The 115,343-nt window shown below is 39.5% G+C and carries 98 protein-coding genes, 2 tRNA genes and 1 pseudogene (2 of these 101 only partly in view); 39 read left to right on the plus strand and 62 right to left on the minus strand.

All coding sequences use genetic code 11. The features are described 5' to 3' along the window. The 11 genes from NY014_RS04835 to NY014_RS04885 all read right to left on the minus strand — a co-directional run. Window positions 1-213 carry the beginning of a glycosyltransferase family 87 protein gene (locus tag NY014_RS04835; RefSeq protein WP_259413419.1) on the minus strand. It extends 1,890 nt beyond the left edge of the window, so 213 of the gene's 2,103 nt are visible here — the first part of the coding sequence; its start codon is at window positions 211-213; its stop codon lies off the left edge, out of view. Then, on the minus strand, window positions 186-1,073 hold the full coding sequence (locus tag NY014_RS04840) for a hypothetical protein (RefSeq protein WP_259413420.1): 888 nt from the start codon (window positions 1,071-1,073) through the stop codon (window positions 186-188). The genes NY014_RS04835 and NY014_RS04840 overlap by 28 nt, the downstream gene beginning before the upstream one ends. 13 nt (window positions 1,074-1,086) lie before the next feature. After that, window positions 1,087-1,785: a glycosyltransferase family 2 protein gene (locus NY014_RS04845; protein WP_259413421.1), complete on the minus strand. Its 699-nt coding sequence runs from the start codon at window positions 1,783-1,785 to the stop codon at window positions 1,087-1,089. A gap of 5 nt (window positions 1,786-1,790) precedes the next feature. Continuing rightward, the gene (locus NY014_RS04850; protein ID WP_259413422.1) at window positions 1,791-3,260 is read right to left on the minus strand and encodes a cellulose synthase family protein; all 1,470 of its coding nucleotides are present in this window, start codon (window positions 3,258-3,260) and stop codon (window positions 1,791-1,793) included. Then, window positions 3,253-4,797 (minus strand): 4Fe-4S binding protein, encoded by a 1,545-nt coding sequence (locus tag NY014_RS04855; protein ID WP_259413423.1) that lies wholly within the window; start codon window positions 4,795-4,797, stop codon window positions 3,253-3,255. The genes NY014_RS04850 and NY014_RS04855 overlap by 8 nt, the downstream gene beginning before the upstream one ends. Beyond that, on the minus strand, window positions 4,794-6,149 hold the full coding sequence (locus NY014_RS04860; RefSeq protein ID WP_259413424.1) for an NAD(P)/FAD-dependent oxidoreductase: 1,356 nt from the start codon (window positions 6,147-6,149) through the stop codon (window positions 4,794-4,796). Before NY014_RS04860 ends, NY014_RS04855 begins: the two co-directional genes overlap by 4 nt. 26 nt (window positions 6,150-6,175) lie before the next feature. Next, the gene (locus NY014_RS04865) at window positions 6,176-6,937 is read right to left on the minus strand and encodes a DUF547 domain-containing protein (protein WP_259413425.1); all 762 of its coding nucleotides are present in this window, start codon (window positions 6,935-6,937) and stop codon (window positions 6,176-6,178) included. Window positions 6,938-6,999: 62 nt separating this feature from the next. After that, window positions 7,000-7,494 carry a rhodanese-like domain-containing protein gene (locus tag NY014_RS04870; RefSeq protein WP_259413426.1) on the minus strand — a complete coding sequence of 165 codons (495 nt, stop codon included), beginning with the start codon at window positions 7,492-7,494 and terminating at the stop codon, window positions 7,000-7,002. 45 nt (window positions 7,495-7,539) lie between these two features. Next, window positions 7,540-8,256, minus strand: coding sequence for a Crp/Fnr family transcriptional regulator (locus NY014_RS04875; protein WP_259413427.1), 717 nt, complete (start codon window positions 8,254-8,256; stop codon window positions 7,540-7,542). 57 nt (window positions 8,257-8,313) lie between these two features. Further along, complete coding sequence (locus tag NY014_RS04880; RefSeq protein WP_259413428.1) at window positions 8,314-8,793, minus strand: type I restriction enzyme HsdR N-terminal domain-containing protein; 480 nt, start codon at window positions 8,791-8,793, stop codon at window positions 8,314-8,316. Window positions 8,794-8,820: 27 nt separating this feature from the next. After that, complete coding sequence (locus tag NY014_RS04885) at window positions 8,821-9,360, minus strand: ComEA family DNA-binding protein (RefSeq protein WP_259413429.1); 540 nt, start codon at window positions 9,358-9,360, stop codon at window positions 8,821-8,823. 299 nt (window positions 9,361-9,659) lie between these two features. Here NY014_RS04885 and hemA point away from each other — a divergent pair, with 299 nt between their 5' ends. After that, on the plus strand, window positions 9,660-10,931 hold the full coding sequence (gene hemA, locus NY014_RS04890; RefSeq protein WP_259413430.1) for a glutamyl-tRNA reductase: 1,272 nt from the start codon (window positions 9,660-9,662) through the stop codon (window positions 10,929-10,931). Window positions 10,932-11,005: 74 nt separating this feature from the next. After that, entirely contained in the window at window positions 11,006-12,577 is a 1,572-nt protein-coding gene (locus NY014_RS04895; protein ID WP_259413431.1) for a WG repeat-containing protein, read from the plus strand. 5 nt (window positions 12,578-12,582) lie between these two features. Here NY014_RS04895 and floA read toward each other — a convergent pair whose 3' ends face one another. The 3 genes from floA to proS form a co-directional block, all read right to left on the minus strand. Beyond that, window positions 12,583-13,593 carry a flotillin-like protein FloA gene (gene floA / locus NY014_RS04900; protein ID WP_259413432.1) on the minus strand — a complete coding sequence of 337 codons (1,011 nt, stop codon included), beginning with the start codon at window positions 13,591-13,593 and terminating at the stop codon, window positions 12,583-12,585. A 3-nt stretch (window positions 13,594-13,596) separates the two neighbouring features. Then, window positions 13,597-14,055 (minus strand): NfeD family protein, encoded by a 459-nt coding sequence (locus tag NY014_RS04905; RefSeq protein WP_259413433.1) that lies wholly within the window; start codon window positions 14,053-14,055, stop codon window positions 13,597-13,599. Window positions 14,056-14,169: 114 nt separating this feature from the next. Next, the gene (gene proS / locus NY014_RS04910; RefSeq protein ID WP_259413434.1) at window positions 14,170-15,651 is read right to left on the minus strand and encodes a proline--tRNA ligase; all 1,482 of its coding nucleotides are present in this window, start codon (window positions 15,649-15,651) and stop codon (window positions 14,170-14,172) included. Window positions 15,652-15,772: 121 nt separating this feature from the next. Here proS and NY014_RS04915 point away from each other — a divergent pair, with 121 nt between their 5' ends. Together NY014_RS04915 and NY014_RS04920 are read left to right on the plus strand one after the other, a co-directional pair. Further along, window positions 15,773-17,107 (plus strand): hypothetical protein, encoded by a 1,335-nt coding sequence (locus NY014_RS04915; protein ID WP_259413435.1) that lies wholly within the window; start codon window positions 15,773-15,775, stop codon window positions 17,105-17,107. 74 nt (window positions 17,108-17,181) lie between these two features. After that, complete coding sequence (locus tag NY014_RS04920; protein WP_259413436.1) at window positions 17,182-18,687, plus strand: OmpP1/FadL family transporter; 1,506 nt, start codon at window positions 17,182-17,184, stop codon at window positions 18,685-18,687. Here the strand turns inward: NY014_RS04920 and NY014_RS04925 are convergent. Genes NY014_RS04925 through NY014_RS04935 form a run of 3 tightly spaced genes read right to left on the minus strand, consistent with a single transcriptional unit; the run spans window position 18,670 to window position 20,841 of the window. After that, window positions 18,670-19,203, minus strand: a complete 534-nt coding sequence (locus NY014_RS04925; protein ID WP_259413438.1) for a shikimate kinase — start codon at window positions 19,201-19,203, stop codon at window positions 18,670-18,672. The two genes, NY014_RS04920 and NY014_RS04925, sit on opposite strands and share 18 nt — an antisense overlap. After that, window positions 19,200-20,300 (minus strand): BT_3928 family protein, encoded by a 1,101-nt coding sequence (locus NY014_RS04930; RefSeq protein WP_259413439.1) that lies wholly within the window; start codon window positions 20,298-20,300, stop codon window positions 19,200-19,202. Before NY014_RS04930 ends, NY014_RS04925 begins: the two co-directional genes overlap by 4 nt. Beyond that, the gene (locus NY014_RS04935; RefSeq protein ID WP_259413440.1) at window positions 20,293-20,841 is read right to left on the minus strand and encodes a DUF1599 domain-containing protein; all 549 of its coding nucleotides are present in this window, start codon (window positions 20,839-20,841) and stop codon (window positions 20,293-20,295) included. Before NY014_RS04935 ends, NY014_RS04930 begins: the two co-directional genes overlap by 8 nt. A 14-nt stretch (window positions 20,842-20,855) precedes the next feature. Here NY014_RS04935 and folP point away from each other — a divergent pair, with 14 nt between their 5' ends. Both folP and cdaA read left to right on the plus strand, forming a co-directional pair. Then, the gene (folP, locus tag NY014_RS04940) at window positions 20,856-21,740 is read left to right on the plus strand and encodes a dihydropteroate synthase (RefSeq protein WP_259413441.1); all 885 of its coding nucleotides are present in this window, start codon (window positions 20,856-20,858) and stop codon (window positions 21,738-21,740) included. Continuing rightward, window positions 21,737-22,612 carry a diadenylate cyclase CdaA gene (gene cdaA / locus NY014_RS04945; RefSeq protein ID WP_259413442.1) on the plus strand — a complete coding sequence of 292 codons (876 nt, stop codon included), beginning with the start codon at window positions 21,737-21,739 and terminating at the stop codon, window positions 22,610-22,612. The genes folP and cdaA overlap by 4 nt, the downstream gene beginning before the upstream one ends. Before the next feature lie 74 nt (window positions 22,613-22,686). Here cdaA and kbl read toward each other — a convergent pair whose 3' ends face one another. After that, entirely contained in the window at window positions 22,687-23,883 is a 1,197-nt protein-coding gene (gene kbl / locus NY014_RS04950; RefSeq protein ID WP_259413443.1) for a glycine C-acetyltransferase, read from the minus strand. Between the two features lie 156 nt (window positions 23,884-24,039). On the opposite strand from kbl, the gene NY014_RS04955 reads away from it, so the two are divergent. Then, window positions 24,040-24,990 (plus strand): NAD-dependent epimerase/dehydratase family protein, encoded by a 951-nt coding sequence (locus tag NY014_RS04955; protein ID WP_259413444.1) that lies wholly within the window; start codon window positions 24,040-24,042, stop codon window positions 24,988-24,990. Between the two features lie 36 nt (window positions 24,991-25,026). On the opposite strand, the gene NY014_RS04960 is transcribed toward NY014_RS04955, so the two are convergent. The 12 genes from NY014_RS04960 to NY014_RS05015 form a co-directional block, all read right to left on the minus strand. After that, window positions 25,027-25,377 carry a Spx/MgsR family RNA polymerase-binding regulatory protein gene (locus tag NY014_RS04960; RefSeq protein ID WP_259413445.1) on the minus strand — a complete coding sequence of 117 codons (351 nt, stop codon included), beginning with the start codon at window positions 25,375-25,377 and terminating at the stop codon, window positions 25,027-25,029. A gap of 15 nt (window positions 25,378-25,392) precedes the next feature. Continuing rightward, window positions 25,393-26,685, minus strand: coding sequence for a glutamate-1-semialdehyde 2,1-aminomutase (hemL, locus tag NY014_RS04965; RefSeq protein WP_259413447.1), 1,293 nt, complete (start codon window positions 26,683-26,685; stop codon window positions 25,393-25,395). Further along, the gene (locus tag NY014_RS04970) at window positions 26,682-28,331 is read right to left on the minus strand and encodes an ABC transporter substrate-binding protein (RefSeq protein WP_259413448.1); all 1,650 of its coding nucleotides are present in this window, start codon (window positions 28,329-28,331) and stop codon (window positions 26,682-26,684) included. Before NY014_RS04970 ends, hemL begins: the two co-directional genes overlap by 4 nt. Window positions 28,332-28,460: 129 nt before the next feature. Continuing rightward, a complete protein-coding gene (guaA, locus tag NY014_RS04975) occupies window positions 28,461-29,990 on the minus strand; it encodes a glutamine-hydrolyzing GMP synthase (RefSeq protein ID WP_259413449.1) in 1,530 nt (509 codons plus the stop codon). 106 nt (window positions 29,991-30,096) lie between these two features. Next, window positions 30,097-31,101: a phosphotriesterase family protein gene (locus tag NY014_RS04980; protein WP_259413450.1), complete on the minus strand. Its 1,005-nt coding sequence runs from the start codon at window positions 31,099-31,101 to the stop codon at window positions 30,097-30,099. Between the two features lie 70 nt (window positions 31,102-31,171). Beyond that, window positions 31,172-32,167 carry a ligase-associated DNA damage response exonuclease gene (locus NY014_RS04985; protein WP_259413451.1) on the minus strand — a complete coding sequence of 332 codons (996 nt, stop codon included), beginning with the start codon at window positions 32,165-32,167 and terminating at the stop codon, window positions 31,172-31,174. A gap of 117 nt (window positions 32,168-32,284) precedes the next feature. Continuing rightward, the gene (locus tag NY014_RS04990; protein WP_259413452.1) at window positions 32,285-32,914 is read right to left on the minus strand and encodes a flavin reductase family protein; all 630 of its coding nucleotides are present in this window, start codon (window positions 32,912-32,914) and stop codon (window positions 32,285-32,287) included. Next, complete coding sequence (locus tag NY014_RS04995; protein ID WP_259413453.1) at window positions 32,911-33,354, minus strand: hypothetical protein; 444 nt, start codon at window positions 33,352-33,354, stop codon at window positions 32,911-32,913. Before NY014_RS04995 ends, NY014_RS04990 begins: the two co-directional genes overlap by 4 nt. Before the next feature lie 15 nt (window positions 33,355-33,369). Next, entirely contained in the window at window positions 33,370-33,669 is a 300-nt protein-coding gene (locus tag NY014_RS05000; protein ID WP_354003162.1) for a hypothetical protein, read from the minus strand. A 34-nt stretch (window positions 33,670-33,703) separates the two neighbouring features. After that, window positions 33,704-34,384, minus strand: coding sequence for an SDR family NAD(P)-dependent oxidoreductase (locus NY014_RS05005; RefSeq protein WP_259413454.1), 681 nt, complete (start codon window positions 34,382-34,384; stop codon window positions 33,704-33,706). Window positions 34,385-34,492: 108 nt separating this feature from the next. After that, a complete protein-coding gene (gene folE / locus NY014_RS05010; protein WP_259413455.1) occupies window positions 34,493-35,197 on the minus strand; it encodes a GTP cyclohydrolase I FolE in 705 nt (234 codons plus the stop codon). Then, on the minus strand, window positions 35,157-35,567 hold the full coding sequence (locus NY014_RS05015; protein ID WP_259413456.1) for a 6-pyruvoyl trahydropterin synthase family protein: 411 nt from the start codon (window positions 35,565-35,567) through the stop codon (window positions 35,157-35,159). The genes folE and NY014_RS05015 overlap by 41 nt, the downstream gene beginning before the upstream one ends. Before the next feature lie 255 nt (window positions 35,568-35,822). On the opposite strand from NY014_RS05015, the gene NY014_RS05020 reads away from it, so the two are divergent. After that, window positions 35,823-36,524 carry a murein L,D-transpeptidase catalytic domain family protein gene (locus NY014_RS05020; RefSeq protein WP_259413457.1) on the plus strand — a complete coding sequence of 234 codons (702 nt, stop codon included), beginning with the start codon at window positions 35,823-35,825 and terminating at the stop codon, window positions 36,522-36,524. Here the strand turns inward: NY014_RS05020 and NY014_RS05025 are convergent. From NY014_RS05025 to NY014_RS05040, 4 genes are read right to left on the minus strand one after another with little or no spacing between them, the layout of a single operon-like run. Beyond that, entirely contained in the window at window positions 36,504-38,126 is a 1,623-nt protein-coding gene (locus NY014_RS05025) for a L,D-transpeptidase family protein (RefSeq protein ID WP_259413458.1), read from the minus strand. The two genes, NY014_RS05020 and NY014_RS05025, sit on opposite strands and share 21 nt — an antisense overlap. Window positions 38,127-38,132: 6 nt before the next feature. Next, window positions 38,133-38,981: a 3-deoxy-8-phosphooctulonate synthase gene (gene kdsA / locus NY014_RS05030; protein ID WP_259414128.1), complete on the minus strand. Its 849-nt coding sequence runs from the start codon at window positions 38,979-38,981 to the stop codon at window positions 38,133-38,135. Beyond that, window positions 38,974-39,552 (minus strand): KdsC family phosphatase, encoded by a 579-nt coding sequence (locus NY014_RS05035; RefSeq protein WP_259413459.1) that lies wholly within the window; start codon window positions 39,550-39,552, stop codon window positions 38,974-38,976. Before NY014_RS05035 ends, kdsA begins: the two co-directional genes overlap by 8 nt. Next, entirely contained in the window at window positions 39,534-41,075 is a 1,542-nt protein-coding gene (locus NY014_RS05040) for a bifunctional GNAT family N-acetyltransferase/carbon-nitrogen hydrolase family protein (RefSeq protein WP_259413460.1), read from the minus strand. Before NY014_RS05040 ends, NY014_RS05035 begins: the two co-directional genes overlap by 19 nt. 163 nt (window positions 41,076-41,238) lie before the next feature. Between NY014_RS05040 and NY014_RS05045 the strand changes: the two genes are divergently transcribed. The 3 genes from NY014_RS05045 to NY014_RS05055 all read left to right on the plus strand — a co-directional run bounded on the left by NY014_RS05045 (window position 41,239) and on the right by NY014_RS05055 (window position 44,894). Next, window positions 41,239-42,141, plus strand: a complete 903-nt coding sequence (locus tag NY014_RS05045) for a mechanosensitive ion channel family protein (protein ID WP_259413461.1) — start codon at window positions 41,239-41,241, stop codon at window positions 42,139-42,141. Between the two features lie 34 nt (window positions 42,142-42,175). Continuing rightward, a complete protein-coding gene (locus tag NY014_RS05050) occupies window positions 42,176-43,117 on the plus strand; it encodes a hypothetical protein (protein WP_494337110.1) in 942 nt (313 codons plus the stop codon). Between the two features lie 97 nt (window positions 43,118-43,214). Next, window positions 43,215-44,894: a Na/Pi cotransporter family protein gene (locus NY014_RS05055; protein WP_259413462.1), complete on the plus strand. Its 1,680-nt coding sequence runs from the start codon at window positions 43,215-43,217 to the stop codon at window positions 44,892-44,894. Here NY014_RS05055 and NY014_RS05060 read toward each other — a convergent pair. Together NY014_RS05060 and NY014_RS05065 are read right to left on the minus strand one after the other, a co-directional pair. Further along, window positions 44,868-45,692: a universal stress protein gene (locus NY014_RS05060; protein ID WP_259413463.1), complete on the minus strand. Its 825-nt coding sequence runs from the start codon at window positions 45,690-45,692 to the stop codon at window positions 44,868-44,870. The two genes, NY014_RS05055 and NY014_RS05060, sit on opposite strands and share 27 nt — an antisense overlap. Window positions 45,693-45,781: 89 nt before the next feature. Next, complete coding sequence (locus NY014_RS05065) at window positions 45,782-46,258, minus strand: GNAT family N-acetyltransferase (RefSeq protein ID WP_259413464.1); 477 nt, start codon at window positions 46,256-46,258, stop codon at window positions 45,782-45,784. A 68-nt stretch (window positions 46,259-46,326) separates the two neighbouring features. Here NY014_RS05065 and NY014_RS05070 point away from each other — a divergent pair, with 68 nt between their 5' ends. The 5 genes from NY014_RS05070 (at window position 46,327) to NY014_RS05090 (ending at window position 50,353) form a co-directional block, all read left to right on the plus strand. Continuing rightward, window positions 46,327-46,830, plus strand: a complete 504-nt coding sequence (locus tag NY014_RS05070) for a RidA family protein (protein ID WP_259413465.1) — start codon at window positions 46,327-46,329, stop codon at window positions 46,828-46,830. Next, a complete protein-coding gene (locus tag NY014_RS05075) occupies window positions 46,830-47,354 on the plus strand; it encodes a hypothetical protein (protein ID WP_259413467.1) in 525 nt (174 codons plus the stop codon). The genes NY014_RS05070 and NY014_RS05075 overlap by 1 nt, the downstream gene beginning before the upstream one ends. Before the next feature lie 75 nt (window positions 47,355-47,429). Beyond that, entirely contained in the window at window positions 47,430-47,984 is a 555-nt protein-coding gene (locus tag NY014_RS05080) for a GNAT family N-acetyltransferase (protein WP_259413468.1), read from the plus strand. 127 nt (window positions 47,985-48,111) lie between these two features. Continuing rightward, a complete protein-coding gene (locus NY014_RS05085) occupies window positions 48,112-49,206 on the plus strand; it encodes a DUF4932 domain-containing protein (protein ID WP_259413469.1) in 1,095 nt (364 codons plus the stop codon). Window positions 49,207-49,276: 70 nt separating this feature from the next. After that, the gene (locus NY014_RS05090) at window positions 49,277-50,353 is read left to right on the plus strand and encodes a hypothetical protein (protein ID WP_259413470.1); all 1,077 of its coding nucleotides are present in this window, start codon (window positions 49,277-49,279) and stop codon (window positions 50,351-50,353) included. A 310-nt stretch (window positions 50,354-50,663) separates the two neighbouring features. On the opposite strand, the gene NY014_RS05095 is transcribed toward NY014_RS05090, so the two are convergent. The 3 genes from NY014_RS05095 to NY014_RS05105 all read right to left on the minus strand — a co-directional run bounded on the left by NY014_RS05095 (window position 50,664) and on the right by NY014_RS05105 (window position 58,783). After that, window positions 50,664-52,031, minus strand: coding sequence for a hypothetical protein (locus NY014_RS05095; protein WP_259413471.1), 1,368 nt, complete (start codon window positions 52,029-52,031; stop codon window positions 50,664-50,666). Window positions 52,032-52,703: 672 nt separating this feature from the next. Further along, on the minus strand, window positions 52,704-55,541 hold the full coding sequence (locus NY014_RS05100; protein WP_259413472.1) for a PD-(D/E)XK nuclease family protein: 2,838 nt from the start codon (window positions 55,539-55,541) through the stop codon (window positions 52,704-52,706). After that, window positions 55,538-58,783: a UvrD-helicase domain-containing protein gene (locus NY014_RS05105; protein ID WP_259413473.1), complete on the minus strand. Its 3,246-nt coding sequence runs from the start codon at window positions 58,781-58,783 to the stop codon at window positions 55,538-55,540. Before NY014_RS05105 ends, NY014_RS05100 begins: the two co-directional genes overlap by 4 nt. A gap of 164 nt (window positions 58,784-58,947) precedes the next feature. On the opposite strand from NY014_RS05105, the gene NY014_RS05110 reads away from it, so the two are divergent. The 5 genes from NY014_RS05110 (at window position 58,948) to NY014_RS05130 (ending at window position 63,665) form a co-directional block, all read left to right on the plus strand. Continuing rightward, on the plus strand, window positions 58,948-61,107 hold the full coding sequence (locus tag NY014_RS05110) for an alpha-glucuronidase family glycosyl hydrolase (RefSeq protein WP_259413474.1): 2,160 nt from the start codon (window positions 58,948-58,950) through the stop codon (window positions 61,105-61,107). A 14-nt stretch (window positions 61,108-61,121) separates the two neighbouring features. After that, window positions 61,122-61,610, plus strand: coding sequence for a VOC family protein (locus tag NY014_RS05115; RefSeq protein WP_259413475.1), 489 nt, complete (start codon window positions 61,122-61,124; stop codon window positions 61,608-61,610). Further along, on the plus strand, window positions 61,611-62,141 hold the full coding sequence (locus tag NY014_RS05120) for a GNAT family N-acetyltransferase (protein WP_259413476.1): 531 nt from the start codon (window positions 61,611-61,613) through the stop codon (window positions 62,139-62,141). 68 nt (window positions 62,142-62,209) lie between these two features. Further along, window positions 62,210-63,019, plus strand: a complete 810-nt coding sequence (locus tag NY014_RS05125; protein WP_259413477.1) for a creatininase family protein — start codon at window positions 62,210-62,212, stop codon at window positions 63,017-63,019. Window positions 63,020-63,104: 85 nt separating this feature from the next. Then, a complete protein-coding gene (locus NY014_RS05130; RefSeq protein WP_259413478.1) occupies window positions 63,105-63,665 on the plus strand; it encodes a pentapeptide repeat-containing protein in 561 nt (186 codons plus the stop codon). Between the two features lie 42 nt (window positions 63,666-63,707). On the opposite strand, the gene NY014_RS05135 is transcribed toward NY014_RS05130, so the two are convergent. Then, window positions 63,708-64,292 carry a uracil-DNA glycosylase family protein gene (locus tag NY014_RS05135; RefSeq protein WP_259413479.1) on the minus strand — a complete coding sequence of 195 codons (585 nt, stop codon included), beginning with the start codon at window positions 64,290-64,292 and terminating at the stop codon, window positions 63,708-63,710. Window positions 64,293-64,488: 196 nt separating this feature from the next. On the opposite strand from NY014_RS05135, the gene NY014_RS05140 reads away from it, so the two are divergent. Then, the gene (locus tag NY014_RS05140) at window positions 64,489-65,085 is read left to right on the plus strand and encodes a DUF4136 domain-containing protein (protein WP_259413480.1); all 597 of its coding nucleotides are present in this window, start codon (window positions 64,489-64,491) and stop codon (window positions 65,083-65,085) included. Window positions 65,086-65,144: 59 nt separating this feature from the next. Here the strand turns inward: NY014_RS05140 and NY014_RS05145 are convergent, their stop codons facing one another. Then, window positions 65,145-65,837 carry a head GIN domain-containing protein gene (locus NY014_RS05145; RefSeq protein ID WP_259413481.1) on the minus strand — a complete coding sequence of 231 codons (693 nt, stop codon included), beginning with the start codon at window positions 65,835-65,837 and terminating at the stop codon, window positions 65,145-65,147. 338 nt (window positions 65,838-66,175) lie between these two features. On the opposite strand from NY014_RS05145, the gene NY014_RS05150 reads away from it, so the two are divergent. Beyond that, window positions 66,176-66,706 (plus strand): hypothetical protein, encoded by a 531-nt coding sequence (locus NY014_RS05150; RefSeq protein ID WP_259413482.1) that lies wholly within the window; start codon window positions 66,176-66,178, stop codon window positions 66,704-66,706. On the opposite strand, the gene NY014_RS05155 is transcribed toward NY014_RS05150, so the two are convergent. The 6 genes from NY014_RS05155 to NY014_RS05180 all read right to left on the minus strand — a co-directional run bounded on the left by NY014_RS05155 (window position 66,703) and on the right by NY014_RS05180 (window position 70,503). Continuing rightward, a complete protein-coding gene (locus tag NY014_RS05155) occupies window positions 66,703-67,263 on the minus strand; it encodes a 1-acyl-sn-glycerol-3-phosphate acyltransferase (RefSeq protein WP_259413483.1) in 561 nt (186 codons plus the stop codon). The genes NY014_RS05150 and NY014_RS05155 overlap by 4 nt on opposite strands. A 13-nt stretch (window positions 67,264-67,276) precedes the next feature. Beyond that, window positions 67,277-68,062: a patatin-like phospholipase family protein gene (locus NY014_RS05160; RefSeq protein ID WP_259413484.1), complete on the minus strand. Its 786-nt coding sequence runs from the start codon at window positions 68,060-68,062 to the stop codon at window positions 67,277-67,279. Further along, the gene (locus tag NY014_RS05165; protein ID WP_259413485.1) at window positions 68,052-68,891 is read right to left on the minus strand and encodes an MBL fold metallo-hydrolase; all 840 of its coding nucleotides are present in this window, start codon (window positions 68,889-68,891) and stop codon (window positions 68,052-68,054) included. The genes NY014_RS05160 and NY014_RS05165 overlap by 11 nt, the downstream gene beginning before the upstream one ends. A 96-nt stretch (window positions 68,892-68,987) precedes the next feature. Then, window positions 68,988-69,935, minus strand: coding sequence for an acetyl-CoA carboxylase carboxyltransferase subunit alpha (locus NY014_RS05170; protein ID WP_259413486.1), 948 nt, complete (start codon window positions 69,933-69,935; stop codon window positions 68,988-68,990). Between the two features lie 337 nt (window positions 69,936-70,272). Then, window positions 70,273-70,346: transfer RNA gene (locus NY014_RS05175), tRNA-Asp, on the minus strand. Between the two features lie 83 nt (window positions 70,347-70,429). Next, window positions 70,430-70,503 (minus strand) — tRNA-Asp (locus NY014_RS05180). 269 nt (window positions 70,504-70,772) lie between these two features. Between NY014_RS05180 and ggt the strand changes: the two genes are divergently transcribed. After that, complete coding sequence (ggt, locus tag NY014_RS05185; protein ID WP_259413487.1) at window positions 70,773-72,467, plus strand: gamma-glutamyltransferase; 1,695 nt, start codon at window positions 70,773-70,775, stop codon at window positions 72,465-72,467. 38 nt (window positions 72,468-72,505) lie between these two features. Here ggt and galE read toward each other — a convergent pair whose 3' ends face one another. From galE to NY014_RS05205, 4 genes are all read right to left on the minus strand, one after another. Further along, window positions 72,506-73,519: a UDP-glucose 4-epimerase GalE gene (galE, locus tag NY014_RS05190; protein WP_259413489.1), complete on the minus strand. Its 1,014-nt coding sequence runs from the start codon at window positions 73,517-73,519 to the stop codon at window positions 72,506-72,508. A 61-nt stretch (window positions 73,520-73,580) separates the two neighbouring features. Continuing rightward, the gene (locus NY014_RS05195) at window positions 73,581-76,703 is read right to left on the minus strand and encodes a PKD domain-containing protein (RefSeq protein ID WP_259413490.1); all 3,123 of its coding nucleotides are present in this window, start codon (window positions 76,701-76,703) and stop codon (window positions 73,581-73,583) included. Between the two features lie 31 nt (window positions 76,704-76,734). After that, window positions 76,735-80,406 (minus strand): PKD domain-containing protein, encoded by a 3,672-nt coding sequence (locus NY014_RS05200; protein ID WP_259413491.1) that lies wholly within the window; start codon window positions 80,404-80,406, stop codon window positions 76,735-76,737. Between the two features lie 52 nt (window positions 80,407-80,458). Then, window positions 80,459-83,596, minus strand: a complete 3,138-nt coding sequence (locus NY014_RS05205) for a PKD domain-containing protein (protein ID WP_259413492.1) — start codon at window positions 83,594-83,596, stop codon at window positions 80,459-80,461. A 156-nt stretch (window positions 83,597-83,752) separates the two neighbouring features. Between NY014_RS05205 and NY014_RS05210 the strand changes: the two genes are divergently transcribed. From NY014_RS05210 to NY014_RS05225, 4 genes are read left to right on the plus strand one after another with little or no spacing between them, the layout of a single operon-like run. Then, the gene (locus NY014_RS05210; protein WP_259413493.1) at window positions 83,753-85,372 is read left to right on the plus strand and encodes an ABC-F family ATP-binding cassette domain-containing protein; all 1,620 of its coding nucleotides are present in this window, start codon (window positions 83,753-83,755) and stop codon (window positions 85,370-85,372) included. A gap of 8 nt (window positions 85,373-85,380) precedes the next feature. After that, window positions 85,381-86,775: a high affinity choline transporter 1 gene (locus tag NY014_RS05215; protein ID WP_354003164.1), complete on the plus strand. Its 1,395-nt coding sequence runs from the start codon at window positions 85,381-85,383 to the stop codon at window positions 86,773-86,775. Then, window positions 86,762-87,943, plus strand: a complete 1,182-nt coding sequence (locus NY014_RS05220; protein ID WP_259413495.1) for a class I SAM-dependent rRNA methyltransferase — start codon at window positions 86,762-86,764, stop codon at window positions 87,941-87,943. The genes NY014_RS05215 and NY014_RS05220 overlap by 14 nt, the downstream gene beginning before the upstream one ends. Before the next feature lie 60 nt (window positions 87,944-88,003). Further along, entirely contained in the window at window positions 88,004-88,438 is a 435-nt protein-coding gene (locus tag NY014_RS05225; RefSeq protein WP_259413496.1) for a hypothetical protein, read from the plus strand. A gap of 50 nt (window positions 88,439-88,488) precedes the next feature. Here NY014_RS05225 and NY014_RS05230 read toward each other — a convergent pair whose 3' ends face one another. The 4 genes from NY014_RS05230 to lpxK form a co-directional block, all read right to left on the minus strand. After that, window positions 88,489-89,733, minus strand: a complete 1,245-nt coding sequence (locus tag NY014_RS05230; RefSeq protein WP_259413497.1) for an ABC transporter permease — start codon at window positions 89,731-89,733, stop codon at window positions 88,489-88,491. A 96-nt stretch (window positions 89,734-89,829) separates the two neighbouring features. Next, window positions 89,830-90,441: a MiaE family protein gene (locus NY014_RS05235; protein WP_259413498.1), complete on the minus strand. Its 612-nt coding sequence runs from the start codon at window positions 90,439-90,441 to the stop codon at window positions 89,830-89,832. 2 nt (window positions 90,442-90,443) lie between these two features. Continuing rightward, window positions 90,444-92,399, minus strand: a complete 1,956-nt coding sequence (locus NY014_RS05240; RefSeq protein ID WP_259413499.1) for a putative porin — start codon at window positions 92,397-92,399, stop codon at window positions 90,444-90,446. Beyond that, window positions 92,396-93,454, minus strand: coding sequence for a tetraacyldisaccharide 4'-kinase (lpxK, locus tag NY014_RS05245; protein ID WP_259413501.1), 1,059 nt, complete (start codon window positions 93,452-93,454; stop codon window positions 92,396-92,398). Before lpxK ends, NY014_RS05240 begins: the two co-directional genes overlap by 4 nt. Before the next feature lie 41 nt (window positions 93,455-93,495). On the opposite strand from lpxK, the gene NY014_RS05250 reads away from it, so the two are divergent. The 3 genes from NY014_RS05250 (at window position 93,496) to NY014_RS05260 (ending at window position 95,856) form a co-directional block, all read left to right on the plus strand. Then, window positions 93,496-94,596, plus strand: a complete 1,101-nt coding sequence (locus NY014_RS05250; RefSeq protein WP_259413502.1) for a Nif3-like dinuclear metal center hexameric protein — start codon at window positions 93,496-93,498, stop codon at window positions 94,594-94,596. Window positions 94,597-94,599: 3 nt separating this feature from the next. Then, a complete protein-coding gene (locus NY014_RS05255; protein ID WP_259413503.1) occupies window positions 94,600-95,367 on the plus strand; it encodes a zinc ribbon domain-containing protein in 768 nt (255 codons plus the stop codon). 84 nt (window positions 95,368-95,451) lie between these two features. After that, on the plus strand, window positions 95,452-95,856 hold the full coding sequence (locus tag NY014_RS05260) for a hypothetical protein (RefSeq protein WP_259413504.1): 405 nt from the start codon (window positions 95,452-95,454) through the stop codon (window positions 95,854-95,856). On the opposite strand, the gene NY014_RS05265 is transcribed toward NY014_RS05260, so the two are convergent. Then, on the minus strand, window positions 95,843-96,463 hold the full coding sequence (locus tag NY014_RS05265; RefSeq protein WP_259413505.1) for a histidine phosphatase family protein: 621 nt from the start codon (window positions 96,461-96,463) through the stop codon (window positions 95,843-95,845). The genes NY014_RS05260 and NY014_RS05265 overlap by 14 nt on opposite strands. A 50-nt stretch (window positions 96,464-96,513) precedes the next feature. On the opposite strand from NY014_RS05265, the gene NY014_RS05270 reads away from it, so the two are divergent. The 3 genes from NY014_RS05270 to menD are packed head-to-tail and all read left to right on the plus strand — an operon-like array spanning window position 96,514 to window position 99,823. After that, entirely contained in the window at window positions 96,514-96,936 is a 423-nt protein-coding gene (locus NY014_RS05270) for a hotdog fold thioesterase (protein WP_259413506.1), read from the plus strand. Beyond that, window positions 96,933-98,141 carry a chorismate-binding protein gene (locus NY014_RS05275; protein ID WP_259413507.1) on the plus strand — a complete coding sequence of 403 codons (1,209 nt, stop codon included), beginning with the start codon at window positions 96,933-96,935 and terminating at the stop codon, window positions 98,139-98,141. Before NY014_RS05270 ends, NY014_RS05275 begins: the two co-directional genes overlap by 4 nt. Next, window positions 98,138-99,823, plus strand: a complete 1,686-nt coding sequence (gene menD, locus NY014_RS05280; RefSeq protein ID WP_259413508.1) for a 2-succinyl-5-enolpyruvyl-6-hydroxy-3-cyclohexene-1-carboxylic-acid synthase — start codon at window positions 98,138-98,140, stop codon at window positions 99,821-99,823. The genes NY014_RS05275 and menD overlap by 4 nt, the downstream gene beginning before the upstream one ends. A 52-nt stretch (window positions 99,824-99,875) precedes the next feature. Here menD and NY014_RS05285 read toward each other — a convergent pair whose 3' ends face one another. Beyond that, window positions 99,876-100,421, minus strand: a complete 546-nt coding sequence (locus tag NY014_RS05285) for an MFS transporter (RefSeq protein ID WP_259414130.1) — start codon at window positions 100,419-100,421, stop codon at window positions 99,876-99,878. After that, a pseudogene (locus NY014_RS05290) lies at window positions 100,395-101,441 on the minus strand (sugar porter family MFS transporter); the annotation flags it as partial. The pseudogene NY014_RS05290 and the gene NY014_RS05285, both read right to left, overlap by 27 nt. A 316-nt stretch (window positions 101,442-101,757) precedes the next feature. Here NY014_RS05290 and NY014_RS05295 point away from each other — a divergent pair. Further along, on the plus strand, window positions 101,758-104,640 hold the full coding sequence (locus NY014_RS05295) for a ligand-binding sensor domain-containing protein (RefSeq protein WP_259413509.1): 2,883 nt from the start codon (window positions 101,758-101,760) through the stop codon (window positions 104,638-104,640). Here the strand turns inward: NY014_RS05295 and NY014_RS05300 are convergent. From NY014_RS05300 to NY014_RS05310, 3 genes are all read right to left on the minus strand, one after another. Then, on the minus strand, window positions 104,629-105,261 hold the full coding sequence (locus NY014_RS05300) for a hypothetical protein (RefSeq protein ID WP_259413510.1): 633 nt from the start codon (window positions 105,259-105,261) through the stop codon (window positions 104,629-104,631). The genes NY014_RS05295 and NY014_RS05300 overlap by 12 nt on opposite strands. Before the next feature lie 24 nt (window positions 105,262-105,285). Then, entirely contained in the window at window positions 105,286-105,429 is a 144-nt protein-coding gene (locus tag NY014_RS05305; protein WP_259413511.1) for a helix-turn-helix domain-containing protein, read from the minus strand. A 146-nt stretch (window positions 105,430-105,575) separates the two neighbouring features. Continuing rightward, the gene (locus NY014_RS05310; protein ID WP_259413512.1) at window positions 105,576-106,442 is read right to left on the minus strand and encodes a LysR substrate-binding domain-containing protein; all 867 of its coding nucleotides are present in this window, start codon (window positions 106,440-106,442) and stop codon (window positions 105,576-105,578) included. A 143-nt stretch (window positions 106,443-106,585) separates the two neighbouring features. On the opposite strand from NY014_RS05310, the gene hutH reads away from it, so the two are divergent. The 4 genes from hutH to hutG are packed head-to-tail and all read left to right on the plus strand — an operon-like array spanning window position 106,586 to window position 112,434. Beyond that, complete coding sequence (gene hutH / locus NY014_RS05315) at window positions 106,586-108,151, plus strand: histidine ammonia-lyase (RefSeq protein ID WP_259413513.1); 1,566 nt, start codon at window positions 106,586-106,588, stop codon at window positions 108,149-108,151. 13 nt (window positions 108,152-108,164) lie between these two features. Beyond that, on the plus strand, window positions 108,165-109,421 hold the full coding sequence (hutI, locus tag NY014_RS05320) for an imidazolonepropionase (RefSeq protein ID WP_259413514.1): 1,257 nt from the start codon (window positions 108,165-108,167) through the stop codon (window positions 109,419-109,421). Between the two features lie 45 nt (window positions 109,422-109,466). Then, window positions 109,467-111,473, plus strand: a complete 2,007-nt coding sequence (hutU, locus tag NY014_RS05325; protein WP_259413515.1) for a urocanate hydratase — start codon at window positions 109,467-109,469, stop codon at window positions 111,471-111,473. 1 nt (window position 111,474) lies between these two features. Next, window positions 111,475-112,434: a formimidoylglutamase gene (hutG, locus tag NY014_RS05330; RefSeq protein ID WP_259413516.1), complete on the plus strand. Its 960-nt coding sequence runs from the start codon at window positions 111,475-111,477 to the stop codon at window positions 112,432-112,434. 41 nt (window positions 112,435-112,475) lie between these two features. Here the strand turns inward: hutG and NY014_RS05335 are convergent, their stop codons facing one another. Next, window positions 112,476-115,343, minus strand: the 3' portion of a protein-coding gene (locus NY014_RS05335) for an FAD-binding and (Fe-S)-binding domain-containing protein (protein WP_259413517.1). The gene runs 78 nt beyond the window's last position; 2,868 of the gene's 2,946 nt are visible here — the last part of the coding sequence; the start codon falls outside the window, past its right edge; it ends in the stop codon at window positions 112,476-112,478.

The following is a 115,343-nucleotide window of genomic DNA, read 5'->3' on the forward strand; positions in this document are numbered from 1 at the left end:
GACTCCTATCCAATTTTTTAATCCTTTCCATTTCCAGAATAAGCCGAGCATTCCTGAGAAACTGAGAATGTATACTGGAAGGATTAATTGGAAATTTTCTCGGGGGATTTGATAGGCTAATAGAAAATTAGCTCCAATGAGGAAAAAAATAAAAACTGCGATTAGTATATGCTTATTCCCTTCTTTCACAAGCCTAATTGCTTTCGGAGCCATTCATCCTCTACTCCGTTTTTGGTCCAGTAATCTATCTGCATTTTCTCATTTCGTGTAGCAATAGACCGTTCCTCTCTACCACTTGGACTTATTCGTATTTCTTCCCAACTCACAATTTCAAATGGAAAAGTTTTGATGAATTGAATCTTTACTGTTCGATTTAATTCAGGATATTCAATCACAAATTGGTTGGTCTGTTGTCCCAATTCCTCCAAACTAATCTTTGCTCTATAAGCCTTAAATGGAATATGGGCAAAACGCTGAAAAGTCAAGGATGGAATTAAGCGAACATCTCCTTGAGGCACTAATTCCGGACTCAAACGGATTAGATTAAAAATCTCATCTTCGGATGGAGCATCCACCTTTAGCTCCTGATCTCCCTCAGACTCAAAATAAGAATAGAGCTTGACTTGATAAGCTGCATTTTTCCAGTTCAATTGAGCGAAGGTTTGGCCGCACCATTCCGAAACCAAATGAGTAATCTTAAATGATGGAACTTCATCTTGAACGGGTGTAAATACCGACAACATGGTATGATATGGGTAAATACCTGTGACGAAGTCCCGGGTCATATTCAGCTTAAGGACTTTTCGGGCATCTCCTCCAGCACTTTCCGGTTTATCTAATTTTACCTGTTTTCTTCTAGAAAAATCCTCCGTCACAAAAATCATTACTGATTTTCCCTCCCGTTCCTCGCCATATCGGCTTTGCTTCAAATCAAAAACATTAATCTCTGCTTTTCCCTGATACCAATAGGCACCGAATTGTTCTTCATCAATACTTTCTCGGGTATTGGGACCACAGGATGTAAGTAAAACGGACAATAAAAAGGCCGATAGGACAAAATGAGTTAATCTCATAAATCAATGGGGATCAGGCTTTCCAATATTTAAAAATGGTCAAAATAATTTTATATCCTGCACCAAATACCCCTTTTACTGTTCCACTTACCTTAGACACTCCGATTCGCTTACGATAGGTCACGGGTACTTCCAAATATTTCAGCCCTTTTTGATGCGCTTTGATTTGCATTTCAATGGTCCAACCGTAATTCTCATCCCTCATCCCTAAGTCGAGAAGTTTATTCCAGCGTATTGCGCGAAAAGGACCTAAATCTGTGTATTTCGCCCCTTGAATCCATTTCATCAAAGTTGTAGCCAGCCAATTTCCAAAAACCTGAGGCAAAGTCATGGAGCCATTTTCTCTTTTTCCCAAAGCTCTCGAACCAATTACCATATCAGCCTTAGCTTCTACAATTGGTTGAAGGAGCAATTCCATTTCCTCTGGATAGTCGCTGTAATCTCCATCCAAAAAAACGACTACATCTGGTTGGATTGATTGGCTCTTGATCCAATCCATCGCAGTAAGACAGGCTTTTCCGTAGCCTTTCTGTCCTTCAAAAACTACAATTGCACCTGCTTTTTGGGCTTCTTCAGCTGTAGAGTCCGTAGAGTTATTGTTCGCAACGACTACATGCCTTACCCAATTTGGAATATCCCTAATGACCTTGGGAATTGATTTTTCTTCATTAAATGCGGGGATGATAACATCCACAATAAGTCCTGACGACATGGATTTTACTTTCCTAAACTATATGATCGAAATGAGGTGATAAATACCAACCCATAACCAAAGGCTAGCATAGCATGAAAAGGCAAAAACAAAAAATATTCATACCGGAAAGCCAGTAAAACCATAATGAAAAATACCAAAGAAAGCCCTCCTTCTATCCAAGTGGTCAAAGGCATAGAAAACTTCAGGTATCGATTGGTTTTAAGATTGGATTTACCAGACTCCAAATTGAATTTTGGTGTGCGAATAAATGGTGATTTTTTACCACTCAGCCCTTCCCAAACAGCCTGGGCATTATGCAATGCCATACCCATGGAAACGGATAGAAATACCGGAAGAATCAAAAGGGACTCTACCAAACTCGCCCAAAATCGTTTTCTAGAATAAAGATGTGAAACAAAATATACTAAAGCGATGATAGCAAAACCGAATAAAAATAAACCTGCTATTTGAGTCCAGGAGGAAGAAAACCCATTCAATCCCATCCAAGCAACTCCAATACTTGCCAAGCTTACCATCAAAATCACCAAAAAAATACTGCTATTGAATAAGTGAGCAACAGCATGCAGTTTTGTCTTTAGTGAGAATTTAGAAGAAAGTACAGATTGCGCATGTTTTTTAGCACATTCGGCTCCACCCTTGTTCCAGCGAAACTGCTGAGATTTGATGGCTGACATGATCGGTGGAAGTTCAGCAGGAGAGTGAATCTCCGGTCTATAAACGAACTTCCAACCTTTCTTTTGAGCCCGATAACTCAAATCCAAATCTTCTGTCAAAGTATCGTCTTCCCAATTTCCAGCATCCACAATACAAGTCTTCCTCCATACGCCACCAGTTCCATTGAAATTGATAAAAGCTCCCAATGTATTTCTTCCTACCTGCTCAATGGTAAAATGAGCATCCAAAGCAAAAGCTTGTAGACGAGTCAATAAAGAATGCTTTTCATTTAAATGGGTCCACCGGGTCTGCACCATCCCCACATGGTCATTTTGAAAGTATGGAATTGTCTTTTTCAAAAAATCCGAAGTTGGAAGAAAATCAGCATCAAAAATGGCTATGAAATCCCCTTTAGCTACGGCTAGCCCTTCTTTAAGTGCCCCTGCCTTAAATCCTTGTCGATCAGAACGGTGAAGGTAAACGAAGGGAAAACCAGCGTATTCTTTGATTTTTTTCTGAATCAAATCACTTGTTTCATCTGTACTATCATCTAAAACCTGGATTTCTAGCCTATCTAGCGGATAATCTATCTTTGTTACAGCATCCAAAAGCCGCTCTGCGACATACAATTCATTAAAAATCGGCAATTGAACAGTGACTCTTGGCCATTCAATTGGATCAGAAGGGATTCTTTCACCTGCTCTTTTTGATTTCCAAAATCCCAAAAGCAAATGCCCCAAAGCAAGACTGTATCCTAAAATGATCAACATTCCGAGGATATAAAGAGCCAATAAACTATAAGAAATTATCTCAGGCATTTACTTTTATTGAATCATTGCCAATAATGATAGGCATGTCATTGATTCGGCCTTCTTCAGGACCATTTTCTAATTTCAGTACTCCTCTTGGACACACAGCCGAACAAACTCCACAACCAACGCAAGAGGATCGGACGATATTCTGACCACGCTGCGCATACCAACGAACGTCAATTCCCATTTCACAATAGGTAGAGCAATTTCCACATGAAATACACTGCCCTCCATTGGTTGTGATTCGAAATCGGGATTTAAATCGCTGCACCAATCCTAAATAGGCAGCCAATGGACAACCAAAACGACACCATACTCGGTTCCCCATAAAAGGATAAAATCCTGTTCCCACTACTCCAGCAAAAGCAGAACCTATAAAAAAGCCGTAAAAAGAATGCAGCTGATTGGTCACATTACCCAATAAACCAAAGGAAGAAAAATAATTAGCAATGGTCAAAACTGTCATTACTACTGCCAAAACCAAAACTGAGTGGATTAAATATCGCTCGATTTTCCATGACTTTACAGACTTATCTGAAAGTTGCCGGTATGGATCACCAACAGTTTCTGCCAAACCTCCGCAACCACAAACCCAGGAACAATACCATCTTTTTCCATAGAAATAAGTAAATAAAGGAACTCCAACTACAATTAATAATATGCCCCAAACAAGCATAAACATCCCTATCGCACCCGATTGTGTCAGGCTCTCAATTCTGTAATCGTAAAAGAAGGTATAATCAAGAGGCCAAATATTCTTAAAGTCAAAATAGGGCTGATTCAGTAAGACCAATATTTCAGGAATCAAAAAGGCAAAAGCCGTCTGAAAGAACATCACAGAGATAGTTCGAACTTGCTGGTATCGATTTCCTCGATACTTTCGAAACATCCGAATTCCCATTACCAAAATCGCCAACGTATAAATCAGACCATACAAAAACCATTGGCTAGCAGGATTACCGGATAATGTCAAACTGATTGGTTCTACCATCCAAACCAGATTCACCATGTAGGCAGGGAACAAATACAAAACCACATAAAACAATATCAAGTAGCTTCCTGTCAAAATACCCAGCCAACCTTTGTTTTTCATAGGGGAATGAAAAACCCCATTGTTTTTAATTCCTGTAGGCTCATTTTTATAAAGAGGAAGGATATAAAGGAGTCCTCCTATTAAAGCCAAGCCAATACTCAGAAAAAGAAATAATCCAGGGTTTCCTTTTATGGGACTTATTACAGCAGCTTTTGCTAAAGGAAAACTATAATCATCCCAAATGACTTGATCCCATTTACTTTCCGCTTTGAGAACATCGTTATATCCTGCCATCAAGTCATTGTACTCTCCTACAAAAGCAAATGAGCTTGAATATTCCTTCTCAAACATCGGACTTAGAATAGATCGCATTTGATCCTGGTGAATATCTTTAACATTTGAGACCATCTGATCTTCAGAAAGCTGATACTCCCCTAAAAAAGGAATGACGGTAAAGGCAATCAATCCAATCAAAAAGAAGAATATTCCTAATCTTTGGGTCAACTTCATAGCTTTGCCGAAAATAGTTTTTGAATGAATGATCTCTTATTCAATTTCAGGGTTAGCCCTTTTTCCTTTGCATAGGCTTCCTGAATCGCTTGGATATACGGAGCGAAAAATTCCGGATCGAAATTGGCCTTATCCAAATTTTCAATCACTTGATTTCCTGTCCATTTTTCACCAATTGCCTGATCGAAAAAAGGATGGCTTAGTCGAAAACCAAAATTATTAATCCCAACAATTTGATCTTTGGAGTTTGTCAACATTCTAAAAGAGACTTTTCCTGAAACATGCTCCCAATAGAAACTGTGGTATTCTTGCTGAGTCCAATCAGCAGGAACATGGCCATAGGTTTGATATTCTATATCCAAGAATTTGGCAGAATTAAACCAAACTCCTGGCTTATAAGGTACCGGTTCATTTAATAAATTATGGGCTAATGTTTCACCATGCATCCTACCTGTGTACCAAACTTGCTCGATTTTGCTTCTTCCCTCAGCAGGTGATTCATGAAATTCTGCACAATCTCCAATCGCGAAGACGTCAGGAATATTGGTCCTAAAAAATGAATCAACCAAAATCCCTCTATTTGTTTGAAGTTCTGTATTCTTTAAAAACCCAATCTTTGGTGTCACACCTGCGGTTAAACCCACAAATTGGCAAGGAATCTCCTCCCCTTTACTTGTCCTAACAGCTCGAACCTTTCCCGATTCATCCGATAAAATTTCTTCAAGCTCAGTTTCCAATTTGAGCTCCATGTGATGTTCAAGAATATGCCTCCCCACTAATTCTGATTCTTCTTTCGGAAGAATATTTCTCCAAAAACCAGTTTCGCGAACTATAAAAGTGACCGATATACCCTTGTAGGCTAGCATTTCGGCCATTTCTATTCCAATCAATCCTCCCCCAACAATCACGGCATGATTGACATCTGAGGAAGTGTTTTGTTCCATTAATTCCAGATCCTGTTTAGAGTAGAGACCTTGAACTCCTATCAAATCCTGACCAGGCCAACCGAACTTATTAGGCTGAGAACCAGTAGCTAAGACTAATTGATCATAAGCTAGTTTCTCACCACTTTGAAAGTGTAATTCTTTCCCTTGGAAATCTACTTTTTCAACCCATCCTTCTTTTAGGTCTATTCTATTTTTTCCCCAAAACCAATTTTCATAAGGCTGAGTGTGCTCGAATTTCATATGGCCCATGAATACATACATGAGCGCTGTACGAGAGAAAAAATATTTGCTCTCTCCAGAAATCACTGTAATTCTCACCGAATTACTTTGCTTTCGAAGATGTCTTGCGCAAGTGATTCCAGCTATTCCGTTCCCGAGAATGACTATGTGTTTGGAGTTGTTCATGAATGAAAGAGATTCTCAAAGATAATCTATTCATTAAGACTCCAGTCATAATCCAAATGACTGATTCGAGCATTCGTTGAAATGCGTGTTTGACTATACTTATTAAGGAAGTCTATCAAGCTTCCTTTTTTGGTAAAATCACCTTTAAACCAAGAAAAAATCGAAGAAATTTCTAGACGATCCCTGCTTATCTTATTTCGTTGGGAATCATTGATGAAGCGCTCGGTCACAAATTCCAATTGTTCTTCCAGTTTTTCAGGAACAAAAGCCTGATTTAATAATGGCGGACAGGAAACGGAAGCACAATTTATTGCAAAATGAATCCGTGGCTCTTCAAATTCTTTTCTGAGAATACTGTGCTCAATTTCATCCAGACTGGTTTTCCGACCATTGATTTCAAAAAATTCATAATGCCAGACATCATTTACTAAAGGGATTTTGAGTTTTGGCCCCAAGTCTCGGATACTTTTTACAGGATAATTGTCAACAATTAATTTGACAGTGAAGGCATTGTAAGCATTGATCCAATATGCCAGTTGCTCAGCCTCAGTCCATGAATTTCGATCAGGAGCATTAGCGCTCAAGAGGTCTAGGTAAGTTTCCAGTTTAGCTTTTTCTTGGATAAACCCTTTGTAATCCACCATTCCATTTGGCTTTACATGAGCATTCAACAATTCATCCCAAAAAGTATGGTCTGGAGGAGTAGATCCTTGGCCACCTAAACTAGATTGGCCACAGGAAAAAAGAAATGTTGACAAAATGAAAAGAAATGCAAATGGAAATTTCATGGCCTTTCGAAGATTATAATTGCCTGTTTTGAAATAATCACGAGTTGATTTTTCGGAACCGATCAGTAAACCTTTTCTCCTTTTTCTAGCCAAATGGACCAGGCTAAATTGTAAGTATGAACTCGGGTTGTTTTTCCTGATTGGTCATAGACGTTTCTTCCATCATTGACCCATTGAAAAATTCCACCATACAAATTGTAAACTTGAAATCCCTTTTCAGTTAGCTTCTTACCGATATCCTGCGATCTTGCTCCCACTGTACAATAAACCAAAACAGGTTTTTCGGGATCCAATTGATCAAGCTGGGACATTGAAAAATTATCATACCCTACATTTATTGCACCTTCCAAATGGCTTACTTCAAATTCTTCCTTTTCCCTTGTATCTAAAACCTGAAAATCAGCCAAGCTTTTGATTTCTTTAGGTTTTAAGACAGGAAATTCCTCATCATAAAGGCCATTTAACAAGGTCTTGTATGCAATAGATTGAGCTAAAAGTGATTGCCCTAAAACAAAAAAAGTGGCAATAAGACACAGTCGAATGACCCGTGAATTCATTTTTTTGATCATAGGGAGAAAACTGGAAAAATCTAAAGAAGGTTCTTAAGAAGCGTAAAAATCAGAAAGTCTTGCCAAAGCTCGCTTATCCTTAATGATGATTTTTTTACCCTCAAACTCGATAAGATTGTCCTTTTTAAACTCAGAAAGCAATCGAATTACTGACTCTGTCGCAGTACCCACAATTCCGGCTATTTCTTCTCTACTCAATACCAAATCAATTTTTTGAGATTCATCACCTTCTACTCCATAGCTACTTGCCAAAAACAGAAGTGTATATGCCAAACGCTCACGAATACTTTTTTGTGTTGCATCTGTAAGCTTTTCCTCCATGATATTCAATTCATGGCTCAGTTGCTTCGTGACTCTTTTGAAGAATGGCGTATTGCTGAAAAGGGTATTTAAAAAAGCTTCTCTTGGGATAAAACAAATCTTCGCATCCTCAACAATCATCGCTGAGTTGGTGTAATTCTCCTCACCAAGTAAGGCCGAATAACCTAGGAAATCACCACTTTTTGCCAGGTGAATGATTTGGTCTTTTCCATTGGAAGCAGTCTTATAAACCTTTACTACTCCGGAATTAATACAGAAAATCCCAAGAGGCTTTGTTCCTTCATAATAAAGGATCTGCCCTTTACGGTGAGAGATTAAATTTTTATTTGTGGAGATCGTACAGATATGAGTTTCTGAAAGATCAGCCAAAAGCGAATGTTTACGGCTAGCGCAAAGTTCACAGGGAAGATTATGTACTGTACTCGACATAGCGGGGTATTTCTTATTGCCTAAAAGTTAAAAAAAGAATGAGGAAAATCATAGAAATCAACTACAAATTGGTGGTTTTGGGACATCTTTTTCTTGTGAAAATTTATTCTCTGCTTCATGATATTGGAGAAAAATATGACTAAATCCATTAGAAAGGATAAGAAAAGAAGATTTCAATTGATGGTGATAAACACTTGCTTGCTCTAAGGTTTTTTGGTTAATGGGAATTTTCGGGGCTTTGCATTCAATTAAAAGGTAGGGATCTCCCAACTGATCTCGAATCAATACATCGGTTCTCTTTTGTAAACGATTATAAATCAGACCCTTTTCTGTTGAAATCAAACCCTTGGGGAAACCGTGCTTTCCCACAAGAAAATGTATCCAATGCTGCCTTACCCATTCTTCCGGTGTAAGTACCAGATCTTTTTTTCTTACCGAATCAAAAATCCACAGTTTATCTTCTTTCCAAGACAATCTTGGATTGAAGCTAGGCAAATTTAAAGGTGGAAATTTCTCCTCAAATTCTTTTTGATTCATGCTCAAAGATGAATCATTGATTTGATTTTAAAAAGCTAAATAGGGGCTCAATTTGTCAACCCATTCTTTCTCAAAAATTTTAATTTTTAATAAATCTTCAGGACCCAAAAAAGCTCCATGCTGATTTCGAAAGGCAACCAACACTTTTGCCTGTCCATAACTTACATAAGGATGTTTGGCTAATTCAGTGACATCGATAGTATTGATAGGCACTTTACTTTTAATTTTCCCATCAAACTCAAAATATTCCCAGACTCGATTAGCTACTTCAGGTTTTACCCCATAGACATCAAGCAATTGATCAGGTTTAAAAAACCCTCCTAATGCTTGCTCAAATTTGATGATTCTTCCAGCTAGGCTTGGTCCTATTCCTGGTACAATCTGTAGTGTTATCGAGTCCGCCTCGGAAAAAGGTATACGCTTGATACCCGAAATGGAAAAAGAAGCGGTATCATTCGGAATCTGGATCGGATACGGAGACTCCAGTAAAACAAAGCCCTTATCTGCCAAACTATCTACTAAAAATTGTATTTCGCTTTCTATTTCAGCGTCAGAGTAAGCTTTCATTCTCTGAAAGATCTGGGGCATAAAAGCCAATAGGGCCAGAAGTGGAACCACAAGAAGAAATCCTCTAGACTCCTTTCTTGAAAAACCGAGTTCACGCTTTAGGTGGTAAAAAATTCTCGACAACATTCACAAAATAGATTTATTCAATAACGTATAAGTTAAGAATATTGGAATTCAATTCAAAAAATCCGGAACTTTGCAACTCCTTAATTTAGACAGTTTCTAAATTAACTCTTAGATGACTTAAATCACAAAATTGGGGAAGTTGTCTATTAATTTTGCATTGCAAGAAAAATTCCATGCAGGTAAAGTTCAACGCATTTAGTTTATCACACAAAACTGCTCCAGTACAGATCCGTGAATTGATTTCCTTGGATGACCAAGCGATTCACAGTATCCATCTAAAACTGAAAGAAATCTTCAATCTATCTGAGGTGTTGATTCTTTCTACCTGTAATCGTACGGAGGTTTATTATTCCCATGAAGAAACCATCAATGAAGAAATCATCAAATTGATCGGTTTAGAAAAAGGGATTTCCGATGTAGAAAACTATTTGGAGTATTTTGAACTTTTCCAGAATGACTTAGCAGCCATTGAGCATTTGTTTAGAGTTTCTGTAGGACTAGAAGCTCAAGTGGTTGGTGATATTCAAATCGCAAATCAAGTTAAGCGAGCTTATCAAACATCCGTTGATTTGGATATGGCCGGACCATTTTTGCATAGGCTCATGCACACAGTCTTTTTTACTAATAAGCGGGTAGTGCAAGAAACTGCTTTCCGTGATGGTGCGGCATCTTTGTCTTATGCCACAATCGAACTCATCGAAACAATCACTTCTAATACTTATCAACCAAGAATCCTTTTGATTGGCTTGGGAGAGATTGGAGAAGATGTAGCCAAAAACATGGTTTATCTTCCGGATTCGAAGGTTATGATTTCCAATAGAACCATTTCTAAATCCGAAGCTATTGCCGCAGAAATGGGTTTTGAAGTAATTCCTTTTGAAAATGTCGAAGAAGCGATAGATGAAGCAGATGTGATTGTTTCATCAATTCAAAGGAATGAACCATTCATAACAAAGGAGCTTATAAGTCAATATAATATTCAGTCCTATAAGCTTTTGGTCGACCTATCAGTACCAAGATCTATTGAAACTTCTGTAGAGGAAGTTCCAGGTGTTATCTTATATAATGTAGATAATATCCGGAGCAAGGCTTCAGAAGCGCTTGATAATAGACTAGCTTCCATCCCACAGGTTGAAAATATTATTACCGAGGCTATCCGGGATTTCCAAGATTGGAAAAAGGAGATGATGGTATCTCCTACTATTAACAAGCTAAAGCAATCGCTGGAGCAAATCCGTCTGGAAGAGCTTTCTAGATACATGAAAAATGCCAGTGAGGAGGAATATGCAGTGATGGACAAAATCACCAAAAGTATGATGCAAAAAGTCCTCAAAGTTCCAGTGATTCAATTAAAGAATGCTTGTAGAAGAGATGAGGCTGAGGAAATGATCGAAATTATATCAGACATCTTTGATCTTGATCGAGTTAAAACCGATAAAAACTAATATTCAATAGCAAAAAGAAAAAGACCAAGGAATCCCCATTCTTTGGTCTTTTTGTGTCTAAATGATCCAGTTCGATGCAAACAAAAGACATCTTAAAAAACCTATTTTCCCTGTCTTTTATCCTTTCAGCTACACTTTCTTGGGCTCAAACTTGGGAAGTGTATGATGCAGAACTGAATCTTAAAAACAGACTTCTTTATCAGGACATTACTCTTTTGAGCGAAGATGTACGAATTGGAAAAACGGAGGAAGGTTTTTTTCTATTGAATTCTAACTTCGAGAAGTCTGTCTCACTTGAAGGAAAAGAAATCTACCAGTATTTAGCTCCTTGGATTTTGGTAAAGAATGAATCTGGAATTGGAGCTTATCATGAATATGGCCAAAAAGTCCTCGAACTGAAATACGATGAAGTAGAGGTGTTTTTTAATTTATTATTAGCCAAAAAAGGTAATGAATACTGGGTTTATGAGCGCGGAAAAGGAACTACTCGTTCTTTGGGAATTCTTGAAGAAGCTTATATAGGAAGCCGAGGACAAGTCATCACCAAGCGAAATGGTCAGTACTTCCTTCCCCTTACATCGATTTCACACCAGGCATTTGACCTAATCCAAGACCATGGAGGAGATTATTTGTTAGCAAAAAATCAGAATGGTTACGGCCTGATCAATATGGAAGGAAGGATCGTTCTAGACTTAGTTATTGATACACTCCTTCATACTCGAGGAAATTTTTACTATGGCTTCGATGAGGACCAATATCTTTTGGTTGAGGGAGATCCGATCAAGGCCAATGTTCGTTACAACAGTTTCCATAAAATTACTTTTGAGGATGGATTAATGCTGGAATATATCCATGGGAAACTTCGGCGAATAATGAAGGAAGACGGGATCCTATTGGATGATGTCGGAATGACCGAGGTGAAGCTTTTAGAACAAGACCTTTATTCAATCAAATATCGAGACGATAAATTAGGCCTTTTAGGAAGAAACGGTTGGCTCGTCACTCCCACTGATAGTATTGCAGAAATAAAAAAGGGGTCAAGCGGCTTTTTCCCTGCATTATCCCTAAATGGAAAGTGGGGGTTCATAAACTCAAATGGTGAATGGCTCATAGCACCTGGTTTTGAAGGAGTTCAGGCTTTCGAAAATGAGCACGCACCATTTCGAAGTGGAAATTATTGGGGATTAATTGATAAATCCGGGAATAGGAAAATTTCTCCGGAATGGGAAGAAATCAATATTACTAATGATGGAATTGCTCTAGCTAAAAAATCCGGCAAAATCTTTTTACTCAATACACAGGGAAACCAAATTGATGAAGAAGGATTCGAAAAAATCTGTCGACTCCCTAATGGTTTACTCCTTGCAAAAAAAGGAGAAAAGACTGGACTTATTTCGAATAATGGTGAGGTTAAATTATCACCAATTTTTGACCGGCTAATCCCTGAAGGACAGTTTGGATATCAAGCTAGCAAGGATGGGAAATCAGGTTTAGTTTCTGAAGAAGGCGAAAACCTAATCCCAATAGCTTATGAGGCTATTCTCTATGATGAATTTGAAAATTTGATTTTGGCAAAAAGTGCTTATGAACCAATAATTTTAATAGAAGAAGAAAGCAGCAAAAAGAAAAGAAAAAAGGGGCAATAAGCCCCTTATTTTTTATCTGATTTTCCTTTGCTGGAATCTTTATTCTCGGTATCCGAATTGGCAATAGAGTCCCTCATCGAAGTATCTGATTTGATATTTTCCATTCGATAATAATCCATCACTCCTAATTGACCGGATCGGAAAGCTTCAGCCAATGCTAAAGGAACTTCTGCTTCTGCCTCAATTACTTTCGCACGCATCTCTACAGTTTTAGCACGCATTTCTTGCTCCAATGCAACTGCCATGGCACGTCTTTCTTCAGCTTTTGCCTCTGCCACTTTTAAGTCAGCAGAAGCCTGATCGATTTGAAGTTTTGCACCGATGTTTGTTCCGACATCTATGTCCGCGATGTCAATGGAGAGAATTTCGAATGCTGTTCCTGCATCCAAACCTCGCTGTAATACTAGTTTGGAGATTTTATCAGGATTTTCTAGTACACTTTTATGGGTATCTGCGGAACCAATGGATGTTACGATCCCCTCACCTACACGAGCTAGAATAGTATCTTCGCCTGCACCACCCACTAATTGAGCGATGTTCGCACGAACCGTCACTCTTGCTTTGGCAATCAACTGAATACCATCCGCTGCGACCGCTGCGACGCTTGGGGTATTAATCACTTTTGGATTTACACTAATCTGAACTGCTTCAAACACATCTCTACCAGCTAGATCAATAGCCGTAGCCTGCTTGAAGGACAAATTAATATTCGCCTTGTCTGCTGATATCAATGCCCTGATCACATTAGGGACATTACCTCCAGCCAGGTAGTGGGTTTCCAATTCATTGGTAGTCAATTGAAGACCTGCTTTGGTAGCTGTAATCAATGAATTGACAATGACGCTTGGAGGAACTTTTCGAATTCTCATCCCGATCAATTCACCTATTCCTACACGGACATTGGCAAATTGAGCCGTAATCCAAAGATTTACCGGAACAAAATACAAGAAGATAAATAGTAGTACGATGCCTGCAAATGCGGCAACCAAAATGAACATTGAATTACTTGGATCCATAATTTATTTAACTAAAACTCGATTATCATCTATTCTCATAATGGTCACTTCAGAATCGACAGTTATAAACCCAGACTCTGATTTAACCTCATAAATTTCATCTTGAAACATCGCCTTTCCATAAGGCTTAATATCGGAGATAGCCTTCCCCATCATTCCGACTTGAAGATTTACAATTCGATCATCGTAAGTTCCACCTTTAAGTGAGGACTTCAATGAGAATTTGTCCCAAACTCCTGAACGGAATCCATAAATAATAGCAGCTAAATTCAAAACCACTGCTCCTGAAGTAATCCACCAAGCTACATCTGAGGAGAAGGTTAAAAATGCATAAGCGACTCCTGCCAAGCTAATTACCAATCCGAATATTCCAACGACCGTGGTGCCAGGAATAAACAATACCTCAGCCAACAAAAGAATCAGGCCAATCCCCAGTAAACTTGCTAAAATTAAAACCGACATAGATGGATTATCATAATCAAACTAAAAATACAACAAAGAATGAAACTCTAAGCAGAAATACAGGATAAATACAAAGGTGTTCATAAAAAATGCCCGGCAGAACCGGGCATTGAATTAATAGGCTTTTGCAAAAAAGACTCTACCTTTTGAAGGTTTTCCTGTCAGGACACATTCCCCTTCCTCCTCTTTTTGATTTATCGGAATGCATCGAATAGTAGCCTTTGTCAATTCTTTAATTTTATCTTCAGTCTCACCTGTTCCATCCCAATGAGCTGAAATAAACCCTCCCTTATTTTCAAGCACATCTTTGAATTCATCCCAGCTATTTACTTCAGTAGTATGCTCCTCTCTGAATTGAAGTGCCTTATTATAAATAGTGTTTTGAATTTCATCTAACAGATCAAGGATTTTCTGTTCGATTGGTTGGCTACTAAGTTCGAATGTTTCTTTGGTAAGAGTGTCCCTTCTTGCAATTTCAACGGTACCATTTTCCAGATCCCTTGGCCCAATAGCAATTCTTAATGGAACCCCTTTCAACTCATACTCGGCAAATTTCCAACCCGGCTTATAAGTGTCTCTGTCATCAAATTTTACAGAAACCCCTACTCTTTTCAGCGCTCTTATAAATTCATTCGCTTTCTCAGTAATTGCTTTCAATTCTTCCTCTCCTCTGTAGATAGGAACAATCACAACTTGAGTTGGAGCTAGCTTAGGAGGCAAAACCAAACCATTATCATCAGAATGAGCCATAATTAAAGCTCCCATCAATCGGGTACTAACTCCCCAAGATGTACCCCATACATAATCCAACTTGCCATCCTTTGCAGCAAATTTCACATCAAATGCTTTTGCAAAATTTTGCCCCAAGAAATGCGAAGTTCCAGCCTGAAGAGCTTTTCCATCCTGCATCATAGCTTCAATACACAAAGTATCCTCTGCTCCAGCAAATCGCTCGTTTTCGGTTTTTCTTCCTCTGACGACTGGTAATGCCATGAATTCTTCTGCAAACTGAGCATAGACATTCATCATTTGCTCAGTCTCCTGAACAGCCTCCTCACGAGTGGCGTGGGCAGTATGTCCCTCTTGCCATAAAAATTCAGCAGTTCGCAAAAACAAACGGGTACGCATTTCCCATCGAACCACATTTGCCCACTGATTTACCAACAAAGGCAAGTCACGATATGACTGAATCCAATTTTTATAAGTGCTCCAAATAACTGTTTCAGAAGTTGGGCGAACTATTAATTCTTCCTCAAGTTTTGCCTCAGGGTCTACAATTACACCTGATCCATCATCTGCATTCTTGAGACGATAATGGGTGACAACTGCACATTCTTTTGCAAAACCTTCTACATGGGAAGCTTCCTTACTAAGGTATGACTTAGGGATAAATAGCGGGAAATAAGCATTGGTATGCCCCGTCTCTTTGAACATTCGGTCCAATTCAGCCTGCATTTTTTCCCAGATAGAATATCCATAGGGTTTTATTACCATACAGCCTCTAACCGCTGAATTTTCAGCTAGATCAGCCCGTTTAACCAATTCATTATACCATAAAGAGTAATCTTCGCTTCGCTTAGGTAGTCCTTTACTCATACCAGTTGATTTCGAAATATTTTGTGAATAATTTTGCTAAATTGAGCGTGGCAAATATAACTTAAAAAGAATAACCCTTCACTCAAGACCTCGTATATAGAGATAACAATCAACTTCAACCATGAAGAAAATTCAAATTATCATTTCATCTGTACTCATTGGGTCGGTGGCACTAACTTCTTGCTCCACTACGCAGGTAGCTAGTACCAACAATACAGACAATATGTATTTTATGGCATCCGATGCTAGGATTGCCAGTACGTATGCTGTACCAAATAATAATCCCGAAACTTTCGATCAAATTGAAAGTCTTCAGGATATCCCTGATGAAAGCTTCAGTAGCCGAAATGTAAACCCAGAATATCTGGCAAGATATTCTGCTGAAAACACGGAAACCGGTGATGAGGTAGTATACTTCGATGAATACGCAGAAAATAACTCTGGACAAGGAGATATTGATGCATACAACAATTTCCGAGTAAACAACAATGCTTCCTTTAATTCAGGATTCAATACTGGATTATCATTTAGCATGGGTTTTATGATGGGTACTGGTTTCAATCCTTGGATTCCGAGATTTTATGATCCTTTCTGGGGATTTGGTTGGGGACCTTCTTGGGGCTTCAGACCAGGTATTTCTGTCAATATTGGCTTCGGCTGGGGACTTGGAGGTTTCTACAATCCATTCTGGGGACCAAGATATGGTTGGGGAGGCTTTTATGATCCTTTCTGGGGACCTAGCTATGCTTGGGGTTACCCAGGTTGGGGAATGCCAATTTACCCTGGAAGACCAATTTATGTGCTTCCTGGAGGAGAATATGGTGACCGACGCTTAGTAAGAGGAGCTAGACCTACTCGAGGAGCGACTCTTGCAGGTGTAAGTTCAACTGGAAGTCGTGCTTCAGCAGTTCTTCCAAGTACTTCTAGAGCTCAGGCAAGAAGAGATGCTGTAAACAATAGAAGTTTGGTTTCATCTGATCGATCTCGAATCCCAGCAAGAGACTTCAGCTCAAGTCAATCAGATTATTATAATTCAGGAAGATCTAGAATTGCAAATTCAACAGCAACTAGAAACACCAGTTCAGCAGTATTAGACCGTTCGTCTTCTACTAGAAACAGAAGTGCTATGCCATCTGCAAGACCATCAAGCAGAACCATGGACAACGGAATGTACTCTCCTTCAAGAAACACCAATAGATATAATACTAGAACTGCTAGTCCATCATACAATAGAAGTTCTCCAAGTTATAACCGAAGTTCTTCTCCTAGCAGAAGTGGTTATGGAGGTACAAATTCGAGAACTTACACTCCAAGCAGAAGTAGTTCTCCTTCCCAAATGAGCGTGCCTAGCCGTAGCTCATCCGGAGGTGGTGGAAGCATGCGATCCTCTGGAGGAGGAGGTGTCTCAAGAAGTAGCGGTTCCTCATCAGGATCAAGAGGAGGTAGGGGAAATTAATTCCCCTTTTTTTTTGAAAAAAATATCCTTCTTGAGTCTCTTTTCGTTTTTCTAGTAGTTTAATTGAAATCAACATGAGGTATTTACTTGCTTTGTTTTTCCTTCTAATTGGAAATTTTGCCTTTAGCCAAAGCGGATATTTTGAAGATGCTTTGAGATTCAGTAGAAATATGCCAGCAGGATCTGCAAGGGTGATGGCCATTGGTGGCACACAATGGTCCTTAGGTGGAGATGTTTCAAATATTGCGGGTAATCCAGCTGGATTAGGCTTTTTTCGCAAATCAGAAGCATCCATTAGTCTAGGATATAGTGATTGGGGAGTTCAAACCCAGTTCTTAGGCCAAAATCGAAATTACAACACAACCAACTTCTCTGTCCCTAACCTATCTGTGGTATTTGCGAACCCAAAAGGAATATTAAATAATAGCGCTTTTAAAGGTGGATCTTGGGGGATCAGCATTCAGCGAATAGCAAACTTCAATTCTGAGTTTGGATATTTCTCTGATATTATTGGTGAAACATCCATTTTAGATTTCTACATCCAAGATTCCTTTGGTGTTCCAGAAAGCCAAATAGAATCTTTTGGAATTACGGGACTAGCTTATCAAAGCTATTTGATTAACCCTATATCAGTAGATGAAAATGGAAATACAATCATCAACCCGGACACTTATGATTCATTTGTTCTAGGGTTTCCTTTCCAAGATGAAAACGTCTACCAAGAAGGTTCTTCCAACCAAATCACTTTTAGCTATGGAGCGAATTTTCAACATAAATTTTTTGTAGGGGGAGCATTGGGAATTAGGTCGCTCAGTTATTTCTCTCAGAAAGTTTATAATGAAGAATTTATCGACGAACCTCTTTTCACTTCTTCCCTACGCGAAAACCTATTCATCAACGGCACAGGAGTTAACCTAAACATCGGAATCATCTACAAGCCGATTGATTACGTGAACCTTGGATTCAATTTCCAAACTCCAACTTGGTATGCCTTAAGTGAGGAATACGATTCGAATATTACTGCTGAATACAATAATTATTATTACGAACCGGAAGATATTACTCTTGGGACTCAACAAGCCTATTCTGACCTATTTGTCAATAATTTTCAATTAAACACTCCGCTTAGAATTGGCGGTGGAGGCACCGTGTTCTTAGGAAAAAATGGATTTATCTCCGCAGATATTGATTGGGTAGATTACAGTGCCGCCCGAGTTAATTCAAATAATTTTAATGAGGGTCCAGACAACGAAGCTATTCAAAGCCTATATACAAGTACAATCAATTATCGATTTGGTGCCGAAGGCAGAATAAACATGTTCTACGTCCGTGCTGGATATGCATACTATGGAGATCCTTTTGTGAGCAATTCTATAGACCGTAGTACCACACAATTAAGTGGTGGTGTTGGTGTGCGAGTAAAGAACTTTAATATTGATTTTGCACTAGTAAATCAAAAATTCGATTCAGTCTATCAGTCTTACCAATTTTTAGACTCGCAAAACAATAACATTGGTCCGGTAACCAACATTCAAAACAATATCTTCAATGGGATTTTGACCCTAGGATTGAGTTTTTAATTGATGAATCAATTCTGAAACAAAATACTCAGCGGAAAAATCAGATCCGCTGAGTTTTATTTTTGCTTCTTCGTAAAAAGGGCTTCGCTGAGCAATAAGATTTTTCAACTTCAAGGTAATTTCTCCGGCATCCATTCCTTCAAACATTGGCCGAATAGAAGCTTTTGAGTGATATAGTCGATTGGAAACTTCTTCGAGAGGAACATCCAAAAAGACGGAAATACCCAATTGATTTATTAGGGTCATATTATCATTAAAACAAGGGCATCCTCCTCCAGAAGCAAGCACAAAGGATTCATTTGAATTCAATACTTCCTCAAGAGTTTGAGTCTCCAAATCACGAAACTTACCCTCTCCATACTCTGAAAAAATATCAGAAATCTTTTTTCCGCTTTTTTGCTCAATCAACTGGTCTAAGTCTAAAAACTCAACATTAAGCTCTCGAGCTAACATCCTTCCAAAAGTACTTTTTCCTGCCCCTGGAAGACCAACCAAGACCACTTTTAACTGACTCATTGAATAAATAAATCTAAAACCTCTCCTGCATCCGGAGTATTGTTATGATGATATTTTGCCAAAACAGTACCATCCTTTAAAACCATGATTCCAGGATTGGATCGGATCATGGTTTTTACCACTGTTGCATCTGCCTGAAGCCCAACAATACTCCAGTTATTCAAAGAGATAAACGAATCGATTTCTTCTTGGGGAGCAGCTGCCATTAGGATGACATCCACTGGAGCATTTTCCATGGATTTAACTAGAGTATGAATAGCCTCAAGATTCTTATCATCAAATTTGGCCATACTTGGACTTAGGATTAAGACCTTATTTCCGGCAAAAACAAAATCTGTTTGGTCTCCTGATTCATTCCAAGCAGAAAAATCTGAAATCTTTGGAAGCGCATCAGGATTCTTCAAATTCATCTCAACAAATTCATAGCCTTCCTCTGTTGGATAACTGTCCAAAGTAACTGTCTGCCCATCCTTTTGCATGACATAGGAATATTGCAAAGTGGCAGATGGCTGCATGTTAGTCGGAATGTTTACACCTACTTTATATGCACGAAAATCAATAAATGGTAGGTTTCGAATTGCTGCTAGAGAAAGAACAAAACAAAGGATTCCAACAGTCCAAACTGTTCCTTTTGCGAGGCTTGAGGAACTAGTTGGAAGGTATTTTTGCAAAGCCAATATACCTACGATCATGATCGTCAAAACCACATCCTTATAAAAAGACTCCCATGGGGTAAGTTTGATCGCATCTCCAAAGCAACCGCAATCGGTCACTTTGTTGAAATAGGCCGAGAAAAAGGTAAGAAAAGTGAAAAACAGAATCATTAGGAATAACGCCCTAACGGTGAACTTGCTTCTGACTCCCAAAATGAGCATTACGCCGAGAACCACTTCCAATACCACTAGAAAGACAGCCAAATACAAAGCCAGAGGTTTTAAATAGTAGAAAAATCCAGCTATATCATTGGAAAAGACGTCAAAATACTCCTCCAACTTTATCGCTGTTCCTACTGGATCATTGACTTTAATTAGCCCAGAGAAAATAAAAAGTCCCCCAACCAAAATGCGGAGAACCCAAAGAATTCCTTTATTAATCATGGTGATATCCTAGTTTAATCAGACAAAAAACAGCATAATTGATCATATCCTGATAGTTGGCCTCGATACCCTCTGAGACCAATGTTTTGCCTTCGTTATCTTCAATCTGCTTGAGTCTAAATAGTTTCATGAGAATAATATCCGTCATGGAGCTGACTCTCATATCTCTCCAAGCCTCTCCATAATCATGATTTTTATTTTCTAGAAGACCTTTCGTTTTGGCTACCCACTGATCATAAATCGGTTCCAATTCTTCAAAAAGAATCTCAAGGCGGTCATCATTTTTCAAAGAAAGCTGAATCAACGCAATTAGAGAGTAATTGATAATACCGATAAAATCATCCTCAATTGGATCACTGATTTTTTGACTTCCTTTTTCCTGAACGGAACGAATCCGCTGCGCTTTGATAAAAATCTGATCAGTAATTGAGGATAAACGCATAATCCTCCAAGAAGTCCCGTAATCGATGGTTTTCTTCTGAAAGAGTTCTTTACAACGGTCGATTACTTCCTTATATTCGTTGCTGGTTTTAGTTTCCAATGGGCTTTATTTAAATGATACTTTTCTCAGATCCAACTTTTGCTGTCGAAGATAAATTATTTCCTCAAAAATATACATTTCAAATAAAGGGAAGGCTAATCATTTGGGATGAACCGCAATTGATGGGGATTTTGAATTTGACACCTGATTCCTTTTACTCAGGGAGCCGTGTAAAAATCGATCGGGACGACATCCTAAAAAAAGCAGAAAAAATGATTCAGGATGGAGCTGACATCCTGGACTTGGGAGGATATAGTAGTAGACCGGGAGCTGAGGATATTTCTGAAGAGGAAGAATTGGCAAGAGTTATCCGACCGATTTCCTGGATTTCTGAAGCATTTCCTGAAATCTTGATTTCGATTGACACTTTCCGCTCCAATGTCGCCAAACAAGGAATCGAATCTGGCGCCCATCTAGTTAATGATATTTCTGGGGGAAGTATGGACTCAAAGATGTATGAGGTGGTGGGAAAGCTTCAAGCACCTTATTTCTTGATGCATATGCGAGGCACGCCTCAGACAATGCAGCAAAAAACAGATTACCCGAAACTTTTGCCAGATATATTGAACTATTTCGCGAAAAAACTGCATCTTATAAAAGAGTTTGGCATCAAAGATGTAATTATTGACCCGGGATTTGGCTTTGCGAAAACCTTGGAGCAAAACTACCATATCCTCAAAAATCTGGAGATTTTCAAAACTCTCTGCCATCCTATTTTGGCTGGATTATCTAGAAAATCCATGATTTACAAACTTCTAGGCTGTGGGCCTGATGATTCACTTAATGGAACTACAGCTCTTAATATGTTTGCCCTTTCGAAAGGTGCTAACATACTTCGAGTTCATGACGTTAAAGAAGCAAACGAAACCAGAAAATTATTTAAACAATTATACGCTTGACCTTTCTTTTTAAAATAGGATTCTTGGATGTTTCCATCGTGAACATGATTGATATCGCGTTGGTATCCTTCCTATTGTACCAAGTGTACAAGCTTCTTAAGGGTAGTGTTGCCATCAAGATTTTCTTGGGCTTTTTATCAATTTATTTGGTTTACCTTTTGGTCCGTGCTCTTCAAATGGAATTGCTCTCCTCTATTTTGGGACAATTCATGGGAGTCGGTGTTTTGGCGGCTATCATCATTTTTGCTCCAGAGATTCGAAAATTCTTGCTCTTAATCGGACGCTCTTCTCTCCTATCAAGAGATAATATTTGGAAGGATTTGCTGTTTTTCTGGAGAAAAAAAGAAAACGCTTCTTTCAATATCAATCCCATCATCGAAGCATCAAAAACCCTTGCGGGAAGTAATACCGGTGCTTTGATGGTCATTTCGAAAAGTACCGAATTGAAATTCTATGCGGAAAGTGGTGACATTCTGGATGCTGAACTTTCTAAGCGATTATTGATTTCCATTTTCAATAAATACAGTCCACTTCATGACGGTGCAGTGATTATTCACAATGGAAAAATTAAAGCTGCTCGATGTATTTTGCCTGTAACTGAACGAGAGGTTCCAGCCCAATTTGGTCTTCGCCACCGAGCTGGGATAGGAATGTCAGAAGCTACGGATGCAATTATTCTAATTATTTCCGAAGAAACAGGACAAATTTCCATGGCTAAAAATGGAAAAGTCCTTCATAACATGTCCTTCCAGGAAGTTCGAGAAACATTGAATGATTATCTGAACAATCTCGATGTAGATGAGGGATTTGAAAATCTGGAGGACTATGAGCTCAATAAGAAAAGGAAAATGGTCATGACCAGTAAATCTTGATTTTCACAAAATCCAGAAATAGAAAAAGGCCAGATTTGAATCTTCAAATCGGGCCTTTTTAATGGTTTTTGTTATTAATTAATAACACCTAGTTCCTTCCCAACTTCAATAAATGCATCAATTGCTTGATCAAGATGATGCTTTTCATGACCTGCTGAGATTTGTACTCGAATTCGGGCTTCTCCTTTTGGTACTACTGGGTAATAAAATCCGATTACATATATACCTCTGTCCAAGAGCTTCTCTGCCATTTTTTGTGAAAGAACCGCATCATACAACATAATCGGTACAATTGGATGCTCACCAGGCTTTATATCAAAACCAGCTGCTTCCATTTTGGCTCGGAAATATTTTGTATTGTCTTCTAGTTTATCCCGAAGTTCTGTAGTCTCAGAAAGAAGATCGAAAACAGCAATCGAAGCACCTGTAATGGATGGAGCCAAAGTGTTGGAGAAAAGATATGGTCTGGATCGCTGACGGAGTAGTTCGATAATTTCTTTCCTTCCGGAAGTAAATCCACCAGATGCCCCTCCTAGTGCTTTCCCGAGAGTGCCAGTGATAATATCGATTTTTCCCATAACCCCTCGGAATTCATGAACACCACGACCGGTTTTTCCCATAAAACCTGTAGAATGGCACTCATCCGACATCACCATCGCTTCGTATTTTTCAGCTAGTTCTACGATTTTATCCAACTGTGCGATAGTACCATCCATGGAGAATACCCCATCTGTCACAATAATTTTTTGCATTACTCCTGCTTCATTGGCTTCTTTTAGTTTAGCTTCCAAATCAGCCATATCATTATGCGCATATCGATAACGCATGGCTTTGCAAAGTCGTACCCCATCGATAATAGAAGCATGATTTAAGGCATCTGAAATAATGGCATCCTCTGGTCCCAGTAAGGGTTCAAAAACACCACCATTTGCATCAAAGGCAGCGGCATAAAGAATCGTATCCTCAGTTCCCAAGAATTCTGAAATCTTCTTTTCCAACTCTTTATGAATGTCCTGTGTACCACAGATAAAGCGAACCGATGACATTCCAAAACCATGGGAATCAATGCTCTTTTTTGCGGCATCAATTACCTTAGGATGAGAGGAAAGCCCCAAATAATTGTTGGCGCAGAAATTCAAGACTTTTTTTCCTCCCTCGATGGTTATCTCAGCCGCTTGAGGAGAAGTAATAATGCGTTCTTTTTTAAATAATCCTGCTTCCTTAATAGCAGCAATCTCTTTTTCAAATTTGGGTTTGATCTGTTCGTACATGATATGATATACTTGATTTAAATTATTGTCATTTGATCATTTCCATTGATCAAAAATTCCAACAAGAGGTCTGAATTTTATTACTTTTGCGCTGGTAAACCCAAATATAAACAAAAAGCCACGCACCATTCGAAGGCTTTTGATAGATCGCTAAAAATGGAAAAAATTCTTGTAATCGGAGCCGCTGGACAACTAGGCTCTGAGCTTACGAAAGCACTAACAGACCGGTACTCAGGAGAACAAGTTATCGCAACAGATTTGAATGCTGATGCGAAAGAGAAGTTCGATTATTGCAGATTTGAAGTGCTGAATGTTTTAGATCAGGAAAAAGTAAGGGGCTTGGTTCAAAACGAAGGAATCACCCAGATTTATCATTTGGCCGCAGTCCTATCTGCAACTGGAGAAAAACGACCATTATTCGCTTGGCAGTTAAACATGGATTCCCTGCTTTTCATTTTGGAATTAGCCAGGGAATTCAAACTCAACAAAGTTTATTGGCCATCATCTATCGCTGTATTCGGCCCAAATACACCTAGTGTTAATACTCCACAATACTGTGTAAAAGAACCCAATACGGTTTATGGTATTTCCAAGCAAGCGGGAGAGCGATGGTGCGAATATTATTTTGAAAAGTACGGAGTGGATGTACGCAGCCTTCGATATCCAGGACTTATCGGATATAAGTCACTTCCCGGGGGAGGTACAACAGACTACGCAGTAGATATTTATCACAAAGCATTAAAAGGAGAAAAATTTACCTGCTTTTTGAAAGAGGACAGCATGCTTCCCATGATGTATATGCCTGATGCTATCAAGGCTACCATAGATCTTATGGAAGCTCCTAAAGAGTCCGTAAAAATTCGATCTAGCTATAACTTAGCGGGTATGAGCTTTACTCCGAAAGAGATTTTTGAAAGCATTAAAAAGCATTATCCAAATTTCGAGATTGAATACCAGCCGGACTTTAGACAAGCTATTGCAGATGGATGGCCGGATAGTATAGACGATCACTTTGCTAGAGAGCATTGGGGTTGGAAGCCAAGTTATGATCTAGAGGCCATGACTCAGGATATTTTGGAGAACCTTCCCAAATATTTTGAATTCTGACCAACAAAAAAGCAGGGAATTTAAACCCTGCTTTTTTTATAGCTTTTGAGAAATCTCCTCTGAATCAAATCCCAAGGTAATACTACCATCAGGATAAAGGATTATAGGCCTTTTAATCATACTAGAATTATCTGCCAAAACTGGAATAGCCGTATTCGCTTTCTCAAGGGCCTTTCGCTGACTTTCATCCATTTTACGATAAGTCATTCCCTTTTTGTTGATCACAGATTCCAACCCAGCTTTTTCAATAAATGACTGAAGTAATTCAGGTGTGGGCTTTTGCTTTTTATAATCGATGAAATCATACTTGACTCCCTGACTTTCCAAAAAGTCAAAGGTCTTTTTCATCGTATTACAGTTTTTAATTCCGTAGACGAATAAACTCATTTGATTTTATTTTTATTATTTATGGATTTCGATCATACTTTCCCGGTGGGCTTCCAAGATTCGATCAATCAGCTCATCGGTAAGTGCTGTGGACAAAAACAAACTTTCAAATTGGGAAGGTGCTAAATAGACACCTCTTTGAAGCATGGCTTGGAAATATTTCCCGAATAAGGCCGTATCGGAGGTTTTTGCGGATTCAAAATCAACAACAGGTTCTGGAGTAAAAAAGAGCGAATACATGCTTCCAAGATGACTCACTGTGTAATCATACCCCAATTCCAGATTGATTTTTTTGATCCCTTCACTGATTTTCATCCCAATCTGGTTTAGCACACCGTATGTTTCAGGATGATCATTCAAAAATCCGAGCATAGCCAAACCAGCAGCCATGGCAATCGGATTCCCGGAAAGTGTTCCTGCTTGATAAACAGGTCCGGAAGGAGAAACAAAATCCATGATCTCTTTTTTCCCTCCATAAGCTCCTACTGGCATTCCTCCACCTATAATTTTTCCTAAAGTGGTCATATCTGGGGTAACCCCATATAATTCTTGCGCTCCACCGGGTGCTAGACGAAAACCTGTCATGACTTCATCAAAGATCAAAACGATCCTTTCTCGATTACATATCTCACGAAGTCCTTCTAAATAACCTGGCATCGGAATAACCAAACCCATATTTCCTGGCACTGGCTCCAAAATTAAGGCAGCAATCTCGTCTTTATTGAATCGAACTAATTCTTCGATAGCTTCTAAATCGTTATATGGTGCCAACAAAGTGTCCTTTGCTGTACCAGCTGTTACACCAGGAGAATCTGGTTGACCCATGGTAACAGCACCAGATCCTGCAGCAATTAGGAACGAATCACCATGACCATGGTAATGGCCTATCATTTTTATGATTTTGTCTTTTCCGGTAAAGCCTCTGGCAACGCGGATGGCAGACATAGTGGCTTCTGTACCAGAGTTTACCATTCGAACTTTCTCTACAGAAGGTACCATTTTAGTAATAAGCTCAGCTATCTCAACTTCTCTAGCTGTTGGAGCTCCGAAGGATGTTCCTTCGTGCATGGCCTGAATCACAGCCTTCCGAATCATAGGATGATTATGGCCCAAAATCATAGGCCCCCAGCTATTGATTAACTCAATGAAGGGATTATCATTTTCATCAAATAGAAATGCTCCATCCGCTCTTTTAATAAAAAGAGGTTCTCCTCCTACTGCACGAAAAGCACGAACAGGAGAATTCACTCCTCCTGGGATAAATTGTTGAGCATGGGCAAAAAGCCGCTTGCTTTCAGAAATGTTCATGGATTATTTATCGGTTTCAATTCTCCTTCCACAAAATGGAAAACAGGAACGTATCGATTTGAATTGCTATTCTGGAAATTAAATCCCCATGTAAGCTTACCTGCTTGGAACACCTGTTGATCCAAACTAGTTCGGAAGTCAGTATCCAAATCAGGGTTTAAATTGGAATAAAGCCAATACACTAACTCAGTTCCTAAAATTGAGTTTGTACTGGGAAAAAATGAATAACTCCTATAAAACTGATCCTTCAATTGGACCATTTTCTCAGATTCAAAATTTGGGGTGTTATTCGAAATAAAATAGAAGTTGTCATAAGGCAACATCTCATAATTGGCAAAATTGAAGGTCAGCCAAGAATCCATCACAAAGATCGGAACTGAAGTCGTCACTGATTCTACCAAAGACAAAATTGGATCAGCCATGTTAGGATCATCGGATAATACCACAACTTGATCCACCAAAACTTCTACACTATCCAAGGTAGGTCGAATCCCTAAATTTGTTAGAAAAGTGGCCGCATTTCTAGGTGAAATTTCCTGATAATTCACTAATTCAAAACCATCATTTTCTAGCTTATCTTTTAGCAGTTCTGCGACTTTAGTATCTCTTGAACTCCCACCGAAAGCAATTGCAATACGATCCCCAGCTAGAGAAGATTTTAAGCCTTTTGCGATTCCCTCAGCAATGTTTTCAGACGAAGGCCTGAAAAGATAGCTATAGGAATTACCTACATAACGGTCCCCTAAATTAGATAATGGGTGTATGAATGGAATTTTAGCCGCTTCTGCAAATGAACTCACCAAGTCCGTTTCCTCAGGATAAATAGGTCCTATGATCGCATCAGCATTTTGAACCTGTTCTTCTTCCAAAATAGCACGAACTGCATCCATTGATCTTTTGGAATCAAAAGTATTTAAACTAACACTCATTCCCTCCTTTTTCAATTGATTGATAGCAAGCTGTATACCTTGATACAATTCATAGATAAAACCCTCTGTCGCAATTGATTGGCTTGAATTGGAAAAAGGTAAAATCACCACCAAGTCAAAGACCCCATTATTTGAGCCAGTAGAACTCCAGTTTTGATTTTGTCCTTGCAATTCATAGAACAGTGACTTTTCATCTGAGGAAAGTACATTCTTTTTTCGCAAAACAGCACTTAGAGCAGCGGTATAGACTGGTAAATTTTGATATTCCTTCAAATTGCGAATCAAAAAATCAGGACTCTCTTTCACTAAATAATCATAAGCTAAATTGGAGGCTTTGCTTTCGAATTTTTGTTCTTGAATACTAGCAACAACTGGCAATGCCTCCAAAGAATTATTATTAAGAAAATAAGCTTGTGCCAATAAAATTTTCGACTCGTTTTGATGCAACCATGATCGTTCAGCAAGAGGTTTCAAGAGATCAATAGCAGCTTGGGCCTGATTAGCTTTAATAGCGGCTTCTCCTGCATGAAATGCAGCATAAAGGGCTAAATCTCCGTAACTCGCTTCATCTGTAAATTCTCGAAAAGCATTCATTGCCTCCCAATAGTTACCACTTTGAAGGTTGCTTTTGGCTGACCGATAGCCGTCAGGAATAGACTGAGCAAAAACAAAAGAAACCAGGAAAAAAAGAGGCAAAAAGAATAGAGATTTCCGCATTGATTCAGTATCTATTTAGCTTGAGGAGCAAATTTAACCCATTATTTCCAAACCCAAAGTTTGGTGTTTCAGGATGTAAAAACAAAACCCGAACCATTGGCTCGGGTTTTAACAAGTATTGAGATTTTCTTATTCCCATTCGATGGTTGCTGGTGGTTTTGAAGAAATATCATAAACCACTCGATTCACGCCCTTCACTCGGTTGATAATTTCATTGGACATTTTACCGAGAAAATCATAAGGCAAATGAATCCAGTCAGCAGTCATACCATCTACAGAGCCAACAGCTCGTAGTGCAACTACTCGCTCATAAGTCCGCTCATCTCCCATCACTCCTACGGATTGAATCGGAAGCAAAATAGCTCCTGCCTGCCAAACCTGATCGTAAAGACCGTGATTTTTAAGACCTTGAATGAAAATATGGTCAACTTCCTGAAGTGTTTTTACCTTATCTTCAGTGATATCTCCTAAGATTCGAATAGCCAAACCTGGACCTGGGAAAGGATGTCTTCCTATAATATTTTCCGGTATCTCAAGAGCACGTCCTACTTCACGAACCTCATCTTTAAAAAGGGTATTTAGTGGCTCAACCACAGAAAGCTTCATGAAATCCGGTAATCCTCCCACATTGTGGTGAGACTTGATAGTGGCAGATGGTCCCTTTACAGAGACTGATTCAATTACATCAGGGTAAATAGTTCCTTGTCCAAGCCATTTTACGCCTTCAATTTTGTGAGCTTCATCATCAAAGACTTCGATAAATACTCTACCAATCGCTTTTCGCTTCGCCTCTGGATCAGTCAATCCAGCCAAGGCATCATAAAACCGCTGCTTGGCATCAACACCGATCACATTTAATCCCATGTGCTTGTAGGAATCCAATACTTCTTCGAACTCATTTTTCCGAAGCAACCCATTATCTACAAATACACAAGTCAATTGATCACCAATTGCTTTGTGGATCAAGGTGGCAGCTACCGAGGAATCAACTCCTCCAGAAAGCCCCATTACAACCTTATCAGAACCGATTTTCTCTTTTAAATCAGCAACTGTAGAATCAATAAAGGTATCAGAAGTCCAGTCTTGCGTACAGCCACAAATTCCGACCACGAAATTTCTGAGAAGATTTTTTCCTTCCAAAGAATGAGTTACCTCAGGGTGAAATTGAATCCCATAAGTTTTCTCTCCTTCAACTTTGAATGCTGCTACCTCCACGGATGGCGTACTGGCAATCACTTTAAATCCCTCTGGCAGCCTTTTGATGGTATCCCCATGAGACATCCAAACTTGGGAGCCATGAGTCATTTCTTTTAAGAGATCGTGATGTAAATCAATATGATCCAAATTGGCTCGTCCGTATTCCCGGATTGTGGAAGGCAGAACCTCTCCTCCGTATTTATGGGCAAGCAACTGAGAACCATAGCACACTCCCAAAAGAGGAAGCTGCCCTCTTAAACTATCCAAATCCAAATCAGGAGCTCCTTCATCACGAACACTACACGGAGAGCCTGAAAGAATCACTCCTTTAATATCAGAGGTGATTTCAGGAACCTTATTGTAAGGATGGATTTCACAGTAAACATTAAGCTCTCTAACTCTTCGGGCGATGAGTTGGGTGTATTGAGAGCCAAAATCGAGGATCAAAATTTGTTCTGCCATGCGCAAAGGTAAGCATGGCTAACCGTATGTTAAAGGTTGGCAAAGAAAATTTGGGAGTAGATTGGAAAATTAGAAAATTGAAAAATTAAAAAATCTTGAAAATCCACTACTTAATGGATAAAAAGGCTGCTTTAGGGTTTTCCTTTAATAGAACATTCCAATCGTCTTCGGTGAATTTACTTTCACTCAATATTGGAATAAGCTTTTCAAAAATATTGGTAAAGGGCTGAAAATCCCCTCCACCTTCTTTGGCTGGATCGTACCAGCCAGCGTCATGAGAAATCAGCACATTCCCGAGAATCCCATGCTCTTTGGCAAATATCAAACGATCTACATAAGGATCAATCGCCCAGCCAATTCCATCTAAACTGATCCAAACTCCCAACTCGGCAGCTACTTTGTAGTTTTCAAAATCGGGCTCATTTTGAGCGTGTACCCAGACAAACTCTGATGGCTCCACTCCCATTTCTTGTAGTATTTGTACTTCCTGTTTGGCTGTACTCCAAGAGCCAGTGTGAGAAGCAATGGTCAAACCTGTATTAAGATGCGTGATCGCGGCGGCACGGACCAACTTTTGATCAGTTTCAGAAAGTGGATCAAATTCATTTACAGAAATCTTGATAAATCCAGGGTAAATCTTTGTTCCGTCTATTCCATTTTCATACTCTTTAATCCAGCGAGCAGCAAGTTCTTCGGCAGATTCAGTTTGGACAAAATCGGGCAAATATTTTCCTCCAACCGCCCCATAGAAACCAGTATTTGTGAGGATTTGAATTCCAGATTTCTCACTAAGTTCTTTCAGCAATAAAGGATCTTTTCCCAAATAACTGGGAGTACAATCAAGAATCGTTTTAACTCCAAATTTTTTTAAATCTTCTAGGTAAGGAAGAACTTTATGTACAACTGAATCTCGATTCCACCTTTCAAAGTTGATTGAATCCGCCCCAATAAAATCCACCAACATGTGCTCATGAATCAAAGTCAAACCCATTGAGTCGATAGAAATCTTTCCGGTGACTGTATTTATGTTATTATCAAATTTATTGGAAGGAGAGCTCTGACAGGAAATGAACAGAATGCTTAGGAAAATGGAAATCAAAAACTTAGACATGAAGGGGAGATTTGTTTCTTTGTTCAAGATATTAGTAGGAAATCAATTTTTCAATCCTGACTTAATCCACTTATTCGGCTTCTTCCTCCCCAAAAAGTGTCTGCAACTCGACTGCATCAATTCCTTTTTCTTCTTGCAAAAACTTCCCAAACGCAGCCGTGCTTCCATGAGTTAAATAGACTTTTTCAGCTTCTGTAGCTTCAATAGCTTGAATTAATCCTTCCCAATCAGCATGGTCTGACAATACAAATCCCCTATCCGCTGCTCTTCTCCTTCGGGTTCCTCGAATACTCATCCAGCCTGAACAAATTCCTGTTCGATAAGGAGAAAATTTCCGCATCCAAGGTGTCCCCATGGCAGAAGGAGGAGCGATAATGAGGGCACCTTGATATTCACTTTTCGGAATATCCGTATTTACTTTTGGCACATCCCAAATATCTATGCCATTTGCAAGTAATGCTTGGTTTGTGTTACAGATAGCCCCATGCACAAAAACTTTCCCAATTTCCCGGTTAAGGTTTTGTAAAATTCGCTGAGCTTTTCCCAATGAATAGGCAAAAAGTACCGAATTCCTACCCTCACTTGTGTTTTCTTTCCACCAATTATTGATTTGGTCAAAAATCGCTTGTTGGGATTCCCATTTATAAATCGGTAATCCGAAAGTACACTCCGACACAAATTCATGGCATTTGATGGATTCAAAAGGAGTTGAAAGCCCATCCGCTTCGACTTTATAATCTCCACTCACTACTGCGATTTTACCTTGATATTCCAATCTTACTTGGGCAGAACCGGGAATATGTCCAGCAGGATGAAGTGAGATTCTCACTCCATTTACTGTTTTAACCTCACTATAATCAACAGTTTCCAAATTGATTTCAGAACCTAACCGAAGTCGCATTACCTCGGCAGAATGATGATGAGCTAAATATTTTTTCATTCCCCACCGAGCATGGTCTGAATGCGCATGGGTAATCACTGCCCTGTTTACAGGACGCCAAGGGTCAATAAAAACATCTGCCGGAGGACAGTATAGACCAAATTCCGTTAGCTCAAGTAAATTCAAATTCTAATGCCGATTGAGTTTAAATAAATTGTAAAACTCATGTCTAAATTAAAAAAATTTTGAAGGCCTATTCCCACTTACTAATCTTGAGGTAGAGAATAGAAATAAACTTGAAAATTAAATTTCCTCCACTTCCCGATCCGGCTTGGCATAAGAAAAACGAGCCAATTTTTTCCCTACATGGTATTCATCCAAGCCAGATACTGTAACTGTCTCGAGAACATTTAAATCCAAAGAGCCATCCGTTCTGAGCCCCTTTTCTTCCACGAAGATATGCTCGATGCTTCCTATCACTAGAACTGTTTCATTTACTTTCAAAGTTTGGGTTTCTACCAAACTGCATCCAAGTTGAAGGGGGCTTAACTTCACAAAAGGGGCATAGAAACCTTCTCTGTACAGTTCCCCTAGCCCTGTTTTTTCAAACTCGCTCCCTTCCCATCTAGCAGATGTCCAATGAGCCTCTTTGACAAAATCAGGAGAAACTTGATTTAAAGTAAATGATCCTGTATCCAGAATGTTCTCTAAGGTATCACGCTTGACAGTATGTGGCCGAAAAAGAATCCCAACAAGCGGTGGTGTAGCTCCAATGTGAAATACTTGAGAGAAAGGAGCCAAATTGGTGACGCCCGTTGAGTTTTTCGTTCCGATCAGGTTTAGGCTTTTGTAACCTGAGAGGCAATTGATCAGATTTCTACGGAAGAAAGAATCCGATTCCAAAATGTCAGATTTGGAGAAATGTCGCATCATTTAGCAATAGCTTCTTCTATAGAGTTACAATATTTGATATCCAACTGATCGATAATATTGTCAGGATAGTTTTGAAGAATTTGATCTTTGGCTATCTGCACCATTTTTTCAAACCACTTTTCATCTGGCAGGATTTTTCGGTGCGTTTTCACTCCATATTGAAGCATGTCCTTTTTCCAATAGATAAAGTACCACTCCATGGTAGGCTGATGGAAAGCTCGTAAAGATCTTTTGTCAAAAATGAATTTTTCATAATCACCCTCTTTAACGATTTCACCAATCTGCTGAAAGGCTTCCTTGAAGTCTTCAATCGGAATATAATCAGAGAGCAATTCGCAGAGGATAATTTTTAACTCTGGACTTTTTAGAACACGAAGATATTTCTGTTCAAAAGCCAATTCAAAATCTTGTATTTCGGAGGATTGCAAAATATCGTTCATAGCAAAGGATGGAAATTAGTAAACGGATTTTTTTCGCTGCTCCTCAGAGCGGCTTACTTCCTGTCTGAATTGCTCCAATCGCACTTCCAAATTGGATGCATATTCAAGCGTCGTACGCATCATGTCTTGCTGAGACTTAATTTGTTCCTTAAGCCTAGCAAGTTCTTTATTGACTTCAGAAAGTTTATTTTCGTACTCCTTTTTAAGCCTTTCTTTTTCTAATTGGGCTTTCCTCAATTCTTCCTTAAAAATTAGGAATGATTCAGGTGGTGTCTTCATATTCACAGTTCGTTCTTCTCGGGACCGTACCCTCATTTATGACAAATTTGAACGGTAAATTGTTTTTAAATCATTTCAAATTGGACATTCCTCCATCCACGTGGAGAATTTGGCCTGTCATCCAAGAGGATTCATTCGACAATAAATATTTTGCAGCCTGGGCAATGTCTTCCGGCTTACCAAATCTTCCTAGTGGATGTCGCTTGTTACTCGCATCTCTTTTGTCATCAGTAGATAATAGTGCTGAAGCTAGCGGAGTGTCTGTTAAAGAAGGAGCTATTGCATTTACTCGGATATGATAAGGCGCCCACTCAGCTGCAAGAGATCTGGTCAGCCCTTCAATAGCACCTTTTGCAGAAGCAATTCCGGCATGAAAGCCCATCCCAGTTTGTACTGCTACAGTGCTGAACAAAACCACAGAAGCATCTTTTGAACGCTTTAACCCTTTAAGACAAGCTTGTAATACTCTAACTGCCCCGAAAAAATTCACTTCCATTTCCTGACGAAAATCTTCCATCGAAATCCTGTGGAAAGGTTTAAGGTTAATCGTACCCGGAGTATAAATTAGCCCATCAATTACTTCCGGTAATCCAGGCATTTCTTCGAAATCAGCACTTGTATCCAAAGCGGTTGTTCCTTCCCCACTTTTTGAATACAGAAATAAGTTTGATCCTAATGCCTGGCAAGTTTCCGCCAGAGCTTTTCCAATTCCGGAGTTACCTCCAATAATGACAATATTCTTTCCTTTCATGAACTTTTTGATTTCTTCCTCTAAAGTCGATTCAAATAGATTTTGTTTAGAAATAGACATAAAAAAACCGGACAATCGCCCGGTTTAAGAAGTTGGTTTTAGCTTAAATTATTTTACCAGATTGATGTATTTCAAAAACTCATTTCGAGTTTGTTCATCTGTTTCAAATTTCCCGGAATAAAATGAGGTAACTGTAGAACTATTTGTGTCATTAATACCACGAGAACTTACACACATGTGGTACGCATCCATGATTACTGCTACGTCCTCTGTTCCAAGAGCTTCTTTCAATTCATTTCCAATCTGCATGGTAAGACGCTCCTGAACCTGAGGCCTCTTAGAAAAATATTGAACTATCCGGTTGATTTTTGATAATCCAATCACATTGCCATTGGAAATATAAGCTACATGAGCTCTACCGTAAATCGGAACAAAATGATGCTCACAATGAGAAAAAAACGTGATATCTTTTTCAACAAGCATTTGGTTGTACTGGAACTTGTTCTCAAAGAGCTTTGCATTCGGCTTATTTTTCGGGTTCAAACCCGAAAAAACCTCTTTTACGTACATCTTAGCTACTCGATGAGGAGTTCCTTTCAGGCTATCGTCGGTCAAATCCAAGCCCAAAATGTTCATGATTTCCTTGAAGTGCTTTTCAATCAACTCGATTTTTAGATCGTCATCCATTTCGAAAGCATCTTCCCGAAGCGGTGTTTCGAGAGAGGTAGCAACATGCTCTTCTCCCAATTCCTCAAATGAAGTGCGGGAAATATCAATTCCCATCGTATTCAACAAAGTTTCTTTCTGTTTCATATAGCCGAATGCTTAAATCGTATTTCCGATCAATTTTTTCCCTCAAAATATTCCAAATAACCACTGCAATGTTTTCTGCAGTTGGATTGAGATTCTTGAATTCATCGGTGTCTAAGTTTAAATTTTTATGATCAAATCTATTTAATACATGCTCTTTAATTAAATCGCTGAGCAATTTCATGTCATAAACATAACCAGTTTCAGGATCAATTTCTCCACGAAGCATGACATGAAGGTCATAATTGTGCCCATGGAAATTTGGGTTGTTACACTTTCCAAAAACAGCCTGATTTTTTTCATCAGACCAATTTGGATTGTGAAGCCGATGAGCGGCATTGAAATGTTCCTTACGGATTACTGTTACTTTCATTAATTCCTTGAACAGGGAAATTTTTCTTTTTGTTTAATTATTATTGAATTTCTTTAAACAAAAATCTCAAAACCCTGATTTTCATATTTTTAATAATTCCCGCAAAAATAGAATTTTATTTCTGCGACTGGTGTTATCTATTCAAATACCGAATAAAAAAAGCATTAATAATTAAAAAAGGTTCAAAATAAGCCAAACTCTGATCTATCTCAATCACCGGATAGTGAAGAAAAACCAACCCGGAAAACAACCACTATGAATATTATCCAAATTCTATTAGCAGGGATGTTGTCATTAGGACACACGTCTAAAACTACCCCTGAAAAACCCAAATCCGAAAATGTGATCCATGCAAAGGATCCCTATGCTCAGTTACAAGAAAAATTCGATGTATTACCTGATCGAACAATCTTCGATAAAGCTTTGGCAGGCTGGTCTCATTTAAAAGAAGACCTTCGTAATCCAATGCTGACTATCATTGACTTCAGTTTACCTTCTACTGAAAAACGAATGTGGGTCATCGATCCAAAATCCATGGAAGTAAAACTCCATACAGTAGTTTCTCATGGAAGGAATTCTGGAAATCTATTTGCAGAGTCATTCTCCAACATTCCAAATTCCTATAAAAGCAGCCTAGGTTTTTACAAAACAGCAGAAACCTACCAAGGTAAACATGGCTATTCACTTCGATTGGATGGCTTAGAAAAAGGATTCAATGACAAGGCAAGAGATCGAGCCATTGTAATCCATGGAGCTGATTATGCTCGGGAGGAAGTTGCCAAATCATCAGGAAGACTAGGAAGAAGCTTGGGTTGTCCAGCATTACCTTCTGAAATCTCCAAGGAAGCCATTGATTTGATCAAGGACGGTTCGTTGATATTCATTTATGGAGAAGATGAAAAATATCTGAGCAACTCACCGGTTTTATCTGAAGCCCTACTTTCTCAACCTGTCTAAAATCTCTTGATCTCGGTAATATAAATCAGGTCTAAAGTAAGGGTTGCCTTTTCCATCAGTCCAAAAAGTCAAGTAGACGACATAAACAGGGATTTTTTCGGTCAATTCCACTTTTACCTCATGATCCTGATTCATGGATTCTTTTATTTTTTCATCTGTCCATTTTTCTTGGTCCTGAAGAAGTAATTTGGCGAAATCGAATGGCTTGGCTAGACGAATACAACCATGACTCATTGAGCGTGTATCCCGATCAAAAAGATGCTTAGCAGGAGTATCATGAATGTATACACTAAAAGAATTAGGAAACATAAACTTCACCAAACCCAGAGAATTGGATGGTCCTGGTTTTTGTCGAATCAAGTAGGGAATTGACCTTCCTTTCCAATTCACTAATTGAGGGTCAATAGCTTGACCGGAATAGGAAAGCACTTCCATATTATTCCTAGCGAGGTAATTAGAGTTTTTTCGTACTGCAGGGATAATTTCTTTATTGACAATTGAAGTTGGCACATTCCAATAAGGACTAAAAACGATATAACTCATCGTCGCTCGAAACACAGGTGTTTGATTATCAGTTTTCCCCACAATCACTTTGGAGAAAAAAACTGTATCAAACCTATTCAAATACACCAGACTGAAATCTGGGATATTGACCATGATTGCTTCAGAGGACAACTGCGAGTCTTCCAACCATCGCAATCGCTCCAGGTTTACAGAAATTTTTCCAATCAAATCCTCTGGAGAATGATTCAGTGCGGCTAAGGTATTTTTGCCAATAATTCCATCAGCTTCTAATCCATTATCTTCCTGAAATCGGATTATTGTATTAAAAAGAAGGGAATCATAGGTTTTGGATTCGAAATCCCCAACATCCAAATAATTCCAAAATGCCAATCGCTCTCGGATGGATGGAATAGCCCCATCACTTTCTCCTACTTTTATGGATTTATTTGTTCGGAGATTTGACCAATCCAACTCATCTTCCTCCATTCGCGAAACCAAGTCTCTGATAACTTCTCTTCCCTTTGAATAAGCATTCATTTTGGGATATAGGTCAATCAACAAAGGTCTAAGAGCCCTATCTTTTGCCAATTTTTGGAAGAAAACAGGAGAATTAAAATTCGCAGCCTTTTTGGGAATATTCCAGGATTGATTCAATTTGGAAGGATCTAATTTCCCTTGATCTAGATCCTGAGCCAACCGAATAACTGCATCCGAAAGAAATAGCTCTATATCAGCCAAATCTTCCAAAAATGGTTCAAATCCGGCTTTTTTATTTTCTTCAATTGCTTTAAAAAATGTCTGAATCAGCGCAAAATGATAATCCTGAGGATTCAATCCATCAAATTTGGATTGCTCTATTTCATATCTGAGTTCATAAGCAAGCTCTGATAATTCATTTGAATCAATCCAAAGCGATTCAAAATTCCTAGAACCATAAAATTCAAGAATAGAATTATGATTTTGAATTTCACGTCCCCTCAATTCTAAAACGGACTTTCCTCCAGTATTTTCCAGACGGGATTTTAGCAATTCACTTAAATCCTGAGAGAAGGAAAATTGATAAAAGAATAAAAAAATAAAGAATAAAAGGGGTTTCATATCATCTTATTCTATTGGAAAATCTTGGTATTTTCTGCCTAAAGCCCAAACATCCTTCAGCATGGTCAGAAAATCCCCCATACGATGAAGTGGTATCAAATTCGGCCCATCACTAAGCGCTTTGGCAGGTTCCGGATGGGTTTCTATGAAAAATCCATCCACACCAGTGGCCGCTGCTGCTCGAGCTAGGAATGGAGCAAATTCCCTTTGTCCACCACTGCTTCCACCTTGCCCTCCAGGTTGTTGTACAGAATGCGTAATATCAAATACTACCGGCGCAAATTGCCTCATGATTGGCAAAGCTCTCATATCTACCACCAGGTTATGATATCCTAAAGAAAAGCCTCTTTCAGTAAGGCAAACATTGTCATTTCCCGCTGAGCGAACTTTTTTAACAGCAAACTGCATATCCTCCGGAGCCATAAATTGCCCCCTTTTGATTTTAACAGCTTTTCCTGTTTCCGCAGCAGCAAGAAGCAAATCAGTTTGACGACATAAGAACGCTGGAATCTGTAGCACATCTACTACTTCAGCAACCTCTTTGGCCTGATAGCTTTCGTGAATATCTGTAACCAATGGAATATCCAAAGCCTGTCCTACTCGCTGAAGTACTTCCAGAGATTTATCCATCCCTATACTTCGGAAAGAAGATGATGAAGTTCTGTTGGCTTTATCAAAGGAAGCTTTAAAAACGTAGGAAAACCCATGCTCTTCTGCCCAAGCCTTTACTTTTGTACCAATTTCCAAGCAAATATCATAGCTTTCAACAGCACAAGGTCCTGCAAAAAGAACAGGTTTATCACCACCCAAAACCACTTTTTCGGTGATTTTCATTTTTTGATCAGTTCTATTCATCATTTTTCTCCGATAAAGATTCAATCAAAGGAATCAACTTTCCTTTGGCATGTAATAACAAATCAGCCACTTCTCGAAAAGCTCCATTTCCTCCATTCATTTTCGTCACAAAATCAACCTGGTGCTTGATGTAAGAAATAGCATCTGCTGGACAAGCAGTCAAACCAACTCGCTTCATAATCGGAAGATCTATCAAATCATCCCCGATATAAGCGACTTCCCTTTCCTCCAATTCAAGAGTCTCAAGTAATTCGGTTAGCTTTTTTCCCTTGTCCTTGATTCCATGGTAATGAAAATCAAATCGCAATTCCTCACACCGGTTCTCCACGACTTGAGATTTTCTTCCTGTTATGGCCCCAACCATTATACGATTTCGGCGTAGGAACTGGACGATATATCCATCTTTTACTTGAAATTTTTTCAGCTCCATCCCCTCATTATCATAAATGATTCCACCGTCTGTCATCACCCCATCGATATCGGTAATAAGCAATTTGATTTGCTCGGCTTTTTCCCAAACGGCATCGGGAATATGACTGAAGTAGTCTTTGATTATTTCTTCTGTTTCCATTGTATTGAATAAAGATCCAGTCTTCGCTGTTCAAGATTTCTTACACTACCTGCCTTTCGCTGCTTTGTCAGCAAATCTAAATCAACGTCTGCCACGATGGTGGTTTCTGCATTTTCAGAAGCCTGAGCTACGATGGAGTCATGTGGAAATGAAAAGTCAGAAGGGCTATAGATAGCAGCTTGAGAATATTGGATATCCATGTTTTCTACTTTCGGCAAATTACCCACAGAACCGGTAATCGCCACATAGCATTCATTTTCTATAGCACGAGCGCGAGCACAGGTATTTACCCGTAGGAAAGCATTTTTGGTATCTGTCCAAAAAGGAACAAATAGAATGTCCATTTCCTGCTCTGCAAGAATACGTCCCAATTCCGGGAACTCTACATCATAACAAATCAAAATACCTATTCTTCCAGCATCTGTATCAAAAACCCGGATTCCATTTCCTCCTTGCAAACCCCAGTAAGAGGCTTCATCAGGAGTAATATGAAGTTTGTATTGCTTATCATGCGTACCGTCTCGACGGCAGAGGTAACTTACATTTCGAAGTTTTTTTCCATCATATTCAGGCATGGAGCCGGCGATAATGTTGACATTGTAAGACACAGCCAAATCGCTCATCCTGCTCACAATTTCCTGAGTATAATCTGCAAGATTTCGAATCGCTTCTGAAGCATCCATATCATTGAATTCTGACAAAAGCGGAGCATTAAAAAATTCAGGGAAAAGGCAAAAATCAGATTTATATCCCGAAATAGTATCCACAAAGAATTCAACTTGTTGCATCAAATCATCCACATTGGAAAAACGACGCATTTTCCACTGAACTAAGCCAAGTCGAACAATCGACTTTTGGTTACCAATGAGCTTCTCATCCTTCTCGTAATAAATATTGATCCATTCCAACAAAGTGGCATAGGCTCTGGAATCTTTATCTTCTGGAAGGTACTTAGTTATTACTTTTCGTACGTGGAATTCATTGGCTAATTGGAAGGAAAGTACTGGGTCGAAGATTTCCTTGTTCTTGACCAATTCAATGTACTTTCTGGGGGTCATTTCCTCTGCGTATTTAGAATAGCCTGGAATTCTACCTCCAGCGATAATGGAACGAAGGTTCAGGTTTTCGCATAATTCCTTCCTTGCATCATACAAACGTCTCCCCAAACGCATTCCTCGATAATCCTGATGCACGAATACATCTGTTCCATAAAGTGTATCCCCTTCCTCGTCATGGGTATCAAACTTCCCATAGCCAGTAATCTGATCATAAGTGTGATTATCACCGAATTTGGCATAATCCACAATGATACTTAGGGCAGCCGCTACTACCTTTCCATTATCCTCAATACAGATTTGCCCTTCAGGAAATACTTTAATTTGATTTTTGAGCTCTTGCTTGGACCATGTCATGGCTTTATCCCGATAAATCGAAGCCATGATTTCCCGAATATCCTCAAAATCAGATAGTTTAATATTCCGGAGTTTAAGCCGGTGTTCGAGTTCTTCTCTTTGTTTACTCATGATTCAAAATTAAGCCTTTTCCATCAAAAATTTTTGAAAGCCGTCTATCAACTCTAAAAAACAAAATTTTATTCTGATTAGTAATATCAAGTAACTGTTCTCATCCTATGATCGAGATTTATTAATATTTTGTCATTTGATTTCTAAAAGACATTAACTCAATATGCAATCTGCATTAAACGCTGACACCCAAAAAACAAGCTTTGATTTTTTATCCTGGTTTGAAGAAATGATGAATTTCAGTCTCTTCAACTTAGGAGAATCTAAATTAACAATTGGCCTTCTACTTACATTGGCCATCTCATTTTTAGTTCTATTTGTTGGATCGGAATGGATTCGCAGGCTTCTTGTCAACCGAATTCTCAAAAAATACCACATCACAGAAGGAACCCGGCTTTCGATCGGCACCATGGTAAAATATATCCTGATTCTAGCAGGTATTTTTTCCATCTTACAAACGAACGGGATTGATCTAAGCGCTTTTGGAGTTTTGGCAGGTGCTATTGGTGTAGGTATCGGTTTTGGTCTTCAAAATATCACTAACAACTTCATCAGTGGTCTAATCATTCTATTCGAACAACCCATCAAAGTTGGAGATCGCATCGAGGTTGGAAATGTAAATGGGGATGTAATAAAGATATCAGCCCGCTCTACGATGGTAGTTACTAACGACAACATCACCATTATTGTACCCAATAGTCAATTTATTGATAATCAGGTAATAAACTGGTCCCACTCGGACCGGATGGTTCGTTTCAATTTTTCGGTGGGTGTGGCTTATCGAGAAGATCCGGAAAAGATCAGAAAGATTCTTTTGGAAGTTGCAAAAGATAATAAGGGTGTCCTGGATAAACCTGAAACAGATGTGCTCTTCGAAGAGTATGGAGACAACAGTATCAATTTCAATCTAAGGGTCTGGACTTCAGAATATGTGAATAGACCCAAGGTGTTGAAAAGCCAATTGTATTTTGAAATATTCAAGCGATTTAGAGAGCAAGGAATTGAAATTCCTTTCCCACAGCGGGATTTGCACCTCCGATCAGGATTTGAAAATTTAAAAAATTAGGCTAATTTTCGAAGTTAAGACCAATTGGCTCTCTATGAGCCTGATAATGAGAAAGCTAGTATTACTTTTATTCTTTTCTTTTGGTTTTGCGTTTTTAGGATCTACGCAAAGTTTTTACCGCTATCGTTTCGAGGAGCCTTGGTCTATTTCAGCGAGTATAGGACCTACTCAGTACTTTGGTGAGCTTTATTCATTTTGGAAATATTCAGAGGGAGTGCAACCTGATTGGAATGCAAATTTTGCTTTCAATTATACATTTGGAACTCACTTAAGAGCAAGAGGAGAGTTCTCTTATATCAAAATGTCAGGACAGGACCCTCCTTCAGACCCTAGGGCATATCGAACACCAAGAAACCTACATTTTAGAGCAAGAAACCTGGAATTGACAGGAATTATCGAATATTATTGGCATCCTGTCAAAGTCCCCAATATCCACCGTCCGCTTTGGAATCCATACATATTCTTTGGACTGGGAATGTCCACGAATAACCCTCAGGCCCAATTGGATGGAGAATGGGTAGATCTCAGACCTTATCAATTGGAAAACAATCCATATAATCGATACATCATGGTATTCCCTATGGGACTGGGATTTAAGTACAAGTTGAATGTATATATGGATTTGAAATTTGAGGGGAATTATCGCTTCACCTTGACTGATTACATGGATGATATTTCGGCCTACAATGTGAGCGAGTTTTACATGGATTTGGTGGATGATTATGTATCTGGTAAAAATCCTGATAGACTTCGATTAGCTATTCGAAACCCAGATTTTTTGGATGATAATGGCATGCCAGACATTGACAAAATTCTGCGAAATAATGGAAGAGTCAGAAGAGGCTCAGGATTGCGACATCGATTTGATGGATACATGACAGTCAATGTAGGATTGGAAATTCACTGGTCTCAAGATATTTTTCAAAACTGGATATTCAGAAATCGTATCTACGAAAAGCGATTCAGATTCTGGTAATTTTCTACGCTGCTGAGAATTTCAGGAAGGTTTTTTGTAATTTGGATATACAGCTGTAAACCAATTCATCCAGAATCAACTTTAAAACCCAGCAGTAGTGAATTTAAACTTTTGGGAATTTCTTGCCGGTTTGGGAATCTTCCTTTTTGGAATGAACCAAATGGAATTAGGGCTTCGGGAGCTCACGGGTAGATCTTTTCGGAATCTCCTTAAAAAATTTACCAATCACCCAATAAAGGGGATTCTTACAGGAACGATCATCACCTCCATTCTTCAGAGTAGTTCCTTAGTCACCTTAATGGTATTGGCATTTCTAGGAGCCGGAGTTCTAAGCCTCAAGCATGCTTTGGGAGTAATTTTGGGAGCTAACCTTGGGACAACCATTACTGCTTGGATCGTTTTTTTACTAGGATTCAAAGTCAGCATAGCCTCATTCTCTCTCCCATTTATTGGAATTGGGGCATTGATATCCATCTTGCTTGGCAGAAATCTAATCATTAAAAATTTCGGCATTTTCCTAGTTGGCTTTGGCTTTCTCTTTTTTGGAATGGACTTGATGAAAGTGTCCATCGAGAGTCTTTCAGGCTCTATTGATTTTGCCCAGTTTACCGATTTTGGCTTAATCGTTTTTCTTTTGGTTGGGCTCGTAATAACTGCCTTGATTCAGTCCAGTTCGGCAACCATGGTGATTTTATTAAGCGCTATTAATTCCGGGATTTTAGCTTTGGATCAAGCGGCAGCAGCAGCGATTGGAGCAAATATAGGAACCACGATTACTGTCACATTAGGGGCAATTGGAGGAAGTCCAGATAAGAAACGATTAGCCTTGCTTCATTTTTTATTCAATGTGGTCACAGGCTTAATCGTATTCTTCTTTGTACCAATAATTGTCAATTGGATTGTTAAAATGGATTTTGGTCAGGATCCATTATTCGATTTGGCTTTGTTCAACACGGTCTTAAATCTTTTTGGAATCTTCCTTTTCTACCCATTTTTGAAGCCCATCACCCATTGGCTGACGGGAAGATTTGTACGCACCGAAAAACCTCATACCCGTTACATTCAAAATGTTGACGTGGAAGTTCCTGAAGCAGCCATTCAAGCTTTGGATAAAGAACTTTTGATTTTATACGCCAAGGCAAAGTCCTTTATATTCCTAACCATGAATTTGAATGATGGCTCAATAAAATCAAGGGGAATTTTTGATAAGATTTTGAACCAACCTTTGGACTACATCACTCATTATCGTGAATTAAAAAATATTGAGGATGAAATCACTGCCTATCATTTAAAGCTTCAGAAAAGCAGTATTAAGGAGGATGAAGCAAAAAAACTTATTTCCCTTATGCTTTCTGTGAGATTGATGATTTTTGCTGCGAAAGACTTTAAAGACATTGCCCATAATATTAAAGAAATCCTTCTTTCAAGCAGAAATTTACCCAAAGACTTTTTAGAAAAGCTTCAGCAAATGGCCCAAGAGCGCATTCATCAAATTGATAGAATGGTAGAAAATCAAGTGGAGAAAATAGAAATCCCTCAATGGATGTCGAGAAACGAAGAAGAGGCAGATAGAATGATTGAAGAATTATTTGAACAGGCAAAAAATCATAAGACTGATATTCCTTTTTCTACGCTTTCCAATGTAGCCAAAGAGTTCTCGAGAGGCTTATATAATTTGGGTGCCGCCGTGATACACTGGCGACACCCAATAAATGTTGTGTTTGACCCAACCGAGGTCCCAACCTTACAGTCAAACCTTCAGGCTAAGGACTCCTAAATCACCTTGATACAAAACTGTTTCAGTCACACCTATTTGATAGGCAGGACTTGATGCATGGTGACCAGAAACCAAAAACAACAAGTGAATTCCCTCCTCTTGGCAAAACGCTACAATACCCTTCTCAACTTCTCGAGCACTATAGGTATGCTGATGAAAAACGATTTCTTCGTTGCCTGATTGGAATAAATCCATGCCCTGTTTTATCTCCTTAGAGGAAGCAAAATTTTCAGGGGTATTGACAAATAGTTGATGAACAGAAGCCTTAAAAGCTTTTACAAGAGATTTGATTTCAGCAAAAGCTTTTGGCGCATCCTCATGGAATGTTGACGCAAAAGCAATTTTCCTGAAATCATTCCCATCCAAGGCTTTTTTGACTGCCAAAACAGGCATTGGGGCAAGTCTCAACATTTTTTGGAGATTGGAACCAATGAATTTCCCTTCTTCGAACCCTTTCCCATAAGCTCCCATAACGATCATATCAGCCTGATTTGCTTGTGCCACTCGCAAAATTTGCTCATACGGCACACCTATTTTTACAATTTGTTCGATTGGAGCTTTCGCTGGTGCAACTTTTTGGATGTATTCAGGAAGGACTTCTTCCGCCTCTTCCATTTGTTCGATCAGATCTGGATATTTCTTTTGAGCTTCTTCAGAAAGCTTTTCAAAATCTATCTCAGATGGGATCACAGTTACCAAAAGAATTTTCGCATCAGTCTTTGATTGAATTTTTTGGGCAGTTTTCAATCCTTCTAATGAGTAGGATGAAAAATCAAAGGGCACAACGATGGTCTTCATGGTTATCTCCGTTTTGGTTTATACCAAGGTCGAAAATACTTTAGAAGATTCTCTTGAGGGATATCAAAGAAGAAACTGATAATTATCAGTTAAGCTAGGGAATGGGGCTTTTTTAGAAACATTTTCACATCACAACGGGCATATTTTCCTTCCTCAGGCTTCTCTGCTTCAAAACCCAATTTTTGATAAATCTTGAGGGCTGGACCCAATTTGGAATGAGAGTAAAGCTCGACTTTTTCTGCTCCCATATCCCAGGCTTTTTCCAAGATTGCCTTTCCCAAGATCATTCCTATTCCTTTACCCTGAGCCGATTTTCGAACTCCCATTTTTATCAGTTCATAGGTCTGTCCTTTGACTTTAGAAAGTCCAACAGTCCCAACTATCTCTCCATCCATTTCTGCAAAAAGGATAGCGCCTCCCTTATCAATAATAGTTTCTTGGGGATTTTCTAATTGCATCCTATCGAATTCTTCCAATGAAAAGAGCTCCTCTACCCATTCCTTGTTGATGGATTCGAAAAATGGTTGAAGTTCAGGTCGGTATGGGAGGATACGGATTTGGGACATGCTTTCCTTGCTTTGGTAGTTGATTTGGAAAATTTCTGCTAGATTAGGTTTGATCAACCAATAATCCAATGAAAAAATATCTGATTTTATGCTTATTATCTTTTTCGATTTTTCAGTTTGCCCAAGCCCAAAGTCCTGAGCAGCGAATTCAGGAATTAGGTTTAGAAATTCCAGAGGTAAGTCAACCTATGGCAAATTATGTCAAATGGAGGCAGGTTGGCAATATGCTTTACCTAGCGGGTAACGGTCCGGATGTCTTTGGAAAAGTGGGTGATGACCTGACACCTGAACAGGGATACCAAGCCGCACGGGAAACAGGGTTAGAAATTATCGCAGTTTTGAAAGCTGCCACGGGCGATTTGAGCCGCATCAAGCAATTTGTCAAAGTATTGGGAATGGTGAATTCGGCTCCTGATTTCACTGGACATCCAGCCGTAATTAATGGCTTTTCGGACCTAATGGTAGAAGTTTTTGGAGAAAAAGGAAAACATGCCCGTTCAGCCGTGGGAGTCGCAGCTTTACCCAACAATATTGCCGTGGAGATTGAAGTAATTGTGGAGCTGGAGGATTGATGATCAAGCCTTTTCTTTCTTTTCTACTGCCTTTGACCCTACTTTTCCTTCTTTCAGAGAAAACTTTCTTGGCAGAATACATCTATGTGGATGGATTGGCATTTCAGCAACAGGGGCTTAAAAGTATTTTTGAAAAGTACGGACCGACCAAAAAGACTGATACTGACTACGAATGCGGGTTCCATTCCAATGAAGAACAGGGAAAAACCTATTACCAGCTGATCTATGATCAAGTCACTTGGATAGGAAATGCTGAGGAGGGTTATATTCCTGAGTTGGTAGTTTTCGACTCAGAAGGTGAAATCAAATGGACCTATTTTCAGGAGATTGAATTCAGTGGAAAAAGCACTCAATATGAAGTCGAGAATTTTATGAAAAAGAAGGCAGAACCCATTCAAATCTACAGACGAGATGAAAATGATTTGTTTAGCCTTGGGGGCCGATTCACAAATGCTGATGATGGGTTTTTCTTTCTATTTAAGCAAGAAAAACTGATTGAGTTTCATTATTGGAGCCCTTGTTGAAACCGCTGATTTAAAAGGATAAAAGTTGAATTTAACCCACCTACCAAGTGGAATAAATCAGCAAAAGTAGATAAAATGAAAGCTGAAAATACGGATAACAAACATATGAATATTAGAAAAATAAATATTCAAGACGTTGAAAAACTAAAAGAAATTGGAAAGCAGACTTTTGCCGAAACTTTTTCATCCGAAAACAGCGAAGAGAATATGAAGGAATATTTAGAAAAGGGATTTTCGACTGAAAAGCTAACTTCAGAATTAACCGATAAAAACTCTGAATTTTACTTTGCGGAACTTGAAGGAAAAATAATCGGATATTTAAAAGTAAACTTTGGACTGTCTCAAACCGAAATAAAGGATAAAAACGCACTCGAAATAGAACGAATTTATGTGCAAAAGGAATTTCACGGAAAAAAAGTCGGACAACTTCTTTACAATAAAGCAATTGAATTGGCGAAAGAAAAAAACATAGAATATGTTTGGTTGGGAGTTTGGAAAAAAAATCAAAAAGCAATCAGATTTTATGAAAAAAATGGATTTAAAGCGTTTGACAAGCATATTTTCAAGCTCGGAAATGATGAACAAACAGACATCTTGATGAAACTAATAGTTGAAAAAGCCATCAGCTAATAATGGCTTTAAATAATGGGAGCAAAAGTGATAGAATCACAGTATTAACATAAAATAAAGGTCTGTACTAAACTGGAAAGTCAGTGTTAAATCTCCTACTACAAATGCATGAAACCGTCAATAAAGAATGAAACACTTGGTTTTAGTATCAATACTTTTACTTTTTTCAATGCACATTTCTTTTGGGCAGCATAGCGCATCATTTAGCGAAGAATACAGAGAAATGATGCATGATTCGGTGACTTATGAAATACTTGAAGTATCCGAACTATTCCATGTCATAGCTGCTCTAACTCCTTTTGGTAAAGGAAATACTGAAATAATAGATAAGTCGACAGGATATTACCAAGAAGTGTTAGACTACTTTGAAAAGTATCAGGAGCATCCGGTTATCAAAGAAATCCAGAAAGAGTTACGAAGAAATCGCTACAACCGTCTCAAAATGGATGCTTGTGGATTCTTTTTTAACCAAAACGGAAATATTGAAAAGGATAAAACCTACCCTACTCTAAGTTTTGAATCGAAAAACTGGCTCGAGCCTTATATTGAACAACTCGAAGATTTCTCAAAAGAGACTAATTTTCGGTCATTTTATGAAAACCATAAGGATTTTTACAGCCAGCAAACTTCAATGCAATCGGAACAGCTTGCTGTGAAATCACACTGGGATTGGCTTGAAAAAAAGTTTGATAATCGCTACCAATCTTATCGAATCACATTCTCTCCTTTGGTTTATGGTTCACATTCCGCCAACTATTTCATAGATGGTGATTTTAGTCAATCAATCATGTTTATTGGCCCGCCCTATGTGACTGATAAATATTCAAAAAAACAACTTGAGGGTCTAGCAGGCAGAATGGTATTCACAGAGATAGATCATAACTATATAAATCCATTGAGTGACAAGTATCAAGAAGAGATTAAAACGCTTATTGGCGATCTAGAAAAGTGGAACAATATGAAGTACCGTGACTACTCTAATGCTCTCTCCGCATTTAATGAATATGCGACATTTGCTTTTTATTCCCTATATGTAATCGACAATTACAATGAGGAAGATGCCTCGCTTATTATCAACCGCTGTGAAGAGGTGATGGAAAATCGGGGCTTTATTAAGTTCCCAGAATTCAACCAAAAATTAGTAAACTATTATTCCAAGAATAAAGAATTAACCGGCGAAGAAATCTACCAAAGTATTTTTTCAGGTGAATATGAGAAATGAAACTTTTTCTAACTATACAAATAAAGAAGTTCTCTTCTTTAGTCCACTTAGTGTTGAAAATTAAGATACTATGAAGAGGCTTCTATACTTTTTACTTCTAGCTCTGACCTTCTCCTGTCAAAATAATTCCAATAAAATCGGTCAAAATCAAGTAGAAAAATACCAAGAGAACTATTGGAGACATCTAACTTACTTAATTGGGATTAAGAATGAGGTTGCAAAAGGAGAATGGAAAGGCTTTTCAAAAAAGGATTTCTTCCAACCCATTATCTACTACACTTTTGACGGAACTTTTGTAGTAAACCCAAATAATCACATTCTCAAGATTACCGACCATGAAACAGTAAAACCAATCAATGGTATTGAGGTAATCGAACTTTCTAAAATCTACACTGATACCACAAATTTTAACTTCAATACAAGCTACAGTGATACCGACAGCACCGCGATATTCTACCAAGAAAACGTGTTGTTTTTCCAAAGTTTTGATTTAACCAAGAAATTGATCGGGATAACTGATCTTCAGGATTGGTCCATTATGGTAATCCACGAGCTTTTTCATGGCTACCAAAGGATAATTCCAGAATTTAAGGACTATTACTCCCAACTTGAAATCCCAGGAGGACCAGATGAGTTTTTAGCCAAATATCATCATGAATTAGATTGGTATAAAGAAAGCATCCATCATGAAAATGAGCTCCTAAAAGCCATATGGATCCAAGATGCAGGCCTAGCTGAAAATCTCAAAAAATACGATTCACTTAGAACCATCCGTATAGATCGAATCAAAGAAACCTATGGGGTTGATATTAGGGAAGTTGAAGATTACGAAATCCTCATAGAAGGACATGCCAGATATTTCGAATCCCTTTGCAAACGATATTTAGCTGACAACAATCCTGACAAATCAATGCTTGAAGAGGAAGATCTGAAATTGATTAGTAATATGTTTCAGGGATATGATGTCAAAAAAGACAGGAGCCTATTTGACATTTATAATGACAGGTATTATTACCAATTAGGCTATAATATCTCTATGATTTTAGAAAAACACCTTCCTGATTACCGTGAGTCGATTTATGTCGGAGAAAAAAACTTCAACAGCTATCTAGAAAAATTAAAAGCTCACAAAAATCGCTATGAGTAATTGCTTGTTCTTACTTATCCTTTGACTGCTTTCAGGATTTACTTCTAAAACTTATGTGGTTTTTCAGTTTGGTTAGCACTTGCAATAGAAAGTCTCACCAACCAAACTACTCATAGCAAGACCCTTAGCAACTAATTGAAATCATTTAAGATAATAGTCTATTCCAGGCAAAAGTTATGGTAACTAATTAGTCTTTTTCTCTAATCAATAATCTGAATTGATAAAAGACCTACCTCGTCAGCTGAAACCCTATTCGAATTACTTTATCTCATTTTAATTTCTAAGCACTCTCTGATCTCTGGCAGGATGATTAATCATTCCCAACAAAATTGGCTCTTCCAAAAAATCTTCTATTCACGAAGTTGTTGAGATTAGATCCAAAGCGGTAATTCAATCCAAATCTAGAGTCAATGGTGTAGGCGGAAGGTAGGGTAACCCTTCCACTCAAAATATCCTGCTCAGTGAAATCTCCTGCAGCCAGATAAATTTGATCCTGTACATAGTTACCTTCTACCCGCATGAAAATAGAAAAATTACCAGTTACTCGGACTTCTGCACTCACATTCAAACCTGTGGTCCACGAGCTAAAATCATCTAAATAATTTCTAAGCCTATACCCCACTTCCAAGTTACCCCAACGCTGATTTAGCCCTAGACTAGCTCTCAAACTATGGAGAACTCTGGTCTCTTCAGTCACGCCGCTAATCGTTTCTTCGACATATCTATTATTCCGAACTTCAACCCCATAATTCACTCTCAAAAATCTGGAATTCTGCTCTGATTCCGGAAAAAAATTGTACTCTACTGCCGGTCTAAATCTGGTCTGAAACTGATAATTAAAGCGAGTATTTTGAAGACCTTCTATATCATATCCATAGGACCACTGGGGTGTAATAGACTTTACCAACTGGTGACCAAAGCCAAATTCTGATACATCAAAACTATTCTGAACTTCATCAATAATTTGGTTGCCATTTTCATCGAGAATTGGATTGCCATTATCATCCACTCTTGGTTCTTTTTGAATTGTTCTTCTCAACCTTTCATCTATTCTACCCGAAAAATTAATTTTCCATTCATCCGTGATTCGGTTCACATTGATTTCTCCGCCGACATTAATGTTCCTGCTCAATTCCTCAATTTCAATGTTCGCATCCGTACCAAAATTAAAAACCCAATAATTCCAAGGATCAACGGTTTCCTGCACCACATCTTCCACAATTCCGGGTCCAGTCTTCATGTCGATTTCAATCCCCTCTCCAGCTAGAGTTTTCGCAACATAGGGAGCTAGACCTAACTTGATGAAACGAGTAAGTTTTTCCCTCACTTCAAAGTCAGTATCTGTTTGTTTGTTATTAACATAAAGGGTGTCAGTTCTCCCCGCATGGATATTTTGTTGACCTATGAATATAAGTTGATATTGTCTTCCGCCCCCACCAGACCTGTTATCGTTAATAAGCACAAAAACATCGGCGGATTCATTATCCAGGTAAAAGTCAACTGCGGTAATTTCCGTTCTGATAAAATCCATATCGCAGCCTCCATCCCATCGTTCACAGCCATCTATAAACACTCTGAGTTTATTTGGACGCTTGAAATTATCAACCAAGGTTTGACTCATAGATGGAGCTGCAAAAGCAAAGAAGGTTAGAAGCAATAAAATTGGTATTTTATTCATTTGATTGGGTTTTATTCATTTTAACCGATTCTCTTCGATCGCAATTGAATGCCAGATTTAAACCTTGTTACTACATTTCACACATCATTGTTTGAAAAGGAATGTTTGTTTTACACAAATGGAGAACGGAAAACAACACTCAGTCAACTATTCTTATTTGCTTGAATGAGCCATTCAGCTTTCACTTTCCTGAAAGTGAAAAAGGGTTATTGGCAAGCCAATAATTTTGAATGCAAGAATAAATCAAGGATTTTAATGCGAAGATATATACCAAATACGTGTGCATACAACTAATATCAGCATTAACGGCACTTTAGGTATTCGAGCGGTAGTGGTTCTAAGCAACCACGTAAAATCTGCCCACATACTATAATATAAAACAACACAACACTTTTTCAAGTACATGGAGTTTAAAAAACTAGCTTATTTCAATTTTCCCACTTGGTCTTAGGTCAGATTTCAGATCATTTAAAATTTAAATCTTAGGGTATTTAGTGGCTAAAATCTGATGGATAACCACTTTGTTATTGGAAATAAATAGAATAAAGAATTCGCAATCACTTACAGTCAAGAAATGGACAAATAATACTTTGCCCGCAAAAACCGAAGAGAAAAAAAATATTTAGTCCAACAACTGGGACGGGTACTCATTTTAGTTGTATGCTACTTCCCTTACCTCCCACAAATCTCCTTGTAAGCACAGTACTTACATTTTTCTTCATCTTCAGTTTGTGAAAATGGAATATCTGGATTTAGGATTTCACTTAGCATACCAGTCAATCCTGACACAAAATCCTCTTCAACTTCTTTATAATCATGGATTTCTTTTCCACCCATCTGAAGAAAAGGGTTAAACTTTTGATTGTAAATCTCTCGAATATTGAAAATTCCCGGTTTCAAAGGCTTTTGGTTATCCGGATGCTCAAATTGGTAGAAATATGCATACAATAAAGTTTGCATGGCTGCCTTATTTCTTTTCTTTTCCTCCCTATCAAATAAGGATGGAATGGATAAGACTTTCTTTTCGTCTTTTCCGGTTTTATAATCAATCAAGCGAACTACCCCGTCTTTGAGATCGACTCGGTCTATCACTCCCTGAAGTGCAAAATTTACAATTCCATTTTTCGTTTCCACAGGAATACTTGCCGGTACGTTCTTTTCCACTCCCAAAATCGTAAACTCCCCATTTTCCTGATCGTATTGAAGAATCGCTTCTAGGTACTTGATAAAAATCTCCCTAGCTATCTCCAATTGCCCGGAATATTCCATGGGCTTCCCTTCCTCTACTTTATAAAAATTCCGAATAGAATGATCAACTGCCTTAGGTACCTGAGGAAGGAGTCGATTGATTTCATGGGGATCAATTTTTCTAGGAGATTTAGATTCATCCAAACCATAAATTGTCTCTACAGCATTGTGCAGAATTGTCCCAAAAGTGGAAGGATCAATCTCTGTTACAACCTCTTCCCGCTCTTTTAAACCTGCAACATAACGGAAGTAGAATTTCAACCGGCAATCCAAATACATATTGAGTGCAGAAGCTGAAAGCGGTCGATTCTTTTCATCAGGGTGGCTTTTTGCTAAAAAAGCTTTCATGTCATCCAGCACTTCGGGGGTTTTCTTTACCTCAATTTTCTTTGGAGGAGTCAGTCCAACCGGAACCATGGCTATCTCAGGTTCAGCTACACCCATTTCTGCTTGCATTTGCTGGAGAAAGCGGCTCATTTCCCCTGCTTTACCCTGATCGGCAGCAGTAGTATAAATCAAATGAACTTCCTCTGCTCTATGCAAAAGCCTATAAAAAGTATAGGCATAAATCGCGTCATTCTGCTCCTGAACTGGAAGACCAAAAGCTCTTCGAAGATTAAATGGAATCATGGAATTGATCCCCCCACCTGGAGGAAAGCTACCCTCATTCAGATCGCAAATAATCACTCGTCGGAAATCCAAGTTTCTGGATTCCAACACCCCCATCATCTGAAGACCTTGAAGCGGCTCTCCTTCAAAAGGCAGCTTGAGTTCTCTAAAAATCTGCCGAAACAGTTTCAGCACAAAATCAATTTTTAAAGGCTTGGATTGATTTCCCTGAAAAATCTCCTTGATCCGATTGAGCTGCTTAAAAGCTTGGAATAAATAGGATCGTTGCACCTCATCCTCTTTAAACCCTGAAGCCAAATGCTCCATCAATTTCCCCAAATAATCGAAGACTTCGGATGGATTTACCTGTTGGAAAATCAATTCGGATAATTTGGATTCTCCAACCAAAAGATCAACAGGAATTTCTAAAAGGTTCTCTCCCTTGATTTTTTCCAATAAAGCCTGAAAATGATCTGGATCTTCTTTTAATAAATAAGGAAATGAAAGCAAATCCGTAACCGGTTTATGGTAAAAAGTGGCCACTCCATTTCGAACTTTCACATAGCGCTGTAAATCCAAAACAGCATCCAAAAAAGCATAAACGGGCGCATTTCGGACAGGATAGCCCATGGTCACATTCAACTTGTCGATTTGAGAAGGCAAGGAATGTAAGACCAGAAAGAGCATTTGCTCATCCGGTAAAATAATCACCGTTTCTTCCAAAGCTTCTTCAGTTGGGATTTCTTCCAAAAGCTTCCCGACCAAATTTGCCTGATTAATTTTCAAAGGAATGGAATGAACATGGATATAATCTTTTTTTAGTCGAATACGATCAGGGATTTCTTCTGGAAAAGTCTTTCCAAAAATAGAATCTCTCTGATAATCCCTAAAAAACAAGCCCGCTTCTTGAATGGGGTCCTTCAAGTAATATTGATCCAAATCCCAAAAAACTTCCGCACCGAATTCTTTTACAAAATGCCTTATCAACTTTTCTTCAGTGAGGGTAAAGGCATTGAAACCAATGAAAACATAGTGCTTTCCAGGCTTTGGGATGGAATCTAGATTTTCTGAAACCTGTCGATATAATTGGCCGGAATAAGCTAACCCAGCAGTATTCAACCTGTGCTGAAAATCTTCATACAAGCGACCCAAAATCTGCCAGAATCTTAAAAACTTTTGTTTCTCCTGATCATTTTGCCTTTCAAATGCCAACCAAAACTGTGAAATCAAATCTCTCTGCTCTTCCGTCAGGAAGCTTAAATCTGATTCAAACTCCTTGATTTCCGCCAAATTCTGATATAAAACTTTTGCGGGAGCCATAAACTGATCCAAGTCATTGAAATCCTTAAGAATCAACTCACCCCAGAAATAAAACCGATCAAAATCTTCAGGCTCATCCTGTATCTGCCGATACAATTCATACAATTCAAAAATCAAGGTTAAATCATCTGCAGGCGTATTTCCCGCCAAGCCATAGAAAACCTGCTCAATGGTTTTGACCTCAGGCATCCAAACAGGCTGATTGATCAATTCACCCAGATACTTGGTAAAAAACAATCCTGCTCTTCGGTTAGGTAGTACCACCACCAACTCCTCCAATTTTTGAGGAGAGTCCAGAAGTTTTTGAGCAGTTTCTTTCAAAAATGGAATCATACTTCAATAATTTCTGTGGGTTCCAAATAGCACAAAAAGCCCTTCACCGGTTTTTGACTCAACTGATGAACTAAACCCATGTATTCTTTGACTTGCTTATGATGGGAAGGGTATTTTTCACCGGTTTTAAAATCTACAACCACTACCTCCTTTTCACCGATCAATACTCGATCCGGTCGCTTTTGATTACCTCCAGGCAACAAAATCCCTTGTTCTGCCAACGTCAAATAATTTCCCCCAAACCAACTTTGGAACTGAGGTATTTCGAATAATTTTTTCAATTGATCCCCCACCTCTTGAGCTGTATCTTGGTCAATTCTTCCCTCAAAAGTGTATTGATGCAAAAGCAATTCTGCGTCTTGTTGGGTTTGAGAAGCAGCCAAGAGTTCGTGGACAATTACACCCAACTTCCTTTGTGCCCGTGCCTGAAGACCATTTTCGGAAAAATCCCAGGCAATAGTTTTAGTTTTGAGTTTGCTTCTCCAATCCTGAGTTTCCCATCGTAGAGGCTTTGGCACAAATGTTTGCCCCTCCTTTTCGCTATTCGAAGAAATCCATTCTCCAGCTTCAAAAATCAGATTCTCGGCATCCCGGGATTGATTTGATGCAAATTCAGAAATTTGAAATCCAGCCGAAAAAAGGGTGTAAAGTATATTGCCAGTAGATTTTTGGCTGACGCCAGATGTTTTGCTGTTTGTAAAATTAGCATATCCCCAAATCACTTCTTCCGCACGAGTAAAGGCCACATAGAGCATATTCAAAGAATCTAAATAAGCCAGCCTGACCTCATCCTCATAAGCTTTGGAAAAATGGGAATCCTTCAAGGTGCTTCCATGAGTCAAGGGAACGATGGTTTCCAATCCATTTTCAGACTTAAAAGGAGACCAAATAATGGGAGCTTGAAGTCCAAATGAAACGATATTCCAATCCAAAAAAGGCATAATTACCACTTTGTATTGAAGTCCTTTAGACTTATGAATAGTCAAAATCCGCATGGCATCATGATCCTCAGGAATCTTGACAGTTCGCTTTTTACTGTTTAATTCCCACCAATCTAAGAAGCCAACCAAGTCCGCTCGATTCTTTTTCACAAAATCAAAGACAGCCTCTTTGAAACCTGATATATAGGCTAGATCGGCTTGAATCTCCATTAAACCCAAAAACTCAATACTTTCCTCCATCAATTCCAGCAAAGGCAACTGAAGAAATTCATTCAGTCTGGATTGAAGTTCCTCATCCTTGGATTTGAGCTCCGGTACCTGCTTAAACTTGTGGAAGAGTTTGTGAGAAAAAGGAATGCCTTGCAACAAGGCATAATAATACCAAGCTGTTTTCAGAGCAACTCGATCAGCTGGATTACTTAGGTATTTCCAAAATGCCAATAGGCATTTAACTGCAGCGGATTTATCCAAAAAGAGGGATTCCTCAGAAAGCACATCAAAGCGATAGCCGGAATCAGGGTTTTCTCTGTCATAGGCCATCAAACGATCTGCTATATCAACTCCTTGGGAATTCTTTCGAACCAAAAAGGCAATATCTTTCAATTGATAGCCTTGGTTCTGCAAATCCATCACTACTTGAGGAAGTTTGTCCAAAACTCCTTCTCCATCATCTTCCTCTTCTTCGGATTGATAACTTGATCGAGCAGGTTTTTCAGTGAATTCAATTCGTATTTTCCCATGGAATTCCAATCCCAACTTCTTCTCTGGAATTTTTTGGTCGGATTTCTTATAAGCATCCCTGAGTAAGGATTTCGAATCAATGCCAAATCCTCTCTCCATACCATATTCCATCAATGCTGGAAGAGCTTCAAAAACAGTATTATTGAATCGAATGATACCAGGAAGACTTCGGTAATTTGTATCCAGATTTTCTTCTTTGATATAAGGGCCAGGAATTTGATTTTGCACCTCTTTAAGTAACAATTCCAACTTCCCTCCTCGCCAGCGATATATGGACTGCTTGACATCGCCAACCAGCAAGTTTGTATTCCCTGAAGCCAAAGAGTTTTCAAGTAATGGCTTGAAACTTGTCCATTGGAATTCAGAAGTATCCTGAAACTCATCAATCAGGAAATTCCTGTACTGATTCCCGATTTTTTCATAGATAAAAGGGGCATCATTGTCCTTGGTTATTTCCTGCAAAAAGTCATTTACATCAGAAATCAGGAGAATACTCTTTTCATCTTTCAGTTCCCTTAATTCCAAAATCAAGTCTTTAAAAACTCCAAAAGCATTAAGGTTCCGATGCAAAGCTTCAAAAGTATTCCATTGCTTCTGTTTTTCAGGTATTAGATTCAAAATATCCAGTAAACCCCCTGAGAAAGAATCTTCTATTCGAGAGACAACCTTTGAAGTTTTAGAAACCCATTCGGAAATATCATTTAACTTTTCTATCCTAGACGCTTCTAATTTGGTAAAGGGATAATCAGTTTCTCCAAGTCTTCCAAAATTTAATGCAAAGCTCCTGCTACCACCTTTAAAGTCCGTCCACTCCAACCCATGAGATATTCGGATTTCTTCCGCTCTTTGGCGCATGGATTCTGCTTCTGCTTTTAATTTGGCTCGTTCTTGACGGATGTATTTTCGGAATTCTCCTAAGAAACCCTCTTGAGCCACACTTTGCTGGAAGAGATGACGGTAAGTTTTGAAACCTTCTTTGAAAATTTCTCCTCCCAAATTTTTGATCCCAGTTCTGATATCCCAAGACTTTTCATTTTCTATCTGCTCCGTAGCGTAATCCACCAGCCAATTTCTGAGATTTTTGTCTTGATTTACTTTTTCAACGATCCTGTCAACAAGCCTTTCCAGTACTGCATCTGTATCTAACTCCAAATCAAATTTGGCTTGCAAATCCATTTCTCTGGCAAACGATCGAATCACTCGCTGGAAAAATGAATCAATCGTACTTACTGCGAAATAACCATAGCCATGCAGAATATGTAAAAGTGTTTCTTTTGCTCTGACTTGAAGTTCCTCAGGATTTAAACCAAGAGAATCCATCAGGACTTTTTCCAAATCACCTGTTGGATTTACTTCAAGACTCAATTCATTCAAAACCTTCAAAATCCGCTCCTTCATTTCCTGAGTGGCCTTGTTAGTGAAAGTTACAGCCAAGATTTGCTTGTAAGCAGACCTAGGATTCTGCAAGGCTAACTTGAGATACTCCAATGTCAGAGTATAAGTCTTCCCAGAACCAGCTGAGGATTTGTAGATAATGAATGGTTTTGTTGAGATATCCATACTTTAAAAATCGGACTTCTAAGATAGAAAAGTCAAAAACTAAATCTCTTATTCATGACAGCAAATGTCACGGAAATACATTCAAAAAATCAAAGCCGTTCCTCTAAAATACAATAGCGAATTCTGGCATTTTTTTGCATTTTCCGAAACCAAACAATAAACCTATGAAAAACCGAATTGTAATTATCCTACTATTTACATTTCTAATTAATCCCATAATTGCCAAAGACGGTTACAAACTTTGGTTGGATTATCAACCAATTGATAATGCAAGCCTAAATACGGAGATAGAAGAACTATTTAAAGGAGTTTATTTTTTTGGGAAAAATCCTACTTATGAAGTTATTAAAAAGGAGCTTGGATTAGCTTCAAAGGGATTTTTCAATCATAATCCTGAATTCAAAAACCTAAATCAAAACGCCCATTTATGGATTGGTACCCGTACCGAACTAACCCAATATTTGGGGCTTGAGCAACAGGCAAAAATCAAGGCTTTAGGAGATGAGGGGTACTGGAGAGGTACTATTAATCAAGGTGGAGAATCTCATTATGCGATTGTTGGGAATAGCCCCATAGGAACCCTATACGGTGTTTTTGATTTTTTCAGAAGCATCCAAACCGGGACCTTTGACTCTAGTTCAGAAAAGTCTGACAGTCCAAAAATTAAACTTCGGATGTTAAACCATTGGGATAATCTGGACCGAACGGTAGAACGTGGTTATGCCGGATTTTCGATTTGGGACTGGCATAAGCTTCCGGGTTATGTGGATCCCCGGTACATAGACTACGCCCGAGCAAATGCCAGCTTAGGAATCAATGCTGTTTCCCTTACCAATGTCAATGCGAATGCCTGGGTTTTACGTGAAGATTTTATAGAAAAGGTTAAGGTCTTGGCAGATTTATTTCGGCCTTATGGCATCCAAGTTTTTCTTACGGCCAGATTTTCAGCCCCTATAGAAATGGGGAATTTAGAAACTGCAGATCCCTTAGATGCAGAAGTCAAAAATTTTTGGAAAGAGCGGGTAGATATGATCTACAAGGAAATCCCTGATTTTGGAGGTTTTGTGGTGAAAGCAAATTCAGAGGGTCAGCCTGGTCCGCATGAATATGGTAGAAACCATGCAGAAGGAGCTAACATGCTGGCAGAAGCACTTGCTCCTCATAGCGGGATTGTGATCTGGAGAGCTTTTGTATACTCACACGAAATTGATGAAGACCGCCACAAACAAGCCAATTTGGAATTCGAACCCCTAGACGGGAAATTCATGGATAATGTCATTATTCAGGTGAAAAATGGAGCCATTGATTTCCAGCCAAGAGAACCTTTCCATCCGCTTTTCGGAGCAGTCGATGAAACCAACCTGGGGATGGAGTTTCAGATTACCCAAGAATACTTGGGTCAAGCCACCCAACTGGTTTATTTAAGTCCTATGTGGGAAGAAGTTTTACAAAGCAAGACTTTTAGACCTTCTCCCAATTCCACGGTGGCAGGAATTATTGACGGATCGGCCACGAATAAGAAGCTAACCTTGATGGCTGGTGTCTCCAATATTGGAACAGATAGAAACTGGACCGGGCATTTGTTTGGCCAAGCCAACTGGTATGCCTTTGGAAAATTAGCTTGGGATCCCTATCAAAATTCATCCGATATCGCCAATGAATGGATCAGCTTGACGTTTGGTAAGGACCCTGAAACAAAAAGTAAGATCTTATCCATTATGCTTCAATCCCATGAAGCAGCTGTCAATTACATGACACCTTTGGGTTTGCATCATATCATGGGTAGAAGCCATCATTATGGACCTGGACCTTGGGTAGAAGGAGGAAGAGCAGATTGGACCTCCCTCTATTATCATCGGGCAAATACCGAAGGAATCGGATTTGACCGAACAGCAACAGGCAGTAATGCGCTAGGTCAATATGCTTCAGAGATTGCTTCCGAATGGTCCGATCCAAATCTAATACCCGAGAAGTTTTTACTCTGGTTTCATCATGTGCCTTGGGATTTTCAATTAAAATCTGGCAAGACTCTTTGGGAAGGAATTGCCTTTCACTATGATCAAGGGGTAAAAAGTGCCAGAAGTTTTCATCAAACTTGGCAGACTTTAGAAGGGCTTATCGATCAAGAACGTTTCAACCATGTCAATCAACTTTTGAAGATTCAGGTCAAAGAAGCAGAATGGTGGAGAAATGCCTGTCTGCTTTTTTTCCAGACCTTTTCAAATAGGCCTTTCCCTGATGATATCGAACAGCCTACAGGTGACTTAGACTATTACAAGAGTCTAAGATTTCCTTTTGCACCGGGAATCAAACCAAACTGGTAAGTGTTTCTACCTCCATGGAAAACTATCAAATACCTTCTGCAACAAGAATTGGACATGTCCATTTAAAAGTTAGCGACCTGGAAAGAAGTCTGGAATTTTATTGTGGTCTCTTGGGGTTTGAATTGACTATGCGATACGGCCGGGATGCAGCTTTTATTTCTGCTGGCGGCTATCATCATCATATTGGTTTGAATACCTGGCAAAGTAAAGGAAGCGGTCCAGCACCCAAACATTATCCTGGACTTTTCCACACAGCTGTTTTATTGCCAAGCCGAAAGGATTTAGCAGCTCTTACTAAGCGGATTCTTGAGAAAGGATATCCATTGACTGGAGCTGCCGACCATGGGGTTTCAGAAGCAATTTATCTCGATGACCCAGATCAAAATGGAGTAGAATTGTACTGGGATAAGCCCAAAGATCTTTGGCCAAAGGATCAAGACGGAAATATCGATATGTACACCAGAAGTTTGATTATGCACTCACTTTTTGCTGAATTAGAATAAATGAAAAAATACCTTTTTGAAAGTGAAAGATTAGGATTCAGACTTTGGGAGGATGCTGATTTGGATACATTTTCAGCAATGAATGCTAATTCGGAGATCATGCATTTTTTTGAAAAATTGCTGACTCGAGAAGAAAGCATAGCCAAAATGGACCAAATGAATCAACTCTTTGAAAAGGTAGGTTTTTGCTATTTTGCCGTTGATTATTTGCCCACAGGCGAATTAGCTGGAACGCTTGGTTTAAACAGAAAAGACTTCCCGGCCAGCTTTACGCCTTGCGTGGATATAGGCTGGAAATTTGACAAAAAATTCTGGAATCAAGGGCTTGCCTCCGAAGGGGCTGCTGCTTGCTTGGACTATGCCAAAAAAATTGGTTTGAAGGAAGTATATTCCTACGCCTCCTCAGCAAATACGGCCTCCAGACGAGTGATGGAAAAAATCGGGATGCATTTTTTGGAAGAGTTTGAGCATCAGGAATTACTTCATTGCCCGCAACTTCAACCCTTTAGTGTTTACAAAATCCGGTTTTGAGGTCACTCAGATTTTTGTTCTTGAAGAAATTATCGGATTTTGATTCTGAATTTAAAAAACCTGTTCCCATGAAATCCTTTGCCCTCTTCCTCTCCTCCTTTTTGATCCTTTCACTTGCCCATGCACAAAGCCCAAGCACTCGGGAAATGGACCGGATCAATTGGATGGAATTTGCTGAGTTTGTGCCTGAGAAAATCCAAACGGTTCTTTTGCCTACCGGCACATTGGAACCACATGGTGTCATCAATAATGGAGCAGATAATACGGCTCCTCATGCAATGGCAATGGACATCGCCGATGACTTGAATGCGATGATTGCTCCTACTTTGAATTATGGGATTACAGGTTCGATGGCAAATTATCCGGGAGCTTTTCAAATCACAGAAGAAGCGTATGGACCTTTTATCCGGGATATTTTAAAAGGACTTGCTAGAAATGGATTTAAAAATATCATTATTCTAAATGGGCATGGAGGTGGACAAACTGCTGTCCTACAAAAGATTGCCGGTGAAGTAGCCAATGAATTGGGAGTCAGAACATTAGTCATCAACTGGTGGAGCTATGCTTCAGATGTAACACTGGAGGTTTTCAAAGAAGATGGCGGGCATGCCGGATTAAACGAAACTGCCTATATCCAAGCTATCGATCCGACTTTGGTTCATAAGGAACGCTACAATCCCAATCAAGCTACAGCCTATCCCAAGCAAGGAACTTGGTCAGCTGTTCCTTTTCCTTCCTCCATTGGCTTGTATCAGGAAGGACAGGGTTATCCTAATTTTGATGAAAACCAGGCAAAGGAATACTTTGAAAAGGTTAATGCAAAAGTCCTTATGCTAATTCAGGAGACTATCAGCAAATGGGATTTGGCAGGACTTTAGATTTTAGATTTACGAATTACGATTTACGAGGCTTTACCCAAATCCAAAGCTGATTTCCAAACTCTGAAGGCATCAAATTATACTCATGTTGTTTTTCTCCGATAAAACTTTTCAAAACCAAACTGCTTCTGACTTTCAAATCGGAGAATACGATACCTGTACGTTTGTAGGCTGTAACTTTTCTAACCTAAACTTCCATGGATGCAGTTTTGAGAATTGTATTTTCAAAGATTGCGATTTGAGCAACGCCAAAGTATTCAAGGTAAGTTTACAGCAAGTAAAGTTTGAGCGATGCAAGATCCTAGGAGTTCATTTCAACACAGCAAATCCCTTTCTACTGGAATTCAATTTCCAAAATTGCCAACTCGATTATTGCAACTTCTTTAACCTTCAGCTTAAAAAATCCATTTTTCAAAACTCAAGACTTCTAGAGGTAGACTTTTCCCAAACTGACCTCAGCGGAGCTAGTTTCTTAGGCTCTGATTTGAGCGGAACTGTCTTTGATCGAACTAATCTGGAAAAGGCTGACTTTCGGGAAGCTATCCACTATCGCATCGACCCGGAGATCAACAAGGTGAAAGGGGCGAGATTTGATCTGGAAGGATTGCCTGGGTTATTGGGGAAGTGGGGTATAAAGATTGGGTGAGCTATAGTCAATCTAAAATTTCACATCAGCTATCCTTTAAGGTTATTTGCCAATAATTTCACTCACTTTCAATTTTAAGACCGGTACAACTTCTTCTTCAAACCAAGGATTTGTTTTCATCCATCTCCTATTTCTTGGAGAAGGGTGAACTAATGGGAAAAATTCAGGAAGATACTCTTCATAGCTTTTTACGGTATCTCGGAGGGATTTCTTTTTTCTTTTTCCCAAATAATAATTCTGAGCATAAGCACCAATCAATAAAACGAGTTCGATTTCCGGCATCCAATTTTTCAGTAAATCATGCCACTGAGGCGCACATTTGGGGCGAGGTGGTAAATCCCCTCCCTTTCCCCTACCGGGATAGCAAAAACCCATCGGCATAATCCCAAAAATAGATGCATCATAAAATGTCTCCCGATCCACATCAAGCCAACGTCTAAGTTCATCGCCAGAAGGATCATTCCATGGAATTCCCGTAGCATGAACTTTAGTACCAGGAGCTTGCCCCACGATTAAAATCTTACTTTTTGGATGAATGGAAAAAACAGGCCTAGGTCCCAGTGGAAGGTGGTGCTCACAAAGACGGCAATTTTTGACTTCCTCAACCTGTCTATTAAAATGATTCATGTCTCTTTACTCATTTTATTTCCCTTTTCAATAACTCAAAAGCAGTAAATAATAATTCAAAGAACAAGAAGAAATAAAAGAGTATTCAATTTTTGAAAATGATTTCCTAAATTTTAGCAAACTGAAGATCAGAAGTTTAAACCATCTATTCTTGCTTGAGTTACAGATAAAGTATTGATAAAAATTGAATGAAGCCATGCGAAAACTTCCCTTGCTTTCTTTATTCACCTTAATGGTATTGACATCCTGCTTTACTCAAAAGGATTATGTCACCGAATACGATTATAATTATCAGGGAAATTTCAAGAGGTATAAAACCTTTGCCTTTGTAGAGCCAACCGAAACGGATACCATGCTGATATCTCCAGTTTTAAATGCTACCATCGGAGCTAGATTGGGGTCTCAGGGATTTCGGGAGAAGGAAGAAAAGCCGGATATGTTGGTGAGCTACAAACTTTTTATGGACTCGGTAAGATATCGAGGGTATGTTCAACCCGAGTTTGATTATTGGTTGAAGCGTAAGGGAGCAGAAGTCGTAGAAGAGGAGGAAGAATACGAATTAGACAAGGAAGAAGAGCGGGAAAAAGGCGAAACCTATAATCAAGTCAAGTACAAAGAAAACAATGGAATGCTAGTCATCTACGTGATCGATTCCAAGCGGGGAAATACCATTTGGCAGGGATACACAGCTGCAAGTTTTGATTTTAATTCACCCGATTTTCAATCGGAAATTACTAGAGCAGCTTATCGGGTGATGAATGAATTCAAAGTACTCAATCGCTATCTTGAATAGAAAAAAATACCGATCAGCGAAAAGCTGATCGGTGTATTTATCAAAAGTGCTGGTTTAGTTTATTTCTTAATAACTTTTGCTGAACCTGAAACCCCAATATTGGTTCGAGGGTCGCCTTTGTAGTAAACATTACCTGAGCCAGATGCGCCTACTTTCAGTTCATCCAAGGCAGTGATGTAAGTTTCTCCTGAACCAGATTTCCCCACATCCACTGATCTTGCACGAAGATCCATTCCTTTAAAATCACCGGAACCTGATTGTCCAATGGTCAATTTGTCGGTTTCTCCCCCATCAATTAAAATGTCTGCAGAGCCACTGATGCCAGCTGAAATTTGATTAGCATTTACCTTCTGAAGTATAATGGATCCAGAGCCTGAGACTCCCAAATTCAATCGATCTGTGTCCAAATCATCCTCAACTGTGATAGTCCCTGATCCTGAGCATCCAATAGCTTCTAATTCTCGCATGGTCACATAAAACTTCAATTTTACATTTCGATAATTTCCTTTCTTCAGTCTGAGTTTGAGTTTACCATCCTTTACTTCGGTAATAACATCATCTAAGCTCACATTAGTGGCTTCGATCTCAACTTCATCACGATTGCCGATCGAGATATAAACTTCCCAACTCCCTCCGGATTCAACTTGTGTAAAAGCACCGGGAGTTCGGGTTTCTATTTCCTGAGCATTGGCAGATAAGCCAAGAAAAAACAGGAATAAAATCAAAGCAGGAATAATTGTTCGTTTCATCATGGGATTGTTTTTTATAGAGTTGTTCATAGAATATGCCAAAGGCAAAAAGAGGGTTTAATCGCTTCAAAATGGACTCTCTCAATATTTTTATGTTCGTTTTGATACGCTTTTGTACAAAAACGGACAATCATTTTGAGAACACTAAGAAGATGCTTGGTTGCCTTTAAAAGTTGCTCAACTCTAGAAATTAATTTGAAAAAATGAAACGAGTGATATTCTATCCTAGAATTATAAAAAACATTGGTACTTCATTTAAAACTTTTAGAGAGGAATTAAGAGGAAGAGATTGGGCATTTTTTAGAAATACATCGTAACTTATATCATAAACCCAAATTGACATGGAAAAGCCCAATAATCCTCATTTTCAGAATGCTGCCAAGGAGTTAGCTGGTTTGATTTATGGAGTCTCATTGGATGGAGTAATCACCAGAAACGAATACGCTGCTCTAAAAAGCTGGTGTGGCCAATACGAGCATCTATGTAGCTATGAACCTTTTCAGCATCTTTTCACGCGAATTAAACCCATTATCGATTCAGGGAAAATTTCCGTGGAAGAAATCGATGAGATTAATGAATCAATAGACCATTTTCTAGAGGAAATTGGCAGCAATAACACGAGTCATAATCCAGACCAGATCTTTATTGATGGGATGTTTCAGGGGATTCTTTCCAGCGGAGATATCAATGATCAAGAGGTTTATAAACTCAAATCATTCCTTGAATTGGAGGGAAATGAGAAGATTCGGGAAGAATATTCAGGTCTTTACGAATTGATCAAAAAAATCTGGTCAGATGGGAAAGTCGACGATGCCGAATTCAGAATATTAAAAGATTACTTAACGCTAATAATCAAAAGTCACGAAGCTTAAACCACTCCTTTTTCGGGGTGTTTTGGAGTGACTGTTCTTCCAAAAGCTTTTAATTCCTCAATTTGGTTATCAATATCCCCATTTGGATATATCACAGGACCGATTCCAGCTTCTTTCTTTTTATAATCCAGATATCCCACGACCACCGGAACTTCTGCGCCCAATGCAATATGGTAAAAACCCGTTTTCCATTTTTTAACAGCACTTCGGGTTCCTTCAGGAGTTACCATAATCACTAGCTCATCAGACTCCTTTAGCATGGAAGTCATGGCCTCTGTATAAGTTTGTTTCCTTCCTCCGGGAATTCGCTTCCTATCAATGGCAATTCCTCCCAAGCCTTTCAAAAGCCAACCTAAAGGGCCAACCATGATTTCTTTTTTTATAGTGTATTTGACAGGAATGTCCATTAGGAAAAACGCCGCCCTAGCATAAAGCAAATCCCAATTAGAAGTATGTGGGATAGCTATTAAAACCGCTTTTTTTACTCCTTTTGGCCAGTTTGCATTCAAACTCCAACCGCTTATCCAAAAGACAATTTTAGAAAGAAATTTCATCATAGGATTAAAGGTTTTACTCTGAATTCTTCAACTCCAAAATTGCAGGATTTTGGTCAATATAGCGCATGGTTTCTTCATAACCTGCCCGAAATAATTCGGAAGCTTTTTTAATATCAAAAACACCATACTTACCCAAACCAGGCGCTTCAATAAAAAAATCACATTGGGACTTTCTACTGTACACATTATAATTCATGGTCATGATAACCGACCGCTCAATCAACCTTCGCATATTTTTTATATCACTTTCCTCAGGAAGATGGTTACAATTGACCCCGATTACGTAATCGCAAGTACCGTCCAAAGGCTCTATTGGCAGGTTATTTAAAACCCCTCCATCAACCAGAAATTTGTTTCCTAGTACAATAGGTTCGAACATCCCTGGAATACAACTCGACGCCATGACAGGCCCTATCAGTTCTCCTTCTGAAAAATAAACAGCTTTCCCTTTCTTAATATCCGTGGCCGTCACGCTGAGTGGAATTTTCAATTGGGAGAAATCATTATGAGGCAAATAGGTTTTGAACAAACCCTCGATGCTACTCATTTTCAAAATTCCTTTCCAAGAAATGGCAGGACGTAGAAACTTAAAATAATTCGTCTCTACGATTATTTTTAGGATTTCAGAAGGGGAATAGCCGTGACAGTACATAGCTCCAGCTATAGCACCGGCAGATGCTCCACTTACTTGAGTCGGGAAGATTCCTGCTTCATTCAATCCTTGAAGAACTCCCAAATGAGAAATCCCCCGCACTCCGCCTCCTGAAAGAGCTATCCCAATTTTTAAATTAGATTTCATCCAATCGGAAAGTTTGATCTACTCGGATTCCTTTTTCTGTTCGCTTCAGCGTACAGCATTCATTTATCGGATCATGCTCGAAGAAAAGAATGTAGTCATTCTCAACAGCCTCTTCTAGGAACTTGGCCTTTTCATCCATGGTCAATAGAGGACGAGTATCATACCCCATCACATAGGGAATCGGAATATGAGCTACAGAAGGCAACAAATCCGCCACAAAAACAATGGTTTTTCCTTTGTAAGTCAGTTTAGGAAGCATCTGCTTATCCGTATGACCATCCACCGTAATAAAATCAAAACCCGGGAAAAGCTGCTTCTTCTCCAAATCCACATAATCGAGCTGATTCAGCTCCTGCATGGGAAATATATTCTCCTTCAAAAAGGAAGCTTTTTCACGAGGATTAGGCTCGGTGGCCCATTTCCAATGGTCTTTATTCGTCCAATAAGTAGCTCGTGGAAACGTCATCTCATATTGCCCATGAGATCCATATTTTACGCCGCCACCGCAATGGTCAAAATGAAGATGAGTCAGAAAGTTATCAGTGATCTGATGAAAGGCTACACCAAGATTTTTCAGGGATTTTTCCAAGGAATCATCTCCATGCAAATAGTAATGAGAAAAGAACTTAGCGTCTTGCTTATCCCCAATCCCATTATCAATTAATACAACCCGATTTCCATCAACCACTAAAAGTGATCGCATGGCCCAGGTGCAAAGGTTGTTTTCATCGGATGGACTGGTTCTGGACCAAAGTACCTTAGGAACAACACCAAACATTGCTCCTCCATCAAGTTTAAAAAAGCCAGTATTGACAGTATATAATTCCATTTTTGATTTTTGATTTGGTCTAAAAAACCAAAAGCAATCTTATCTATAAGTAAGATTGCTTCCGGAATTAGAATAAGATGAATTCAATTTTTGATTTTATTCAACTACTACTCCCATGGAGCAGAATTTATCAATTCGTTGATCGATTCGCTTTTCTGGCTTGATTTTATCCAATTCTTTCAATGCAGAAAGGATAGTTTCTTTCACTGTTTGCGCCATAGTTTTCAAGTCCTTATGAGCACCTCCAAGTGGCTCTGGGATAATCCCATCGATCAAGCCATTACTTTTCATGTCATTGGCTGTAAGCTTGAGCGCTTCTGCGGCCTGCTCTTTGTAATCCCATGATCTCCAAAGAATGGATGAACAAGACTCGGGAGAAATCACGGAATACCAAGTGTTTTCTAGCATATACACTTTATCACCAATAGCAATTCCCAAGGCACCTCCGGAAGCCCCTTCTCCGATAATGATACAGATTACAGGAACCTTCAACATAAACATCTCTTTGAGATTTCGGGCGATCGCTTCACCTTGACCTCTTTCCTCAGCCTCCAAGCCAGGAAATGCTCCTGGGGTGTCGATCAAAGTCACGATAGGCTTACCAAATTTTTCAGCCATTTTCATTAAGCGAAGAGCCTTTCTGTAACCTTCAGGGTTAGCCATTCCAAAATTACGCTCCTGACGCTGCTTGGTATTTCGACCTTTTTGCTGACCGACAAACATTACAGTTCTACCATCAATATCGCCGAGACCACCAACCATGGCTTTATCATCTCTAACTCCACGATCTCCATGAAGCTCAATGAAGTCGTTGGTGATTTCATAAATATAATCCAAGGCATAAGGCCTGTCTGCATGTCTGGACAACTGTACTCGCTGCCAGCGAGTCAAATTTTCAAAGGTTTCCTTTTTCAAATTTTGGATCTTTTCTTCCAAGGACTCAATATCGGAACTTAAATCGATATTTCTACCCTTAGCCAGGTCCTTCATTTCCTGCAATTTCTGCTCTAAATCAGCGATGGGTTTTTCGAATTCTAATACCATTTTATTGGTTTTTGAAAGAAACAAAGATAAGGAATCTATCCTAGAGAAAAACCCATTGGTAAAAATGTGATCAGTAGATTTCTGAATTTTGATTTGGAGTTAATTCGTCAGCAACAGTTTCAAACGATTTATCTAAAAACAAAAAAGCCTCAGATCTCTTTGGGGCTCTGCGGAATCCCGAACCTTCGGGAGGACTCGAACCCGCGACCTTCCCGATGAATGTGGACATTCTAACCTGCTGAACCTTTTAAAATTAATCCCCTGAAATAATATTCTATAATCAGTTTCAAATGATTTAGCCAAAAATAAAAAAGCCTCAGATTTCTCTGAGGCTCTGCGGAACGGACGGGACTCGAACCCGCGACCTCCTGCGTGACAGGCAGGCATTCTAACCAGCTGAACTACCGCTCCTAATGACTTTAATTAAGGTGAATAAACAACTTTTTGTTCTTCTTCTATAACTCTACCTTGATGGTAAAGCGACAAGAAATTTGCGGAACGGACGGGACTCGAACCCGCGACCTCCTGCGTGACAGGCAGGCATTCTAACCAGCTGAACTACCGCTCCTTTTTTTATTTCTTACCCAAGTTCCTTACGCCCTTGGTTTAAAGTGATGCAAATGTATTGTTTTGCTTTCTTTTTGCAAAAGCTGAATGTGAAAATTTCTTCAGGAAATTTGTATTTCATTCTTATTCAGGAAAATAATTTTTATCTAATCCACTCAAACGTTCTTTAGATTTTCAACTTTCCATTCGGTGAATGAATTTACCCATTCGCGAAAGTCTGTTTGTTTTCTAGATTTTCATATTCTAAAATGCCCTCAAATTCGACCAAATATGAAAATCCAAATTCTTTCAATCTTTTGCTTATTCATATCCCTTTCATTATCCGCGCAGGATAGGGTTACTGGGAAAACCTTTGCTACGAGATCTGAAATTCTTGCCCAAAATGGAATGGCAGCGACGAGCCAGCCTTTGGCTACACAGGCAGCTTTAGACATTTTGAAAAAAGGAGGAAGTGCCGTAGATGCAGCCATCGCAGCTAATGCCATGCTTGGCTTGGTAGAGCCACATGCTTGCGGAATAGGCGGAGATGTTTTTGCAATCGTTTGGAGTGCAAAAGAGAAAAAACTTTATGGTTTGAATGGAGGTGGAAGAGCTCCGGAAAAACTTACCATGGAAGTTTTTAAAGAAAAAGGCCTTCAATATGTCCCTTTCCTTGGGCCTCTTCCAGTTTCTGTTCCGGGAGCTGTTGATGGATGGTTTGAGTTGCATGAGAAATTTGGAAACCTTTCCATGCAGGAAATCTTACAACCAGCTATCGATTATGGGAAAAACGGATTTCCTGTCTCAGAAGTAATTGCCTGGCAAATGAATGATGACTGGCCAAGAATGCAAGATCTTCCTGGTTTCAAAAAGACTTATATGCCAAATGGAGAGACTACTCCACAAAAGGGAGATGTATTTAAAAACCCTGACCTAGCAAGAACCTATGAATTGATTGCTCAAGGAGGAAGAGAAGCCTTTTATGAAGGAGAAATTGCCAAAACCATAGATCGCTTTATGAAAGAGCATGGCGGCTATTTGAGTTATGAGGACTTGAAAAACCACACCACTGAGTGGGTAGAACCAGTAAGCACCAATTACCGAGGTTATGACGTTTGGGAACTTCCACCCAATGGACAAGGAATTGCCGCCCTTCAAATGCTCAATATTTTAGAAGGCTTTGATTTGAAATCTATGGGCTTTGGAAGTGCAGAATATCTTCATGTTCTGACAGAAGCAAAAAAATTAGCTTATGAGGATCGAGCTAAATATTATGCTGATCCTTCATTCAATGAAATTCCAGTCGACTATTTGATTTCAAAAGAGTACGCAGCCGAGCGACGAAAACTAATCGATATGAATCGAGCCGCCCGGGAATATCCGGCTGGAGATATTGAAAAAGGTAACACTACCTATTTGACAGTTGCAGATTCCGAAGGCAACATGGTTTCTTTTATCCAAAGCATATATGATGAATTTGGCTCAGGAATGGTTCCGGATGGACTGGGCTTTGTCCTTCAAAATCGAGGGCAAATGTTTAATGTGCAAGATGAAAATCACTGGAATTCATTGGCCAGAGGAAAACGACCTTTTCACACCATTATTCCAGCCTTCGTGACCAAAGACGGAGAACCATTTATGAGTTTTGGGCTGATGGGTGGAGCTGTTCAACCTCAAGGTCACACTCAGATACTAGTAAACATTATTGATTTTGGAATGAATATTCAAGAGGCAGGCGATGCTCCTAGAATGAGACATACCGGATCCTCTCAGCCTACAGGTTCAAAAATGACTTCAGGCGGTTCACTTAATCTTGAAAGTGGATTCTCTTATGAAGTCATTCGAAAACTGGAAGAATTAGGACACCGAGTGGAATTTAGCGTGGGTCCCTACGGTGGGTATCAAGCAATTAAGTTTGATCCTATTCGAAAAGTATATTACGGAGCTTCCGAATCTAGAAAAGACGGACAAGCTGCTGGATATTAATCAAAAAAGCCCTTTGATTGATTTCAAAGGGCTTTCATTTATTCTTTCAATTTTTTCTCCCAATTCCAACTGTCACGAAGAGAGTCTGCCAAAGAATACTTAGGGTGCCAACCCAAGACTTGATTGATCTTAGTAGTATCAGCCCAAATTTTTACCACATCCCCTGGTCTTCTAGGACCGATCTCGTAGTTTAATTTGATGTCATTCACCTCCTCAAAGGTATGGATGACCTCCAACACCGTATTTCCATCTCCGGTCCCGACATTGAAAACATCATAGAAATTTGGAGTCTTATTTTCCAAATAAGTTAAAGCCTTCACATGGGCATCAGCCAAATCCATTACATGAATAAAATCTCTAACACATGAACCATCTGGTGTATCATAATCATCTCCAAAAACAGTCAATTTTTTACGAATCCCTGCCGCCGTTTGGGTGACGAAAGGAACCAGATTGTTTGGTACACCACTTGGTAACTCCCCTATTTTTCCGCTAGGATGAGCACCAATCGGATTAAAGTAACGGAGCGAAATAATCCTTAAAACAGATTTACTTTTGATTAAGTCTACCAAAATATCCTCACAAACTTTCTTGGTATTTCCATAAGGGCTTTCGGCATCTTTTCTAGGTGTATCCTCGGTAACAGGTAGAACATCAGGCTGCCCATAGACCGTACAAGAAGATGAAAAAACCAAATCCAAAATGGAATGAGCCTCCATGAATTCAAGTAAAACCAAAAGCGAACCCACATTATTTTTATAATACTTCAAGGGTTCTTGGGTGCTCTCTCCTACCGCTTTGAATGCTGCAAAATGAATTACCCCGGACAATTCATAATCCTTGGCGATTTGCTCCAATAAAGAACGATTGCTACAATCACCCAAATAAAAAGGAATGTCCATTCCGGTAATTTCTTGAAGCCTCTCGAGAACTGCTTTTTGGGAATTAGAAAGATCATCGATAATAATGGGGCGATATCCAGCTTTTACTAATTCAACTGCTGTGTGAGAGCCAATATATCCTGCCCCTCCTGTAATCAAAATGTTTTTCATGGATCACAAAAATTTTACACAAAACTATCAAAGTATTTTTCAGAACCTTGAAAAAGTAAATTTAATCAACCAGGGTAAATGCCCCTGTAATCTGATCGTTTTGGATACCGATATCCAAAGAATACTGATAGCGAAGTAAATAAGTATAAACACCAGTTGGCATGTATTCGCCTTTAAATAATCCATTCCATCCTTCGGAACCAGAAAAAATCATTTGACCCCAGCGGTCAAAGACAAACAATTCATAAGAAATACTGCAATTTGAAATCGGCTGATAAGGCCCTTCCGAAGGAACAAACCCACTAGGCATTCGAACAGAAGGTTTGGCTTCTGAAACCCTACCTGCCCCACTTACCTCGCAGCCATTAGCATCGGTAACAATCACATCATATTCACCTGAAGATAAATCAGTGAGGAGATCACCGGTAAATCCATTTTCCCATTGAATTTGGTATGGAGGCGTTCCTCCCTGAATCAAAACCCGGATCGAACCATCAATTCCTCCCGGACATCCTGGAGTCAATTCTTCAAATTCGATTTCCAAAGGTGCAGGGGCATCCATTTGACCACTGTAGGAAATTCCACAGCCATTCTGATCAGCCACAAAAAGCTCATACTCACCAAATCCTATCCCAAAAACTGTCAAAAACTCCCCATCCCAATCCGTGGCATATCCAGGAACTTGGAAAGGAGGAGTTCCTCCTAATAATTTCAGAATAAGCTCTCCATCCCCCGTTTGATTACAAGAAGGTTGAACAACTGACTCAGAAACAATGGATATTTGCTCCGGGTCAGTCAATACAAAATTCAAGGTCTGTTCTCCACAGCCTAATAAATCTGTAACTGTCACTTCATAATTTCCTTGACCTAGACCTATGGCTATTGGCTCATTCAAGTTTGGATCATGGCTCCAAGAAAATGTAAATTCTCCTGATCCTCCTTGAATATCCAGAAGGATTTCCCCATCTGTATTTCCTATGCAAGAAGGTGATATCAAATCTCCATCTTTAATATCTAGAGCAGGAAAGAAACCAATTTCCAAAACCTCGGAAGTTCCAAAGCAAGAGCTACCACCTGGAATTCTTTCCTCATAAAATAAACTTCGAACTGATGCATTGATTTCCCAATCAACCTCCACTACCTCTCCTTCATTTGTGGACACAAAATCACCTCCCGCCACATACCATTTATATTCTTTTCCTGATTGTGGAAATGGAACGAAATAGGAAAAAGGTCCGGAATCCGAACCACATAATCCAAGTTGACCTTCAGGTTTTTCAGGAGTAAAATCCTCTTCCAAAATAACTTGGATTTCCAAAACGGGTCCTAAACATCCATTTTCAGCTACTGGAACGGCTCTCACCAACGCATTTGGATTAGCGACTCCCCAATCTACTTGAATTTCAATGTCATTGACCTCGGTAAAGCTTCCCCCTTCAACCTCCCAAATTACCTCAGAAACTCCCTCCATATTTTCAAGGCTGTAAGAAATTCCTCCGCTATCAGGACAAAGAGAGCTTGGGCCTTCCAACTCAGCCTCGACCACAGTCACCTCGATTTCAAAGCTAAATTTCGTTTCACTATCACAAGAACCCTCACCAGTGGATGCAAATACGGTCACTTCATAAGAACCTGAAGAGGTAAAAGTATGGTTCACCGATTTTCCATCCTTCAGCTCGGAGCCATCTCCAAAGTCCCAAGAAAAAATCTTAAATCTGGAATCATCTGGAAATATTTCCCAGGTCCCTTCTTGATTGAGGCAGGCCACTTTTTCCCCGACCACATCAAAGTCATAGCTAGTTTCTATCTCATATTGGACATTTTCCAAACTTGCCCCTACAGCAAAGCCATAGGATTCAATCGAACCAGAACCATAAACATATGCGATAAAACCCTCCTGATTGGACAGGGTATTTACTCCAAAAGGAACTTTGATCCTGGCATAAGAAAAGCCAGTTGATAAAGCAGGTTGAAATTGACCGCCAACAGAGACGCCATTCAGAAGGGTTTCACTCTCTGAGCCACTTGGCACTAATACGGTCAAATAATGCTCTATATTTTGATTGAATCCACCAATGAGCTTCCCAGTAGAAAAAGTTATATTTTTTAATCGTTGGGAATTTGGGCTCAATAAAAACAAACTAGGATCACCAAGGGGTGCAACTCCAAATTCATTACAAGCACCGCTTTTGGCAATTACTGCAACACTACTAGGCTTTGATGTCTCAATCAAAGCCAATTCATTTTTTCCAAATTCAAAACGAACATATTCCCGGGCATCCAAAGTAGCACGAACAGCCCCATTTATTCGCACCTCTGTACCGTCTTGCGAAGCTAAAACCTTCACAATCTCCCCAGATGTTCGTCCAGCTAATGGAATATGAATGTACTCCTTGCCCCAGCTCTCCAAAGGATAAGCTTGCTGAAAAATATGATCTCCGCTTGTACCACAATCCCCTGCACTACTTGTTTTATTTCCTCCAAAAACAGCCAAAAGTTTACAAGAATCCGCAGATGGATTGAGTACCCTAACTCTTGATCCAGTAAGATCTCCGTTTGCCTTTATTTGATAACTCTCTCCAGCGTCTAGGGTGAATTGTATCGGTGCTCCGGCAGGAATGGTATTAACCGTAGGTGCTGCAGGAACCACCTCAACCTGTGTATCATTTTCCGTTGCAACAACCAAGAGCGTACTTTCAAAATTTCGGTTACTTCCTGGCTCTTGTCCTGGGCCAAAAGTATCGTAGTGAGCCATCACCAAGTATTCCGTACTCAATGCTGAAGTAGGTAAAATCACTGTTCCATCAGTACTATATTCCCGACCATTAATGGCATGAACAGTCAAATCCCCTGAGGAGGTGACCCGAAAAGGACGGTATTCGACTCGACCACTTTCCCGGTGAATTACACCTTCATCATCTCCATCAAATTCTCTCATGAGCTGCTCACCGGCTTCTAACGTAAAGGGAATAGACTGTTTAGGAGTTTGAATCGTACCAGCTGCTTTTTCAACGGCGGTAATAATCACCACAACCCGATCCGGCTGCGTGTTTCGCCGGTTATTATCCATAAAACCTATATAAAAATCCCTACCGATGGTGCTGATTTGTGCTTTGGCTAAAAATGAATCCAACCAAAATGCCTTGATAAAAAAAAGTACAGAAACCCACAGCCGCCAATTCATGGATAAACTCCTAATTTGTACAAAATGAAATTTACCTGATTAGGACGAAAACACCTGATTTTTTTTCATTTTCTAGCTGATCGCCTAATCTAAATTGGTAACTGATTTGGTATGTATATGTTCCGTTTGGTGCTTCTTTTCCATTAATCAAACCATCCCAGCCTTCAGAACCGGTATAAGCAACATTCCCCCAGCGGTCAAAAACAGTTAAATTATATTCAAGGCTACAATTGGAGACAGGATAGTAAAGACCATCCGTTGGCAAGTAACCGGTCGGCATTCTTACTTGAGGTTGCGTCTCAGGTATTCTACCATAAGCTCTTACCTGACAGCCATTGGCGTCTGTCACCATAACCTCATAATCACCAGATGGCATATTACTGATAGAATTAGAACTAAGATCAGCATCTAACGAACGACTAATTCCTGCTATCCCTTCTCCTAAATTCCAAGAATAGGTATAAGGTCCTACTCCTCCTTCCACCTCAACGGCAAGCCGTCCAAAATTACCACCAGGGCAGCTTTCACTCACCTCTACAAATCGAACCTGAAGAGCTTCAGACCCAGGAATCTCTCCTTCAATTGGAAGAATACATCCTTTGGAATCCTCCACAAACAATTTAAAGCTTCCTTTTGAAAGCCCGCTTACAGAAACTGTCTGGCCATCGGAAGTAAAATCAAATCCGGGTACTGAATATGGAGGCAACCCACCGGAAATATTTGCGACAAACCCACCATCTGATGATTCATTGCAGGTAGTCGGCAAAAGCTTTATTTCCTCCACCAATCTCATAGCTTCGGGATCTGTTAATGAAACAGTGAATTCTCCAAAACCACAGCTATTTACATCATATACTGATACCTGATACTCCCCAGCAGGAATATTTTCTAATTGCGAACCTTTTGCATCAGGGTATCCTTCCCATTCAAAAATATACTCCCCTGAACCTCCACTAATTTGAAGATCCAATTTCCCATCATCAGAGCCAGGACAAGAGGGTGAAGTTTCATTTACCTCTTTTATTTGAATAGGATTACTTAATTCAATCTGAAGACGCTCTGAAACTGCCGGGCATTGACTGGCATCAACCGGATCAATCAAATAACCAATCCATCTTTCTGACTCCTCCGAACTCCAAATCACATTAACTGCTTCTCCTTCGGAAGATCCAATAATTTCACCTCCATTGATCACCCAAGAAATGGTTCCTTCAATAGTTTGTTGAGGAATAGAATAAGTCATTTCCATAAACTCAGGTCCACACAAAAACTGATTTCCAATCGGAGCTTCAACTACTTCTGAATCTTTTACTGTGACATCGAAGGAAATCAAGGTGCCAGGACAGCCGTTATCATGATATGGAATCAAAGAGAATCCCATATTCTCTAACTCTGCCACCCATCTAACAACGACTTCATTTTCGCTTTGGCTAACTATCTCTCCTCCATTTATATCTATCCAATCCAGAGAAGAAAAAGGAGTTTCTGATGTGAAGGAATAGGTGATTTCCGTTCCAATACAAACCTCATTAGAACCCGTAATCACTGGATCAATAAACGGTACCTCAGCAACTTCACTAACCTCTAATTTTTCCGAAACTTTCCCACAAGACTGGCCTTCCTCTAGAACTGAAAAATAAATAGATTTCTCTTCAGCACCTTTTTCCCAACGTACGTAAACCGTTGGTTCAGATGGATCAGAATTGATTTCACCGCCTGTTACTACCCACTGAATTTCAAAAGAACCTTGCTGAAGATCAGCAGGAATGTTATAAGCAAATTGACTATCTCCACTGATACAAACAGAAGTCTCTCCTTCCGGAATGGCATCAATAGATTGATCTCCAAAGGTCACTGGAAAAAATAATGGTTCACTTTTACATCCATCAGGAGAAACCCCAACCACCCTTATGCCAGCATCGGCAACATCCTCTTGCCATTGTATAGAGATTGAACTTTCAGTCTCTTCTAAAACTGTCCCTCCTATTACCTCTATCCACTCTAGTTTTTCCAAATTTGAAGAAGTGCCCAATTCGTAAGTTTCTTCTGAGCCAGGGCAAACTTGTTCTGCACCCACGATTTCAAACTCAACCTTCTTTACAACTACCTCAAATTCAAACTCATTTTCGACCGGACAGCCTGCAACTCCGTTGCTAGCCAATACCTTTACCAGAAATGTCCCCTCTTTTTCAAAGCTGTGATTTACAACCTTTCCGCTAACTGTTGCTGTACCATCTCCAAAATCCCAAGTAAACTGGGTATACTGAGGGTTATTAGCAGCGACTTCCCAAGTTCCTTCTTGACCAAAGCAAGCAATATGCTCGTCATCTAACCCAAAATCACTTTGGATTGTAAATTCTGTATCCTCAAAATTTGCACCTGCTGAAAAGCCATAGGAACTTTTATTTCCATAACCATAAGCATAGGCTATTAATCCATCAGGATTTGAAAGGGAGTTTACTCCTCCACCGACAGCAACTCTTGCAAAACTAAATTCAGAAATTCCGGGTACTGGAGAAAAATTAGAACTGATTCCCTTACCATTTAAAAGGGTTTTGTCAATAGAGGCAGTCGGAACTATTATGTTGACATAGTGTCGAACAAAACCAAAAGACTTTAGAGAATTAAATACAATCGACTTGATTCTATGATTATTCGGATTGTAGGTAATCATACTTGGATCGCCCAAGGTAGCAACAGCGGCAGCATCGCAATCAGAACTTTTTGCTATAGCAGTTACACTGATTGGATTAGAACCTTCAATGAATTTGGTTTCAGTAGCATTGAAATCAAAAACATGAAATTGACCTGCATTTAATGTCAATTCCAATTGTCCATTAACACGAATTTGAGTTCCGTTTTCTGCAGCTAGTACTTTTACCAAGTCGCCAGAAGTTCGATCTAACAAAGGGATGTGTATAAACGAATTACCCCATGCAAAAAGCGGATAGGTTTGTTGAAACAAATGATCAGCAGTGCTTCCGCAAGTTCCTGCCTGGGTCATTTTATTTCCCCCAAAAACAGCAACTTTTTTACACTCATTTCCTTCAGCATCCAATACTCGAACCCTTGAACCAGTAAGATCTCCAAATGCTTTCAACTGGAAACTTTGGCCTGAATTCAAAACTACTTCAAATGGAACTCCTGCAGGATTACCATTTACTGTGGTTTTTGTAGGAGTAATTTCTACCCTTGTTTGATCTTCAACGGCTACAACTAAGAGCGTACTTTCGAAATTGTTTTCTCCCAGGTTTACATCGGTGTAATGAGCTGTAACAAGATAATCTTGTCCTAGGGTTTTTACAGGTAGGATTACCGAAGCGTCCGAACTAGTACTTCTAATGTTAAATGCATGTACTGAGATTTCTCCGGAGGAAGAAATTACAATTCCCTTATCTCTTACAACTCCAGATCCTCTGTGAAGAACATCAAAATCTGAGGAAAGAATTTCATGGGTAAAAACATCATTCGAACCGATTGAAAAATTCACCGTTTGGCCGAGGTATTGAATAGTACCAATAGCTTCCTCACGGGCAGTTATGGTGATGACTGCCTTATCAATATTGTTCTCTTTCAGGTTGTTTTCCATCAACCCGAAATAAAACTCCTTACCAAACGTGCTTAACTGGGCATATACGTTTCCACCCAGCAAAAACAAAATACACACGAAAAAGACAAAAAATAGTCTTTTTGAGTGTACCATTTACAAGTCCAACATTTTAATCAATTAGGGTAATTGAGCTGTTTTGAATATTCTATCTAATAAGAGCAAAAGCTCCAGATTTGTTTTCTACTTGGAACTGATCGTTGATCCAAAAGGAATACTGAATTCGATAAGTATAAGTTCCAGACGGTGCATCTACTCCAGAAATCATGCCATCCCAGCCTTCATTCCCTGAATAAATAATTTGTCCCCATCTGTCGAAAATCAAGATTTCCATTTCCAATTCACAGTTGGAAACTGCCTGAAAAAGATCCTGATCTCTTTCTGGATAAAATCCCGTTGGCATCCGAACCTCAGGTGCTGCTTCTATCACCTCCCCTTGTCCTAAACTCACACATCCGGAAGCATCTCTCACGGAAACTGCATAAATCCCTTTCGGAACTCCAACTAGCTGATTTCCTGCTGTTGAATTGAACTCCCAAGTATACACAAAAGGATTGATTCCCCCAGCCGGGAAAGCAAACAATTCCCCGTTACTTCCGCCGGGACAAGCAGGCTTATCCAACCTAACTTCTACCTCCAAAGGAGCAGGAGAAGCAATTTCAAAAGAAACTGGAATAGAACATCCATTGGAATCCACCACAGTCCAATCATAAATTCCCTGAGATAAATCATTCAATTGAATAGTCGATGAAAAGCTTTGGTTTCCATTGTATTCAAAAATATAAGGTGGAACCCCACCACTTACCTCCATTGTCACAATACCATCAGGTTTGCCATAACAGGAAACAGCCTGAGGAATAACATTAACCAATTCCAAAGGGGCAGGCTCAATTACCTCCAGATTTTCTAAAATTTGTTCACAACCCAACTGATCAATAACCTTCACGGAGTAAAGTCCGGCGGTCAGGCCATCAGCTCTCTTTTCTTGAAGACTGGAGTCATGAGACCATTCAAATTGGTAAGGTGCGACTCCTCCAATAATCTCTAATTCAATTCCTCCACTGCCTTCTCCCGAACAACCTATCGGGCTGATTTCTTGGATAGAGACCAAAAACTCCTCTTTTACAGAAACTTGAATTGGATCAGAGGTTCCTTCACAAAGCGCATCCACCAAGCTCGTAGCAGTGTAATATAGCTCTCCAATAACTCCGGGTTGATCCCAACTCACTTCCACTTCTGAACTACCTTGGCCTGAAAGGATCACCCCTCCTGCAATTGTCCAATCATACCTCCTTCCAGTGGAAGCACCGGGAATTGAATATAAATGGGATACGGTTGGATCAAAACAAACCTCTTCACTTCCCTCCGGAAGTTCTGCATCAATTCTTTGATTCACAGTAACAGGGAGGGAAATTGGTTCACCAGGACAGCCATTTAAATTGAAAGGAATTGCGGTAAGAGAAGCATTATCATTGGCCGCACCCCAGCGGACAACCGTAGATAAATCATCAATCTCAATCAGTTCCCCGCCCTCAACTTCAAATTCAACTCGACTGACATTTTCTAAATTTTCAATCGTATAGAGAAGTTCTTCTATTTCTGGACAAGCAGAAGAGGAGCCGATAATTTCAGCAGAAGATTCAAGAACATTGACTAGGAAAGTAACTTCCTCTTGTTGGTCACAGGAGTTTGGACTTAAGGCAGCCAAAACACTCACCTCAAATTCTCCTGCTTGAGAAAATGTATGACTAACTTCCTTCCCTTCCTGCAAAGGACTACCATCACCAAAATCCCATACAAAATAGGTGAAATCAGGATTTTCTGGGTTTATGACCCAATCTCCAGGCTGATTTAGACAAGCCACATTCTCACCATCCACGTCAAATTCATAGCTCGCCTCAGTCTCAAAATTCAAATTATCCAAAGCGGCTCCTGCTGCATATCCATAGGATTCTAATTCCCCAAAACCATATGCATAAGCTGCAAATCCATCCGGATTACTAAGACGATGTACCCCTTGACTAATATTTATCCGGGCATACATGAAGCTTGGATCGCCGGGCAGCGGAAAAAATCTACCACTTACGTTTGTGCCATCTAAAACGGTTCCGTTTTGGGTTCCAGCTTTTACGACAATGTTTACATAATGATTGACAATGGAAGGCAAATTCAAGGAAACAAAAGTCAATTGTTTCAAAAATTGCTCACTTGGACTGTAAGTAATCATAAAGGGATCCCCAGTCAATGCTTCTGGTGAGTTGGGTTGATTACATTCCTGACTTTTTGCAAAAACCGTTACAGAGGATGGCTTACTTGTTTCGATTTTCCCATGCTCATTGATCCCAAATTCGATGGGCAAAAACTCTCCTCGATTAATCGTACCCTCCAAAGCTCCATTCACTCTTACCTCTGTCCCATCTTCGGCAGCCAATACTTTAACTAATTCGCCAGAAGTTCGGCCAGACAAAGCAACATGAACAAACGAAGTCCCCCAAGTATTTACTGGATAGGCTTGCTGGAATAAATGATCATTCGCAGCCCCACAATTCCCAACAGAAGTCCATTTATTTCCTCCAAAAACTGCAATTTTTTTACACTCGCTCGCATCAGCACCAATTACACGGACACGTGAGCCAGTCAAGTCAGCTTTGGCTTTCAATTGATAACTTTGACCTCGATTCAACCTGATGGTGTACGGCACGCCTGCTTGTCCCCCTCCAATCGTTGTAGCTTTTGTGGTGATTTCAATTTCCGTATCATCCTCGGTAGCTATCACCAAAAGCGTACTTTCATCATTTATATTGCCGTTGTAAGTATTATTGGCAGTAAGCGTCTCAAAATGGGAAGTGATGTAATAATCTGTACCCAAAGCCGAGACCGGCAATATTACCGAACCGTCTGCACTTCGAAATCGCTCATTGTAAGCATGAACGGCAATTTTTCCGGTACTGGAAATATAGACGCCCTTATTTTCTGTAGCTCCCGAACTTCTATGCAATAAATCTAAATCCTCGGAAGGCACACGTAATGTATACTGTTGGCCTGCGCTAAGGCTAAAGCTTGCAGTCTGACCTCTGTATTCAATGGTACCTTGGGCATCTTCATTGGCAGTCACAATAATATTTGCATAATCAGGAGCACCTTGTCCCCCATTATTGGGTGGGATTTTATTATTATCCATAAAACCAACCCAAAATTCAGTACCTACAGTAGATACCTGAGCATGAACTGCGATCGAAAGAAAAACAAGTAAAAACGTTAGGTAAATCCGGTAAAATCTCCCCATCCAACTACATTTCAAAATTTTGCTTTCAATATAATCAACCTGACAGGATTTTGTTAATGAAGTTTTTGGAACGGTTCTATGGGGATTAGTGCTTGGAGGCAAGCCAAAGGAAATTTTTATTCCTATCTTTGCGCCTTCTAAAAAGCTCAATTTCGAATGATCTCAGTAGATAATTTATCTCTAAAATTTGGTAAGCGTACTCTTTTCGAAGATGTCAATCTGAAATTTACTCCTGGAAACTGCTATGGTGTGATCGGTGCGAATGGCGCAGGTAAATCCACCTTCCTCAAGATTCTTTCCGGGGAAATTGAAAGCACCACAGGAAGTATCAATATCACTCCAGGTCAGCGGATGGCAGTCTTGAAGCAGAACCACTTTGAGTTTGATGAAGTGGAAGTGCTAAAAACTGTTTTGATGGGACATAAAAAACTTTATGCCATTATGGAGGAAAAGGATGCCATCTATATGAAACCGGATTTTTCAGAGGAAGATGGAATCAGAGCTTCGGAATTAGAAGCTGAATTCGCAGAAATGGATGGTTGGAATGCAGAATCCGATGCAGCTGCCCTACTTTCAGGGTTGGGCATTTCCGAAGACCTCCACTATCAGCCTATGAAAAATTTGGCTGGTAATCAAAAAGTGCGGGTTCTATTGGCCCAAGCCCTTTTTGGTAATCCAGACATCTTGATTCTGGACGAACCTACCAACGACCTAGATGCCGAGACCATCTCCTGGTTGGAGGATTTTTTGGTGAATTTCAAAAACCTGGTAATCGTAGTTTCTCACGACCGTCACTTCTTGGATGCTGTTTCTACGCATATCGTTGATATTGACTTTGGGAAAATCAAAATCTATTCTGGTAACTACACCTTCTGGTACGAGTCTTCTCAGTTGGCTCTAAAACAGCGAGCAGATCAGAACAAAAAGGCTGAAGAAAAGCGGAAAGAACTTCAGGAGTTTATCGCTCGATTCTCAGCAAACGTGGCAAAATCCAAGCAGGCAACTGCTAGAAAGAAGATGCTCGAAAAATTGAACGTTGATGAAATTGAGCCTAGTTCAAGAAAATATCCGGGAATCATCTTCAAACCAGAACGTGAAGCTGGCGATCAGATTTTCATGACTGAAAACCTGGAATTGGTTCAAGGCGGAATCACTTATTTCACGGATGTAAACCTGATGGTTGATAAAGGAGATAAAATCGCTTTCATTTCAAAGACTAAGCAAGCGGTCAACAAATTCTTTGAAACCATCATGGGTGAAATCCAGCCTACTAAAGGGAATTTCAAATGGGGAGTAACTATCAATAAAGCCTACTTACCTAACGATAATTCCAAATATTTCAATTCAGACCTCAATTTAATCGACTGGCTAAGACAATTCTCCAGCAACCAAGAAGAGGCATATGTACGGACCTTTTTGGGAAGAATGCTTTTCACAGGAGAGGAAACTCTCAAGAAATGTACAGTTCTTTCTGGAGGTGAAAAGGTTCGTTGTATGATTTCTAAAATGATGCTTCAAAATCCCAACCTTTTGGTTTTGGATGAACCAACGAATCACCTGGATTTGGAATCCATCACTGCCTTCAACAACGCCGTGATTGATTTTAGCGGTACGGTATTTATTTCTTCCTACGACCACGCCTTTGTTCAATCAACTGTCAATCGCGTGATTGAATTGACACCGAAAGGTGTGATTGACAGACGCACTTCCTACGATGATTATTTGGAAAGTGAGGAAATCAAAGCGCTTCGGGATTCTATGTACGCTAAAGGATAATTTCCTTGTTGCTCACTGCCATTATCGCCTATTTGGCCCTTACAGTGGGCATTGGAGCCTGGTCTTCCCGCCTAGTCAAAAACTCCGGCGACTTTGTTTTGGCGGGAAGATCACTTCCCCTTTTTCTTTCAGCATCTGCACTTTTTGCTACTTGGTTTGGTTCTGAAACCATTTTTGGCGCTTCTTCTGTCTATCTAGAAGAAGGTCTGATTGGCGTAATTGAAGATCCTTTTGGAGGGGCTCTGTGTCTGATTTTATTCGGGATGTTTTACCTCCGACCTATGTACAAAATGGAGGTCCTTACCATAGGCGATGTATTTAAAAAGCTGTTTGGTGCCAGAATAGAATTCTTCGCCTCTGTATTTATGATTCCAGCCTACTTTGGCTATGTAGCTGCACAATTAGTAGCACTTAGTTTGGTTTTGGGAGCTGTCAGTGACATTACACTTTTTCAAGGAATCTTGATTTCAGCTGGAATCGTTGTTTTCTACACCTTCCTCGGAGGGATGTGGGCTATCTCTATCACGGATTTTATCCAAACTACCATGATCGTCATTGGACTCCTTTGGGTTGCAACCATGATCGCAAATGAAGCCGGCGGAGTGATGGAAATTTTAAATCAAGCTCCCGAAAAAAGTTTCCAATTCTTTCCTGAAGGAAACCTGCATTCTTGGATGAATTACCTTGGAGCTTGGATAATTCTAGGTTTAGGTTCTATCCCTAGCCAGGATATTTACCAGCGAGTGATGTCTGCCAAATCGCAAAAAGTAGCAGTCCAATCCACCTATCTAGCTGGTATCTTCTACCTTTCTTTTGGATTGTTGCCCTTGTTCATAGCTTTAGGAGCACAGGTTTTGTATCCGGAGTTGTCTTTGGAAAACAACCAAATGCTTCTGCCTCGAATGATATTGGCACATGGTGGACTTCCGGTTCAGATCGTATTCTTTGGAGCCCTAATTTCTGCCATCATGAGCACCACAAGCTCGGGCTTATTAGCTCCTGCTGCTATCATTTCTGAAAACATCATACGACCATATTTTGGCAAGAAACTTAAGGACAAGCACTTCCTGTGGATCCTGCGTTTCAATGTCGTCTTTGTAGCATTAATAGCCACTTTGATGGCAAGTTTGGAGTCTAATATTTATGATTTGGTAGCAGGGGCATCCATTTTGATGCTAGTTTCACTTTTTGTACCACTTACTGCGGGGCTTTATTGGAAAAAAGCTTCAAGCATGGGAGCTTTGATGTCCATGGTTTTTGGAATGATCTTTTATTTAGCAATTCTAAACTTTGAAACTGAAATAAAAGCTCATTTATATGGCCTTGGAGCCAGTATCATTTTCATGGTAATCGGAAGTTACAGTTTCCCTGATCGACAAAAACTCTCGCATGGAATATCCTAAAATCACCCTCAAAAAAGGCAAAGAGATTTCTTTAAAACGCAGACACCACTGGGTTTTTTCCGGTGCTATAGCCCAAATGCCTTCCAATTTGGAAAATGGACAATTGGTAGCGGTTTATTCCTCTCAAAACGAGTTTTTGGGTATCGGACATTTTGCTCCGGGATCAATTATGGTTAGAATCATCAGTTTTGAAAATCGAGCCATAGATCAAGAATTCTGGAATGAAATGATTTCTAATGCCTTCCTGCTTCGAGAAAAGCTGGGCTTAACCAATAATCCTAAAACAAATGTTTATCGCTTAGTACATGGAGAAGGAGACTTACTGCCAGGATTGATCATTGATTTTTATAACGGAACAGCAGTTATCCAATGTCACCAAATCGGAATGTATCAACATATTCCTGAAATAGCCCAAGCTCTGAAGGAATGCTATGGGGATAAACTAAGGGCAGTTTTTGACAAAAGCTCAGAAACCCTTGCCAAAAATTTTGGGCTTGCTGATAATCAATGGGTCTTTGGTGAACCTCAAACAGACCTTGTTCAGGAATATGGAGCTACCTATCGCATCGATTGGGAGAAGGGTCAAAAAACCGGCTTTTTCATTGATCAGCGGGAGAATCGAAAACTCCTAGCCGATTATTCGAAAGACAAAAAAGTACTGAATACATTTTGCTATTCAGGAGGATTCTCTGTTTTAGCTCTTCTTTCTGGGGCCAAGGAAGTTCATTCGGTTGATATTTCTCCAAAAGCCATCGAATTGACAGAGGAAAATATCTCTCTCAATCCGCAGATTGATTCAATACATGAATCCAAAGTAGCTGATGTGGTCAAATACATTCGAGAGATCGGAGACGATTATGATATCATCGTTTTGGACCCTCCTGCTTTTGCAAAAAACATCAAAGCAAGACATAATGCTGTTCAGGCTTACAAACGATTAAATGCAGAAGCTTTGAAACGGATTAAAAAAGGGGGAATCCTATTTACGTTTTCTTGTTCTCAGGTAGTGGATAAGGCACTTTTCAATCATACCATAACTGCCGCTGCTATGGAGGCTAAGCGAAAAACCCGAATCATCCATCAGCTTTCCCAACCTGCGGATCACCCGATTAATATCTTTCACCCAGAAACTGAGTATCTCAAAGGCTTGGTCCTTTTTGTAGATTAAAATCAAAAATTCTGAAACCTTTTTGGCTTTTCAGCTATTTTCACAAAAAATAAAAACAACATGTATACAGGATTACAACATGCTCACTCAGGACTTGCCTACTTAGTCCTTATTGCTTTAATCGTAGTAATTGTCTTGATGCTTATCGGCTCATTAAGTGGTCGGGAGTTTACCGAGAAAGATCGCAAGATTGCTTTAGTAGCTTTTATCCTTTCCCATGTTCAGCTATTACTTGGCTTGATTCTTTATTTCGTCAGTCCATTGGGCTTGGAGCTTTTTCAATCTGGAAATGCTATGTCAGATGCAACACTTCGATTGACCGCTTTGGAACATCCATTTATTAACATCATTGCCATCGTATTGATCACCATTGGATATAGCAGAGCAAAAAAGGCTTCCAGCTCAAGAGCTAAGTTCCGTAGCATTTACATGCTTTATGCGGTAGGCTTGGTTTTGATTTTAAGCCGAATTCCTTGGTCTTCTTGGATTGGGTGAAAAAGTCTAATCAAAAAAAAAAGCGCTGAAATTAAATTCAGCGCTTTTTTTTATTCATATCTCAATGACTCGATAGGATCTAATTTACTGGCTTTGAAAGCTGGAAAATAACCCGACAGTAATCCAACAACTACACAAATTATAAAGGCAATAAACATCCATAACCACGGAACTAAGAATCCGCCTGGGCCGATGATATTAGCAATTACGTTTCCTATTGCAATTCCTAAGATTACTCCAAAAAGTCCTCCAAGAATACAGATCATGATGGCTTCCATCAAAAACTGCTGACGGATTCGTAAAGGAGTTGCTCCCAAAGCTTTTCTAATTCCTATCTCTCGTGTCCGTTCCGTAACCGAAACCAACATAATATTCATCAAGCCGATAGAAGCTCCAAGCAGGGTAATAAATCCAATACCAAAACCTCCTATTCGCAGATACCCGGCAACTTCTTCCAAACTTTCTGCTACAGATTGACTTTTTGTTAATTCAAAGGAATCCTCCTCTGTAACTCGGTCCTGACGGATTTTTCGCATGATTCCTATGGCCTGCCCCATTTCATAATCAATTCGGTCAGGACCTGATGCAACTGCTGTAGCTTGGTAACGGAAAGTTCCACGAGTATCCAGTCGAGCAGCATTTTCAACAGGAATAATGATCTGTCTATCTGCACCCTGATCAGCACCTACTCCACCCTGCTCTTCTAAAATTCCAACAACCGTATAAGGTCTTCCATAAATGGTAATTTTTTGGGAAAGCGGATCTTCATTAGACTCAAAGAGTATTTCTTGAATTTCTTCCCCAATGATGCAGACATTATTTCCATATCGTACTTCAGTACTTGAAAAATTTCTTCCACTCTTCAAGTCTATTGCTTTGATCCCCATATAGTTATCATCTCCCCCTAATATCCGAACATTTGGATCACTTGTCTTCGAACCTCTCTTTACCTCTGCCGAACCTGTAACTCGGACAAAAACTGTCGATATCCCAAAAGCCCCAAACTCGCTCTTGAAATCCTGAAGCTCCTTGTATTTAATTGGCGGGTATGATTTTTCTTCTTTTCCTTCCTGAATGGCCCGTCCACCCGTAAATCCCCTACTTCGGATATCGAAGGAATTAGCACCAAGGCCAGAAAAACTTTCAGCGATTTGAGCCTTGATCCCATCAATGGCAGTAAGCATTCCAACCAGCGAGGAAATTCCAATGGCGATAATCGCACCAGTTAAAATAGTTCGCAGGATATTGACCTGAATGGACTTCACGGCCTCCCGCATATTTTCGATCAAATTCATAAAATGTCCGCTTTTAAAACAGATTTGGGGAATTTTTAGGCTCCCAACTCATAAGTATAATCAAAACAAAAGAATCCTGTTTGAAGAAATCAAAAATCAATGCATTCGATCCCCCCGTAATTCCATATTCTTAAGCACTTCAGCTTCATAATCGAGCCATTCTTGCCATCTTATATTCACCTTTTCAGGATCATGGTATTTACGAGCCATTTCAATAAAGGTGACATAATGCCCGGCTTCAGAAATCATTAACTCATAGTAGAACTTTTGCAGCTCCTCATCCTGAATGTTTTTTGACAGAAGTTTGAAGCGTTCACAACTTCTCGCTTCAATTAAGGCATTCATAAGCAAATACTCTGTCAATTGCTCCATCCGGCTTCCACCCTTTTTGACAAAATCATTGAGTTTGGCTACATACTCGTCCTTCCGCTGCTTTCCAAACTTCATACCTCGCTTGCGCAACTGATCCATAACCCGCTCGAAGTGCCCCCATTCTTCTGCCACAATCGGAGTCAAAGTATCAACCAAGTAATCTAAATCACTATATCGCACAATCAAACTGATACAGGAAGAAGCTGCTTTCTGCTCGCAATAAGCATGGTCTACCAAGATATCCTCAATTTGCATTTCAGCAATCCCTACCCACCTAGGGTCGGTTGGCAATTTGAGGTGCAGCATTTTTTGTCTAGTACTTTCTTCCCAACTCATCTTTAATCAAATAAATACCAAGTAATTCCAAGATCAATGAATGATTTTACTCCTGTATAATCAGGAGTCACAAAGTACCCCTCCTGATTCATCAGACCAGCATTCAAGTGGTTGTATTTTAACAAAACCCGAGTTCGGTTGATCCGAAAATTCAAAAACACATCCACCACAGGGTAGGCATAAACATCAAATCTGTTTTGCAAATAAAACTGCTGATGGGAAGGCCAATAGGCATCCGCAAAAAAGCTGGAATGATACCTTACATCCAACCCTAACTGAACATATACATTATCATTAAATGCAGGGCTATCAAAATAAAATCGTGTATTAGCAAAAACATCTGGAATTCGGAATGCGTCAGCTGCATCTCCAGAAATCGAAGTGAAAATCACTTCGGCATCCCATTGGAATTTCTTTCCAATCCGTATTGCTGAACGTACCCCGGGCATCAGCATATAGGCTTCACCAGATGCTTGCTCTGGAACCCTTTCTTCATTGAAAAACACGTAATTATTTACCCGGTTTATAGTCAATGAGGGACGAATTTTGATTTTCCCAAAATCAATTTTCAAAGTACCCTTAACCTGATCAACTCCTGTATTTTGAAAGTCATTATTCCAAATGAAATGATTTCCAAAAAACTGCTGCTGAACAGAAGTGGGCTTATAGAGGGCCTTAGTGTATTCGGCATCTAGCCAAGGCGATTGAAATACTCCGTGAATTTTAAATGCTCCTGGGAGCAGGTATTCTCCTTCGGCACTGATTGACCACTTCTCGGAAATTTTACCGATTAATTCACCCCCAACAAAAACCTCATTAAAAGCAGCATTTTCTTCAAAATTGGGATTTCTCATTCTCCCGTTTCGAAGTTTTGCAAAGGCATTGTAATAAAAGCCTCCAAAGGTCCCTTTCACCCCAAACTCATTCCTCCATTCAGCAAAATTGTTGGAATTGATAGTCGTATCTGGATTAACAAAGCGAGTGGAAGGGTAGAAAAGTGAATCAGTAGTATTAAGCAAAGCATCAAAATTTACCTCCTGTTTTTTTCGATCAAAAACATGGTAAATCTGTAAACCGTCCTTCACCTTGTACTCGTGATAAACATGGTAATCCTGTCTCAAATCCCTCACTTGGGTATTTCGAAGCCAAACCTTGGCATCTTCATAGGTGAAATAAACAGAATTGGAATCCACCTCAGGCGGAATAATACCTCCTATTTCATTGACGAGATGTCGCATTCTAGAAAAATTCCCCAAAAGCCAATACCTCCCATTTTCCGAACGATAATTGGTATGAAAGGAATAGGAAGTTTGTTCCACCATATTATCATCCCGAGCATTTGGGTTCAAGGTTTTTCGTGATTTTATGGTATGAAACTCAAACCCCACATTCCACCTGGAATTCACATTTCGAGCGAACTCGATATCCAGCATATTTCGGTTTCCTCCTCCAAAAAATGCTGACATGTTGGTAAATGGGGACTTGGTATCAAAGTATTTTCTTGTCTCTGGAGCATGATAATAAATATCATACGCATGAAAACCAGACCTAGTCCCTATCAGTGCGGGGATTTCATAAAATATCGGTTGAGCCGCCGATCCGATATTCCCTAAATCCTGATACTTCCATCCTCCCTTTGCCACTGGGTCATAATTATGAAAATTGGTCAAAGAAGTATCCTGAGGATAAAGAGTCAGACTATTTCGCTTAATATCTTTTTCGAAGAAAAACAGGGCTGTCGTGGGTCCAAAAACCATTCTTGTTGAGTCGTCCAACAAGGTTCTCCTACCCCCGTTTTCCAATTCTTCATCAGAAGCCTGTTGTAAGGCTTCCCGTTGGACACGTTGATTGGGATTTTGAACCTGCCGACCATTTTGCGGTAGAGGACGCTGCGCAAAGGATTGATGGCCAATCCCCAAAAAAATCAATACACAAATTCCGATTAAATATTTATTCACCGCTCAGTACTTTTCCCAAAGATTTTTTGCTGAATGAGATTTTTTAATTTTTCCTCGTTTTCAGGATTCAGCTTTGCCTCTATCGGGAGGACAAAAATCGGAAATTCTCCCAAAAATCCTTTGGGAAGTAAGGATTTAACTTTTACGCCATCTTTTTCGGTCGTTAAAAAAACCGGATTATCATCTCTATACTTTTCCGCTAATCCTTGAAGGCTTTGAATATCTTGATTTGTATAATGATGGTGGTCTGGAAAATGGCGGGATGCCAATAAAATATATTCTTGCTTACAAAACTCAACCATACTACTTGGATCCGCTAAACCAGTAAACAGAATCACTTTATTTTGAAAATTGGAATTGCCAAAAAGAGGTTTAGGCTGACCATATTTTAAATTGGCGAAAAAAACCGGGGTATTTGACTTGGTGTATTTTTGAATTTTTCGGAGATATTTTTCTTCCTGTTCTTTTGAAATTTGAGAAGGAGATTTGGTCACAATCACCAAATCGGCTCTACGAACACCATTTCTACTTTCTCGAAGCCTTCCCATCGGCAATAAATAATCATTAAAAAAAGGCTGTTCCCAAGTAGTCAGAAGAATTGAAAAATCAGGTGTGATGTATCGGTGCTGGAAAGCATCATCCAAAATGATCAAATCAGGTTTTTCTTCTTTTTCTTGGATTTTCTCCACACCCAAAACTCGTTTTTCTGACACGTAGACTCCAACTTCCTTTCCAAATTTCTCATAAATCTGAAAAGGCTCATCTCCTATTTGATTCGCTGAAGTGGTAGAATCAGCCTCTAGAAATCCTTTTGTCTTTCTCCCATATCCCCTAGAAAGGATTGCTAAAGAATATTCATCTCTAAAAAGTCGAATGAGGTATTCAACCATAGGTGTTTTGCCCGTACCACCAACCCTTAAGTTTCCTACTGAAATGGTTGGAATTTTTGATTTCTGACTTTGCAATATTCCCCGATCAAAAAGTACATTCCTCACCCAAGTCACTAGATTATATATTCCAGCAAAAGGAAAGAGAAGAAAAAGCAGAAAGCGCATACGCGAGAATTCTTATTTTTGATCAAAGAAACTAAAAAACTATGGAATACAAGATTCGGGACATCATTTCATATTTAAACCAAATCGCTCCTCCGGCTTATCAAGAATCCTATGATAATGCCACTTTAATCGTAGGAAATCCTGAAATGGAGGTGAAAGGAGTGCTTTGTTCTTTGGATTGTACGGAGGAAGTGGTAGAAGAAGCGATTCAGTTGGGAGCTAATTTGATTGTCGCTCATCATCCGATTGTATTCCGAGGCTTAAAAAGTCTTACAGGCAAAAATTACGTAGAGCGGACTGTCATTAAGGCTATCAAGCATGACATTGCCATTTTTTCCATTCACACCAATCTAGACCACGTCGCTCATGGAGTAAATAAGCGCATTTGTGATCGGCTTGGACTGGAAAACACCCAAATTCTACAACCGAAAAAAGGGCTTTTAAACAAGCTTACCTTTTTTGTTCCCGAAGAAAACAAGCAAGATGTGCTCGATGCCGTCTATGCAGCAGGCGCTGGTCAAATCGGAGAATACAAGGATTGCTCATTTCAAATCAAAGGAATGGGGACCTTCACTCCTTCAGAATCTGCTAATCCACATTTGGGTCAACGAGGAGTCCCTTCTTACGAGTCGGAAGTTCGAGCTGAAGTGATTTTGCCCAAACATTTGAGCGGAGCAATTTTACAGGCAATGCGGAAAGCTCATCCATACGAAGAAGTGGCTTATTACCTGCAAGAACTAGAAAATGAAAACCAAGAAGTGGGCGCTGGTATGATTGGTGACTTGCCTGATTCTTTGGATGAACTGGGATTCTTGGATTATTTGAAAGAGGAAATGAATCTCAAAATCGTGAAGCATACTTCTCTAAGGGGTAAAAAAGTCAAAAAAGTTGCTGTTTGTGGGGGTGCTGGTATTTTTTTACTAAATGATGCCAAACGTCAAGGAGCAGATGCTTTTATTACAGCTGATGTAAAATACCATGAGTTTTTTGATGCAGAAGGCAGATTGATTTTATGCGATATTGGACATTATGAAAGCGAAATTTTCACAAAAGAATTGCTTGCGGATTTATTGTCGCAAAATTTTCCTAATATTGCACTCTATTTGACAAAAGTAGTTACAAATCCCACATCCTACAGATAGTACATGGAAAGTACAGTAGCACAAAAACTCGACGCTATTTATAATTTACAGCAGATAGATTCCAAGCTTGACGCCATCGTCAAAGTCAGAGGAGCCCTTCCTGAGGAAGTTCAAGACCTTGAAGATGAAATAGCTGGCTACGAAACTCGACTTGATAAATTTCAAAAGGAAATTGAATCCTATGAAGAGGATATCAAGAACCTAAAAGAAAGCATCAAGGATTCTGAGAAACTGATCAAAAAGTATCAGGATCAGCAGATGAATGTTCGGAACAATCGTGAATATGATGCGATCACCAAGGAATTAGAGCTCCAAGACCTTGAAATCCAGGTTGCTAAAAAGAAAATCGCTGAAGCTGGTGTTAAAATCGACCAGAAGAAGTTGGATTTGGATGACTTGAAAGCTGTAATGGATGATCGTCAGAAAGATCTTGACCTAAAGAAAAATGAACTTTCTACTATCGTCGCTGAAAGCGAAGCCGAAGAGGCAAAGCTGAAGGCAGATCGTGAAAAGGCCATCAAGAAAGTTGAGGATCGATTGTATAAGTCTTATGAAAAAATCAGAGCAAATGCCAGAAACGGATTGGCAGTTGTAATGGTGAAAAGAGGAGCCTGCGGTGGATGTTTCAATACCGTACCACCTCAAAGACAAGCTGATATCCGAGAAAAGAAAAAACTTATCGTCTGCGAACACTGCGGTAGAATCTTGGCAGGAGTAGAAGATGAGATTGTTGAGGAAAAGCCTAAAAAGAAAAGAACAGCGAAAGCTTAATATTCAAACCCCGGCAAATTTGTCGGGGTTTATTTTTTAACTCCATCCTTGCTTTCCCTAGGATATAATTCCTATATTGAAAGCATGAGCCGGTTTTTAGCAATCATCCTATTTTCATTGATAAGTTTTCAGTCTTACGCTGAAAACCCAAGCTCCAAGACTTTTCTTGTTCTTTTCAAGTCTCAAGATCTAAAGCAAAATCACATCAATTTAAAGTCCATTGAATCCCAGTTTTCCTTCTATGACACAAAAACTTATGAAGGAAACTCCGAATTAGCGCTTTTGATTGAAATACCCTCCTGTGATTTTGACGAGTGCTTTTTAGGAGATTTTTTGATTCAAATAAGCAAAGACGAAGCTATTCAATTGCAAGAAATAGCTTTTCGACTTTTTGACTTGACAGAAAACAAGGCTTTACTAAACAGTTACTTGAGCTTTTTTGAAGAGGAAACTCACAAAAAAGAGAAAAAGGTATCTACAGCCCTTTGAGGTGAGCGCGATCATTTCCTTTTCTCAAAACAAAAGTTTCATCCCCTACTTGCTCAATTAGATACAGACACAAATTGCTGTGTTCGAATTGATCCATGTATCTCAAGTCATATTTGAAAATAATACTCAGAAAAATACGCATAGCTCTACCATGCATACAGACCAGAATAGTCTCACCTGGGCCTTTTAGGATTTTCTCAATACCTCGTCTCATACGGATAGCCACTTGATTTGGGCTTTCACCTCCTGCGATGGCATAATCCAAATTCCCCATTTGCCATTGGTGAAGCATATGCTTGTAGTACTCATTTTCTTGAGGTGTCATGGGTGTTCCTTCGTATTCACCCCAAGAAATCTCGTTCAGCTCAGGCAAAGCCTCGGTAGGAGTTCCTTTAGCAATAAAATCCTCAATAGACTGCTTTGTTCGAATTAGCGCTGTATGATAAATCTGATCAAATTTTATGTGTTTATATGCTTCAAAAAAAGCCTTAGCCTGAGCCTTTCCTTTTTCATTAATCGGGGCATCAATTCCGCTTCCTTGTACCACCCCTCTTAGATTAAAGTCAGTTTGTCCGTGCCGTACTAAATAAATTTTTTTTCGAAGCATTTTCTATATTTTTGTCCAAACTCAAATAAAACCAATTCCCAAAAATACCCATGATTTTTCAATCAATACCTTCACTTGACGAATTAAACAAAAGTGGTGAGGGAACAATGGTAAGTCATCTTGGAATCAAATTTACTGATATCGGAGATGGTTCCTTGACGGCTACCATGCCAGTAGATGAGAGAACCAAACAACCAATGGGCTTGTTACACGGGGGTGCAAATGTAGTACTTGCAGAGACTTTGGGAAGTGTAGCATCTTCTTTGACGATTGATCTAACAAAACAAACCTGTGTGGGTTTGGAAATAAATGCCAATCACCTAAAATCAGTGCGTTCTGGGTTGGTAAAAGGGGTGGCCACTCCTATCCATGCTGGTAGAAGTACTCAAGTTTGGGAAATTAAAATTTACAACGAAAATGAATCCCTCTGCTGCGTCAGCAGAATTACGATGGCGATTTTGGATAAACAATGATTGAATCTTTAGAAGCCAAATCTCTTTCACAATACGAGACCTTACAGCAGATACTTTCTGCAGGTTTCCAGTTCGGTGGTTCATTTGCACTTTGGCGCAAACCCCATTCCTCTGAATTGGAATTAACCTTTGATGATCAAAAAGAGGTTCGAAGAATTGACTTAAACCTAGAGGAATCAAAAGCTGGATTTATTATCCATCCATTTGAAGACCAGGAAGATCAAAAGGCATTTTTTATAGAAGCTAAGGAATACTTCAAAATCCCTTTGGAAAAACAGAATGAACCTGTCCAACTTCCGGATTGGATGCAGCAATTCAATCAAACACTTGATAAAAAGGAGATTATTCAAGCCTTCTATTTAAAAAGTCAACAGGCGGGTTCTTCAGAGCATGATGGTACATCCAAAACAAAATTCCTGAACCTAGTAGAAAAAAGTATTTCTGCTATTCAAGAGGGTTATTTGGAAAAGGTGGTTCCCGCACGAACCAAAATCCTTCCCATACCTGAAGATTTTGATCTTGCCAAAAGTCTTTTAAGTCTTTTGAAATCATATCCCAACTCCTTTGTCAATTTCTTCCATCTTCCAGGAATTGGAACTTGGATGGGTGCAAGTCCAGAAATATTAATTGAGACAAAAGAGGATTGGTTTTATACCATGTCGCTGGCAGGAACTCAACCTGCAAAAGGCGAGAATCCCCTGAAAGCAGCTGCTTGGACTCAAAAGGAAATCGAAGAACAGGCACTAGTTAGCCGATACATAGTGGATTGCTTTAAGAAAATCCGACTGCGGGAATACGAGGAGCATGGACCAAAAACTGTCTTGGCTGGAAATCTTCTGCACTTGCGTTCTGACTTTCGAGTGAATATGAAGGAAACTAATTTCCCACAGCTTGGCTCCGTGATGCTTCAACTACTTCACCCCACTTCCGCGGTATGCGGCATGCCAAGAAAGGAGGCTCATGATTTCCTTAAAAATTATGAAGGCTTTGACAGGAAGTTTTTTGCAGGATTCATTGGCCCGGTAAACATTGAAAAGAAAACCTCCATTTTTGTAAATCTACGGACAGCCTCTTTTTCCGATCAGTTTATCACACTCTATGCAGGAGCAGGAGTCACTGAAGACTCTGACCCTGAAAAAGAATGGGAAGAGACTGAGCTAAAATGCAATATCATCGGTAAGTTTATTCAAAAGCCACAGTTGTGAGCCTACAAGCGATAGTTGATTTAGTAACCATTTGTGCCAAAAAGGGGGTTAAAAATGCCATTTTATCCCCAGGATCACGTTGTGCCCCTTTGACCATAGCTTTTGCGAGACATCCGGAAATAAAAACCAGGACAATTTCTGATGAACGTTCTGCGGCATTTGTTGCCTTAGGAATAGCTCAACAGTTGGAGGAACCCGTTGTATTGGTTTGTACCTCAGGTTCGGCAGCATTGAATTATTTTCCGGCAATTGCTGAAGCCTTTTTTCAGGAAATACCACTATTGATTCTTACAGCAGATAGGCCTCCTGAATGGATAGATCAATGGGATGGTCAGACTATTTTCCAGCCTGAAGTCTATGGAAAACATGTCAAAAAGTTTTTCCAGTTGCCTGATAGTTTCGAATCAAAGGATCAATTATGGCATGCACATCGCATCGTCAATGAGGCGATCAATCTTTCGAAAAATGGCCCAAAGGGACCTGTGCATATCAATATTCCACTTCGAGAGCCTTTTTATCCAAAGAAAGGCGAGGAATTGATTCCATCTTCAGAATTACAGGTGTTTGATTTTGAAAGAGGTCAAAAACATCTTTCTGAAAAGTCTCTTCAAGAGCTACAAAAGAATCTTGAAGAGTTCAACAGAATTTTAATCGTACCTGGGCAACAAAAACCTAATTCTATCTACCAGCAAGCCTTAGAAAAGCTTATTCAAAAGAAAAAGACGGTGGTTGTTTCGGATTGTATTTCTAACCTTCAGGTAGATGGAAGCATTACTTTGCATGATCATTGGTTAGGCTATGAACACATCAATAAAAACCTCAAGCCCGATTTGGTGATCACTTTTGGCAAGTCATTGATTTCAAAGCCCCTGAAACTCTTCCTTAGAAAGCAACAAATAACACATTGGCATATTCAGCCACATGATGGAGTCAAAGACACCTTTCAGCACTTGAATAAAATTTTGGATTGTGAACCAGGTTTTTTCTTGGAATGGTTGGTTGATAATCTTCCGATTCAAAGTCAATCCTATTTTGAAAATTGGCAGGATTTGGAGCAAGAAGTACAGCAAGCCCTTCCGCCTACCTTGGAGAATACTGACTTTGGGGAATATCAAACCTTGCAGGAAGTTCTCTCCACGATTCCTAGCAATTCAAAAATCCACCTCGCCAATTCTATGGCAGTTAGGTATGTGAATTTTTTGGGAAAAAGGAATCAAGAAATAATCTGCAATAGAGGCACAAGTGGGATTGATGGAACCAATAGTACTGCTGTAGGTTGCGCCTTGACCACTTCCAAATTTGTTACAATTATTACTGGAGATTTGGCTTTCTTCTACGATCGAAATGCTTTTTGGAATAATTACGAAACACCAAATCTTCGAATAGTCCTTCTAAACAACCATGCTGGTGGGATTTTTCGACTAATCGATGGACCAAAGGAGCAGCCCGAATTGGAAGAATATTTTGAAACTCATCAAGCTCTTACTGCAAATTATCTCGCTGAGGAGCATGGCTTTGAATATTCCCGAGCACAAAACATTCAGCAAATAGAATTGGCATTGAAGGAATTTTACACCACTAGCTCCAAGCCTAAAATCCTAGAAATCGAATCCAAAAGTGCCAAAAATGCAGAGATCCTGAAATCCGTAAAGGAGACTATTCTAAAGCACCTCGAAATCTAATTTTCCCATTTGTTATTGTAACCAGCCTTGGATTTAGTAAATCCGGTCACCATTATTTCTTGATTAGGATTTCCTCAAGCTCCTCCAAAGATTTGTTTTTGGTTTCAGGTACTACTGCCATTACAAAGAAGAATCCTACAGCAGCAAAGAGGCCATACAATAAGAATGTGGTACTACTTCCCATAGTATCCAATTGCCAAGGAAAAAACTGCTGAACCAAATAGCTAACAAGGGAATTTAAAAAACCCACAAAGGAAATAGCCGCTCCTTTGATTTTGATTGGGAAAAGTTCAGAGAATAAAACCCACATCACAGGACCTATCGAAATGGCAAACGACGCCACAAATCCCAAAATTCCGACGAGAATAAGAGTTGGATTGATTTGAATAGCCGCAGTGATCAGGTTCGATTCGAAAGTCAAAGCATCTTTTTCTCCCAAATTTTCTCGAATCGCTTCCTTAAAACTCACATCATTATCAAAAACCTCCTCGACAAGAGGAGTTAAAATATCTTGGTTGATTTCTGAAGGAAGTGTTTTTATGGATTCAGTCGTCAATTTATAAGTGGCATTCCCAAATCCATAAGCCAAGAGTCCCATACAAAGAGCAATGCCAGCCAATCCAACAAGAAGCAAGGGTTTTCTTCCCAATCTATCAATAAAAAGGATAGCTAAAACAGTAAAAACCAAATTGGTCAAACCGACCAAAATAGCTTGAATAAAGGATGCATCCGTACCAATTCCAGATTGTTCAAAAATCATCGGAGCATAAAAGAAGACAGAGTTAATCCCTGTGATTTGTTGTAGAATGGCGATTACCACTCCAATGACTAAAACCAATCGATAAGCCGGCTTGAAAAACTCAGTCATTTTGACCTTTTCCTTGTCCTTCTCTTCGTGAATACTCCGAATCGCATCATTGATTTGTTTTTTGGAATCTTCTAAATCAGTGAATTGATTCATAATTAGCAAAGCCTGATCAGTTTGTCCTTTCATCACCAACCATCGAGGGCTCTTTGGCACGAAAAATAATCCCACATAAAACAGCACTGCTGGTAAAAACTCTAAACCAAGCATCCATCTCCAATTCCATTTTTCAAAACCTAAAGCCAAAGCCCAATCTGACTGAGACTCACCCAATTTCAAAATCAGGTAATTCGTAAAAAATGCGACCGAAATACCAATGACAATATTTAATTGATTGAAAGATACCAATCTTCCCCTCATGGCTGGTGGAGCGATTTCAGCAATGTACATTGGAGCCAAAATTAAAGAAGCTCCTACGCCGAATCCTCCGACCATTCGAGCAATTACCAATGTCAAAAAATCTGGTGCAATAGCAGAACCAAATGCACTTACTGCATACAGAATGGCTGCTACCTGAAGTACTTTTCTTCTACCAAAGCGATCACTAAGAGGACCGGAAACCATCATGGCTAAGGTAGCTGTCAAGGTAAGAGAAGCTACTGACCAACCCAATTCGAGTTTGGTTAAATCAAATTCCGTCTCGATAAATTTGACTACTCCGGATATAACAGAGGCATCAAAGCCCATCAAAAACCCTCCGAGAGCTACGATCAGAGAAATTCTAACCGTGTAGGATTGATTGTTCGTCATATTATTTTGGGTTAAATGGTTGGTATTATATTCTAGCGATCCATTTCAAGCTAATGATAATTCTTTATGATTTAAGCAAAATCAGTTCAAGAAAGCGCATTGTATGTCTTTTCTAATTAGTTTCTCATTCTTAGTCAAAACAAAAAATCAACTCAACCATTACTTCATCAAAGACTCATTTTCTATTTCACAAAAGCTCAAAAAAAAGCCTATAACGATAAACAAGAGCCGATTCATGTTTTAAAAATTACAACAAAAAATCAATGCTGTTACATCAAGCTGATTATATTTATCAACTGATATAAACCCAAATTGAACCATGAAATATTGGATATTCTGTATTTTATTTTGTTTATCCGCTTGGCAAGTCTTTGGACAAAGCCCAGGACTTCCATTTTCTAAGTTCTATTCCACTAATGATTATCAAGGCGGGATTCAAAACTTTGCATTTACACAAAGCCCTTCAGGACTTATTTATGTTGCTAACAACTTTGGTCTATTGGAGTATGACGGGTCAGAATGGAGGAGGTATTCCTTACCAAATAGCACTAAAATTCGGGATGTCGCCATAGATGAAAATGGGACTATTTATGCCTCCGGTCAGGCTGAGTTTGGATTTTTCAAACCCGATCAAAAAGGATATCTCATTTACCAATCCTTATCTCAAAAACTACCCGAATCAAGCAAAAATCTGGAAGAAATCTGGAAGATTTATTTTATCCAGGACTTTGTGATTTTCTGCACTTTTGATGAAATCTTCCTATTTGACAAGAACCAGGAACTAGTCTCTATTCTTGATGGAGAACAGGACTTCGAAAGTTTCCATTTCGCAAATAATAACCTGTATATCAATCAAAAAGAGAAAGGTCTACTCTTTCTAGAAAATCAAAATCTTTCTCCATTAAATGGGGGTGAATTCTTTTCCGACAAACTATTGGCTGGTTTTATCTCAGTTTCAAACAACTCTCACTTAGCATTTACCCGAAACCAGGGAGTTTACGAAATCGCTGGATATGAAATTAGACCATGGCAGGTCAAACTCCCACAAGGAGTACAAATCAATGAAGCGAGGCAACTTAAGAACGGAAATATAGCCATTGGAACCCAGCGTCATGGTTTGTTCATATTAAACCAAAATGGGGAAATCTTGCTCGAAATGAATAAGGAAAATGGATTGAGAAACAATTCGATCTTATCCTTATTTGAAGATATCTCAGGCAATCTTTGGATAGGGCATAACAATGGGATTACCCTACTGGAACTGAGTCTTCCATTCCGTTTGATTGATCAGTTTTCAGGTCTTCCAGGCACAGGATATGATGCCTTCCTAAAAGATCAAGAAATATATTACGGGACGAATTATGGACTTTTTGTAGAAAAAACGGCGCCAAATACGAGCAAAGAAATCAACCCATTAGATGGTGGAACTGGGCAGGTCTATCAAATCACGCAAATTCAAGACAAGCTTTTATCTGCACAAAATGATGGAGCTTTCTTAATTGAAAACGGAAAGGCAAGTTTCATAGGAGGCCCAACTGGAATTTGGAATTTCCAACCTCTCAAGGATCATCCTGAGCTAATTATCAGTGGAAGTTATAGTGGCCTTTTACTTTTTGAAATAAAAAACAACACAGTTCGATTCCTTCGAAAACTGAAGGGTTTTGATGAATCATCCCGTCTGATCGAACAAGACAGCAATGGAGATATTTGGATGGCCCATGGATACAAAGGCATTTATAGATTGAAATTAAATGAGTCTTTGGATTCTGTCAGCTATCAATATTATGGAACCGAATCAGGATTACCCACTACCCTTTTGAATTCGGTTTGGAAACTCAATAATCAATTAGTTTTTTCCACTGAATACGGATTATATCGATATAATCCGGATCAGGATAGGTTCGAAAAAGATCCGACTTATGATAGGTATTTTGAGCCAGATTTCTTGGCTACAAGCATCATCGAAGATCCTCTAGGAAATATTTTCTATATCGGTGAAAAGGAAGTTGGGGTGTTGGAAAAACAAATTACAGGATCCTACACCAAGAATCATCAGATTTTCAACAAGATTAAGCCTTTCTTGAATGATGATCTTCAAAAGATTTCTTTAATCCGAGCAAATGAAGTTTTATTTGCTGCTAATGAGGGATTTATATGGTATAAACTAGATAAAAACTTCAATCCATCCATTTCCTATCCTACCCTTATCAGATCAGTCTATTTAACGGGTGCTTCGGACTCCCTGATATCTCAAGGAAATTATTTAAGAATATACAGCATAGAAGAATCCCAAAACGAAGAGGATATCCTAGCTATCCCATATCAAAATGCCAACTTGAGGTTTGAGGCAAGTAATCCTATTCCCAACAATGAAAACACCACCAAATTCCAATTTTGGCTAGAAGGACTCGAAGAAGGATATGGTGAATGGACAACGAAAAGGGATAAGGCCTACACCAATTTGAGAGAGGGGAATTATACTTTCCATGCACGGAGTAAAAACATTTATGGAGAAATTTCGAAGGAGGATAGTTATTCCTTCAAAGTCCTTCCTCCATGGTATAGAAGCACTTTGGCCTATTTGGTTTATACCATTCTAGGCCTTCTCTTACTGTACCTTCTTTTCAAGTATTTAGATAAACGAATGAAAAAAGAAGCAGCACAAATCAAAGCTGCTCAGACCAAAGTCATTCAGGAAAAAGAAAAAGATCTCAAGAGTTCCAAACAAGAAATCGAACGACTCAAAACAGAAAAGCTCAGGTCAGAAATTCAGAGCAAAAACAAAGAGCTTGCTTCTGCTACTATGCACTTGATTAATAAGAATGGCTTTATCGTTCAGACCAAGTCTCATTTGAACAATATCATCAAAAAGAGTAAAAATCAGGAGGTGAAAAATGAGATTAACAAGATCATTCAAAGCATAGAAAAAAACATCGCTGGGGATAAAGATTGGGAACAGTTTGAAATGCACTTCGACGAAGTTCATGGGGATTTCATGAGCAGATTCAAGACAGCCTATCCTGATTTGAGTCCTCAGGAAATCAAATTAAGCGCTTATTTGAGGATGAATCTTTCTTCCAAGGAAATTGCCAATTTGATGAATATTACAATCCGGGGTGTGGAGATTGCCCGGTATAGATTACGTAAAAAAATTCAGTTGGAACGATCAGAAAATCTGCAGGAATTCATATTAAAATTCTGATGAAATAGAAGTAGAATCGGGGGTGGATTTACCCCCGATTTTTGTAATCAAATAAATCATCAATCCGATTTGTCCTATTTCACCCAAAGTCAAGGGGATCAAACTCAAAAATGCCGCGAAACCGGTAAACATAAGTACCCCAGCTAGGATAGTCAAAACTCCTACGATTATTGGAATAGTGGAAAATTGATTTTTAAAGGCTGTAAATGCCATTCCTAAGAGGACATAAAAGAACCCAAAAGAACTTATTTTGACCATGTAATAATCTCCTAGGTTCATTAGGTCAGTCTGCAAGGCAAAAATATCAGCTAAGAACCAAATTAGATTAGCACCCACCATTGCCCAAGCTCCTATTTTTAGAAATGAATTAGAGAAAAATTGAGCAAGTTTCACCCAAGCCAGCATAAATAAAATATGGCCAACGTAAGTGAAAACTTTAATCAATGAAAAAGCATTTCGGCTAATCTCTTCTTTGCCTCCAATAAATTCTAACTCATACCCTATCTCAAAAATGGATAGAAAGAAATAGATAACTCCAGCTGCAATTCCTAAATAGATGAAAGATGGATTTTTAAACTTCTTCTTATCCCCCATTTCTTCTTCCATCCCTTGAAAACCCAAGGCTTCAAATAAGGCCTTTACAGTTTAAGACCTTGGAGTAACCTCTCCTGCTTCTATTCTCTGAATAGTTCGAACATTCAGATTGCACTTTTCGACCAACTCTTCCTGAGTCATTCCTTTGGCTTTTCTCAACTCCGAGATTTTTTTGCCTAATTCTGGTTGTTTCATGTTGAAATAGATTTTTGATTTAACCATGGCAATTTCTCTGATATGGATTTGCAAAAGGGCGAAATTGGGACGGAATTATCCCGACATTTACCCGACATTCGATGATTTGAGCTAAAATAAGGCCTTTTGGAAATTTCATCTAGCCTCTAAATTAAATCTAAAACCTTTCCCAAAGCGGGGTTTCGATTAGTGGGTTTCCAAATAACAGACAACTCCGTGAATTGCCGAATCCCCGGAATTTCCATAAAACGGACATTAAGATTATATCCCTCTTTAAGTGAAGTGGGAATAATGGCTACCCCCAGTCCATTCTCCACCAACCTAAAAATGGTCAAAGCATGAACAGATTTATGTTTTACTCGAGGGCTAAAGCCTGCTTCTCTGAAAATCCCCATGATTTGTTCATAGTAGTGATTTGAATAATCCGAAGAGAACAGGATAAATGATTCCTTCTCAAACTGACCCAAGGATTCAAATCTTTCTTCATGAATTGGATGATCAGAAGGAACCACCAAGGAAAAACTATCCCTAAAAATCGACTTCATCTGCAAATCCTGCGGCACAGAAGCTAAGCGTACAAAGCCCAAATCCAATTTATCCTTTTGAATCATTTCGACTTGGGTTTGATTACTCAATTCCTCCAATGATGTGGAAATTAATGGATGCTCAGCATTCAAACGGCTTAGAATATCAGGAATAACTCGATTAGAAGCAGAGCCTAAAAATCCAACCCTTAATTCTCCGATTTTCCCTTCGGAAATCTCTTTTAGCTGATGTTTTTCATTTTCAAGATGATTGAGAACAAACTCTACTTCTTCTTTCAAGTAGCCCCCAGCAGCAGTACATGCCACGTGCTTTTTATCCCGCTCGAAAAGCTGTACGCCTAATTCGTCTTCCAACTGCTTGATTTGACGGCTAAGTCCGGGTTGGGAAATAAATAAACGCTCAGCTGCTTTTCGATAATTTAATTCCTCTGCCACAGCTTGAAAATATTGTAGGTGTCGAAGCTCCATTGATAACTACAGATTATTGATTATTGATAAAAATAGTATCAAAAAGCATCAATAGAAAACTTTATCTTTGATGAGTCTTGAATACCTAACAAAAACCCTGATAATCAATCAACAAGCCCCAAATTCCCCTTCCTGATACAGCAATGAAAATATTTTATTACGGACAAGACCATTTAACTGCATCCATCGCGCTAAAACTCGCCAGAAAGGAAATACAGGGAGATTTTAGTCCAGAAACAGTAGAAAAAGTAAAAAATTCTGCTGAGGCAGTAGCAAAAATCGCTCAAGGAGAAAAAGCGGTATATGGAATCAATACAGGCTTTGGCCCTCTCTGTACCAGTATTATCTCACCTGAGCAAACCACCACCTTGCAGGAAAACTTATTAAAAAGTCATGCAGTCGGTGTTGGTGAACCTATTGATGCGGAAATCAGCAAATTGATGATGGTTCTAAAAATCCATGCACTAGCTCAGGGTTTTTCAGGGATTCAATTTGAAACTATTGAACGGATTCTTTGGATGCTTGAGCAAGACATCACGCCTATTGTTCCAAGCCAAGGATCGGTAGGAGCCTCAGGAGATTTGGCTCCACTCTCTCATTTATTCCTACCACTAATCGGACATGGGAAGGTATTTTTTGAAGGAGAGATTCAAAGCACGGAGAAAGTTCTCACACAGTTCAACAAAAATGCTTTGAAACTTGGCCCCAAAGAAGGATTGGCCTTAATTAATGGAACCCAATTCATGGCAGCCCATGGAGTTAGAATAGTAGAAAGGTTTCACAACCTTTTAAGTAATGCTTCGCTTACAGGTGCATTGATGATTGAAGGATTGATGGGATCTGCCAAACCTTTCTCCTCGGATCTACATCAACTAAGACCATTCGCAGGAAACCAGCACGTGGCACAAACCATAGCTAATTTATTGAAGGATTCAGAAATTGTTGTTTCCCATACGAATTGTACCCGAGTTCAAGACCCTTATTCTTTGCGATGCATTCCGCAGGTGCATGGAGCTAGCTGGAATGCTTGGCGACACCTAAAAGAAACCCTCGAAATTGAAATCAATTCGGTCACTGATAATCCTGTTGTTTTCAATGAAGATCATACGATTTCAGGTGGCAATTTTCACGGACAACCTATTGCATTAACGTTTGATTATGCCTGCTTAGCCATTTCAGAAATTGGCAATATTTCAGACCGGAGAATTTATCTTTCCATAGAAGGAGATACTCCTGGTGTACCGAAATTATTGCTCAAAGAAACCGGTCTCAATTCGGGATTGATGATACCTCAATACACTACCGCAGCCTTGGCATCGGAAAATAAAAACCTTTGTTTCCCAGCTTCTGCCGATTCCATCCCAACCTCACTTGGTCAAGAAGACCATGTAAGCATGGGAAGTATCGGGTCGAGAAAGGCACTAAGGGTTCTGGAAAATGTGGAGAAAATTCTGGGTATCGAATTGTTTTATGCAGTACAGGCCATGGATTTCCATCAACCTCTGAAATCAGGCCCAATTCTTCAAAAAATTTATGAATTTGTAAGAACTCGAATCAATCCTGTCACAGAGGATAGAATCATGTCTGAGGATATGGAAGAAGCAATTCAACTGATTCAAAATGGTGATTTGGTTAACCTTGCTAATTCCCTAGCTGAAGAAAAAAACCTTTCCTACCATACTCCTTGGACAGAATTGTTCGATTTTTAAGTTAAGCTGAGACATGAAAAACCAAAAACTAATCGGTCCCATTTCCCAATTAATCACCATGAATAACATGCCTTTAAAGGGGGCTATTTCTGATGAGGAATTGGAAATAATTCCTCAAGCAGGAATATGGATTAAGGATGATCAAATTGTAGAAGTTGGGAGTTTTGAGACCCTTCGGAAGAAAGTCGATTGGAATAAAACAACTCGAAAAAATATTGACGGGGATTACGTAGCAATTCCTGGATTTATCGATTGCCATACCCACATCTGTTTTGGTGGAAGTCGTGCGAAGGATTTTGCCATGCGAAATTCCGGAAAAAGTTATCTGGAAATCGCTGAAGCAGGAGGTGGAATTTGGGATACGGTGAAAGAAACCAGAGCCTTATCTGCCAATGACTTGGCAAAAGCAACACAGACTCGAGCAGAAAGACATCTCTCAGAAGGAGTCACAACTATCGAAGTCAAAAGTGGCTATGGGCTTTCACTTTCTGAGGAAATTAAAATGCTAAGTGCCATTCAAAAAACCAAGAATCGGGTAGCTGCCGAGTTGATTCCAACCTGTTTGGCAGCCCATACTCTTCCGAAAGACTGGGAAGGCAGCAAAGAGGAATACATCAAAGAAATTACAGAAAAACTTCTTCCAGTTCTTCAAAAACAAAAACTCTGTCAAAGAGTGGATGCATTTGTTGAGAAATCTGCTTTTTCCCCAGAGGAAGTTCTTCCATATGTCCAGAAAGCAAAAGAATTGGGATTCGACATCACGATTCATGCCGATCAATTTTCTGTTGGCGGATCAGCTCTTGCAGTAGATTTAGGCGCTATTTCTGCGGATCATTTGGAAGCTTCGGGAGAAAAAGAAATTGAATTATTGGCCAAATCCAATACGATTGCCGTTGCTTTGCCCGGTGCAATTTTGGGGTTGGGATGCGATTTTACACCTGCTAGAAAAATCCTCGATTATGGTGGTAGCCTAGCCATCGCCTCTGATTGGAATCCGGGTTCGGCCCCAATGGGTGATTTATTAGCTCAAGCTAGCATCTTGGCAACTTTTGAAAAGCTCAGCACTGCTGAGGTTTTCGCGGGTATCACCTTCCGATCAGCAGCTGCTTTGGGGTTGAAGGATCGAGGGAGATTAGCATCTGGTCAACTCGCTGATTTTATTCTTTTCCCGACCTCTGATTATCGAGAGATTCTTTACCAACAAGGAAAGTTGAAACCAGAAATGGTCTGGAAGTCAGGTAAAAAAGTATCTGGGAAGTCGAAAGATTAAGTCAATAACATCCTTTCAATCTTCAAGTATTTATCACAAGAGAAAATGAATTTTCAAGACCAAATCATACAAGGAATACCGACAAATCTTCCTCCGAAAAAGTATCGGAATCCCAACATTTCCCATGCTCCAAAGCGAAAAGACATCTTATCATCCGAGGAGAAAAAACTAGCCATAACCAATGCATTACGATATTTTCCAGTAAGTTGGCATGCAGAGTTAGCCAAGGAATTTGCTGAGGAACTGCATGCGTATGGTCGGATCTACATGTATCGATTTATGCCGGATTATTCGATGTATGCGCGTCCTATTCATGAGTATCCGGCTAAATCCAGACAGGCTGCTGCCATTATGCTCATGATCCAAAATAATTTGGATCCGGCTGTAGCTCAGCATCCTGAAGAATTAATCACCTATGGTGGAAACGGAGCTGTATTTCAAAATTGGGCTCAGTATCTGCTTACCATGAAGTATTTGTCAGAAATGACTGAGGAGCAAACACTCCATATGTATTCAGGGCATCCTATGGGACTTTTTCCATCTTCTCCAAATGCCCCAAGAGTGATTGTCACCAATGGTATGATGATCCCCAACTATTCAAAACCTGATGATTGGGAGCGATTTAATGCACTTGGAGTCACTCAATATGGTCAAATGACCGCTGGCTCCTATATGTATATAGGCCCCCAAGGCATTGTTCATGGAACTACGATTACGGTGATGAATGCCTTTCGAAAAAAACTAGGTACAGGAGAAAGCCCAAAGGGTAAAATTTTCCTGACTGCTGGATTGGGTGGTATGAGTGGAGCTCAGCCAAAGGCCGGTAATATTGCTGGTTGCATTACCGTCTGTGCAGAAGTCAACCCCTCTGCTGCTTTGAAAAGACATCAACAAGGTTGGGTGGATGAATTGATCAAAGATTTAAACGAACTCGTCAACCGAGTTAAGAAAGCAAAATCAAAAGAGGAGGTTGTTTCAATCGCATTTCTTGGAAACATCGTGGATGTTTGGGAACGCTTTGATGAGGAGGAGATTTTTGTGGAATTAGGTTCTGATCAGACTTCTCTTCACAACCCATGGGCTGGAGGATATTATCCGGTAGGCCTATCTTTTGATGAATCAAATCAAATAATGGCTGAAAACCCAGAACAGTTTAAAGAAGCAGTTCAGGAATCCCTTCGCCGTCATGCTGCCGCTATCAATCGCCACACAGCAAAGGGAACTTATTTCTTTGATTATGGAAATGCCTTTTTATTAGAAGCTTCACGAGCTGGGGCAGATGTAATGGCAGAAAATGGAATCGATTTCCGCTACCCAAGTTATGTTCAAGATATCTTGGGTCCCATGTGTTTTGATTTTGGTTTCGGCCCTTTCCGATGGGTTTGTACTTCAGGAAAAGCGGAAGATCTAAGAAAAACAGATCAAATCGCTGCAGATGTCCTTCGGAAAATCAAATCACATTCCCCTTCCTCAATTCAACAACAGATGCAAGACAATATTACCTGGATTGAAGAAGCGGAGAAAAATCAATTAGTAGTAGGGTCTCAAGCAAGAATTCTCTACGCCGATTCAGAGGGACGAATCAAAATTGCGGAAGCTTTTAACAAAGCAATTGCCTCAGGGGAAATCTCGGCCCCTATTGTTCTGGGACGAGATCATCACGATGTGAGTGGTACAGATTCCCCTTATCGAGAAACTAGCAATATTTATGATGGAAGCAAATTTACAGCTGATATGGCCATCCAAAATGTCATTGGAGATAGTTTCCGAGGCGCAACTTGGGTTTCTATTCACAATGGTGGTGGAGTTGGCTGGGGTGAAGTGATCAATGGAGGTTTTGGAATGGTACTAGACGGAACATCAGAAGCCCAAAAGCGTTTGGAATCAATGCTTTTCTATGATGTAAACAATGGAATCGCACGAAGAGCATGGGCAAGAAATTCAGGATCTCTGGAGGCAATCCAGCGGGAAATGGAGCGAAGCCCTAGGTTAAAAGTTACACTTCCAAATTTGGTAGAGCAGCAGATTATCGACCAAATCCCTAATTTTTAATATGAATCCACTTCACCAAAATCCCGATCCCCAAAATTGGTTAGGAAGAAAATCTGAAGAAAAGGAATATTGGTACCAATGGCTGGAAAACCAATCAAATTTGAGTTTTCGGAATGAGCCAGGAAAGAAAATCGGAGTTTTGGGATATCCCGGTGAAGTAGGGGTTCGAAGAAATCAAGGGAGACCCGGAACAAAAGATGCACCTGATTTAATTCGAAAATTCTGGGGAAGCTCTGCCTATCATCTTCAAATGGAGATTCTGGCTATTGATTATGGAAATATTCTAACTCTTAATAATGACTTGGAATCTACCCATGAAAAAATCACCGAATCAGTTCATTCCTTATTGGTAAGCCAGCATTTTCCGATTCTACTTGGAGGAGGTCATGATTTAGCCTATGCGCATGGAAAAGGTATTTTCAGATACTTAATTCCAAAAGGAGAAAAATTAGGAATCATCAATCTCGATGCACATTTTGATCTTAGACCTTTGGTACAGGGAAAGGGACATTCAGGCTCCCCCTTTTTCCAATTGGCTCAAGAGTATCCTCAAAATTTTCATTATCTAGCTTGGGGAATTCAGGAAGCCGCTAATCCAAAATCACTTTTTGAGACTGCCAAATCCGTCCATGCAAAATTCTTCACTATGGAAGAAATTCAATCCAAAAGCTGGGATTTTTTGGAGCAGCAATTAGTAGGTTTTATGGATTCAGTCAATAAGATTTACCTAAGCATAGACTTGGATGGTTTTTCTTCAGCATTTGCACCAGGAGTTTCCGCACCTTCTCCTATGGGCTTCAGCCCAGAGCTAGCATTTAAAGTCCTCGAGCTAATCGCAAAAAGCAAAAAGCTGATTTCCATGGATGTGGTGGAACTCAATCCAAGATTTGATCAGGATAATGCCACGGCAAGGCTTGCAGCACGCTGTATAGAATTTATCCTTCGAAAAAACTTCGGCTAACCCTCTATTCTTCTTGATACTAAGTACTAGATACTTGAATCTTATTTAATCATAGCTTCCCAAAGTATCTCTACCGGATGCATCGCCTTTCGTCCCGTACCGTCAGCTATTTGATGTCGGCAGGATGTCCCGGGCGCGGCTAATAACGTATCTTGATCCGTATTTCTTACCGCTGGAAACAGCACCAACTCCCCTACTTGCTGAGAAACCTCAAAATGTTCTTCCTCATAGCCAAAAGAACCTGCCATACCGCAGCAACCGCTTGGGATGATTTCCACGGAATAGTTGGCTGGTATGGAAAGAATCTTTTGAGTCCAGGAAACTGAAGAAAGGGCCTTTTGATGACAATGCCCATGCAGCTTGATCTTTTGGGATTTGGAGGTAAAGGAGTCGGCTTTGATATTTCCAGCAGCTATTTCCTGACCTAAGAATTCATCAATCAGCTTAACATGGAATTTCAATTTCTTAGCAGCAGGAACCAAATCTGGACTAACGATTCGTGGATATTCATCCCGGAAGCTTAAAATTGCCGAAGGTTCCAGGCCAATTAAAGGCGTATTTGCATCTATCAAATCCTCGAAAATTCGCACATTGGCTTCTGCATGTTTTTTGACTTTTGGCAAAAGACCTTTGGAAAGCGCTGAGCGGCCACTTTCCTCGTGATCGATGATTTTCACCTCATAACCCAGTTTTTTCAATAGGGAAATCGCCTTAATCCCAATTTGAGTATCGTTGTGATTGGTAAATTCATCCACAAAGAAATAAACTGATTTGATGGTTTTTGCTGACCCTGCCAGAGATGGATAATGCTTTTTGTACCACTTTCTTAAACTAATCGGGCTGATTTCCGGGAGATTTCGGCTTGGAGCTACATGCAAAAAAGACTTCATCAAACCACCAGTCAGTGAGTTTTTCAAAAAGAAATTGGCGATTCCCGGCATTTTAGAGCCTAGCTCATTCAATTCATTGATGTATGCAAAGGCTTTTGAACGAAGCGGAACTCCATGTGTTTTTTGGTATTGATAAAGGAATTCGGCTTTCATGCTTGCCATGTCCACATTGGAAGGACACTCGGCCGTACATCCTTTGCAACTCAAACAGAGATCCAAGGCCTCCTTGATCTCTGGATGATCAAATGCATTTTCCTTTTTGTCCAAAGCAAGGAATTCACGAAGCGTATTTGCTCTACCTCTGACTGTGTCTTTTTCATTTCTAGTAGCCATGTAAGATGGACACATAGTCCCACCCGAACCTGGCAGTTTCCTGCAATCTCCAGATCCATTACACTTTTCAGCCATTCGTAGAATCCCACCAACACTGGAAAAATCAATAACTGTGTCCTGCTCAGGAGTTTTCATCCCAGGCTCATAGCGCAGGAATTTGTTCATCGGAGCAGCATCTACGATTTTTCCGGGATTGAAAATGTTTTTCGGATCCCATGTGTATTTGATCCTTCGGAAAAGCTCATAATTCTTTTCTCCAACCATCAGCGGTATAAAAGCAGCCCTTACTCGCCCATCTCCATGTTCTCCGGAAAGAGAACCTTGATACTTTTTGACCAGTTTGGCAGAGGCAAGTGAGATATTGTAAAAGTCCTCCACATCCTGGATTTTTTTCAAATCCAAAATAGGACGAAGGTGGATTTCCCCTGCTCCCGCATGCGCATAATGAACCGGCTTTTGATTAAAGCCCTCCATCATTTCATCGACTTCGGCTATGTAATCAGCCAAGTCCTCAATATCCACTGCCGTATCCTCAATGCAGGCCACGGCTTTTGCATCACCGGGAATATTCGCCAATAAACCCAAGCCTGCCGATCGAAGTGCCCAAGCTGAAGAGGTTTTATCCGGACCAATGATAGGATACGCATATCCAAAGCCAGATTTTTTCAAATCAGCAATCAAGGCCTCCCCTTTAGCCATCGCTTCCTCTATGGTCTTTCCTCGAAACTCAATCATTAGAATCGCCTCAGGATCTCCCTCTACGAAATAGCGGTTTTTGGAATATTCAATGCTTTCCTTCGTGCAATCGAGAATGATTTTATCCATCAATTCCACGGCAGTAGCCGGATGCTTCATAGCAACCTGAGATGATTTCATGCTTTCATGAATCGTCTCAAAATGTGCAGCCACTACGATATCAATAGGATCCGGAAGCGGGTCTAGGCTGATTTTTATTTCTGTAGTAAAGGCCAAGGTTCCCTCTGAACCTGTCAATAGTTTACAGAAGTTGAACTTCTCATTTCCTTCAAAAAACTCTGCTTTCAACAGTTCATCCACCGCATAGCCGGTATTTCGGCGATGGATAGACTTTTTCGGGAATTGAGCATGGATTTCTTCCCTGATTTCAGGATTGTTGAGTTCGTCAAAAATCTGACGATAGATGGCCCCTTCCAGGTCTTTTTGCCCGCATTTTCTATCAAACTCATCCTGAGAGATTTCTCCAAAAATGACCTTATTCCCATCGCTAAGGATGGTATTCAGAGAAATAACCTTATCTCGAGTCACGCCATAGACAATAGAAGTGGTCCCTGAGGAATTGTTTCCCACCATTCCACCAATCATTGCTCGATTGGCGGTGGAAGTGATCGGGCTGAAAAAGAGGCCATGAGGTTTGAGAAAGCGATTCAACTCGTCACGAACAACCCCAGGCTGTACTCGAACCCATCTTTCTTCTTTATTGAATTCCAGAATCTGTGTGAAATACTTAGAGACGTCGACGACGATGCCGTTTCCCACGCATTGCCCGGCTAGCGAAGTACCCGCTGTTCGGGGAATTAGGGAAGTGCCGTGCTCAGTGGCAAATTGAATAAGTTTTTGGATATCCGACTCAGATTTCGGAAAAGCCACTGCTAAAGGCATCTCGCGATAAACCGACGCATCAGTTGCATAAAGCGTTTTCGTGAGTCG

This window comes from Algoriphagus limi (assembly GCF_024919275.1).
Lineage (GTDB): Bacteria > Bacteroidota > Bacteroidia > Cytophagales > Cyclobacteriaceae > Algoriphagus > Algoriphagus limi.

Bases quoted from the DNA above. Each gene is read 5' to 3' on its own strand.
- NY014_RS04955 (WP_259413444.1), top strand. From the start codon at position 24,040: ATGGAAAAAATTCTTGTAATCGGAGCCGCTGGACAACTAGGCTCTGAG.
- hemL (WP_259413447.1), bottom strand. From the start codon at position 26,685: ATGAACATTTCTGAAAGCAAGCGGCTTTTTGCCCATGCTCAACAATTT.
- NY014_RS04850 (WP_259413422.1), bottom strand. From the start codon at position 3,260: ATGCCTGAGATAATTTCTTATAGTTTATTGGCTCTTTATATCCTCGGA.
- NY014_RS04995 (WP_259413453.1), bottom strand. From the start codon at position 33,354: ATGAACGATATTTTGCAATCCTCCGAAATACAAGATTTTGAATTGGCT.
- folP (WP_259413441.1), top strand. From the start codon at position 20,856: ATGATACTTTTCTCAGATCCAACTTTTGCTGTCGAAGATAAATTATTT.
- hutG (WP_259413516.1), top strand. From the start codon at position 111,475: ATGAATCCACTTCACCAAAATCCCGATCCCCAAAATTGGTTAGGAAGA.
- NY014_RS05085 (WP_259413469.1), top strand. From the start codon at position 48,112: ATGAAACACTTGGTTTTAGTATCAATACTTTTACTTTTTTCAATGCAC.
- NY014_RS04885 (WP_259413429.1), bottom strand. From the start codon at position 9,360: ATGAAAGCTTACTCTGACGCTGAAATAGAAAGCGAAATACAATTTTTA.
- NY014_RS04915 (WP_259413435.1), top strand. From the start codon at position 15,773: ATGAAGAAAATTCAAATTATCATTTCATCTGTACTCATTGGGTCGGTG.
- NY014_RS04870 (WP_259413426.1), bottom strand. From the start codon at position 7,494: ATGAATTCACGGGTCATTCGACTGTGTCTTATTGCCACTTTTTTTGTT.
- NY014_RS04905 (WP_259413433.1), bottom strand. From the start codon at position 14,055: ATGTCGGTTTTAATTTTAGCAAGTTTACTGGGGATTGGCCTGATTCTT.
- NY014_RS05120 (WP_259413476.1), top strand. From the start codon at position 61,611: ATGAAAAAATACCTTTTTGAAAGTGAAAGATTAGGATTCAGACTTTGG.
- NY014_RS04930 (WP_259413439.1), bottom strand. From the start codon at position 20,300: ATGATTAATAAAGGAATTCTTTGGGTTCTCCGCATTTTGGTTGGGGGA.
- hemA (WP_259413430.1), top strand. From the start codon at position 9,660: ATGCAGGTAAAGTTCAACGCATTTAGTTTATCACACAAAACTGCTCCA.
- NY014_RS05265 (WP_259413505.1), bottom strand. From the start codon at position 96,463: ATGCTTCGAAAAAAAATTTATTTAGTACGGCACGGACAAACTGACTTT.
- kbl (WP_259413443.1), bottom strand. From the start codon at position 23,883: ATGTACGAACAGATCAAACCCAAATTTGAAAAAGAGATTGCTGCTATT.
- NY014_RS05110 (WP_259413474.1), top strand. From the start codon at position 58,948: ATGAAAAACCGAATTGTAATTATCCTACTATTTACATTTCTAATTAAT.
- lpxK (WP_259413501.1), bottom strand. From the start codon at position 93,454: ATGCGCTTTCTGCTTTTTCTTCTCTTTCCTTTTGCTGGAATATATAAT.
- NY014_RS05090 (WP_259413470.1), top strand. From the start codon at position 49,277: ATGAAGAGGCTTCTATACTTTTTACTTCTAGCTCTGACCTTCTCCTGT.
- NY014_RS05115 (WP_259413475.1), top strand. From the start codon at position 61,122: ATGGAAAACTATCAAATACCTTCTGCAACAAGAATTGGACATGTCCAT.
- NY014_RS04855 (WP_259413423.1), bottom strand. From the start codon at position 4,797: ATGAAGTTGACCCAAAGATTAGGAATATTCTTCTTTTTGATTGGATTG.
- NY014_RS05165 (WP_259413485.1), bottom strand. From the start codon at position 68,891: ATGGAATTATATACTGTCAATACTGGCTTTTTTAAACTTGATGGAGGA.
- NY014_RS04970 (WP_259413448.1), bottom strand. From the start codon at position 28,331: ATGCGGAAATCTCTATTCTTTTTGCCTCTTTTTTTCCTGGTTTCTTTT.
- proS (WP_259413434.1), bottom strand. From the start codon at position 15,651: ATGAGTAAAGGACTACCTAAGCGAAGCGAAGATTACTCTTTATGGTAT.
- NY014_RS05155 (WP_259413483.1), bottom strand. From the start codon at position 67,263: ATGATGAAATTTCTTTCTAAAATTGTCTTTTGGATAAGCGGTTGGAGT.
- NY014_RS05270 (WP_259413506.1), top strand. From the start codon at position 96,514: ATGATTTTTCAATCAATACCTTCACTTGACGAATTAAACAAAAGTGGT.
- NY014_RS04865 (WP_259413425.1), bottom strand. From the start codon at position 6,937: ATGAAATTTCCATTTGCATTTCTTTTCATTTTGTCAACATTTCTTTTT.
- NY014_RS05200 (WP_259413491.1), bottom strand. From the start codon at position 80,406: ATGGTACACTCAAAAAGACTATTTTTTGTCTTTTTCGTGTGTATTTTG.
- NY014_RS05305 (WP_259413511.1), bottom strand. From the start codon at position 105,429: ATGAAACAACCAGAATTAGGCAAAAAAATCTCGGAGTTGAGAAAAGCC.
- NY014_RS05060 (WP_259413463.1), bottom strand. From the start codon at position 45,692: ATGAAGACCATCGTTGTGCCCTTTGATTTTTCATCCTACTCATTAGAA.
- hutH (WP_259413513.1), top strand. From the start codon at position 106,586: ATGAAAATATTTTATTACGGACAAGACCATTTAACTGCATCCATCGCG.
- NY014_RS05255 (WP_259413503.1), top strand. From the start codon at position 94,600: ATGGAAAGTACAGTAGCACAAAAACTCGACGCTATTTATAATTTACAG.
- floA (WP_259413432.1), bottom strand. From the start codon at position 13,593: ATGGATCCAAGTAATTCAATGTTCATTTTGGTTGCCGCATTTGCAGGC.
- guaA (WP_259413449.1), bottom strand. From the start codon at position 29,990: ATGGCAGAACAAATTTTGATCCTCGATTTTGGCTCTCAATACACCCAA.
- NY014_RS05260 (WP_259413504.1), top strand. From the start codon at position 95,452: ATGAGCCGGTTTTTAGCAATCATCCTATTTTCATTGATAAGTTTTCAG.
- NY014_RS05275 (WP_259413507.1), top strand. From the start codon at position 96,933: ATGATTGAATCTTTAGAAGCCAAATCTCTTTCACAATACGAGACCTTA.
- NY014_RS05130 (WP_259413478.1), top strand. From the start codon at position 63,105: ATGTTGTTTTTCTCCGATAAAACTTTTCAAAACCAAACTGCTTCTGAC.
- kdsA (WP_259414128.1), bottom strand. From the start codon at position 38,981: ATGAATAGAACTGATCAAAAAATGAAAATCACCGAAAAAGTGGTTTTG.
- NY014_RS05015 (WP_259413456.1), bottom strand. From the start codon at position 35,567: ATGAAAGTAACAGTAATCCGTAAGGAACATTTCAATGCCGCTCATCGG.
- ggt (WP_259413487.1), top strand. From the start codon at position 70,773: ATGAAAATCCAAATTCTTTCAATCTTTTGCTTATTCATATCCCTTTCA.
- NY014_RS05160 (WP_259413484.1), bottom strand. From the start codon at position 68,062: ATGAAATCTAATTTAAAAATTGGGATAGCTCTTTCAGGAGGCGGAGTG.
- NY014_RS05135 (WP_259413479.1), bottom strand. From the start codon at position 64,292: ATGAATCATTTTAATAGACAGGTTGAGGAAGTCAAAAATTGCCGTCTT.
- NY014_RS05050 (WP_494337110.1), top strand. From the start codon at position 42,176: ATGAGCCTGATAATGAGAAAGCTAGTATTACTTTTATTCTTTTCTTTT.
- NY014_RS05195 (WP_259413490.1), bottom strand. From the start codon at position 76,703: ATGAATTGGCGGCTGTGGGTTTCTGTACTTTTTTTTATCAAGGCATTT.
- NY014_RS04840 (WP_259413420.1), bottom strand. From the start codon at position 1,073: ATGAGATTAACTCATTTTGTCCTATCGGCCTTTTTATTGTCCGTTTTA.
- NY014_RS05020 (WP_259413457.1), top strand. From the start codon at position 35,823: ATGAATATTATCCAAATTCTATTAGCAGGGATGTTGTCATTAGGACAC.
- NY014_RS05075 (WP_259413467.1), top strand. From the start codon at position 46,830: ATGATCAAGCCTTTTCTTTCTTTTCTACTGCCTTTGACCCTACTTTTC.
- NY014_RS05295 (WP_259413509.1), top strand. From the start codon at position 101,758: ATGAAATATTGGATATTCTGTATTTTATTTTGTTTATCCGCTTGGCAA.
- NY014_RS04980 (WP_259413450.1), bottom strand. From the start codon at position 31,101: ATGTCTAAGTTTTTGATTTCCATTTTCCTAAGCATTCTGTTCATTTCC.
- NY014_RS05145 (WP_259413481.1), bottom strand. From the start codon at position 65,837: ATGATGAAACGAACAATTATTCCTGCTTTGATTTTATTCCTGTTTTTT.
- NY014_RS05220 (WP_259413495.1), top strand. From the start codon at position 86,762: ATGGAATATCCTAAAATCACCCTCAAAAAAGGCAAAGAGATTTCTTTA.
- NY014_RS05025 (WP_259413458.1), bottom strand. From the start codon at position 38,126: ATGAAACCCCTTTTATTCTTTATTTTTTTATTCTTTTATCAATTTTCC.
- NY014_RS05000 (WP_354003162.1), bottom strand. From the start codon at position 33,669: ATGAGGGTACGGTCCCGAGAAGAACGAACTGTGAATATGAAGACACCA.
- NY014_RS05125 (WP_259413477.1), top strand. From the start codon at position 62,210: ATGAAATCCTTTGCCCTCTTCCTCTCCTCCTTTTTGATCCTTTCACTT.
- NY014_RS04895 (WP_259413431.1), top strand. From the start codon at position 11,006: ATGCAAACAAAAGACATCTTAAAAAACCTATTTTCCCTGTCTTTTATC.
- NY014_RS05065 (WP_259413464.1), bottom strand. From the start codon at position 46,258: ATGTCCCAAATCCGTATCCTCCCATACCGACCTGAACTTCAACCATTT.
- NY014_RS05170 (WP_259413486.1), bottom strand. From the start codon at position 69,935: ATGGTATTAGAATTCGAAAAACCCATCGCTGATTTAGAGCAGAAATTG.
- NY014_RS05095 (WP_259413471.1), bottom strand. From the start codon at position 52,031: ATGAATAAAATACCAATTTTATTGCTTCTAACCTTCTTTGCTTTTGCA.
- NY014_RS05100 (WP_259413472.1), bottom strand. From the start codon at position 55,541: ATGATTCCATTTTTGAAAGAAACTGCTCAAAAACTTCTGGACTCTCCT.
- NY014_RS05035 (WP_259413459.1), bottom strand. From the start codon at position 39,552: ATGGAAACAGAAGAAATAATCAAAGACTACTTCAGTCATATTCCCGAT.
- NY014_RS05225 (WP_259413496.1), top strand. From the start codon at position 88,004: ATGTATACAGGATTACAACATGCTCACTCAGGACTTGCCTACTTAGTC.
- NY014_RS04860 (WP_259413424.1), bottom strand. From the start codon at position 6,149: ATGAACAACTCCAAACACATAGTCATTCTCGGGAACGGAATAGCTGGA.
- NY014_RS04880 (WP_259413428.1), bottom strand. From the start codon at position 8,793: ATGAATCAAAAAGAATTTGAGGAGAAATTTCCACCTTTAAATTTGCCT.
- NY014_RS05140 (WP_259413480.1), top strand. From the start codon at position 64,489: ATGCGAAAACTTCCCTTGCTTTCTTTATTCACCTTAATGGTATTGACA.
- NY014_RS04875 (WP_259413427.1), bottom strand. From the start codon at position 8,256: ATGTCGAGTACAGTACATAATCTTCCCTGTGAACTTTGCGCTAGCCGT.
- NY014_RS05070 (WP_259413465.1), top strand. From the start codon at position 46,327: ATGAAAAAATATCTGATTTTATGCTTATTATCTTTTTCGATTTTTCAG.
- NY014_RS05205 (WP_259413492.1), bottom strand. From the start codon at position 83,596: ATGGGGAGATTTTACCGGATTTACCTAACGTTTTTACTTGTTTTTCTT.
- NY014_RS05040 (WP_259413460.1), bottom strand. From the start codon at position 41,075: ATGAGTAAACAAAGAGAAGAACTCGAACACCGGCTTAAACTCCGGAAT.
- NY014_RS05210 (WP_259413493.1), top strand. From the start codon at position 83,753: ATGATCTCAGTAGATAATTTATCTCTAAAATTTGGTAAGCGTACTCTT.
- NY014_RS05285 (WP_259414130.1), bottom strand. From the start codon at position 100,421: ATGGGACTCTTGGCTTATGGATTTGGGAATGCCACTTATAAATTGACG.
- NY014_RS05105 (WP_259413473.1), bottom strand. From the start codon at position 58,783: ATGGATATCTCAACAAAACCATTCATTATCTACAAATCCTCAGCTGGT.
- NY014_RS04960 (WP_259413445.1), bottom strand. From the start codon at position 25,377: ATGAGTTTATTCGTCTACGGAATTAAAAACTGTAATACGATGAAAAAG.
- galE (WP_259413489.1), bottom strand. From the start codon at position 73,519: ATGAAAAACATTTTGATTACAGGAGGGGCAGGATATATTGGCTCTCAC.
- NY014_RS04845 (WP_259413421.1), bottom strand. From the start codon at position 1,785: ATGTCGTCAGGACTTATTGTGGATGTTATCATCCCCGCATTTAATGAA.
- NY014_RS04920 (WP_259413436.1), top strand. From the start codon at position 17,182: ATGAGGTATTTACTTGCTTTGTTTTTCCTTCTAATTGGAAATTTTGCC.
- folE (WP_259413455.1), bottom strand. From the start codon at position 35,197: ATGAAACAGAAAGAAACTTTGTTGAATACGATGGGAATTGATATTTCC.
- NY014_RS05310 (WP_259413512.1), bottom strand. From the start codon at position 106,442: ATGGAGCTTCGACACCTACAATATTTTCAAGCTGTGGCAGAGGAATTA.
- NY014_RS05150 (WP_259413482.1), top strand. From the start codon at position 66,176: ATGGAAAAGCCCAATAATCCTCATTTTCAGAATGCTGCCAAGGAGTTA.
- NY014_RS05230 (WP_259413497.1), bottom strand. From the start codon at position 89,733: ATGAATTTGATCGAAAATATGCGGGAGGCCGTGAAGTCCATTCAGGTC.
- NY014_RS05005 (WP_259413454.1), bottom strand. From the start codon at position 34,384: ATGAAAGGAAAGAATATTGTCATTATTGGAGGTAACTCCGGAATTGGA.
- NY014_RS05080 (WP_259413468.1), top strand. From the start codon at position 47,430: ATGAAAGCTGAAAATACGGATAACAAACATATGAATATTAGAAAAATA.
- NY014_RS05250 (WP_259413502.1), top strand. From the start codon at position 93,496: ATGGAATACAAGATTCGGGACATCATTTCATATTTAAACCAAATCGCT.
- NY014_RS05045 (WP_259413461.1), top strand. From the start codon at position 41,239: ATGCAATCTGCATTAAACGCTGACACCCAAAAAACAAGCTTTGATTTT.
- NY014_RS05235 (WP_259413498.1), bottom strand. From the start codon at position 90,441: ATGAGTTGGGAAGAAAGTACTAGACAAAAAATGCTGCACCTCAAATTG.
- NY014_RS04925 (WP_259413438.1), bottom strand. From the start codon at position 19,203: ATGAGTCAGTTAAAAGTGGTCTTGGTTGGTCTTCCAGGGGCAGGAAAA.
- NY014_RS04990 (WP_259413452.1), bottom strand. From the start codon at position 32,914: ATGATGCGACATTTCTCCAAATCTGACATTTTGGAATCGGATTCTTTC.
- hutU (WP_259413515.1), top strand. From the start codon at position 109,467: ATGAATTTTCAAGACCAAATCATACAAGGAATACCGACAAATCTTCCT.
- hutI (WP_259413514.1), top strand. From the start codon at position 108,165: ATGAAAAACCAAAAACTAATCGGTCCCATTTCCCAATTAATCACCATG.